We start from the raw sequence: 114,634 nt of genomic DNA on the forward strand, positions 1-114,634 counted from the left end.
CGTCCAGGTCCGCTTCGTGGACGGTGGGGCCTTCGTCGGTGAGCGGGACCGGCAGGCCGACGTCCCTGACTTCGCAGAGGCCGCGGACCCCGCGGGCTGTGGCCGCCAGCATGGCCGCCGCCTCGGACGGGTGCCACTCCAGTACCGAGCCGACTGGTTCGACATGCTCGGCCGTGAACGTCAGGACCGTGGGGCCCATGCGGTCGCGCAGGTCCTCGGCCGGGAGCTCGCCGTCCAGCCCGGGGCCGGCGACCAAGAGCCGCACCGGTGCGTTGACCTGATAGCACGCGGCCAGAGTGAGGGCGTCGGCGAGAGGGCTGCGAAGGGTGGGTTCGTCGCCCTTGGCGAGGATGTCGCCGCCGACGTCCAGGAGGTCGAGGGACTCGGGGTCCAGGAGCTGGATGAGCTCTTCGAGTTGACGCGTGATGCCCTCGGCGCCGTGCAGCGGATCGAGCAGGGCGAAGATGTGCGGCAGTTCGCCTGCCAAGCGGGGGAGCGTCGAGTTCGCCGGAGCGATCGGCTTCGCCTCGGCGGGGACGGTCCGGACGCTTCGAGAGAGGGGCCGGAGGCCGGTGAAGTGAGCCGGCCCTCGTGGCCCCGGCACCGGATCGATCAGCTGGCGGTCCCACGCGTAGGTGAGGATCAGCGCCGGACGGCCGCCGTCCGCGTAGAGGGCCGCGTAGAGCATTGAGGCGGCGACGGCGTCGCCCCCGCCTCCGGCTGCCACGATCAAGCGCGTCACCCTCGTCAGCGTACGGGTTCGCGTACTGGCCACTCACCTTATAGTGGCTAGTGGTAATAGCCACTTGGACAAGGGGCTCCGATGCCGCAGATCGAAGAGACCCGGCCCAAGTATCTGCAGATCGCGCACTACATCCGCGAGCAGATTCTGCGGGGCGACCTTCGGCCCGGCGACGAGGTCCCCTCGGAACGCAGATTGGCGGCCGACTGGAGCGTGTCACGGCCGACGGCCGCTCGGTCGCTGGAGGCGCTGCGTCATCAGGGGCTGGTCGAGAAGCGGCAGGGATCGGGCACCTACGTGCGCACAGGCGCCGCGAACCGGCGTGCCCGGGAGTTCTACGGCCGGGCCAGGCAGACCGGCAGGATCCATCCGCCGGGCGAGTACGCGGTGATCACCTCGGCCGGCTGGCTGGCGGCTCCCGACCACGTTGCCGAGGCGCTGAGCCTGACACCCGGAGCCAGGGCTGTTCACCGGCGCCGGGTGACCAGGAACGAGACCGGGCCGATCGCGATCTCCACGTCCTGGTTCGGGGCCGATGTCGCAGAGCGTGCCCCCAAGCTCCGTGAGCTCGACCTGATTCAGGAGGGGACGCTCCTGTACGTCGAGAGCGTGACGGGGCGTCAAGGAAGCTATGCCGAAGACCGTTTGTGCGCGCGTCGGGCAACCGAGGGCGAGGCGGTCGACCTCGAACTCGAGCCCGGAGCAGCTGTCCTGATCGTCCATCACGTCGTCCACGACCTGCAGGACCGACCGTTGGAGTTCGCCGAGGCGACCTACCCGCCGGGCCGTTGGGCGTTCGAGCAGGGCTACCCGATCGGCTAGACAGTCGCGCCTTTCGGCGCGCATCGCTGCGAGCCTGGTACGGCGCGTATCGCTGCGAGCGCGCGGCCGTTGCCGAGACGTCAGTAGTCGATGCTCGGGTACCAGTCGCCGCGGCCCTGCGGGGTCAGGTCGAGGAGGTGCCAGACGGGGGCCAGGAGGTCGATGCCTCGTTCCTTGATGTCCTCGGCCATGCGGGGGTGAGCGGAGTAGGAGTGGCGGACCGCTCCGTCGCCGTCGCGGGTGAAGACGGAGATGGTGGAGTCCTGTTCGCCGTCCTTGTCCTCGCTGCCCAGGTCGTACTTGAACGTGCTGTCGCCGCAGCTCAGGAGGCGTAGCCGGTGCCAGCCGCGGTTGCGGGCGTGCTGCCGCACGGTGGGCGGGTCGGCGGCCGCGGCGATGACGAAGTCGGCGTTGCGCTCGACGTGGTGGGCGATGCCGTTGAAGCCGTCGATCCACAGGGTGCACATCGGGCAGGGCTCGGTCTGCAGCTTGCCGTACATGAAGTGGTAGACGATCAGCGGGCGGTCCGGGGCGGTGAACAGGCTGCTCAGGGTGGTCTCGCGGACGGGTGTGTCGCCGGCGGCGAGGTCGGCGGGGCCCTCGACGAAGGTGTAGTCGTCGACGGGCGGCCCCTCGGGGAGTGCCCGTCGCAGGGCCGCGACCTGCTCGCGCCCGCGCATGAGCTCGATCTCGGCCAGGCGAAGCTCTTCGCGGGCGGCGAGGTAGTCCGCCGTTTCCCCGGCCAGTCTGGTGTGCCGCACCATCGCGTCCTCCTGGGTGGCCATCCGCCGCCCCCGGTCCGGGGCCCCGGCTCCCGCGTCCCCGAACCGGTCCTTCAAGCCTAGGGCGGCCGCGCGCGGTCCGCAGAGTTCCCCCGCGTCGCATGTCCTGTTCGGGAGTCGAGCACGGCCGGGTCAGGAGGCGTGGCCCGGCCCGGTCAGCCGATGCAGACCACGAGCAGGCAGATCTCCGACGGCGAAGTCGTTGCCGGCGCGGGGCCGGCCTGCGGCGATCCCGAGTCCGTGCCGGCGGTGGCGGCGGGCGCGGACGTCTGCTGCGCCGCCGTACCGGTGTGGTCGGGGACCGATCCGCCGGAGGACGGGGAGGCGGTCGGCTGCGGGGCCGACGTCGCCGTCGTACGGGGCGTATGAGGGGTGGCAGTGGTGGCAGGCCCTGCGCTCGGCGCAGTGGTGCGGGGCAGGGTGGCGGTGGACTGCTCGCGCGGGAGGTTGGTCGCGTGCGACTGCGAGGGGGGAGTGGACGAGGACCGGTGAGTGTCGGGCGGGGTCACCGCCGGGCGGGTGTGCTGCGACGTCGGTTCCTCCGCGGTGCCCGTGGTCGGGACCTCCGGCGCCGTGGCCGCCTGTGCTCGGTCGGCGGACTGCCGGCCCATCGCGGCGACGGTCAGACCGCCTCCGACGAGTGCGACGGCGGTCGCGACCACGGCTCGGCGCTGGTTCTTCTTCCAGCGGGCCCGCTGGCGACGCCGTGCCGCCCGTCCTTGCGGCGCGGGCGGTACGTCCATGAGATCGCCGGACGGGCCGGTCTGCGCGGCCTCGTCCATGCCGGCCCCGACCGCCGTTGTCCCGGCACGAGGACCCGTTGTCCCGTCACGAAGGCGGCCGTCGTGCCACGCCTCAGAGGTGAATTCCCACGCCGCCGCGCCCGTCGTCGCCTGCGCGGCCCGGGCCGGGACAGTGCGACCGTCGGCCGTGGCCGGAGCGATGTCCGGAGCGTACGCACCGCACCCGGGACACACCAGGGCGCCGTTGAGATGCCGACGACACGAGGAGCAGTAGTCCATCTGCGGTCTTCCTGAGTTGACGTGTCGTCGCCCCCGTCGGGCCGCGACCTGGTCACGTTCGCACGTGGGATCGAATGGCCAGCAACCTAACGAGTCTTTCGAAAGACTGTGTGCAGCCCGTGTGATGCTCCTGCGCGAATCCCCTGAGGGCCTCGCATGTGCGACGTATGTGTCCACTGCTTCGGCTTGCCGGCGCAGAGTTCCTTGTCGATCAGGGCGTTCTGGGCCGGCGGCCCAGTTCGTCGTACAGCCTGCTGTACTCACGCCAGACGGCGGACGTCCTCCAGATACCGCAGGACCGCGGCGACCCGCCGGTCCACCTGGTCCGTCGGAGACAGGTCGAGCTTGGCGAAGATGCTGCGGATGTGCTTGTGGACGGCGCCCTCGGTGACGACGAGCCGTTCGGCGATCGCGGTGTTGCCCAACCCCTCGGCCATCAGGGCGAGTACGTCCCGCTCGCGGGGGCTGAGCCGTTCGAGCCGGCTGTCCTGACGGGAGCGGGTGAAGAGCTGCGCGACGACCTCGGGGTCGATGGCGGTGCCCCCGGCGGCCACCCGCCGCAGCGCGTCCAGGAACTCCTCCACCCGCCCGACGCGTTCCTTGAGCAGATAGCCGAGGCCGCCCACACCCCCGCTGAGCAGCTCGGTGGCGAAGCTCTGCTCGACGTACGCGGACAGCACGAGGACCGCCAGGTCGGGCCGCCGGCGCCGGGCCTCGACCGCCGCGACGATCCCCTCGTCGGTGTGGGTCGGCGGCATCCGTACGTCGAGGATGGCGACGTCCGGCTTGTGTTCGTCGATGGCGGCCAGCGCCTCGTCGGGGGTGCCCGCGGTGGCCACCACGTCGAGGGACTCGGCGCGTAGCAGCAGGGCGAGCCCCTCGCGCAGCAACGGGTCGTCCTCGGCAATCACGATCCGCATGTCACGATCCACAGGGAAGGTCCACCTTCAGGGTTGTCGGGCCGCCGGGCGGGCTCGCCAGGGAGAGGGTGCCGTCGTGCGCCGCGATCCGGCGGCGGATGCCGGTGAGTCCGGAGCCGCCGTCCTCGTCCGCGCCGCCCCGGCCGTCGTCCTCGACGCACAGGAGGAGACGGCCGCCGCGGCTGCGCGCCGTGACGGTGGCGTGTGCGGCGCCGCTGTGCTTGGCGACGTTGGTCAGCGCTTCGGCGACGACGAAGTAGGCGGTGGCCTCCACGGAGGCGGCACACCGCGCGGGCACGTCGACGTCGACCCTGCAGGGCACCGCGCTGTTCGCGGCAAGACCGGAGAGCGCGCCGGCCAGCCCCCGATCGGCCAGCACCGGAGGCAGGATGCTCCGGGAAACCGTGCGCAGCTCGGCGAGCGCCTGCTCGGCGGCGGACTGGGCGCGTTCGAGGAGTTCGTCGGCGCCGGCCGGATCGCGGGCCACCATGCGGCGGGCGGCGCCGAGCAGGACGGTGACGCCGACGATCCGGTTCTGGGTGCCGTCGTGCAGGGACCGCTCGATGCGGCGCAGCTCGGTGGCGTGGGCGTCGAGGGCGGCGGCACGGGTGGCGGTGAGTTCGACGATACGAAGAGACAGGTCCGTTTCCGGGCCGGCCGCGAGGAGCCCGCGTCCCGGCCGGGCCTGCAGCCCGGCCATGCCGGGGGTGAGCCCCAGGATGATGGTGATCCAGCCCAGGCCCAGCAGGGCCACGGCGAGGGCGTCCGGCCAAGAGTGCGCGGTGCCGAACCCCAGCGACGTACTGGTCGCGTCCTTGGGCGCGAACCGCCACCACAGCGGGAAGGTGCTGTCGCGGACGGCGGAGACCGGCAGGAAGACGCCGACCAGCCCCAGCAGGAACCCCAGGGTGGCGTGCCGGACCAGCCAGCGCAGTTCCCGTCGGGTGGTGGGGTCGACGAGGGCGAGCCGCAGCCGCGTCGGGGGAGGTTCCGGGGCGACGACCTCGGGGCCCCAGCGGCCGAGCCGCTCGCGTTCCCGGCCGGCCAGGGCATGCAGCGCGCGCAGCGCTGAGGGCGCCATGAGCAGCCCCGCTCCGACCGGACTCGTCACGGCGGTGACGGCCAGCCAGACCAGCACGAGCAGGGCCATCAGGGCCGTACCGAGCCCGGAGGCGAGCTGCCCGATCCCGGCGCCGGCGCCACTCAGGGTCCGTACGACGGTGTCGTTGAGGCCCTGACCCTGACCCTGACCCTGACCCGGACTCGGGTGCGGTCCCGCGCCTGGGCCCGGGGCCGAGCCCGGTCGATGTCCCGCGCCCGGGTGCTGTCCCGCCTCCGCACCGGGAGCCGAGCCCGGTCCCTGTCCCGCGCCCGGATCAGGAGCCGGGCCAGGCCCCTGTTCCGCGCTCAGGCGCTGTCCCGCGCTCGGGCCGGGAGCGGAGGCAGGACCCTGGCCCGGAGTCGTCCCCCGCACCCGGAGCCGCGCCCCGCCCCTCACCACCCCCCGCACCCCGGCCACCCGCCCCGGCGTCCCGCGGGATCGCCATCCGCCCTCCCCCCTTCCTTCCTTCGCGCCAGTTCGCGAACGACCTTATGCCGCGCCCCAGTTCGCCGTCAGTCGAGAGGGCGGGGGAGTACAGCCTGCTGTACCCCGAACCTGCCCGGCTGCGGGATCGGCCGGGAGGGGTGCTGATCCATAGCGTCGGTGACGACAGCCGGACCGCTCTGGACCAACCGCTCATCACCGCGTCAGGACCACGGAGGAAGCCCCCATGCCGCACACCGACCCCTACCGCCTCACCACCGCCGAGGGCACGCACGACGCGTCGTCGCCCGGCCTCACCCGCGGGGACGTCCTCCGCACGCTGCTCTGGGTCGTGGTCGTGATCAGCGCGGTCTCCAACATGGCCGCCTCCTACGGCGACGCCGACACCTGGGTGCACCTGGCCTGCGGCGCGGTCACCGTGCTCTGCGGGGGGACCCTCGCCGTGCGCAGTCTGCGAGGCCGTCGATGAACGCCGCCTTCGCCCGCACTCGCCGCTCTGCGATCACCGCCCCCGACGCGCCGACGTCCGCCATCGCCCTGGCCCAGGTCAGCAAGGATTACACGGGAGGCGTACGCGCCCTCGACGACGTGTCGCTGACGGTGGAGCGCGGCACGTTCCTCGCCGTGATGGGCCCGTCGGGCTCCGGCAAGAGCACGCTGATGCACTGTGCCGCCGGGCTGGACTCCCCGACGTCGGGCAGCGTCCGCATCGACGGCCACGAGATCGCCGGCCTGAACGAGACCCGCCGTACCGAACTGCGCCGGGAGCGCGTCGGGTTCGTGTTCCAGGCGTACAACCTGATCCCGTCGCTCAGCATCGAGGACAACATCACGCTGCCGCTGCGGCTGGCGGGACGCACCCCGGACAACGACTGGCTGCGGACGCTGGTGGAACGGGTCGGGCTGACCGACCGGCTGACCCACCGCCCGGCCGAGCTCTCCGGCGGTCAGCAGCAACGTGCCGCCGTCGTACGGGCGTTGGTGGCCAAGCCGGCCGTCGTGTTCGCCGACGAGCCGACCGGCGCGCTCGACCTGCGCAGCGCCCACGAGGTCCTCGACCTCCTGCGGGACCTCGTGAACGACCTGCGTCAGACGGTCGTGATGGTCACCCACGACCCGGCCGCCGCGGCCCGCGCGCACCACGTGCTGGTGATGGCCGACGGCCGGGTGGTCGAGGCCCTCGAAGCGCCGACCGCCCCTGAACTGGCCCGCCGTCTCGTCGCGTTGGGAGAGGCCTGAGCCATGCTTGGTCTCGCGATACAGTTGGTCCGGCACCGGATCACCGCGCTGATCGCCGTCGCGTGTGCGGTCCTCGGCGGCGCGGCCCTGATCACCGGGACCGGCGTGCTGGCCGAGTCCGGCCTGCGCTCCCACCTGCCCGCCGGCCGTCTCGCCGGCGCGGACGTCGTCGTCGCGGCCGACCAGGAGTTCCATCCGGCCGGCGACCTGCCGATCGCGCTCCCTGAACGTCGTACGGTCCCGGCCGAACTGGTCGGCGAACTGGCCGACCTGCCGGGCGTCACCGCCACGGTCGGCGACATCGGCTTCCCCGCCGCGCTCGTCGACGCCCACGGACAGGTCGTACCGGCCGGGGACCCCCAGGCGTCGGGGCACGGCTGGTCCTCGACGAAACTGCTGGACGGTGCGCAGGTCGACGGCAGCGGGCCGACCGGGTCCGACGAGGTCGCCGTGGACAGTGCCACCGCCGCCGCGGCGGGGGTCAAGGTGGGCGACCGGGTCCAGGTCGTCGCCAATGCCCGGCCCGTCGCCGGTTACCGCGTCTCGGCGGTGGTCGACGCGCCGGGCGCCGGTGTCTTCTTCGCGGATACGACGGCCGTACGACTGTCCGGACGGGACGGCGGCGAGGGCGGCTCGCGCGCCGGAGCCGTCGACCTGATCGGCCTCCGCACCGCACCCGGTTCCGAGGAACGGGTCGCCGCGGAGGTCCGTACGAAGCTGAAGGGCACCGGTCTTGAGACGGTCACCGGCGCGGGCCGCGGGGACCTGGTGTCGCCCGGAGCGGGCGCGTCGCGCTCCCTCCTGATCCTCCTCGCCGGTTCGCTCGCCGGGATCATCCTGCTGATCACCGGGTTCGTGATGGCGAGCGCGCTGGCCGTGTCGATCGCCGGGCAGCGCCGGGACCTGGCGCTGATGCGGGCCGTCGGCGCGACTCCGAAGCAGATCCGGCGGCTTGCCGCCGCCCAGTCGACCGTTGTCGCGGCCGTGGCCCTCGTACCCGGTGTGGCGCTCGGCTATCTGCTGGCCGGGCAGTTCCGCGGACTGCTGGCGGACCGCGGGGTCGTCCCGTCCGAACTCCCGCTGACCATCAGCCCGTTGCCCGCTCTCGCGACGATCCTGCTGATGGCCCTGGCCGTGCAGGTGTCGGCCCGGGGCTCGGCGTGGCGCACGTCGCGGATGCCGGCCACCGAGGCGGTCGCCGAATCGCGCAGCGAGCCGCGCGATCCGTCGCGGACCCGGACGCGTATCGGCCTGCTGGTCATCGTCGCCGCGACCACCATGTCGGCCCTGCCGCTCTTCTCCCGTACGGTCCTCGGTGCGACGGCCACGTCCCTCGCGGGCATTCTCGGCGCGATCGGCCTGGCCCTGGCCGGCCCGGCCCTCGTCCGGGGCATCGGGAACGCCGCGGCCCGGCGCACACGGTCCGGCGCCTCCGCCGCGACCTGGCTGGCGATGGCCAACGTCCGCGCCTACGCCCTGCGCAACGCGGGGATCGTCAGCACCCTGGCCATGGCGGTCGTGTTCGCCCTGACCTACACCTTCACCCAGACCACCGTGCTGGCCGCCACCGCGGACGACACCCGCACCGGCACCCTCGCCCAGCAGCGGCTGAGCGCACCGGGCCTGGGCGGGCTGCCCGACGGCACGCTCGCCGACGTACGGAAGACGAGCGGTGTACGGGCGGCGGCTCCGGTCGGTAACACCACTGTGGTGTGGGCGTACAAGCAGTTCGGGGACACGGAGACCGAGTCCGGCTCCGCGATGATCCTCACCCCGGATGCGGCGGACGTCCTCGACCTCGACGTACGGGACGGGAGCCTGGACCGTCTCACCGGTGCCACCATCGCCGTCAGCAGCGACGTCGCCCGCTCGCGCTCCGCATCAGTGGGTCATCGGGTGAGTCTCGTCCTCGGAGACGGTGCGAGGGTCGACGCCAAGGTGGTCGCCGTCTACGCCCGGGGCCTCGGCTTCGGCACGGTCGTTCTGTCCCACGACCTGGCGGCCGGCCACACCACGACGGGGCTCGACCAGAGCATCCTGATCCGCACGGACGGCACGGCGACCGCCCGGCAGGCCCTGACCGCCCTCGCCGCGTCCCAACCGGGCCTGGCGCTCGAGGACACGACCCCCACGGCCGGGGACGGTCTGAAGGACGCACCGCCCGAGGTGTGGATCAACCTGGCCACGATCGTGGTCCTGCTGGTCTACCTGCTGCTCAGCATCGCCAACAAGCTCGTCGCGGCGACCGCCCAGCGCCGGGTCGAGCTGGGAGCCCTGCGCCTGAACGGGACGACCCCCCGCCAGATCCGCGCGATGATGCGACGCGAGGCAGCGGTGATCGCCGCCACCGCGCTCACCACGGCCCTGCTGCTGTCCGCCGTGCCCCTCGCCCTCTTGGGACAGGGCTTCCTCGACCGCCCCTGGCCCGCAGGCCCGGTGTGGCTGCTGCCCGCCCTCGCCCTGACGGTCACCGTCACGGCGTTCCTCACCATCGAACTCCCCACCCGGCAGGCCCTGCGCATGCCACCCGCGGACGCCATCCGCGCACAGTGACTCAGCTCGCGTCCACGGCGAGATGTGGCTGCCCGGCGGCGATGCGTCCGGCTCTGTCGGGGGTGACCCCGCGGCCGGACGTCACCGCACTCAGGGCGAGTACGGCAAGGCCGCACCCGGCAATGATCCACCAGGCCGCGGCCCTCGACCCGGCGGCGACCACGGCGCCGATCACCGCGATGCCGATCGCGGAGCCGACCTGCCGGCTGGTCGCGGCCACCGCGGCGGCCACCCCCGCCCGGTCGCGCGGCAGGCCGGCCACCGCCGTGTCGGTGATCGGCGCGTTGACGAAGCCGAAGCCGAGACCGAACAGCGTGTACGTCAGGGCCAGCAGGACGTACGAGGGGTGGGCGGAGCGGGTGACGAGCACGGCCAGCACACCGCTTGCGGTGATACCGGCCCCGGCGACCAGCAGCGGCACCCGCGGGCCCCGGCTGCCCACGATCCGCCCGGACAGCGGCGGGCACACCAGCGACAGCACCGCCATCGGCAGCAGCCGCAGCCCTGCCTCCAGCGGACTGAGCCCCAACTCGCCTTGCAGGTAGAGGGCATTGGAGAACAGGAAGCCGCCGAGTGCGGCGAACGCGAAGACGGCTGTGAGTATGGCCCCGCTGAACGGCGCGCTGCGGAAGAGCCGCGGATCGATCAGCGGTTCGGCGCGCCGGCTCTCGTACGGTACGAGCCCGGTGAGCGCGCCCGCCGAGGCGACCAGGCAGGCCACGATCAGCGGTGAGGTCCAGCCCTCGCCGGGGCCCTCGATGACGGCGTACGTCAGCGCGCCGAGCAGGATGATCACCAGCAACTGCCCCACCGGGTCCGCGCGACGGGCCCGGGCGGCGCGGGACTCGGGCACGAACAGCGCGGTGAGGACCAGGGCGCCCAGCCCGATCGGCACATTCAGCCAGAACACCGACCGCCACCCGACCGACTGCACCAGTACGCCGCCCAGGACCGGCCCGGCCGCCATGCTGACGCCGACCACCCCACCCCACACACCGATCGCCCGCGCCCGCTCCCGTGGCTCCGGGAAGGTGTTGGCGAGGATGGCCATGGCGACCGGGGTGAGCATGGAGCCGCCCACCGCCTGCACCATGCGGAAGACCACCAGCCACCCCGTGGTGGGCGCCAGGCTGCACAGCGCCGAGGCACCGGTGAACAGCACCAGGCCCAGCTGGAAGACCCGCCGCCGCCCGACCCGGTCGGCCGTGGAGCCGGCCGCCGTCAGCAGCGAGGCCAGCACGATGGTGTACGCGTCCAGCGTCCACTGCAGCCCGGAGACCGAGGAGCCGAGGTCCCGCTGGACGGCGGGCAGGGCGACGTTGAGGACGGTGGTGTCGAGGCTGACGAGCAGGACGCTCAGACAGCAGACGGCCAGGACCGACGTCCGTCGGCCGCCGCGGGGTCGGGACACGGGACGCTTCCCTTCAGGGCCGGTTCGTGGCGTGGGAGTCGGCGAAGTCCCAGACCACGGTCAGCAGTTGCTCGGGCGTCTCGATCTGGGGCATGTGGCCGGTGTCGGGCAGAAGCTCGAACCGGGCCTCCGGGATGGCCGCCGCGTACGCCCGCCCGTACTCGGCGTCGCAGACCTCGTCGCTCTCGCCCCACGCCACGAGGGCCGGGTGCGTGACCTTGGCCAGGCGCTCGCGGAGGGTGGGGTCCTCCATGACGTACGGCCCCGAGTAGACCTCTAGGGCTGCGCGGTTTGCGGCCATCACCGCGCGGGCGGCCTCCGGGAGGGTGGTCGGGTCGACGGCGAACTTCGCGGGGTCGTGGAAGGCGAGCCGCGACAGCTCGGCGGGAGTGAGGGAGAAGGTGTCGGCGATGGGATGGCCGGGGACCTTGATGCCGGCGGCGTTGACGAGGACGACGCCGCTGATCCGGTCGCTGCCGAGCAGGGCGATTTCGGCGGCGATCCAGCCGCCGATGGAGTTGCCGAGGACGGTGACGTCCGTGAGGCCGAGTTCGTCCAGCAGCTGTACGTAGGCCTGGGCGAGGGTCGCGACGTCGGTCAGCCAGCCGGGCCTGGCCGTGCCGCCGAAGCCGGGGTGCACCGGGGTGAGGACCCTGGCCGGCCGCTGTGCGGCGAGCAGCCCGGCGAACGGCGCGACCGTCTGCGGGCCGCCGCCGCCGTGCAGCACGAGGAAGGGGTGCCCCTGCCCCCGGTCGTCGACGGTGACGTCGAGCTCGCCGGAGGGGAGGCTGAGGGCGTGGACGGTGCTGGGCATGGTGATTCCTTGGGGAAGTCGGGAGTGGGGAGTCGGCCGGTCAGGCGAAGTCGGTGGCGGGAACGGTGGCGTAACGGCTCATCACCTCGGCGGTCGACTCGGCGTCCATCTCCCGGCCGCCGGCGATCATGTCCCGCAGGTCGCGGAAGTACTGCACGTACAGGTCGGGCGTGAAGGTGTTGAGCATCACCGCCGGCTCGTCGCCGAGGTTGGCGAAGGTGTGCGGGGCGCCGGGCGGGATCATCGCGAGCGTGCCGGCCGGGGCGCTGTGCGTGGTCTCCCCGATGGTGAAGTGCACGGTGCCGGAGACGACGTAGAAGCCCTCGTCGTGCTGGGCGTGACGGTGCTGCGGCGGGCCTTGGGTGTGCGGGGCGAGGGTGATCTCACCGATCCCGATCCGGTGCCCGGTGGTGCTCCCGTCCTCGAGGATGCGCATCTGGGTCGGGCCCAGCTGGATCGTCTCACCGCCGTCCGGGCCGACCACGGAAACCTCGTTCATTGCCGCCTCCTTCGTGAGAGTTCGCTCTCAGGAGCGAGCTTAGGGAGACTGTTCTCGTTATGCAAGTGAACTCTCATAACGAGAGTCGGCAGTGGTAAAGTGCTCGTGGATGGGGGATGGGCGGACCGGCAGAGGCGAGGACAGGCATACCGATGGCGACGACACAGACGGACACCGGCCGCAGCAACCAGAAGAAGCGCACGCGCACGGCGATCGTCGAGGCGGCCCGCGAACTCATCGGCACGGGCGTCGAGGTGACCATGCCCGCGATCGCCCGAGCGGCCCTGGTCTCCGAGGCCACCGCCTACCGGTACTTCCCCGACCTTCCGTCACTGATCAGCGAAGCCCTGGCCGGCATCTGGCCCGCGCCCGCCGACGCGCTCCGACCGGTGGCGGACTCCCGCGACCCCGTCGAACGCGTCGCCTTCGCCTGCGAGTTCCTGCTCCGCGGCATACTCGCCCGCCAGGGCGCGGTGCGCGCGATGATCGCCGCCACCATCACCCGCCCCGAGACGGTGACCGCGCGACCCGGTATCCGCTTCGGCCTCATCGACCACGCGCTCGTCCCCCTCCAGGACACCTTGGGGGCGACGGATCCGGACGCCTTCGCCCAGCTCGAGCGGGACCTCGCGGTGGTCGTCAGCGCGGAGGCCCTGTTCTCTCTCACCGACCTGTGCGGGCTCGACCCCGACGAGGCGGTCACCAGCGCCGTACGGACCGCGACCACCCTGACCGAAGCGGCGGTCCGCGCGGCGCGGCGCTGAACCGTGGTGAATCCGAGGCGCGTTGGCTCATGCGAAACAGGCTTTGGACCAGGGCCGCTGGTCGGTCGTACCGCTGCTGTATAACCGGGCCATGATCTATCACGTCGTACCGCTCGACGAGTGGAACGCCAGCCCCGATCAGCCGTACGCACCCGCTTCCCTCGCGGAGGACGGTTTCGTCCACTGTTCCCCCGACGAGGAGACGACGCTCACCATCGTCAACACGTTCTACCGCACCACTCCCAGGCCGCTGCTGGCGCTGCTCCTCGACGAGGACGGGCTCACCGCGACGTGCGAATGGGAGGCGGCCGTCCCCGCTCCGCCGCCCGGGGTCGCCGAGAGCACCCTGTTCCCGCACGTGTTCGGGCCGGTCAACCGCGACGCCGTCGTGCGCGTCCTGGAGGTCCGCTGGGACGAGGAAGGCCGGGCGACGGGGCTGGAGGACGCCGGCTGACGGACGGTCGGTCGGGTGTCCGCGCGCAGCGCCTTGTGGATCTCGCTCGGCGCGCCGGTCAGCCGCGCGTGGTCGTCGGCGGCCACGGGCTGGACGAAGGACTCCTCCATCACGCGGCGCTTCTGTGACATGCCTGTGACCGGAGGAGTGGCTTCCGCCACAGGCGGGTTCTCCGGGTCCTGGTGGGGTTGCCGGATGCGCACCACCACCCCCGCCCGCCCCGCTGTCCTCGTCGAAGTGGCAGCGGTGATCCGCCGGTTCTGGGCTCCGCTGCTGGTGAACCTGTTGATCGGTGTTCCGGCGATCGCCGTCATGCTGTGTGCCCGGTGGTACGCCGCATACGGGCACTGCGGTCTGGAAGACCTCGACCGCACCGACCTGGACGGCTGCACGTACGACCAGATCGACCACAGCGGGGGTGTCCTGGGCGTTCTCGTCGTGACGGGCGCCTTCGTACTGCTGCTGGTCCTGATCTTCGACGTGTTCAGGCCACTGTCCCGCGGGCACGCGCTCAAGCCGCGCCTGCTGACCCTGCCCGCCGTCCTGCTGCCGTACGTTCTCCTCGGCGTGGCGAAGGTGGTGTGACCGGCGGTGGACTGGCTCGCGTTCTTCGGTTCGCCGATCGTGACCCTCGTGCTCACGCCGGTCGCCGTCGCCTTGTACCTGTGGGGGACGCGGGCCCGTCGCCCGTCTCCGGCGAAACGGTGGGCGGCCATCGGCATGATGCCGGCGGTGGCCGGATACGGTGCGGCGACGGTGTACGGGCTCGCGTTCCTTCACCCTCTGGACCTGTGCGCCTCGAAGACCGGCGACGGGGCGTACATGGACACGATGCGCGACTACGCCCTCGACCACGTGACGGTGGAGGCGTTCCCGCCCCGCGTGACCTGCTTCTGGGGCCGAACCATGCCGGACGGGGATCCACAGGAGCTCATCGCCTCGTTCTGGGCCCGCGGGCTGATGTACGTGGGGGTGGCCGTCGCCGTGCCATCGGCGGCGAAGGCTCTCCTCGATCGCCGTCGGAAGCCGCACTGAAGATCGCCGGTCGGAAGCCGCACTGCGGGACGACGGCCCCTCAGGTGCTGTCTTCGCTGGTCGCAGCGGCGCCAGCGCCGTGTGCCGGCAGGATGAGCTGCCTGTGGCAGGGGTACGGTGAAACCGTGACATACGGGGCAACTCCGAAAACCCGGAGTGTGATGCCATGCCTCGCCGCCGCACCGATTCGTCCAGTGGCGCAGCAGAGCTGCTGAACACGCTCGGTGATCTCACCGGCCGGATACTGGACCGGATCAAGGTCCAGCAGGCCCGTGTGGAACTCGCTGCCGCGCTGCAGCGCCAGGTCCTCGCCGCCGAGCTGCCGGTTCTGCCCTACCTGCACGTGGCGGGACGGTACGCACCTGCACGGGCCGGGCTGGACATAGGCGGCGACTGGTACGACGGCTTCCTCATGCCGGACGGCTCGGTGGGATTCGTGATCGGCGATGTACAGGGCCACGACGTCGAGGCCGCGGCTCTCATGGGACAGGTGCGCACCTGTCTGCGCGCCGTCGCCATCGCCACCACGGACCCGGCGGAAGTGCTCCGGCGCACCAACGACCTGCTCGTGGCCATGGACTGCGGGCTGTTCGTCACCTGTTCGTTCCTGCGCTTCGACCCGGTCACGTGCGAGCTCGCCGACGCCCGCGCAGGGCATGTCCCCGCCGTCTGGGCCACGGCGGCCGGCCGCTGCGACATCGTCCTGACTGACGGCGGCCTGCCGCTGGGCATCCACGCCGGCGAGAGCTACCGGTCGACCCGCCGACTGCTCACCGACGTGGGCGCGTTCGTGCTGCTCACCGACGGTGTGGTGGAAGGCCCCGACTACCCGATCGACGAAGGGCTCGAGCAGGTGGCCGAACTGGTCGCCGGCTCCTGTCGCACCGACCCGGACGAGCTGGCCGCACAGGTGATCAAGGTGGCGGACCTCACCGGCCACAGCGACGACGCCGCGGTTCTTGTCCTTCGCTACGGAGGGCTCCGGGACGAGCCTTACGGAGGGCTCCGGGACGCACAGCGCTACGGAGGGCGACAGGAGCAGCGGCAGGGCGAAGAATGAGCGGCATGCACGACATGCGCGACATGTGCGACCCCGGTGCGGCGCGCCTCGCCCGGTGTGTCACCTGGGGCGGGCGGGGGTGATGGACGTGGCGCGCAGGGAGAGGCTCCGGCGGTACACGGCCGAGGGCCTGCGGCTGGCTGCCGTTGCGGCCGCCTACTACGTCAGCGCCAAGATCGGGCTGCAGCAACAACTGGTGCGCGGGCAGGTCACGCCCTTCTGGCCGCCCACCGGCATCGCTCTCGTCGTCCTGATGCTGTGGGGCCTTCGCATGTGGCCAGGGATCGCTCTCGGGGCGTTCCTGGTGAATGTGATGCTCGGGCCGTCGATCCTCCCCGTGCTCGCCATCGCGGCCGGCAACACGCTCGCCCCGATCTGCGCCTACCTCCTCCTGCGGCGTGTGGGGTTCCGTACCGAACTCGACCGGCTGCAGGACGCGCTGGCGCTGGTCTTCCTCGGGGCGCTGAGCGGGATGCTGATCAGCGCGACGCTCGGCACTGGGGTCCTGGTGGCCTCCGGCGCGCTGAAAGCCCAGGATTTCTGGCCGACCTGGTCGGTGTGGTGGACGGGCGACGCGATGGGGGTCCTGGTCATCGCGCCGTTCCTGCTGGCCTTGCGCGGCGCCCGATGGCCACGCGGCGCGCCTGTCCTCCGCTGGGCCGAGGCGGTGGCCCTGCTGGGCGGCACGGCAGCGGTCACCGCGGCGGTCACGCACAGCTCGATCGAACTTCTCTTTCTCGTCGTCCCCTTCCTGATCTGGGCGGCCTTCCGCTTCCAGCTGGCGGGCGCCGCGCCCTGTGTGCTGATCGCCTCCGTGATCGCGATCGACGCGGGCGCCGTCGGGTCGGGCCCGTTCTCCGGTCACGACCTCCTCGCCAAGATGGTCATCCTGCAGGCCTTCAACGGCACCGTGTCACTGACGGCCCTTCTGCTCTCGGCGATCGTCACCGAGCGGAACCGCACCCTCCGGGAGATCGAAGAGGCCTGCGAGCGCCTGACGGAAGCACTGTCCCGGCTCGCGTCGGACGAGACGCTCCATCAGTGGCCGTCCTCCCGCCCGAAAGGACGCGATCACCGGACGTAGCGCTCGGTACGAAACGCCCCGGCGGGCGCGTCCGGCAAACTGCCGGACGCGCCCGCCGGGGACGTGAGGACTACCTCGTGGCCGTCACCCGCAGGGGCGCGAGGTCCGGGCTCGGAGCGGACACGGTGCTGCTGGGCAGCGGCTGAGCAGCCGTGCTCTGCGGCGCCACACCCTTGTAGTACGGCCTGTAGACGTAGTGGGTACCCACGCCGATGGCCGCACCGATCTTGGGGAGGACCGACGCGTCGACCGAGCTCGTGCCGCCGAAGACGGCCACGTGGTGCAGGCTCGAGGACATCCACATCAGGTACCGCTTGGTGTCGTACGGCAGTGAGGTGGTCTCGGTCCACAGCAGCGGGCCGAAGGTGGTCATCGCCGACGACGCGGAGACCCCGCCGCGCCAGCTGCTCACGGAGGCCACCGCGGCGTCCGACGGCAGCGACCACCAGAACTGGGCGAGCTGCCGGGCGTTCGACTGCGGTGTGCCGTCGGCGACACGGTAATAGGTGTACTTGCTGGGCCAGTTCGGCATCTTGCCCGCGTTGTACGCCTTGGCCAGGGCCGACTCGGCGTCGGTCCCGACCGTGATGATCCTCGTCGTGCTCGGGCTGTACTTGTTGAGGTAGCCGTAGACCGACGCGGTCATGGTCGAACCCTCGGTCAGCAGGACGACCGCGGTCCCCGAACTGCCCAGGGAACCGGCGGCGGAACTCGCCGCGAGGGCGTTGTGGTAGTCGGTGCCGGTCGCCAGGAAGACGTACTTCGGCGCGCTGGTGATGGTCTTGGCCACGGCCACCGAGGTGGAGTAGCGCGAGACGTCCGACAGCCGCTTGGCCGTGTATCCGAGTGAGGTCACCTTGGACGCCACCGCGCTGCTGAGGATCTTGGTGCCGCCGACCAGGTAGACGGTCTTGCCCTTCGGCAGCATGCGCTTGAGCTCCGTCTGCACCGAGGCGTCCAGGCCCGTGCCGGAGGTCATCAGCACCGGCCCGCGCTTCTTGCCGGCCAGCGACGTCGCGGTGGTGGCGTATGCCGCGTCGGACTTGCTGATGAGCACGGCCGCGCCGGCGTTCATCAGGCCAGGGGTGCTCGTACCGACGGTGTTCCAGGTCCACTTGGACGCGGCGATGTTGGTGTCGTACGTGTCCGAGCCCCAGACACGGGAGATCGCGTTGTCCCGGATCGGCTGCCAGGCCACGTCCGTGCCGTCGCCCTGGGGGACCTGCGTCTCCGTGCCCGTGCCGAGGTCGTGGATCCAGACCTGCGGGCCGCTGGGGCCGGTGTCCGGGCTGCCGGTGAAGTAGATGTCGTACGCGATCCGGTTGCCCTGCGGCGACCAGGCGGGCCGGTTGTGGTCGGTCGCGTCCGTGGTGAGCTGGGTGAGCCCGGTGCCGTCGGTCTTGACGCTGAAGAGCTGCTTGTGCCCGTCGACCGTGCGGGTGAAGGCCACCGCCGTGCCGTCGGGGGAGATGCTCGGCTCGTTGGCGTTGGCGGCGAGCTTGGTGAACGCCCCGGTACGGCCGTTGTAGACCCACACGGCGGGCGTGCCGGTGGTGGTGCAGCTCGTGCCGGTACGCACGAAGGCCAGCGTGCCGTTGACCGCGCCGCTGGGCTTGGAGTCGCAGCCGTCGACATCGGTGCCGAACAGCGCCTTGGGCGCGCGGGTTCCGTCGGCCGCGGTCAGCCGCAGTCGGCCGCCCGCCGCGAAGACGATGCCGCCGCCCCCGTACCAGAACGTCGGATCCTTCGGATGCCAGCCGCTGCCCGCAGGCATGGCGATGTCGATCCCGGTGTCCTCCGAGTCGGCCCATGCCGTGCGGACGTGGTCGTCGTACGGGTTCACGAACGCGACCTGGCTGCCGTCGGCGGACCAGGCGCCCTGGTTACCGGTCGGGTGGAACGAGTTCGACGAGGTCCCGTCGGGGTTGACGAAGGCCAGCTGTCCGCCGACGTCCGTGTACAGCAGCTTCCCGTCGATGGCGGGCCAGCTGCCGGAGGCGGCCGAGGCCTGCCCCGGAAGCGTGGCGAGGAGCCCCGCCGCGAGCGCGGCGACGGTGGTGAGCGCCGCGGATCTGCGACGCGTACGCGCGTTCAATGTGCCCCCACAAGTGAATGAATGGCCGCCGGGCCCCTCCCCCGAGGTGAACGGACAGCGTCCGTACGGCAGCGGCGAAACATTAGTGGCAGGCACTGACATCTGTGAAGGCGGGGGTCACCATGACCGGTTGAGCCTCGGAGCCCCCCGGATGGCGCCCCCGATGAGCGCTGTGGGGAGATATCGGATTAGCCTCCGAAATGAGCGCAAAGTGGATCTTTTAATGGTGCGCTCTACTCGACCAAGGAGGACAAATGCGCAAGCTCCACAAGGCCGCTGTTGCGGCCGCCATCATTGCCAGCATCAGCTTCATAGGCACCGGCACCGCCACCGCCCATGGCGGGGAAAGCATGCATGGCGGCGGGTGCAAGTCCCACGACCTGGACCTCAACCTCCTCGGCAACGTCGGGCTCTTCAACGGCCTGATCGGGGTCAACGACGACGGCAGCCCAGGCGCGCAGCACACCCACGTCGGTTCCGAAATGGGCTGCGATCACGGCGGTTGGTAGCAGCGTCGCGTAGCTCACCGAATGGGGGCTCGGCGCCCGGGCCATGAGCCCGGCGCCCGCCTGGCCATCAGTGGCCGCTTGTGTTCATGTCAAAGGTGGATGTCAAAGGCCCCGGACCGTGACCGGTCCGGGGCCTTTGCGCTGGTGCCCCCGGCAGGATCGAACCTGCGACATCCGCTTGAGAAGTTCGACAAGGCCTCTGCGGACTCGGCTTCTTGCTGCCGCGCGTCGCATGCCGGTTCTCCAGGACGTACGACGCTGCTGAACTGCAAGTTTCAGCGCTCTGAAGCTCTCTCCGGAGGGCTGAAACCGGGTTGAAGCCATTCTGAACCGCCCCGCCCGCAAGCTCTGCGGCATGACGACGAACCACGAACCCGCGATCGCGGCCACCGGGCTGCGGAAGTCCTACGGGGACAAGACCGTCCTCGACGGGATAGACATCCAGGTGCCCGCCGGCACGATCTTCTCCCTCCTCGGGCCGAACGGCGCCGGCAAGACCACGGTGGTCAACATCCTGTCCACGCTGATCTCCGCCGACGGCGGACAGGCGCGGATCGCCGGACACGACGTCACCGCCGAAGCCCAGGCCGTCCGGGCCGCGATCGGTGTCACCGGTCAGTTCTCCGCCGTGGACGGCCTGATCACCGGCGAGGAGAACATGCTCCTGATGGCCGACCTGCACCACCTGTCCAAGCGCGAGGGACGGCAGGTCACCGCAGGACTGCTGGAGCGCTTCGACCTCACCGAGGCCGCCAAGAAGCCCGCCTCCACCTACTCCGGCGGCATGAAGCGCCGCCTCGACATCGCCATGACCCTGGTCGGCAGCCCGCGGATCATCTTCCTCGACGAGCCGACCACCGGTCTCGACCCGCGCTCCCGCCACACCATGTGGCAGATCATCCGCGAGCTGGTCTCCGGCGGTACCACCGTCTTCCTCACCACTCAGTACCTGGACGAGGCCGACCAGCTCGCCGACCGCATCGCGGTGCTCAACGGCGGCAGGCTCGTCGCCGAGGGCAGTGCCGAGGAGCTCAAGCGGCTCGTCCCCGGCGGTCACGTACGGCTGCGCTTCTCCGACCCGGTGGCGTACGAGCAGGCGGCGACCGCACTGCGCGAGACGACCCGCGACGACGAGGCGCTCACCCTGCAGATCCCCAGCGACGGAAGCCAGCGCGAGCTGCGCGCCATCCTCGACTGGCTGGACGCCGCCGGCATCGAGGCCGACGAGCTGTCCGTGCACACCCCGGACCTGGACGACGTGTTCTTCGCCCTGACCGGCAGCCCCGTCCCCGCCGAGACCGACGCCGAGAAGAACGCCGACAAGGAGACCGTCCGATGAGTACCGCTTCGTACGCCTTCCGTGACAACCTCACCATGCTGCGGCGCAACCTCCTGCACGCGCGCCGCTACCCCTCCCTCACCCTGAACCTCCTGCTCACCCCGGTCATCCTGCTGCTGCTGTTCGTCTACGTCTTCGGCAACGTGATGAGCGCCGGCATCACCGGCGGTCACGCGGACCGTGCCGACTACGTCGCCTACCTCGTCCCCGGCATCCTTCTGCTGACCGTGGCCATGACCTCGCTCGGCACCGCGGTGGCCGTGTGCACCGACATGACCGAGGGCATCATGGCCCGGTTCCGCACCATGGCGATCTCCCGCGCCTCCGTGCTGATCGGCCATGTGATCGGCAGCGTGATCCAGACGCTGATGGCTCTGGTGCTGGTCCTGGCCATCGGACTGGCCATCGGCTTCAGGCCCGACGCGACGCCGGTGGAGTGGATCGCGGCGGCCGTGCTGATGGCTCTGGTCAGCCTCGCGCTGACCTGGCTCTCGGTCGGCATCGGCCTGATCAGCCCCAACCCCGAGGGGGCCAGCAACATCGGGACGCCCCTGGTGATGCTGCCGTTCCTGTCCAGCGCCTTCGTGCCGGTGGACGCCATGCCGGGCTGGTTCCGCTGGTTCGCCGAGTACCAGCCGTTCTCGCCGTGCATCGAGACCCTGCGCGGGCTGCTGCTGGGCAGCGGGATCGGCACCAAGAACGCGGTGCTGGCCGTCGCCTGGTGCCTGGGGATGACGGTGCTGGGCTACCTGTGGTCCAAGGCGAAGTTCAACCGCGAGCCGCGGAACTGAGCTCGCGCAGTGCGGCCGCCCGCAGCTCCTCCCGTTTCAGGGTGGCGTACGTCGACCTCGCGTCGTCGTAGGCCGCCCTGTCGGCGTTCTCGGCAGCCTGCCGGGACCGGGCCAGGGACAAGGTGGGGAACTCCCGTACCGCCGGCATCCGCTCCGCCAGCGCCACCAGCCGTACGGCCGCCGTGTCGCCCCCGGCCAGCTCGGCGAAGCCGAGAGCCAGCAACGCCGTGCCGTACACCGACAGTTCCACCTGAGACCTGTCCCCCGCGGAGCCGTCTCCCGAAGAGCCGGACAGCATCCCGAGGAGCCGCTCCCGCAGCTGCCCGGCCAGCGAGGCCACCGGTTCGAGCCGGCCGTGCTGCGCATGCGCCGCCAGCGCGGCCGACTGCACCTGCAGCGCCCATGGATCCACGAACGGATCGCCGGCGAGCAGCACGCTGTCCTCCCGGATCCGCTCGACCGCCCGGCGCCACAGCCCGAGCCCGACCTCGGTCAGCCCCCGGGCCAGCGCGATCTCCGCCCGGGCCGCCAGATCGGGAGCGTAGATCCGGGCGGACTCCGGCTGCTGGTCCAGGGCCGCGAGTCCCAGCCAGTACTCCGCCTCGTCGACCTCCCCGCGCTGCAGACAGGCGAGCACCAGCCCCCAGCGGACGCCGATCGAGTCGGGCCAGCCGTCGAACTCGTCGAGGGTGCTCAGCGCGGCCCGCAGATGGTCGTACGCCTCCGCGCCACCCCCGGACTGCATGCACAGTTCGCTGATCCGCCCATGACTGAGCAGCTGCATGGCCGGATTGCCCAGTGCCCCCAACGTGTCGGGCATCCGGCGGGCGCACTCCAGCGCGCGCTCCGACTCGTGCTCGGCTTCCCATACGTAACTGGCGACGCCCCACGCCGTGCCCGCCAGCAGGGGCGCGTCGGACGCGCAGAGCTCCTGCAGTCGCGTGTACTCCGGCGGGCGTATCTCCGGGGTGGCGGACAGCACGACGGCCATCGCCCGCACGATCGTGTCCGGCGGGGCGGGCGGCAGCCGGCGCAGGGTGACGAGCTGCCGTACGGCGTGCGGGCCGAGGCCCACGAAGAGGGCCCCCGTGCACACCGCCGCCGCGCTGCGGGCCGCCTCCACGTCCTCGGGGTTCTCGGGGCCGGGGTGGAAACGGGACAGCGGGCCGCCGGTCTCGGCGCACAACGCGACGAGTCGGGCGTAGTTGGAGTCGGTGACCCACAGGGAGGCCAGCACGGCGGTGAGCGCCGCGGTGGTGGGCCCGTCGGCGCGGGCCAGCGCGTACCGCAGGGCCAGGACCAGGTTGTCCTGCTCGGCCCGCATACGGAACCACGAGGGCACCGGGTCGCCGCGGAACAGCGCGTCGTGGTGCGCACGCCCGAAGTCCCGGGCCCAGAGGAGGAACCGGCCGGTCACCGCCTCCTCCTCGCCCGCCTCGGCGCGCCGGGCGGCACTGAACTCCCGCAGCGTCTCCAGCATGTGGAAACGCACCCCGGAAGGACCCGCGGAAGGACCCGCGGAAGGACCCTCGCCCACCTTGAGCAGGGACTGACCGGCCAGCTGTTCCAGCAGAGTCAGCGCGTCCGCGCTCTCGCCGAGCACGCACTGAGCCGCGTCCTCGGTGAAGCCCCCGGGAAACACCGACAGCGCGCGCAGCGCGGCCCGCCCGTCGGCCTCCAGCAGATTCCAGCTCCACTCGACCACGGCCTGCAGCGTGCGATGCCGCTCGGGCGCGTCGCGGGCGCCGCCCCGCAGCAGCGCGAAGCGGTCCCGGAGCCGGCGCGAGATGTCGGCCACGGAGAGCACCCGGACCCGGGCCGCGGCGAGTTCGACGGCCAGCGGCAGCCCGTCCAGGTGGCGGCAGATCTCGGCCACCTGGACGGCGGGCAGTTCCACGCCGGGCCGGGCGGCCCGCGCCCGCTGCCCGAAGAGCTCGACCGACGTCGCCAGCGAAAGCTCCGGCAGGGCGTACACGGACTCCGAGGTCAGCCCCAGCGGAGCCCGGCTGGTGGCCAGGACCCGCAGCTCCTTCGACCGCGACACCAGCGCCTGTACGAGATCCGCCGCGCCGGGGATCACCTGCTCGCAGTTGTCAAGGACCAGCAGCGCGGGCCCGGCGCCCAGCGCGGCGACGATGCCGCTCACCACATCCCCGCCCCCGCTGAACCGCCCGCCCTCCCCGGCACCGACGGCCGAGGCCACCTCGCCGGCGACGTCGTCATCGGCGAGGACACCGGCCAGGGTGACGAAATGCACCACGGGCTGCGGGGCCGCCCGGCTCACGGCGTGGGAGAGACGGGTCTTGCCCAGCCCACCGGCACCGACGACCGTGACCACCCGGACCGTGCGCAGCAACTCGCCCACGGCGGCGACGTCGGCATCCCGCCCCAGCAGAGGATTCGGCTCGTGCGGCACGCCCTGCCGGACCGTCGGCACGTCCGCTCGCACCAACTCCTGGTACACGGACCTGAGTCCGGGCCCCGGATCGGTCCCCAGCTCGTCCCGCAACCTGCGGCGGTAGGCGTCGTACCGGGTCAGCGCCGCGGCCCGCCCGGCGGTCGCGGCCTCACACCGCAACAGCTCCGCCAGCACCTCCTCGTCCCGCGGCAGCTCCCGGGCCAGCCCGGCCAGCGGCGCCGCCGCCTCCTCCCGCCGCCCCACCCGGGCGAGCGCGAGCGACCGGAAGCGGACCAGCGCACGACGAACGCGGACCCGGTCGGCGCGCAGCGCCACCACCGGATCGTGCAGGTCCTCGCCCGCCCCGGCGTCCACGCTCCCGTCCCAGAGCGCCAGGCCGGCCTCGGCCTGCGCCAGGACGCCTTCGTGATCCCCGGCCCGCGCCCGCTCGGCACTCGCCGCCTCGCACAGCAGCAGCGCGGAACTGTCGACCCGCGCCTCGTCGAGCGCCAGCCGGTACCCCGTCGGTGTGCTCACGATCAGCTCGGCACCCAGCTGCGACCTGAGCCTCGACACCAGGACCTGCACCGCCTTGCCCGGCCGCTCCGGCAGCTCGTCCGGCCACAGCCCCTCCACCAGCCGACCGGTGCTGCAGCCGGCGCGCGGATCCTCGGCGAGCAACGCCAACAGCCCGCGCAGCCGGGGCGCGGTGATCTCCCGCCCGCGATAGGCGACTCGGGACAGCAGAGCCAACTCGGTGGTCATGCCTGAAGATTAGCCAGCAGAATGCCGGGCACACCGAGGGACCGCGAGGCCACCGGCGCCCAGGCCGCCTCGCCTGGCGTGGGTCCACGCTGCGACGCCCATGGGATGCCGGCAGTGAGATCACGGAGCACCACTTGGGCGCCGCCGAGTCCGTCCGCGTCCGCTGATTCTCTGCGGCCAAGCGCCCGCTCTCGCAAGGGACTTGGTCCCCTCGTGTCGAGATGCGCGATGCGCGGTAGGCGTCCGGCGCCGTTCGGGACGGGCGGGCTGAGTGCTCTCACCGCGCGGACCTGCCAATGGTCGACGTGAAGTCGCAGGTCAGCGCCGTGCTACAACCTGAGCGGGCCGCACCCCGAGGTGCTCGTGCGCTCCGCGTGCCCGATCCTCGGGTGCAGGTCCGTCGGCCAAACGCCGAAACGGCCCACCAATACACAAGCCCCAGGCCGCTGACCTGGGGCTTTGAGAAGAGCGGGTGACGAGAATCGAACTCGCGCTCTCAGCTTGGGAAGCTGATGTTCTACCATTAAACTACACCCGCGTAAGACGCCGGTTGAGCCGGTGCCGAATGCTCGCTCACTCTACCTCATGCCTGGCCCCCGGCGCGGAAGCCGTGGGGCCCGGTCGCGTTTCGGAGAGTGGATGCGGCTGCGGGGCACCGGAGTTGGGGCGTACGGTGGAGGCGTGGAAGAGGGTCTGGGCGGGACCGGAGTGCCGCCTGGAGAGCCGTCCTTTTCATCCCGTAATGTGGCTTTCGTCGTCAGTCACGCCAGTGCGTGACGAAGGCTCTTGGGGAAGGGACTCTGAGGACTTGATGGAGCGCACCGTCGTCCGTTGTGCCGAGGGGCACGTGTTCAGCACCGCTTCGTTCCCGATGCAGCAGGCCGAGCGGCTCGGTCCCGGTCGGTTGATCCGGTGTCCGCGGTGTGCGCGGCTCCGGAACGTCGTTCCGGTGGAGTTGGAAAAGCAGTAGGGGCAGGAAACAGAAGCGTTCACGCCGACGTGGGCAGGCGCGCGGACCGTCACGATTGTGGCCGGTCCGCGCGCCTTGCGTATCCTCGGGGCGTGCTTCTCTCAGACAAGGACATCCGGGCCGAGATCGACGCCGGGCGGGTCCGGATCGATCCCTACGACGAATCCATGGTGCAGCCGTCGAGCATCGACGTGCGGCTCGACCGCTACTTCCGGGTGTTCGAGAATCACCGCTACCCCCATATCGATCCCGCCATCGAGCAGGCGGATCTGACGCGGCTCGTCGAGCCCGACGGCGATGAGCCGTTCATCCTCCACCCCGGGGAGTTCGTGCTCGCCTCGACGTACGAGGTCATCACGCTGCCCGACGATCTTGCCTCGAGGCTCGAGGGGAAGAGCTCGCTCGGGCGGCTCGGGCTCGTCACCCACTCCACCGCCGGGTTCATCGACCCCGGCTTCTCCGGGCACGTGACCCTTGAGCTGTCCAACCTCGCGACGCTTCCCATCAAGCTGTGGCCGGGCATGAAGATCGGGCAGCTGTGCATGTTCCGGCTCAGCTCGCCGGCCGAGTTCCCGTACGGCAGCGACCGGTACGGATCCCGCTACCAGGGGCAGCGTGGGCCGACCGCCTCCCGGTCCTTCCTCAACTTCCATCGGACCCAGGTGTGAGGGCGTGAGCATGTCCCAGGTGCGTGAGAATCTCACCTACGAGGGGTTCGGGACCGCGGTTCGCGAGCTCGCCCAGGCCATCGCCGACGACGGGTACGAGCCCGACATAGTGCTCTCCATCGCCCGCGGCGGTGTCTTCGTCGCGGGCGGGCTCGCCTACGCCCTCGACTGCAAGAACATCCACCTGGTGAACGTGGAGTTCTACACGGGCGTCGGGACCACCCTTCCGATGCCCGTCATGCTGGCGCCCGTTCCCAACGCCATCGACTTCTCCCAGAAGAAAGTCCTGATCACCGACGACGTCGCCGACACCGGCAAGACGCTCAAGCTCGTGCACGACTTCTGCGTCGACACCGTCGCCGAGGTCCGCAGCGCCGTGATCTACGAGAAGTCCCACTCGCTCGTGAAGTGCGAGTACGTGTGGAAGCGCACCGATGAGTGGATCAACTTCCCGTGGAGTGTTTTGCCTGTGGTACGCAAGTCCGGGGAGCCGGTCACACCATCGAAGGAAGCCCTCTGACCTGGGGCTGATCCCCTCTGACCTGGGGCTGAGGACCAGCGTCGGCTTCGGAACAAGCGACGGACCCGACATCGGGATGATCCCTGCTGCTACTCGTGGGGTCTAGGTACCGCACAGTCGTCGTCAGGTGTCTTCGGGATCCAGCTCGAAGACGAAATAGATGCTCAGGCAGTAGGGCTCGTCCTCGTCGTGGAAGAAATCCCACGACACGTCTGCCAGGCGGATTCTGTGTTCCCGCACCCACTCATGGGCTTTCTTGAAAGCCTCCGCTGCAGTTGTGGCCGGGAACAGCTTCCTGGCTATGGGATGCACCCCAGTCTCAGCGTCCGAGTCGTCGAAACCCTCCGGAACGTCCAGGCAGAAGGTGGGATCGAGCTCCATGGAGTGCGCCCTTTCCAGTCGGTTTACCCGTACGAATCGACAGATGTCGCCCTCTGAGCACGACGCCTGGTAAGACTGCCGCGCACCCGGAAGGGTTGCTTCTGCCTACCGTGCGTCGAGGTGCCTCGCTGCTGGGCGTCGCGGAACTCGCCACTGAAGCTCGACCGACAACAGTCTGTGCGGCCGGCGTTCCGGGAGTGGCTGCCCGAGATCCGAGGCCGGGGGCCGGGCCGGCAGTACCGGCTGGGAAACTCCCACCATGGACACCACACCCGAGCAGATGAGCTCCCGGACGGCGGCCGGATGGACCGTCACGCTCGCGGGCCTCGGAGCACTCACCGGCTTCGTCTGGGACGGGCCGTTCCTCGCCGTCACCTGCGCCCTTTCCATGGGAGGCGGCGCCGCCCTGGGCACGGTCCTGTCCCGCCGTCAAATGATCGCAACCATTCGGGAAGGACAGGGGAAGGCCGCCGCGCTCGGGTACGCCGACGGAATCGCGGACATGGTGGTGCTGGAGATATCCGCGTACAGGACCTCCGTCTTCCCGCTGTCCGGCCCCGACGCAGTAGACCCCGCCGAGCGCGCGGCGCGCCGTAAGGCCGCCTACCACCTCACCGCCGCCGACGGGCTTCCCCACCACATTCGTCAGGCCGCGGCCGCCGCTCTCGAAGCGATCGATGACGCGCGTGACCGTGACACCCAGTCCGCCATCGAGGACCTCATGAAGGCTGTCCAGGACCAGCGCCGCGGCACGTGACCGCAGCCACCGCCAGGGTTGTACGGACAAAGAGAGGGGCTTCCGGCGCTGTGCCGGAAGCCCCTCTCTCTCGTACGTACGAGAAGTACTGGCTGGTACTCGCGAGGAGTACTAGAACGTGCCCAGCTTGATGATCGACACGATCGCGATCAGCTGGATGGCTGACGCGCCGAGCGCCTTCGGCCACGGGAGGTCGTGGGACTTGCTGACCATGAGGGTCAGCAGGGCGCCCGCCGCGACCCAGGTGGCCCAGCCGAGGAGCTGGACGAAGGACGCGTCGCCGCCGAAGAACATGGCGACGAGCAGGCGCGGGGCGTCCGTGAGGGACATGATCAGCATGGAGAGGCCGACCGTGGGCTGCCAGGCGCCGTCGCCGCCGAGCTGGCGGGCCAGGGTGTGGGTGACCACGCCCAGGATGAAGGTGCTGATGACGATGGCGATCCCCGTCGTCAGGACGATGGGGACCGCGTTGGAGAGGGTGGCGTTTATCGCGTCCTGGCGGGCTCCGTCGAAGCCGAAGACCGCGAGCAGGCCGTAGATGAACGTCACGATCAGGGCCGGGGCCCACATCGTGTAGTCGCGCATCTGCAGGAAGGTCTGGTTGGGGGACAGGACGATGCCCCTGAGCAGGTCCTTCCAGTGCAGGCGGGGGCCCACCGGCGGGGCTGCCGCCTGGCCGGCACGGTAGGTCTCGCCCTGGCTGTAGGGGTCCTCGCCGATCGAGAACGCCTGCGTGTGTCCGGGGCTGTTGGCCGCGTACGGGTCCGGGCCCTGCTGCGGGTGCCCGTCGCCGAAGTACTCCGGCTCGCCCTGGCCGCCGTTGCCGCCCTGGGGCCAGCCGCCCTGCTGCCCGCCGTAGGCCTGACCGCCGTACTGCTGCCCCCCGTACTGCGGCTGCGACGGCGCAGCCGGATAGCCGTACGGCGGCTGCTGGCCTCCCTGCGGTGCCTGCTGCCCGTACGACGGTCGGTGTTGTTGCGGTCGCGCTTGCGGTGCACGGTTGTCCCGGCCGCCGCGTCCGATCCTGAATCCAGCCACGTAATCGAACGTACCTGGTCCCGCAGAGTCACGTGCCGGGCCCGGGGGAACGGACCCGGCATTGGGGCCTATCTGTGACATCACCTAGGGGGATTTCCAAGGGTCCCCTACGGGGAGCGAACACCGTGCGTACTCGCTCGCGGTGCCATGGTGGAACCGACGTCTACTGCAGCATCCCGTCGATGAGCGACGTGTCCACTGACGCGACGCCCGTCGTCGTCACCCCCGACGCGGAGCCGGGCAGCCGCAACGATCCCTCGGTTCCGCTCACGTACAGGTCGGCGTCGCGGAGCCGTACGACGTAGCCGAACATGTCGTCGGCCTCCAGCGCACCGGGCACGCCGGACGTGTCGCGGGCGAACCACTTCGAACCCGTACCCGTGACACCGGACACGCCGCCGCGCAGCACATGTACCGCGCCCGCGTACTCCTTGCCGTCGATCGTTTCCCCGTACACGCCGACCGCCAGGTCCTTGTAGCCGTCGCCGTTGACGTCGGCGGCCGACACACTTGCTCCGAAAGAGTCGTCGTTCTCCGGTGTGCCCGCGACGCCGCTCGTGGACTGGCTGATGCGGGCGCTGGTGGAGGGGCCCGTTGAGGAGCCGTACCAGAGCGATACGCGGCCCTTGTAGCCAGAGTATGCGGGGGTTCCGATGGCCACGTCGCCGTAGCCGTCCTTGTCGAAGTCGGCGATGACTCCGTCGCCGCCCCAGCCGCCGTCGGGGTTGAGGCTGAGGGTCTTGCCGGACGTGAGCGTGGATCCGCCCTTGATGAACCAGGCGTCCGCGTGCTCGCCGGAGGAGGCGGACCAGGCGTCGCCGACGATGACGAGGTCGGTCTTGGAGTCGCCGTTCACCTTGCCCGCGATCAGGGAGCTGGAGTCGAAGACGGACGACTCCTTGTCCAGGACCGTGACCGAGCCGGAGACGCCGGAGCGGGTGATGGAGCCGCTGTAGACATATGTCTTGGACGCGTTGACGACGGCCAGGTCCTGCTTGCCGTCCCCGTTGAAGTCGCCCGTGGCGAGGTCGTGGCCCATGGAGCCGTAGGACTGCTTGGCGGCCTTGTTCGGAATCGTCGTGCCACCGGAGAGGCCGTTCGCGCTGCCCCACAGCACGGTCACCGCGCCCTGGTCCGCGCGGCCGTCGACGTCCTCGCCGAGCGCGGCCACCGCGAGGTCGCCGTATCCGTCGGCGTTGAAATCGGCGGCCGCACGGACCTCACCGAACATGTCGTCGGTCTCGTCGGAGCCGGGGACGCCGGCGCTCGACTGGTCGATGAATTGGGTCTTGGTGCCCGGGCCGGCGGCTGTGCCGAAGGTGACGCTGATGCCGCCGCCCAAGTTGTCGCCGAGGGAGGCGACCGCGTAGTCCCGGTATCCGTCCCCATTGAAGTCGTCCGCGTACTTGGCGGCGGCCGCACCCGCCGGAGCGGCGGTGGCCAGGGTGAGCAGGCCGCCGGTGAGGGCCACCGCTGTCGCGGTGGCCAGGGTGGTGCGGAGGGGGATCTTCATACGTGTGTGGTTCCTGACTGGGAAAAGGGGGGTTAGTGGAGCAGCGCGAAGCCGAACTGCGGGCGGCCCGACGTCGAGACGCCCGCCGACGACGGGCCGAAGGTGACCGCGTTCGCCGGGGTGATGCCGGAGGACACGCCGCGCAGAGTCCACAGGGCGCCGTCTGCGTCGTTCTCGCCGTCGGCGCCGACGGCGAGGTCCGCGTGGCCGTCGCCGTTGGGGTCGGCGAGGGCTGTCAGCGCACGTTTGCGCACGTGGGGGTCCTTCGTCGGCTTCAGCCGTTCAGGGCGGTGCCGAGACCGGCGCCCCGCGCGATGCCGTATTCCTCCGGGCCGAACACGTCGGCACCGCTGGTGGAGAGGGCCGAGCTGGTTCCGTGAAGCTGCCAAATGGCTCCACTGCCCTCGTTGTTGTACGGGTTCTCGTACGGCGCGGAGACCGCGAGATCGGCCTTGCCGTTTCCGTTGAAGTCGGCGAGCCGGAGTTGGGAGCCGAAGGCGTCGTTGTTCTCGGCGGTGCCCGGGATGCCGGAGGTGTTCTGGGAGAAGCGCTTGGCACCCGTGGTGGTCAGTCCGCCCGACGCGCCGCGGAGCAGCAGGACGTCACCGCCGCGGAAAGCGCCGTCCAGCGACTCGTACGGGACGCCGATGGCGAGCTCGGCCCGGCCGTCGCCGGTGACGTCGCCGATGGACAGCACGGCGCCGAACTCGTCCTCCGACTCGTTGCTGCCGGGGATGCCCGATGTGCCCTGGTGGTAGGTGTGGCGCTCCGTGCTCAGCCCGCCCTCGTAGCCGGCCGCCCCGTAGTGGACCATCACGTAACCGGCTTTGCCGCTGGGGTCGTTGAGCCCGTTGTCGTCGAGGCGTGGGTTGGACAGACCGATGGCGAGGTCGTCGCGGCCGTCTCTGTTGAGGTCCCCGGCCGCGACCGTGTTTCCGCCGGCGAGGGTCTGGCGGTTGGAGAAATCGTCGGGCGTGGGCGTGCTCGCGTCCCCGGCGGTGTAGATCACGGTCGCGGCCGGGCGGGTCACGGCCAGCTCGTCCTTGCCGCCGCCCGTGAAGTCCCCGGCAGCGAGCTGCCCGAAACCGATCGCATTGTCACCTTGAGTGCTGACGTAGGACGGGGACGGGACGGAAGTACGGCTGAATCCGCCCTCGTACAGCCACAGGCTCCCGGAGTCCGCGACCACGATGTCCGGTGACGCGTCGCCCACGAAGTCGCCGACCACGGTGTCGGAGCCGAAGAACTGGTAAGCGTACGAGAGGCCGGTGGGCAGGACCGTGCCGCTGCGGAAAGGCGTGGGGCCTCCCCACAGCACCGTGACCGATCCGCGTGCGGACAGGTCGCCGATGCTCTCCGCCTCGCTCGTGACGAGGAGGTCCGCGTATCCGTCACCGTCCAGGTCCCCGCTGGACAGGTCCGTGCCGAAGAGGTCTTCCGCCTCCGCCGAGCCGGGGACCCCGGCCGAGTTCTGAGTGACGTAGACATGCTTGGCGGTGAGGCCCGACGAGGACCCGAAGGTCACCAGGACCGCACCGGCGCGCTTCTTCCCGTCGATGGTCTTCTCGGGCATGCCTATGGCGAGGTCGCGGTAGCCGTCCCCGTTGAAGTCGTCCGCGTACTTGGCGGGCGCGGCGGAGGCGGGGGTCGAAAGGGTGAGGGGGGTGAGGCCCGCGGCGAGAAGGGCTGCGAACGCCACCGAAGTGTGTTTACGCATAAGGGAGTTCTCCATCGTCGTACGTGGGGGGTGTCAGCCCGCGAAGACGTTCCCGAAGTACGCGTCTCCCGACGGCCCGCCCAGCGTCGTGCTGCCGAAGGACTTGGAACCGGTGGCCGTGGTGCCGGAGCTGGTGGACTTGAAGAGCCAGACCGCGCCGTCGCCGCCGTTCTCGCCGCGGGCACCGACCGCCAGTTCCGCGCGGCCGTCGGCGTTCGCGTCCGTGAGGAAGACCGCGTCGCCGAAGTAGTCGTAGGCCTCGGCGGTGCCGGGGACGTTCGTGGTGTCCTGCGAGTAGGACTTCGAGCCGGTGCCGGTCAGGCCGGAGGCGGAACCGCGCAGGACCGTGACCTGGCCGGCGTCGTTCACCGAGCCGAGGCTCTCGCTGTCGGAGCCGATCACGACGTCGGCGTAACCGTCGCCGTTGGTGTCGCCCGACGACAGGCTCCAGCCGAAGCCGTCGTTCTTCTCGCCGGTGCCGGGGACGCCGGTGGTGTCCTGGGTGATACGGACCGGCGTACGGGTGCTGAGGCCGCCGGACGCGCCGTACGTGATCGTGATCGCGCCGCCCAGCCCGCCGTTCGGCTCGGTCGTCGACTTCTCCATGAAGTTGCCGGTGACGATGTCGCCGTAGCCGTCCTTGTCGACGTCGGCGATGGTGCCCGCGTAGCCGCCCGCGAGCTTCTTGCTGTACTTCGGGCCGGTGGCCGAACCGAGGTAGAGGGCGCTGCGGGTGCGGGAGTCGCCGGTGCTGGTCTCCTCCTGGCCCATGACCAGGAGGTCGGTCTTGCCGTCGCCGTTGACCTCGCCCGCGACGAGTCCGTCCGGGTAGATGGTGGTCTGGTCGACCGTGTCGATGCCGACGAGTGAAGCCGCCGTGCCCGTACGGGAGATGGGGCCGCGGAAGATGTTCAGGGCGGGCGTGGAGTTGTTGGCGGCGGCCAGGTCGGTGTGGCCGTCGCCGTCGAAGTCGCCGGCCGCGATCTGCCAGCCGAGCTCGTTGCGGTACTGCGGCAGCGGCGAGGAGATGTCGGTGCCGGACTTCACGCCGTCCGCGCCGCCCCACAGCACCGTCAGAGCGCCGTACGAGTCGGTCGAGCCGATCTTCTCGCTGTGCACGCCGACGACGATGTCCGTGTAGCCGTCGCCGTCCATGTCGCCCGTGGTCAGACGGTCGCCGAAGTAGTCGTACGACTCCGGGGTGCCCGGAATGCCGTCCGTGGCCTGGCTGATGATCTGCCGCTTGGAGGTGTCGAGGCCGCTCGCCGTGCCGTAGACGACCGCCACGTAACCGGCGCCGGACTTGGTGGAGACCTTGGCGATGGGCGCGGCGATCGCGAGGTCGCGGTAACCGTCGCCGTTGAAGTCGCCGGACAGGCCTGAGGGCGCGGCGGAGGCGGTGGCCGCGGGCAGGGCGGTGAGCAGGCCGCTGGTCAGGGTCGCGGCCAGGAGGAGGGTGCGCTTGCGCATGGGGGTTCCCCGTTCACGAATTCAGGAGGTTCACGATGCTGGAGGTTCACGAAGGATGGGCCGGGCCTTTCGACCCGGCCCGGCACGACAGAAGTCAGTCGAGGAAGCTGCCGCCGAAGTCGGGCAGTGTCACGGCACCGGACGCCGTCGGGGTGGTGGAGGTGCCGCGCAGCACCAGTGCGACGCCCGCCGTGCCCACGCCCAGCTCCGCCTTGCCGTCGGCGTTCAGGTCCCGCAGGTGGAGCGTGTAGCCGAAGGACGCGTTGGAGCCGTCCGCGCCCGTCACCGTCTGCGGGATCCAGGAGGAGCGGGCGCCGCTCAGGCCGCCGGAACCGCCGCGGAACAGGTGCACGCCGCCCTGGTCCTCGGTGCCGTCGACGTCCTCGTGCGGGACGCCGACCGCGAGGTCCGCGTAGCCGTCGCCGTTGGTGTCGGCGGCCGAGACGGCGTACCCGAAGTCGTCGTAGGGCTCGGGCGTGCCGGAGACGCCGGAGGTGGCCTGGGTGAAGGCGGTCGAGCCGCTGGGGCCGGACGAGGTGCCGCGCCAGACGGTGACCGCGCCCCTGCCGGTGCTGCGGTCGGGCTGGCCGAGGGCGATGTCGCCGTAGCCGTCCTTGTCGAAGTCGCCGACGGCGGCGGTCGTGGCGTCGCTGTCGAGCGTCTTGGACGCGCCCGACGTCAGGCCCCCGGAGGTGCCCTTGAGGAACCAGACGCGGCTGATCGGCTCGTTGCCGGAGAACTGGGTGCCGAGGACCACCAGGTCGGTCTTGCCGTCGCCGTTGACCTTGCCGGCCGCGAGCCCGTACGAGTACCAGCCCGCGTCCACCTTGTCGATCTTGCTGACGGTGCCGGTGGAGCCGGACTTGCTGAAGGAGCCGCGGTACAGCCTCGCCTCCTCGCCGCCGATCACCGCGAGGTCGGGCGAGCCGTCGCCGTTGAAGTCGCCGGTGGCGAGATCGCGGCCGAAGTGGCCGCCGGCACCGGATTTCGGGGCGACGTTGGTGCCGCCCGACAGGCCGGAGCCGGAGCCCCACACGATGGTGACCGTGCCGCGGTATTTCACGCTGCCCACGTGCTCCATGGGGTTGCCGACGACGAGGTCCGCGTAGCCGTCCTTATTGAGGTCGGCGCTCGCGAGCGATTCGCCGAACATGTCGTCTTCCTCGCCGGAGCCGGGGACACCGGCGCTGTCCTGGTCGATGACCTGGGGGTGCGAGGTGTTCAGGCCGCTCGCGGTCCCGTAGACGACGGTGACGGCGCCGCCCACATGGCCGTCCCGGTTGTAACCGACGTACGCGACATCGCGGTAGCCGTCGCCGTTGAAGTCGTCGTAGTGCTTCGCGACGGCGGCGGAGGCCGGGGCGCTCAGTGCGAGCGGGGTGAGGCCCGCTGCCAGCAGGGAGGCGGCCAGGGTCGCGGAGGTACGTCTGCGCATGGGGTGCTCCTTTGAGGTCAGCCGTTCAGAGCCGTGCCGTGGCCGGGGGTGCCCGTCGTCGAGACGCCGGTCGTGGACGGGCGAAGGCCGGTCGAGCCGGTGGCCGTCGGGCAGGGCGCCGTGGCGGGGCAGGGACCGGACCGCGCCGCCCGAGGCTCTCGCCGGGCGCGGAGACCGCGCCCGGCGAGAACGGAAGGCAGGCGGCTCAGTCGGCGAAGAGGGCGCCGAACTCCGGGGTGCCCGACGTGGAGACGCCTGAGGTGCTCGGCGAGATGGTGCGCGAGCCGCTCGTGGTGATCGTCGTGCCGTTGGACGGCAGGTAGGTCACCGCGCCGTTGGCGCTGTTCTCGTACGAGCCGACGATCAGATCGGCCTTGCCGTCACCGGTGACGTCGTCGAGCTTGACGTCCGCGCCGAAGAGGTCGCTCTTCTCGTCGTTGCCGGGGACGCCCGCGGTGCTCTGGGCGAAGGACTGCACGCCGGAGGAGACCTTGACGCCGCTCGCGGAGCCGTACAGGACGGTGACCATGCCGGTGTTGCTGACGCCGTCGATGTCCTCGTCCGGGGCGCTGACGACGAGGTCCTGGAAGCCGTCGCCGTTGATGTCGCCCATGTCGAGGTCCCAGCCGAAGGCGTCGCCCTTCTCCGAGGTGCCGGGCACGTTGCCGGTGTTCTGGGTGATGCCGGAGGTGCCGGCCGGGCCGGACGCGGAGCCGTAGGTGATGTTCACCTTGCCGCCGTTGGCGGCGTCCGGGACGGGCGTGCCGTCGGAGGTGGTGCTGTCCCAGCCCGCGCCGCTGACGATGTCGCCGAAGCCGTCGCCGTTGATGTCGCCTATGGCCGTGATGATGCCGGGCTTGAGGGCCTGGGCGGACGCGACGCTGAGACCGCTCGCGGTGCCGGGCACGTAGTAGTTGGTGTTCCAGCCGTAGTCGGTCTGGGTCTCGTAGCCGTCGACGATCAGGTCGGTGCGGCCGTCGCCGTTCACGTCACCGGCGGTGAGGCTCATCGGGCCGAAGGGGTAGTCGTTGGTGCCCGACTGGATCGGGGGCTTGATCGTGGAGCGGCCGCCCGGCGTACCGCTGGTGCTGAAGCCGCCCTTGTACACGTAGATGGTGTTCGACGAGCTGCCGACGGCCAGGTCGGCCTTGCCGTCGCCGTCGAAGTCGCCGGCGGCCAGGTCCTTGCCCCAGTAGTCGTGCGAGGAGGCGGCCGGGTCGGGCACGTCGACGCTCTTGCCGGTGAGGCCGCTCGCGGAGCCCCAGAGGATGGCGAGGGCGCCGCCGTTGGTGTCGGTGCCGACCTTCTCGTACGGGGAGGCCACCGCGAGGTCGTCGTAACCGTCGCCGTTGAAGTCCGCGTACGCGGTCTCGGCGCTGAAGCCGTCGCCGGCCTCGGCGGTGCCCGGGACGCCGGTGGTGTTCTGGCTGATCGTCGAGCGCTTGGCGGACGATACGCCGGTGGAGGTGCCGTAGAGCACGACGATCTGGCCCGCGTCGGCGTGGCCGCTGACGTAGGCGCCCGGCGCAGACGCGGCGACATCACCGATGCCGTCGCCGTTGAAGTCGGCCTTCGCCGTCTTGAACGAGTCCGCGGCGGTCGCCGTCGCGGCCGAGAAGGTGAGCAGACCGCCCGTCAGCGCGGCCGCGGTGGCCGTCGCGAGGGCGAGTCGCAGGTGGGACCGGTGGTGCGGGTGCTGCTTGTGCATGCGGGGTTCTCCTGCGGCATGCGGGGATGCTGGCGGGCATCCACAGTCGATGGGGTGCGGACCGTCCGTGTTTGCCGGGAGTTGTCCTCGGGTTCACGGTTGGTCGGCGATCAGGAGACCAACGCTGGGGCTCAAGGGTTGTACGTGAGTTCGGTAAATTCTCGTGGCTGGTGGGGCGCCGGGCCGGAGCTCGACGCCCCACAAAGGAGCCGCCTTCGGCAGGTCAGCCGATGAGGCCGGTGCCGAACGAGCCGTAGGCGCGGGACAGGCCGAAGGTGCCCGGGCCGAAGGAGCGGGCACCGGCGGTGGTGACGCCGCCCGCGGAGCCTTGCAGTGCGGTGATCGCGCCGACGCCCTCGTCCTCGAAGCCGGCGGCGACGGTGAAGTCGGCGTGGCCGTCCTTGTTGACGTCCGACAGGAGGACGTCGGAGCCGAAGTAGTCCATGGACTCGGGGGAGCCGGGGACGTTGTAGGTGTCCTGCGAGATCGCGCGGCCGCCCTTGAGCGCGTAGCCGGTCAGCACCACGGTGGAGCCGGTGTCCTTCCTCGTGCCGATGTCCTCGAAGACGACGCCGATGGCCAGTTCGCCGTAGCCGTCGCCGTTGACGTCAGCGATGGAGACCGAGGCGCCGAAGCCGTCCCCGGCCTCGTCGGCACCGGGAACGCCTTCGGAGTCCTGGGTGAGTTGAGCCATCGGGATGTCACCGTTGATCGGGCCGCCTTCGGAACCCCGGATGACGACGACCTTGCCGCCGGGGCTGCCCTCGTGACCCTGCTCCTTGGTGAAGACGTTGCCGAGGGCGATCTCGTCGTAGCCGTCGCCGTTGATGTCGCCGAGCGCGATGGAGGTGCCACCGTTCAGCGGACGCGGCACCGAGGTCTCCAGGCCGGAGGAGGTGCCGAGGTACGCGACGCCCTTGGTCCAGTCGCCCGAGCCGTCGGAGTTGAGGGCCGTGCGGTAGGTGAGGACGAGGTCGGCCTTCTTGTCGCCATTGGTGTCGCCCGCCGCCATCGCGTCGATGCCGTATTTGGCCTTATCGGGAAGGTCGATCTTCTGCGTGCCGCCGGTCGTGCCGGTGGTGGTGAAGCGGCCCTTGACGACGTACGCGTGCGAGGCGCTGGTGGCGACGGCCAGGTCGGCCTTGCCGTCGCCGTTGAAGTCGCCCGCGGTCAGCCGGCGGCCCCACTCGTCGTGCGAGGCGGCGGCCGGGTCCTTGACCGTGGTGCCGTTCTTGATGCCGCTGGACGAGCCCCACAGCACGGTGACGGAGCCGCCGTCGGTGTCCGAACCGACGTCCTCGCCGGGGGCGCCGACCGCGAGGTCGGTGTAGCCATCGCCGTTGAGGTCGCCCACCGCGAGCGCCTCGCCGAAGAAGTCCTCCTCCTCGGCGGTGCCGGGCACGCCCGCGGTGTTCTGGCTGACGACCGTGCGCTTGGCGGGGTTGAGGCCGCTGGAGCCGCCGTAGACCACGGCCACATAACCGGCCAGGACCTTGCCGCCGACCGTCGCGTACGGCGCGGCGAACGCGACGTCGCCGTAGCCGTCGCCGTTGAAGTCCGCCCGGTAGGAGCGGGAAGCGCTCGCGGCCGTCGCCGGCGCGGCCGCGAACGTGAGCAGACCGCCCGTCAGCGCGGCGGCGGTGGCCGCCGCGAGGGCGAGTCGCGGGTGGTGCTTGTGCATGCGGGATCTCCTGCGGCATGCGGGGATGCCCGGCAGGGGCATCCGCAGTCGATGGGCGATCAGGAGACCTTCGGTGTTGCGCAACGGTTGTACGTGTGTTCGGTCAATCTTTGAGGTTCCTGTGAAGAGGGAGGCGTCGGCGAACTGTCCCCAGGGCGCTATGAGGTCGCGGACTGCCCTCAGGACGCCACGAGTTCGGGGACTGCTCTCAGGGCGCTACGGCGTCGGGGACTGCCCTCAGGACGCTACGACGTCGGGGACCGCCCTCGGTGCGCTACGACGTCAGGAACTCCGAGGTGGAGAAGGTGACCGTCGGCTCCGCCGCGACCAGGCCCTTCGCCGCCCCCGGGTACACCGCGACCGTGTCCTTCGTCTCGCCCCGATACGTCCGCACCACCAGGTCCGCGCGCCCGTCCCCCGTGAAGTCGCCCACCGTCAGCACCCGGGTGGTGCCCTGGGCCGGCGGTTTCACGGTGACCATGCCCGCCGCGGACAGTCCGGTCGTACGGCCGCGCAGGACCCTCAACTCCGCACCGCTGGAGATGAGTTCACTCAGACCGTCCCCGTCGAAGTCGCCGGAGTCGAGCACCGAGCCCGGGGTGGAGACACTGCCGCGCGCGGCGCCGGGGAGGTCGTAGCGCAGTGATGTTCCGCCCATGGAGCCGACCGCGGCGTCCAGCGCCTTGCCCTTGCCGAAGCGGCCGAACGCCACGTCGATGCCGGCCGGCAGGACGACTCCCGTGCGGGCGGGGCCGTCCGGTCCGCCGAGAACCACGGCCGACTTGCCCGCACCCTCCGCCGTACGGACGAGGAGGTCGTCATATCCGTCGCGGTTCACGTCGGCGGCCGGACCCGTGGGGACCTCGCCCGGCGAGGGGATCGGCGCACCGGCCTTGCGCGGGGCACCCTTGCGGCTGAACGGGCCGCGCAGGTAGCTGAGTCGGCCCGCCGAGGCGTGCACCACCAGGTCCTCGGCGCCGTCGCCGTCGAAGTCGCCGCACACGGGCTGGTCGGCCCAGTCGTTGCCGAAACGTGCCTGCGCGGGGACGGCGAGCTTGACCGCCCTGCCGGTGAGGCCCTTCGGGGAGCCGAAGAGGATCTGGAGGGGGACCGGCGGCTGCCCCTGGCCGTCGTACGGAGGGTCGGTCGACACGACCAGATCCGTGAAGCCGTCCTTGTCGAGGTCACAGCTCGCCTCCGCGTCGAAGACGGCGGGGAGTTGGCCCTTGGTGGGGGCGGCCTGCTTCTTCGGGCTGAGCAACTGCCGGGCGCCGGGCGTGAGTCCGTGCGCGCCGCCGTAGACGATGCCGATGCCGGCGTCGTCCGCGTGGCTCTGCTCCTTGACGAGGTCACCCAGGACCAGATCACGGTGCCCGTCACCGTTGAAGTCGTCGGCGACCTTGCTGCCCTTGCCCTGGGGGACGGGGAGTTGGGCCGGGGCCTTCGCGATCTGTACCGGCGTGTGCTGGGGCGCCCCGGCCTCCGTGCTGGGGCCGCAGGCGGCGAGAAGGCCGCCCCCGAGGGCGCATACCGCCAGGGCTGCCGCCACCCGCGTACCCGCTCTTCGCCCGCTCACCGCGCACCTCACCCGCCCCGGAGACAACAACGCGGGTCATCATGCACGTGTTCGAGCGGGGGGTTAAGGGGTGCGGCGTGCGGGATGGGTCACGCGCGGCGGGACTGGGGCTATGCCTCGCTCTGCTGCAGGGGCTTGGGCGGTTGCTCCGCGACGAATGAGCCGAGGCCGACCTCGGCTCGAATGAGCCCTTCCGCCTTGAGGTGGGCCGGCACCTTCTGTGCGGTGGAAACCGCGATGCCGAACTCGGCCGACAGTTCAACGACGGACGGTACTCGGACGCCCACGGGATGGACGACGTCGGCGATGCGGGTGGCGATGGCGGCGGCGACCTGCCGCCAGACGGGTCGGGTTCGGCCGAACTCGTGAGTCATGCGGCGATCGCTACGACTCCGCGGGCTTGTCGGCATTCTCGGCGACGAAGGAACCGAGGCCCGGCTCGGTGTAGATGAGCCCTTCCGCCCGCAGGCCCTTGTGCACCTTCTGCGCGGTCACTGCGGCGATGCCGAACTCCGCGGTGATCTCTACGACGGACGGGATGCGCGTGCGCGGCGGGTACGTGCCGTCCTCGATTCGGCGGCGGATCACCTCGGCCACCTGGCGCCAGCGGGGGATGTCGGCAACAAATTCCATCACCGCACCACCATGCGCAGACAGCAGCATTCTGTGCGATTCACAGTTCACCGCTCATACGGCAGTAGACCGCAGATCCTCGAAAGACCCCGGCGACGGATGGAGCCGTCCCGGGGCGTGGCCACCAGCTGAAGATGAACGGAGCTGACGACGTGACCGACCTTATCCGCCGCCTCATGGCCTGGGTGGGCCTCTTGCTCGTCCCACGCGAGGGGCATCGCCCATGCCCCGCCCGGCCGACTCCCGCCGTCCCGCTACGGCCGCGAGCCACGGCGCTCCCCGCCCGCCGCAGCCCGTACGGGCTGGCCCCCCCCTCGACGGCACCGCCACCGTCGCCGTGCGCCCGTACGTCACCGCCCACGAACAGCGCGAGCGACGCCGCGAACTGGCCCTGGCCACGCTGGGGCCGGGCATGCCTGGCCCGTACTGGATCCACGGGCTGGAGGTCGCCTGATGGGGGCGGAATCGCCGCGGGCGCCGCGCCTGCTGCCCTGGTCCGGTTCCGAGGGCAAGCCCTGCTACCTGGTCGGCGACGACCACGGCGGACCCGTGTCCCGCCTGGCCGACGCCACCGAGTCGATTCGCACACGCCCACAGCATGCTCCCGGACACCCCACCGGGCGAACTCCGCTTCCTCGCCGAGCGCCTGACCGAGGCCCTCCACGTCGCACTTCGCGTCGCCGAGAGCCGCGGCCGAAGGCTGGACCACTTGAACTGACCGGGAACGACGACGCCCCCTGCCCGGTGGGGGCAGGGGGCGTCGGTCGTACCGATCTGGCCGGTCAGGGCCGGTTACTTCACCGGCTCCGGCTCCGGCGCGTTCTCCGACTCGGCCTCGCCCGCCGGGGGCTCGTCGTCGACCGGCGTCCTGACGGAGTCGAGCAGCAGCTGGGCCACGTCCACGACCTGGATGGACTCCTTGGCCTTGCCGTCGTTCTTCTTGCCGTTGACCGAGTCGGTCAGCATGACGAGGCAGAACGGGCAGGCGGTGGAGACGATGTCCGGGTTGAGGGACAGGGCCTCGTCGACACGCTCGTTGTTGATGCGCTTGCCGATGCGCTCCTCCATCCACATCCGCGCACCGCCGGCGCCGCAGCAGAAGCCGCGCTCCTTGTGGCGGTGCATCTCCTGCTGACGCAGGCCCGGGACGGCGGACATGATCTCGCGCGGCGGCGTGTAGATCTTGTTGTGGCGGCCCAGGTAGCAGGGGTCGTGGTAGGTGATCAGACCCTCGACCGGGGTGACCGGCAGCAGCTTGCCCTCGTCGATGAGGTGCTGGAGCAGCTGGGTGTGGTGGATGGTCTCGTAGTCGCCGCCGAGCTGCGGGTACTCGTTGCCGATCGTGTTCAGGCAGTGGGGGCAGGTCGCGACGATCTTCTTCGCCGACCTCGGCTTCTTCGTCGACTCGTCTTCGTCGTCCTCGCCGAACGCCATGTTCAGCGCGGCGACGTTCTCCATGCCGAGCTCCTGGAACAGGGGCTCGTTGCCGAGGCGGCGGGCGGAGTCACCGGTGCACTTCTCGTCGCCGCCCATGATCGCGAACTTGACGCCCGCGATGTGGAGCAGCTCCGCGAAGGCCTTCGTCGTCTTCTTCGCGCGGTCTTCCAGCGCGCCGGCGCAGCCGACCCAGTACAGGTACTCGACCTCGGACAGGTCCTCGATGTCCTTGCCGACGACCGGCACTTCGAAGTCGAGTTCCTTGAGCCATTCCAGGCGCTGCTTCTTGGCCAGACCCCAGGGGTTGCCCTTCTTCTCCAGGTTCTTGAGCATCGTGCCCGCCTCGGACGGGAAGGCGCTCTCGATCATCACCTGGTAGCGGCGCATGTCGACGATGTGGTCGATGTGCTCGATGTCGACCGGGCACTGCTCGACACAGGCGCCGCAGGTGGTGCAGGACCACAGGACGTCGGGGTCGATGACGCCGTTCTCCTCGACGGTGCCGATGAGGGGGCGCTCGGCCTCCGCGAGGGCGGCGGCGGGCACGTCCTTGAGCTGCTCCTGCGACGCCTTCTCGTTGCCCTCCATGTCCTTGCCGCCGCCCGCGAGCAGGTACGGGGCCTTGGCGTGCGCGTGGTCGCGCAGCGACATGATGAGGAGCTTGGGGGACAGCGGCTTGCCGGTGTTCCAGGCGGGGCACTGCGACTGGCAGCGGCCGCACTCGGTGCAGGTGGAGAAGTCCAGCAGGCCCTTCCAGGAGAACTGCTCGACCTGGGAGACACCGAAGACGTCGTCCTCACCGGGGTCGGTGAAGTCGATCGGCTTGCCGCCGGAGGTCATCGGCTGGAGCGCGCCGAGCGCGGTCTCACCGGTCGCGTTCCGCTTGAACCAGATGTTCGGGAAGGCCAGGAAGCGGTGCCAGGCGACACCCATGTTGGTGTTCAGCGAGACCACGATCATCCAGATGAACGAGGTGCTGATCTTGATCATCGCGACCAGGTAGACCAGGTTCTGCAGCGCGGAGACGCTCAGGCCCTTGAAGGCGAGGACCAGCGGGTACGAGGCGAAGTACCCGGCCTCGTAGCCCTCCACGTGGTGGATCGCGCCCTCGAGGCCGCGCAGCACATAGATGGCCAGGCCGATGGTGAGGATGACGTACTCGACGAAGTACGCCTGTCCGGCCTTGGAGCCCGTGAAGCGGGACTTGCGGCCGGCCCGGGAGGGCAGGCTCAGCAGCCGGATCGCCATCAGGACGACGATGCCGAGGACGGTCATCACGCCGATGAACTCGGTGTACATCTCGACCGGCAGGAAGTCGCCGATGACCGGCAGCACCCAGTCGGCCTTGAACAGCTGGCCGAACGCCTGCGCCAGGGTCGGCGGGAGCGTGAGGAAGCCGACCGCCACGAACCAGTGGGCGAAGCCGACGATGCCCCACCGGTTCATCCGCGTGTGGCCGAGGAACTCCCTGACCAGCGTCACGCTGCGCTGATAGGGGTTGTCGGTCCGGGCGCCGGCGGGTACGGGCTGGCCGAGCTTGAAGTACCGGACGAACTGACCGATGGCGCGTGCGAGCAGCGCGACGCCGACCACGGTCAGGACCAGCGACACGATGATCGCGGCGAGTTGCATTTGGGGCTCCTCGGGCCTGCGAGGTGTTGCTCCGAGAGTGACCTCGAAGGTGATTACTAAGCGGTAACTTATGCAGTCCGTCTGAGACTACCCACTTCTAGCGCCGCACTGTAGCCAGGCGTGCGGTGATCTGCGTCGCTGAGGGTCGCCTGAGCGGGTGTCTCCAGCGGGGCCCGGCGCGGGCTGGCGGCCCGACACGTAAACCCGATCGTGTTATTCGCACAATACTGTGACATTCACGCCTAAATTGGCGACGTGTTGTACGGAATCGCCGCCGCCATGGCCGCCCTGCTGCTCACCGCCGCGCTCAGTGCGCTGCTGCGGATGTTCGCCCTGCGCTTCGGGGTGGTCGAGCGGCGGCGGGTTCGGCCGGTTCCGCTGCTCGGCGGGGTGGCCGTCGTGGGGGGTACGGCGTTCGTCGCCGGGGTCGGGGACTGGACGGATGTCGCCCCGCTGGGACCGGAGGCCGGACGGGTGCTGGTGGCCGGGATCGGGGTCGCCGTGCTGGGGCTGGTCAGTGATCTCTGGACCGTGCCGCTCGCCGTGCGGGTCGCCGGCGTGGTGGGCGCCGCCGCGCTGACCGTGCCGTACGACGAACTCGGGCTGTCGGCCGGGGTGTTGGCCGTCGCCTGGATCGTCTTCGCCGTGCACGCCTTCGACTCGCTCGATCGCGCCGACGGGGTGATGGGGACCGTCGGCGTCATCACCGCTTTCGCGCTCAGCGGGTGCGCCGCCGCCGAGATCATGGACGGGCTGGCGGCGCTGCTGAGCGTGCTGGCCGCCGCGCTCACCGGGTTTCTGATGCGCGGGTGGCCGCCGGCCCGGATCATGCCGGGGCGGTGCGGTGCGCTGTTCGCCGGCTTCGTGCTCGCCTCGGCGGTCGTGCTGGTGCAGGCCGGGCGGGAGGCCGGGCCCGGGCTCGGGGCCGGGCTCGCCCTGACGGCGGTGGCCAGTGCCGATGCCGTACTCGTGTTTGTGTCGCGGCGGCGGGCCGGGCGGGCGCTGCTGCGGTCCGCGCCGGATCACCTCGTGCACCGGCTGCGGCGGGTCGGACTGACCGGGCAGGGGGTCACGGTCGTCATCGGGGTCGCCGCGTTCGCCGGGGCGGTGGTGGGACTGCTCATCGACCTGAGGTGGGTGGGGGCGGGGGCCGCGTGGTGGGTGGCGGGAGCCGTCGCGCTCGTCGCGGTCGTGGGGTGCGTGCGTCCGGTGCCGGTGTCTCGGCCCCGCCGCCCCTACCCCTTCCCGTCCCCTGGGACCCGCGGCGGAGCCGCTCGCGGAAGCGGCAGCCCCAGACCTCCGTATCGGCCTGTACGGCCTCGCCCTCAAGCGCCGGACGGGCTCATGGGTGCCGGCCGCGGCTGAGAGTCTCCCCAGGTCAGAGCCACCCTGCGCGTAAGGAATAGATAAGAGTTGAGTCCCCATGACTCAGCTCTGTTGACCCAGCGGCAGGCGTCATGCACACTTGAGTCCGTTCCACTCAAGTCATTGCTGGAGGAATCAACCATGGCACGTGCGGTCGGCATCGACCTGGGCACGACTAACTCCGTCGTCAGCGTTCTGGAGGGCGGCGAGCCCACCGTCATCACCAACGCCGAAGGCGCCAGGACCACGCCGTCCGTCGTCGCCTTCGCCAAGAACGGTGAGGTGCTCGTCGGCGAGGTCGCCAAGCGCCAGGCGGTCACGAACGTGGACCGGACCATCCGCTCCGTGAAGCGCCACATGGGCACGGACTGGAAGATCAACCTGGACGGGAAGGACTTCAACCCGCAGCAGATCTCCGCCTTCATTCTGCAGAAGCTGAAGCGCGACGCCGAGGCCTACCTGGGTGAGAAGGTCACCGACGCGGTCATCACCGTTCCCGCGTACTTCAACGACTCCGAGCGTCAGGCCACGAAGGAGGCCGGCGAGATCGCCGGTCTGAACGTGCTGCGCATCGTGAATGAGCCGACGGCCGCCGCCCTGGCCTACGGCCTCGACAAGGACGACCAGACCATCCTCGTCTTCGACCTCGGCGGCGGCACCTTCGACGTGTCCCTGCTGGAGATCGGCGACGGCGTCGTCGAGGTGAAGGCCACCAACGGTGACAACCACCTCGGTGGTGACGACTGGGACCAGCGAGTCGTCGACTACCTGGTGAAGCAGTTCCAGAGCGGCCACGGCGTGGACCTCTCCAAGGACAAGATGGCCCTCCAGCGCCTCCGCGAGGCCGCCGAGAAGGCCAAGATCGAGCTGTCCAGCTCCACCGAGACCTCGATCAACCTGCCCTACATCACGGCGTCCGCCGAGGGCCCGCTGCACCTGGACGAGAAGCTCACCCGCGCCCAGTTCCAGCAGCTCACCGCCGACCTGCTGGAGCGCTGCAAGACGCCGTTCCACAACGTCATCAAGGACGCGGGCATCAACCTCTCCGAGATCGACCACGTCGTTCTCGTCGGTGGCTCCACCCGTATGCCGGCCGTCGCCGAGCTCGTGCGCGAGCTGACCGGCGGCAAGGACGCCAACAAGGGCGTCAACCCGGACGAGGTCGTCGCCATCGGCGCCGCCCTCCAGGCCGGTGTCCTCAAGGGTGAGGTCAAGGACGTCCTGCTCCTCGACGTGACCCCGCTGTCCCTCGGTATCGAGACCAAGGGCGGCATCATGACGAAGCTCATCGAGCGGAACACGACGATCCCGACCAAGCGGTCCGAGATCTTCACCACCGCCGAGGACAACCAGCCCTCCGTGCAGATCCAGGTCTACCAGGGCGAGCGCGAGATCGCGGCGTACAACAAGAAGCTCGGAATGTTCGAGCTGACCGGTCTGCCGCCGGCCCCGCGCGGTGTCCCGCAGATCGAGGTCGCCTTCGACATCGACGCCAACGGCATCATGCACGTCACGGCCAAGGACCTCGGCACCGGCAAGGAGCAGAAGATGACCGTCACCGGCGGCTCCTCGCTGCCGAAGGACGAGGTCGACCGGATGCGCCAGGAGGCCGAGAAGTACGCGGAGGAGGACCACGCCCGCCGCGAGGCCGCCGAGACCCGCAACCAGGGCGAGCAGCTCGTCTACCAGACGGAGAAGTTCCTCAAGGACAACGAGGACAAGGTCCCCGGCGAGGTCAAGACCGAGGTCGAGGCGTCCGTCGAGGAGCTGAAGGCCGCGCTCAAGGGCGAGGACACCGCCGAGATCCGTACGGCCACCGAGAAGGTCGCCGCCGTCTCGCAGAAGCTGGGCCAGGCGATGTACGCCGACGCCCAGGCCGCGCAGGCCGCGGGCGGCGACGCTCCCGGTGCCGAGGCCCCGAAGGCCGACGACGACGTCGTCGACGCCGAGATCGTCGACGAGGACCGTAAGGACGGTGCCGCGTGACGGAGGAGACCCCGGGTTTCGACGAGAAGCCTGACGTCCCCTCCGGCGCCACCTCTGACGACGCCGAGCCGCAGACCGCCACCCCCTCTTCGGAGGGGGCGGCGGCCCCGGACGGGGACGCAGCAGCACAATTGGTCGGCCTGACGGCCCAGCTGGACCAGGCGCGCACGGCGCTCAACGAGCGCACGGCGGACCTCCAGCGGCTCCAGGCCGAGTTCCAGAACTACCGCCGACGGGTCGAGCGCGACCGGATCGCGGTGCGGGAGGTCGCCATCGCGAACCTCCTGACCGAGCTCCTGCCCGTACTCGACGACATCGGCCGCGCGCGGGAACACGGCGAACTGGTCGGCGGCTTCAAGTCGGTGGCCGAGTCGCTCGAGACCGTCGCGGCGAAGATGGGTCTGCAGCAGTTCGGCAAGGAGGGCGAGCCCTTCGACCCGACGATCCACGAGGCCTTGATGCACTCGTACGCGCCCGACGTCACCGAGACGACGTGCGTGGCGATTCTGCAGCCGGGGTATCGCATCGGCGAGCGCACCATCCGCCCCGCGCGGGTGGCCGTCGCCGAACCCCAGCCGGGGGCGCAGACCGTCAAGGCGGACTCCCAGGATTCCGCCGAGGCGGCCGACGACAAGGAGAACGGTGGCCCGGACGAGGGCTGACGTTGAAACGATGAGGAAGGAGGGACGTCGAGGATGAGCACCAAGGACTTCATCGAGAAGGACTTCTACAAGGTCCTCGGCGTCCCCAAGGACGCCACCGAGGCAGAGATCAAGAAGGCGTACCGGAAGCTCGCCCGCGAGTTCCACCCGGACGCCAACAAGGGCAACGCCAAGGCCGAGGAGCGCTTCAAGGAGATCTCCGAGGCCAACGACGTGCTCGGCGACCCCAAGAAGCGCAAGGAGTACGACGAGGCACGCGCCCTCTTCGGCAACGGCGGCTTCCGTCCGGGTCCCGGCGCCGGTGGCGGCTCCTTCAACTTCGACCTGGGCGACCTCTTCGGAGGCGGCGCCCAGGGCCAAGGCGCGGGAGGCGGCTTCGGCGGCGGCATCGGTGATGTCTTCGGGGGCCTGTTCAACCGCGGCGGCGCGACCACCGGCACCCGTACGCAGCCCCGGCGCGGCCAGGACATCGACACCGAGGTGACGCTGAGCTTCACCGAGGCGGTGGACGGCGCGACGGTCCCGCTGCGCATGACGTCGCAGGCGCCCTGCAAGGCGTGCTCCGGCACCGGCGACGCGAACGGCACACCGAGGGTGTGCCCGACGTGTGTGGGCACCGGCCAGGTGGCCCGCGGCTCGGGCGGTGGGTTCTCGCTCACCGACCCCTGCCCGGACTGCAAGGGCCGCGGTCTGATCGCCGAGAACCCCTGCGAGGTGTGCAACGGCAGCGGTCGTGCCAAGTCGTCCCGGACCATGCAGGTACGGATCCCCGCGGGCGTCAGCGACAGCCAGCGGATCCGTCTGCGCGGCAAGGGCGCACCCGGCGAACGGGGCGGCCCGGCGGGCGACTTGTACGTCACCGTCCATGTGGACGCCCACCCGGTCTTCGGCCGCAAGGGCGACAACCTCACCGTCACCGTGCCCGTCACCTTCGCGGAGGCGGCGCTCGGCGGCGAGGTGCGCGTGCCGACGCTGGGCGGACCGCCGGTCACCCTGAAGCTGCCCCCGGGCACGCCCAACGGCCGGACGATGCGGGCCCGCGGCAAGGGTGCGGTCCGCAAGGACGGCACGCGGGGCGATCTCCTCGTCACCGTCGAGGTGGCGGTTCCCAAGGACGTGTCGGGCAAGGCTCGTGACGCCCTGGAGGCGTATCGCGAGGCGACCGTGGGTGAGGACCCGCGGGCGGAGCTGTTCCAGGCCGCGAAGGGAGCATGAGAGCGATGGACGGCCGTCGACGCAACCCGTACGAACTGACCGAGGAAACCCCGGTCTACGTCATCTCGGTGGCGGCCCAACTCTCCGGCCTGCACCCGCAGACCCTCCGCCAGTACGACCGCCTCGGCCTGGTCTCCCCCGACCGCACCGCCGGGCGGGGCCGGCGCTACTCGGCCCGCGACATCGAACTGCTGCGCACCGTCCAGCAGTTGTCGCAGGACGAGGGCATCAACCTGGCCGGCATCAAGCGCATCATCGAGCTGGAGAACCAGGTCGCCGCGCTCCAGTCCCGCGTTGCGGAACTGGAATCGGCCCTCGACGGCGCGGCAGCCGCCATGCGGCAACGCGAGGCGGCCGTCCACGCCTCGTACCGCCGCGACCTGGTCCCGTACCAGGAGGTCCAGCAGACGAGCGCGCTGGTGGTGTGGCGGCCGAAGCGGCAGCAGTCCTCGGACTGACGCGACACCCGGAAGGGGCCCGGAGATTCTTCTGAATCTCCGGGCCCCTTCGGCTTGTCCCGGACCAGGTCCGGCCGGATCCGCCAGGGGGCACGGCGGGATGGGTTCAGGTCACTGAGCCGGTGCCGTGACCGTCCAGTCGCCCGCGGGCAGGGTCTCGGTGCCGTCCGCGGCCACGCCGGTCACCCAGTAGTAGGACGTGGTGCCGCGCTTCGCGCCGGTGTCGAAGTAGTCGGTGACGCCGTTGCCGAGGGCGGCGATCTTCTCGTACGCCTCGGTGGTGGGGTTCCAGCGGTAGACGCGGAAGCCGTCCGCGGCCTCCGGGGAGGACTCGCCGAGGCCGGACCACGTCACCTGGTTCCCCTCGTCGCCCTCCGCGGCGGTCGCGTTGACGGACAGCGGCGAGCCCTCGGGCGTCGCCACGCTCGGCGTCGTGTCGAGCTCGGTCGCGACCACGATCTCGGCCTCGCCGGTCCACTCGAAGGAGGAGTTCCAGTTGTCGTCGACGGCGTCGACGATGAAGCAGGACTCCTCACCGTCCGGGAGAGTGGTGTACGAGTACGAGGTGGTGTCGGCGAACAGGTAGTACCCCGGGCTGAGAGAGCAGACCTTCTCCTCGTCGTCGCCCCACAGCTCGCCCCGGCGGACGACATACCTGGCCAGATCGGGCGTCGGATTCGCGTCCCAGGTCAGTTCGAAGCCGTACTCGGTCGGCGTGACGGTCAGCCCGGTGACGGCGGACGGCGGGGTGTCGTCCCGGCGCCGGCCGCTGACGGCGGCGGACCGCGCGGACTCGTTGCCCGCCGCGTCGAGGGCGGTCACGCGGTAGTAGTAGGTGACGCCTTCCTCGGCCGAGGCGTCCCGGTACGAGACCTGGTCCGTGCTGCCGACCTTGGTGAACGAACCGTCCGCGCTCGCCGCCCGGTACACCCGGTACGACGCCGCTCCCGAGACCGCGCTCCAGCCGGTCCGCAGCCCGCCCGTCTCGGACGAGTCGGTGACCGCCAGACCCTGGGGCACGCCGGGCGCCGTCCGGTCGACGGTCGTGACGCCCTGGTCGGCCGTGCCCGCCGAGGAGTTGCCCGCCTTGTCGTAGGCGCGGACCTCGTAGTAGTACGTCGCGCCCGTCACCGGCAGGGACGTGTCGGTGTACGACGTGGAGGTGGTCGTCACCAGCGGCGTACTGCCGAACGACGAGCCCTTCAGACGCCGGTAGACGCGGTACCCGGCGAGGTCCATCTCCTTGTTCTTCGCCCAGGCCAGCTTGGCGTTGCCGCCTGCCGTGTCGTACGAGACGGAAGTCCCTGTCGGGACAAGTGGTTTGACCGTGTCGACGGTGGCGGAGGTGCGGGGCAGGTAGGCGAACTTGACGTTCGCGGTGCCCGTCCAGTTGACGTAGTCGATGCGCAGGGTGTGCTTGCCCGACGGGATGGTGATGTTGACGGTCTTGGTCTGGGTGGTGGAGACGTTCTTCCAGAGGTCGACCTTGCGGGTGCCGTCGAGGTAGACGCGGATGCCGTCCTGGGTGGAGACGGGGAGGGAGAAGGGGCCGCCGGAGCCGAAGTCGCGGGTGACGGTCCAGCCGACGGAGAAGTTGTTCGACGGCAGTCCGGTGGCCGGTGCGCCGGAGCCCCAGTTCTGGTCGATCGCGCTGTCGCAGTCCGTTTTCTTCGCTGTGCCCGAGAAAGTGGTGTTCGCGAAGAACTCCCTTTTATATACGGGAGATGTGCAATTCGTCGCGGCGGACGCGGGGGTGACGGTCGCGGTGAGCAGACCGCCGGCGGTGGCGAGCACGAGGGCGGAGGAGAGCGCCGCGGTCGTGCCTCTGGCTGGGTTCATGCGTTCCTTCAGCAGTTCCGATCGTCAACGGCGGGCAAAGCCGTTGACGATCAGGACTCCTGAGCGCGGGAGTTGGTTGTACGTCGGTGGATGACAGAAGGTGAAGCTGAGGGGATTGGTGGAAGACGGGGCGTACCCTCTTCCCATCGTGTTCACTTGGGGAACACAGAACGCTGTTGCCATCTCGTTAAGTGGTTAGTCCTTGACGCTGAGGTGATCGCCGCGTTGGCTTTCAGCCACCTGGGTCGCAATGCTGCAACCTCGCCCGGAAGGCACCTGATGTGAACACTCGTAACACCCGCTTGCGTCGCACCGTCATATCCCTGGCCTCGTCCGCCATGGCCGTCACTCTCGCCGGCTGCGGCGTCGTGGACGGAATCGGCGGCAGCGACACCAAGGCCAGCCCCACGAAGGGCGACGACATCAAGGTGGGCCTGCTCCTCCCGGAGAAGGGAAACACCCGTTACGAGAAGTTCGACTACCCCATCATCAAGGAGCAGGTCGAGAAGCTCACCAGCAACAAGGGCAAGGTCGTCTACGCCAACGCCGAGCAGGACGCGGCCAAGCAGAACACCCAGCTCCAGCAGATGGTGGACGACAAGGTCGACGTCATCCTCGTGGACGCGGTGGACTCCAAGGCCATCGCGAGCGGCGTGCAGAAGGCCAAGGACGCGGGCATCCCCGTCATCGCCTACGACCGCCTGGCGCAGGGGCCGATCGACGCCTACATCTCCTTCGACAACGAACTCGTCGGCGAGGTCCAGGGCAAGGAGCTCGTCGGGGCGCTGGGCAGCAACGCGTCCTCGAAGAAGATCATCATGATGAACGGCGCCACCACCGACCCGAACGCGGCGCAGTTCAAGTCGGGTGCCCTGTCCGAGCTCAAGGACAAGGTCGTCATCGCCAAGACGTACGACACCAAGGACTGGAACCCGGTCAACGCCAAGGCCAACATGGAGAAGGCGATCGCGGCCGTCGGCCTCAACAACATCGCCGGTGTCTACTCCGCCAACGACGGCATCGCGGGCGCCGTCATCGACGCCCTGAAGACCGCGGGTGTCAGCACGGTGCCACCGGTCACCGGCCAGGACGCCGAGCTCGACGCGGTGCAGCGCATCCTCAAGGGCGATCAGTTCATGAGCGTCTACAAGTCGTACCCGCAGGAGGCCACCGCGGCCGCCGAGATGGCCGTGGCGAAGGTCCAGGGCCGTTCGATCGAGTTCGACGCCCTCACCCGCGACAAGGTCGACAGCCCCACGAACAAGGACATTCCGGCCCAGCTCGTGCCCGTAGTCGCTCTCAAGAAGGGCAACATCAAGGACACGGTGCTCGAGGACGGCATCTACACCGTCAAGCAGATCTGCACGGCCAGCTACAAGTCGGCGTGCAGCGCGAACGACGTCAAGTAGGGCGAGGGGCCGAGGGCCGGTGAACCGTTCGCGGTCCACCGGTGTCTCACAGGGTGACCGCACGTCGTATCGAACGTCGTACCGCCGTCGTCCCGCTGGAGGCACCCCGTGGCCATGATCGGCCTGTTCTGGATCACTGAGGAGAGCGTGTACCTGGGTGCCGAGCCCGAGGGGTACGGGCGCGGCGTGCGGCTCACTCCCGAGGGGATCGAGGCCGAGGGCACGGACCAGAAGGGGTTCTGGGCCTGGGCGGACGTGCGCGATGTCAGCGTGCACTACGCCCAGGTGCGTTCGAGCACCCGGTGGCTGGTGAGCAGCGTGGTGGACACGGTCCTCGACGTGGCGGTGGGCGGCGGCGAGGCCCCGCCCGCGTTCGAGATCCACGTCCGCACGGACGAGGAGAAGGCCGAACTGACCGTGCACTGCGCCGCCGTCGGGGGATATGTGCAGTCCGAGTACGAGCTGTCGCTCGAGCTGTTGGAACGGTTCGTGGACGGTACGGCGGACGTGGCACGGCTGTTGGAGTGGGGCCGCGCCGACGGCGGGGGCGCGACACCGTGGCGGCCGGCCCGGGAGGCGCTGCTCAGGAGCTGGGTCGCGGGCTGACGCGCCCCTTGTGCGTGCCCGGGGTGTACCCGAAGGCGCGGCGGAAGACGTCGGGCACGGCAGCCTTGTGCGTGCTCTATCTCGGCGGCGCGGTGGGCACGGTGGCGGGCGGGAGACTCGCCGCCCGCCACCGCCGCGTCACGGTCGTGCGCTGGTCGTACGCCCTGACGGTCCTCGCGGTCGCGGGCGTGGTGTTCGTCCCCGGCCCGCCGCTCCATCTGTTCGTCGCGCTCGCCTCGGCGGGCCTGTACGTCCCCTTCTCCCTCCACGTCACCCTCGGCCAGGACTACCTGCCCACGCGCGTGGGCACGGCGAGCGGAGTCACCCTGGGCCTGACCGTGAGCGTCGGCGGTCTCGCCAGTCCCTTGGTCGGAACCCTCGCCGACGCCACCTCCCTGCGGACGGCCCTGGCCCCGCTGATCGCCCTCCCGGCCCTCGGCCGGCTCCTGCTGCGCCCGTTGCGGGAGCCCGGCAGCGGCTTCACGCCACCCGCGTGCCCGTCGCGGGAACCCGGCACGGGCGTCACGCCACCCGCGTGAACTCCACCGTCACCTCCGGCGGCCCCCCGGCCACCCCCCGGTACACCCCCTTGTGCGGGGTCACGTCGTCGTAGTCGCGGCCCCGCCCGACCACGACGTGGGACTCGTCGGCGCGGGTGCTGTTGGTGGGGTCGTAGCCGGTCCAGTCGCCCGCCCAGTACTCGATCCAGGCGTGGCTCTGGCCGGCGACGGGTCGGTGGAGTTCGGCCTCGCGCTCCGGGTGGAGGTAACCGGAGACGTAGCGGATGGGCAGGCCGAGGCCGCGCAGCAGGGCGGCGGTGAGGTGGGTGATGTCCTGGCAGACGCCGGCGCCCTGCTCCCAGGCCTCCATGGCGCTGGTGTTCACGCCGGTGGCGCCGGGGATGTATCGGACCTGGCCGGTGACCATGGACGAGACGGCGACCGCGGTCTCGTGCGGGTCGAGGCCGGCCGACAGCGACCGGGCCCGTTCCACCAGCTCCGGCGACACCGTCGTACGGCTGGTCGGCGCCGCGTACTCCAACAGGCGGGATCTCGCCGTCACTTCGGCCACCTCCGCCCATGTGGGCGCGGGCGTGAGCGGGCCCGGCGTTGCCGTCTCCACCAGGCTCGATGCCGTGATGGTCAGATCCGCGTGCGGTTCCATCAGGTCGAAGCCGGTGACCTGCGTGCCCCAGTAGTCCCAGTACGACCAGGTGGCCGTGGACGGGTTGACCGTCACCCGGGCGTCCAGGGTCGTCTGCCCGGGGAGCGTCAGCGGGGTCATGCGGACCTCGTTGTGCGAGGAGACGGCGGCCTGCGCGTATGAGACGTGGGTGGTGTGCCGGATCCGGAGACGGCGCGTCACGGGTGTCACGGGAGTACTCATGCCGCTCACGCTCCTTCCTGGGCCCACTCGACGGGCCCCTGGTACGGGAAGAACTTCTCCGCCACCGCCTCGGCGGACGCCATGCAGGCCTGCTGCAAGTCCCGTAGGAGGAGAGGCAGCTGATCCTCCAGTGCGGCCAGGTCCAGGTATTCGAGCCGTGTCCGCATCCGGCCTATCGGGCGGCGCGCCGGGTCCTGGCGCGGGCGGCCGAGCGCCGACAGGCACTCCTCCGCCGTCGTCAGGGCGTGCAGCGCCGAGCGCGGGAAGTCGCGGTCCAGGAGGAGGAATTCGGCCACGCGCGGGGTGTCCCCGAAACCGCCGTAGACCCGGGCATACGCCTCATCCGCGCCGCTCGCGCTGAGCAGCGTCGGCCAGTCGGGAGCGTGCGCCGCGTCCAGCACCCGTACGGACAGCAGCCGTACGGTCATGTCGACCCGCTCCAGACTTCTCCCCAGCACCACGAACCGCCAGCTGTCGTCCCGGCTCATCGTCGAGTCGGCGAGCCCGAAGAAGAGGGCGGCCCGGCGGCGTACGAGCTCCAGATAGGCGTACGGGCCCGTACGGCGCGCCGCCAGGCGCTGGTCGGCCAGGGCGTGCCAGGTGGAGTTCAGGCACTCCCACATCTCGGAGGAGACCGCCTCGCGGGCGCTGCGGGCATTGAGGCGGGCCGCGCCCAGCGCGCCCTCGATGGAGCACGTCGAGCGGGCGTCGAAGGCCAGCTGGTCAAGGACCTGCTGCATGTCGACGCGTTCGTCGCCCGCGTCGACGCCGAGGATGGCGTACAGCGACCGGCAGGCGACGTCCTCGTCGCGCCAGGGGTCTTCGAGGAGGCGGTGCAGATACGCGTCGAGGATGCGGCCGGTGGCGTCCGCCCGCTCCACGTACCGGCCCGTCCAGATCAGGGCTTCGGCTATCCGGGAGAGGATCACGTCGTTCACTGCTGCTGCGCCCCTTCCTGTACGGCGGTGGGGGTGCCGTCGGGTCCGAGCTGGCGGGGAACCACGTCGGGCACGGGCCCGCCGATCTCCTCAGGGGGGAGTTCGGCGGGCCCTTCCGCGAGCACCCAGGTGTCCTTGGAGCCGCCGCCCTGGCTGGAATTGACGATGAGGTTGCCCTCCTGGAGCGCGACCCGGGTGAGGCCGCCGGGCAGCACCCACACATCGCTGCCGTCGTTGACGGCGAACGGGCGCAGGTCGATGTGGCGCGGTGCCATGCGCTCGCCCGCGAGGGTGGGGGAGGTGGACAGCGCGACCGGCCGCTGGGCGATCCAGCCGCGCGGATCGGCGGCGACGGCGGCGCGGGTGCGTTCGAGGGTCTCCCGGTCGGCCTTCGGCCCGATGACGATGCCCTGGCCGCCCGCCCCGTCCACCGGCTTGATGACCAACTGGTCGATCTGGTCGAGCACGGCCTCCAACTGCCCGGGCTCGTCCGGCCGGTAGGACTCCACGTTCGGCAGGACCGGCTCCTCGCCGAGGTAGTACCGGATGAGATCGGGGACGTACGTGTAGAGGAGTTTGTCGTCGGCGATACCGTTGCCGACGGCGTTGGCGAGGGTGACCGTGCCCGCCTGCGCGGCGCTCAGGATGCCCGGGCAACCGATCACCGAGTCGGGCCGGAAGTGCAGCGGATCGAGGAAGTCGTCGTCGAGCCGCCGGTATACGACATGGACCGGCATCTCGCCACGCGTGGTCCGCATCCAGACCCGGTTGCCGCGGCAGACCAGATCGTGCCCCTCCACCAGCTGCACGCCCATCAGCCGTGCCAGCAGGGCGTGTTCGAAGTACGCGGCGTTGCTGGGCCCGGGCGTGAGGACCACGACGCGCGGGTCGCCGACCCCGTCGGGCGCGGCGGCACGCAGCGCCGCAAGCAGCTTCTGCGCATACCCGTCCACCGGCACCACGTGCTGCTCGGCGAAGAGGGAGGGGAAGATCCTGGTCATCGCGCGCCGGTTCTCGATGACGTACGACACGCCCGAGGGCACGCGAACGTTGTCTTCGAGGACCCGGAAGTCCCCGGCCTCGTCCCGTACGAGGTCGATCCCGGCGACGTGGATGCGCACGCCCCCGGGTGGCTCGACCCCGTGCGCGGCTCTGTGGAAGTGCGGCGAGTTGAGCAGCAGCCGCCAGGGCACCACCCCGTCCTCGAAGGCCCGGCAGGGGCCGTAGGCATCGCTGAGGTAGGCCTCCAGTGCCCTGACCCGCTGGGCCACCCCGCGTTGTATGAGATCCCATTCGAGCGCGTCGAGGATGCGCGGCACGAGGTCGAGCGGCCAGGGCCGCTCCTCACCGGCGAAGGCGTAGGTCACACCCCGGTCGGTGAAGGCCCGCGCCATCTGGTCGGCCCGGAACCGCAGTTCACCCGGCTCGATCGGCTGCAGCGCCGCCAGTACCGGCTCATAGGCGGTCCTGACCTCACCCGGCCGCTCAAACATCTCGTCCCACGCATCGGCCAACGCGTACGCGTCAAATATGTCCGCCATGAGCTGACGTTAAGTGCGGTACGTAACACGCCGATCACTCGGTGATTTCCGGCAGCTCACGCGGTCTTCCGCCGTGCGCCGGCGCACGCGGGGCCCTGGCCGAAAAAGGGGGGTGATCGGCCAGGGCCGCTCGGAGCGCCGTCGCGCCCGTGGGAAGCGGTTCCACGATGTACCGGGCGCCGGGGCGGCACCACCGTCATCTTGTTGCAAGGGGCGGGGCGGAGGTGGGAACTTTTACCCGCAAATACGGGCGAGAGGGGGCGTGCGGGCGGCGCAGCCGTGTTGCGATGCCGGACGGGGCCGCGCATAGTTGCGCTGCGGAAGACGGCGGAACGCGGGTGGTTGCGCTGCGAAAGACGCTGGAACGCGGGGCTTACGCCGGGGTTGGAGCCAGGAGTGGGAGATGGCCGGGCACGGGACGGACACGCATCCGCACGGCGCTGACCGACTGTGCGAGGCCGGCGACCGGGTGTACTCCCGGGCCGTGCGGCGCGGCCGCGTGCCCCGCGAGGACGCGGAAACGGTGCCCTGCCTGCTGGAGTTGGCGCTGCTGCACCCCGACCCCGACGACATGGGGTGGCTGGTGCCGACCTCGCCGCAGGAGGTCATGACCCGACTGCTGCGCGGGGTGTACGAGGAGGTCAGCGCGAGCCAGGCGCGGGTGGGCGAGGCGGTGTCCGCGTTCGAGTGGTACGCGGGGCTCGGCGGACGCGTCCAGGCGCCGGCCGAGGGCGTGGCGATCCGCGTCCTCGACGGACTGCCACGGATCCGGGCCGCCATGGACAAGGCGACCGAGGAGTGCACGAGCGAGGTACTCACCGTGCAGCCGGGCGGCATCCGGCGCGAGGACGAACTCTCCGAGGGCCTGCACCGGGCGCTGGAGATGCGCCGCCGGGGCGTCCGCATGCGCGACCTGTACACGCACGTGGCCCGGCACGGCCAGGGCCTGCTCAACTACATGGAACTGATGGGCGACGTGGCGGAGGCCCGCACCCTCGACGAGGTCGTCGAGCGGCTCATCCTCTTCGACCGCAAGGTCGCCTTCATCCCCGCGAACTCGGACCGCACGATCGCCCTGGAACTGCGCCACCCGGCCCTCGTGGACTACCTGGTCACGGTCTTCGAGCGGCTGTGGCGCCTGGCGATCCCGCTGACGTCCCCGCTCCCGTCGACGGGCATCGAGGGCATCACGCACCGGGAGCGCTCGATCGCGGCCCTGCTCGCGGAGGGCCACCAGGACGCGGTGGTCGCCGAGCGCCTCGGCATCAGCGTCCGCACGTGCCGGGCGCACATCGCCCGCCTCTCGGAGACCCTGGGCGCGGCCAGCCGCACCCAGTTGGGCGTCCGCATCGCCCAGGCGGGGCTGGACGGACCGCCCCGCTCGCCGGAGCTCCAGCAGGTCGTCATCCCTGGTCAAGAATCCCCGACCGGCCTATGAGATAGCCGAGTTGGGCCCGGCTCTCACTACCCAGGGTCGCGGCGAGCTTGGCGATGTGGACGCGGGCGGTGCGGACGTTCATGCCTAGGCGGTCGGCGATGGCGGCGTCGGTGTGGCCTTCGACGAGCAGGGCGGCGATGGCGCGCTGGCGCGGGGTGACGCCGTTGAGGGTCGGACGCTGGACGGCTTCCGGGTACATGGGAGTGGCCAGGTGCCAGAGGCGGTCGAAGATGATGACGAAGTGCTCGATCAGGGCTGGTTGGCGGACTTCCAGGGCGAGCGTGTAGTCCTTGCTCGCCGGGATGAAGGCCACGGTCCGGTCGACGACCATCAGCAACTGGGGGACTTCATCGAGGGTGCGGGCCTCCACATCGCCCTTCAGTTGTTCGTAGCGGGCGAGGACCGTGGGCGCGTGGCGGAGTGTGTGCTGGTAGAGGGTGCGAATGCGGCCACCGCGATCGAGTAGGGCCTGGTCGCGGCGCAGGGGTTCGACGTGGATCTCCGGAGGCCGAGCGACGTGACTGATGTGGGGCTGGATGGCGAGGAGCTGGGACGCGCCGGTCATGGCCTGGGCGATGGCCAGGTTGATCGCCTCTCCGCCGCTGAGGAACCTCAGCATCGCTGTGTCGGCCGTTGTCGTGCGTGCGCCGTCGATCCGCATCAACGGCTCGAACACCGTGGCTAGTCGCTCCTCGCGCCGCCGCTCGTCCGCGATGCGGTCCTCGACCCCGCGCAGGAGTCGGTGCAAGGCGACGGCGGGTGCCACGGGCTCCAGCCGTCGCATGTCCTCGACATGTGGGTGGAGCAGGCCGAGGTCGACGAGACACGGCGCGATGTCGGCGTCCTCACCGTGCACCTGCCCTTCGCGCAGGGCGCGCGCGTACAGTGCCAGGCCCGCTTCGCACAGGTCCTCCACGCCGTGCGGCGGGTGCGCTGTCGTCACTCCGCGGTTCCCTCCCGCTTCAGGATCCCCGACTCGGCGATGAGATAGCCGAGTTGGGCCCGGCTGCCGCTGCCGAGAGCGGAGGCCAGTTTGGCTATGTGGGCGCGGCAGGTGCGGACGTTCATCCCCAGGCGGCGGGCTATGGCCTCGTCCACGTGGCCCTCGATGAGGAGTTTGGCTATGGAGCGCTGGACGGGGGTGATGCCATTGGGATCGACATCGTTCGGGACATCTTCCGTCAGCGGGACGGCACGCTGCCAGAGCTGCTCGAAGACCTTGCTCAGGTACAGGACGAGCCCGGGGTGGCGAAGCTCAAGAGCGACTCGTCGGTCGTCACTGGCGGGGATGAAGGCGACGGTCCGGTCGAAGATGATCAGCCGCTCGATGAGCTCTTCGAGGGTCCGGACCTGGATCTTGCCGCCAGTTATCCGCTCTACATAGGCGAGTGTTCCCTGGCTGTGCCTGGCCGTGTGCTGGTACAGCGTGCGGATGCTGACCCCGCGGTCGGTGAGGGGCCGGTCGCGCTCAAGGGCCTGCATGAGAGCGTCTGCGGGGCGACCGCCGCCGGGCTGGATCGTCAACATCTCCGTGTGGCACTCGGCAGTGGCCGAATTGAGCGCCGCGTTGATCCGGTCGAATCCTTCCAAAACGGTGATCGCGTGAATGCTCGCCTGGCTCTGCGTGCTGATCGCGATGAACGGATCGAAGGAATCGGTCAGTTCGATCGCCTGCCGCCGCCGCTCCTGGATCTCGCGCTCCAGTGGGTGAAGGCGTTGCGCGAGCGCGACGGACGGGGGGACAGGACGCAGCCATTTTTCGTCGTCGGGATCGGGATGAAGTAGTGCAAACTCCAACAGACAGGGAGCTGCCTCCACCTCGACCCGAGTAATGCGTCCGGAGTGCAATGCGCTGGCGTAAAGGCGCGCTCCTTCGTCACACAACGTGGTGACAGCGTGGGGATGTGTCGGTTGTGAGTTATTTGTGGGCAAATCTCCACCCCCCAGGGTCCTGAACGTGCAGGAACATGATGCATCGCTCCTGTGGCATTGACGTGCCTGAATAAGCCATCGTCTTGTGACGACGGGGGAGAAGATTCCATCAAGTGAGGACGAAGCCGACTATGCGAGCGAGATTGCTTGGTTCAGTGCTTGCCGCAGTCTTCTCTGTAGCTGTGGCCTTCGGCGCCCTGGGGGGCTCGGGCCTTGCGGCCGTGGATGCCCAGACGTCAGCTCCGCCGGACAGCGGTTGGACCAGCGTGGAGGCGACCCCCGCGGACAGTGGCTGGACCAACGTGGTGGCGGCAGCGGCCCCGGCGGACAGCGGTTGGACGAGTATCTCCGCGGACGCAGACGCATGACTATTCCCCCCGACGACCGCTCATTCCGTCGCGAAATGGCCACCGCCTACCGCTCCGGCTGGCACTTCATCGACCTGGTCACCGCCATCCCCCACAGCGGTGACTCGTTGATGGTGACCGTGTTCGGGGAACCGGTGGTGGTCACCCGGGACGAAGAGGACGACGTGCGGGCGTACCGGTGTCTGCGGCGGCCTCGGGGGGCGCCGCAGCCAGTGCGGTGTGCCATTCGGTACGGAATGATCTTTGTGAACCTCGACCAGCGCGACCACCAGCTGGCCGAACCGGAAGCCCCGGACGTACAGACCATTGCAGCCACCCCCCGCAGTGCCTGACGCGATTCCCCCGTCGTAGTAGATCGCGCAGGTACTTCCCCCCGCAGCGGCGTCACCGTGACCTGAACACGGTGACGCCGCTGCAGTTTTACGTGAAACCTCCTGGTATCGGCCCATACCGACAGAGGCCGAAATCAGCCGTGCCCCATCGCCGAGGTCAAGTCGATCTCGATCACCACCCGGGACGGGTTCGGCGACGGCACCCGCCCGTACCGCTCCGCGTACCGCCGCTCCGCCTCCGCGACGCGCGCCGGGTCGACGGACACCGTCGCCCGCCCCTCCAGCGTCGCCCAGCGGCGGCCGTCCACCTGGCAGACCGCGACCCGCGCCCCGCCCTCGGCAGCGGCGGCCGCCAGCACATGCCCCACCTTCGCGCTGGACTTGTTGGTGATCACCCGCGCCAGGCCCGCCTCGGGGTCGTAGGTCACCCCGACGGGCACCACGTGCGGGCTCCCGTCGGGACGGAGCGTCGACAGCGTGCACAGGTGCCGCTCGCGCCAGAAGCTGAGGTAGGCGGCGTCGGGCTGCCGCGGGTCCACCGGATAGGAAGCCATGAGGCCCGAATCTACGCCCCCGTCGCGCCCTTGAGTGGAATAGACTCAACTTTGTGCCCGTTGGCACACTCAGCATGAGGGATGCATGCACGAGGGACGTATGCAGGACCACTGACGCCAGGAGGAGAACGCGACCGTGGACGCCGAGCTGACCAACAGGAGCCGGGATGCGATCAACGCGGCCACCAACCGGGCCGTGTCCGAGGGGCACCCGGATCTGACCCCCGCGCACCTGCTGCTGGCGCTGCTCGGGGGGCAGGAGAACGAGAACATCATCGATCTGCTGGCCGCCGTCGACGCCGACCAGGCCTCCGTCCGCGCCGGGACCGAACGCGTCCTCGCGGGCCTGCCCAGCGTGACCGGGTCCACCGTCGCGCCCCCGCAGCCCAACCGCGAGCTGCTCGCCGTGATCGCCGAGGCGGCCGACAAGGCCAAGGAGCTCGGCGACGAGTACCTCTCCACCGAGCACCTGCTCATCGGTATCGCCGCGAAGGGCGGCCAGACCGGCGACGTACTCTCCCAGCAGGGCGCCAGTGCGAAAAAGCTGCTTGAGGCGTTCCAGAAGAGCAGGGGAGGGCGCCGGGTGACGACCCCGGATCCCGAGGGCCAGTACAAGGCGCTCGAAAAGTTCGGTACCGACTTCACGGCCGCGGCGCGCGAGGGCAAGCTCGACCCCGTCATCGGCCGCGATCAGGAGATCCGGCGAGTGGTGCAGGTGCTGTCCCGCCGCACCAAGAACAACCCCGTCCTCATCGGTGAGCCCGGCGTCGGCAAGACCGCCGTCGTCGAGGGGCTCGCGCAGCGCATCGTGAAGGGGGACGTGCCCGAGTCCCTCAAGGACAAGCGGCTCGTCGCGCTCGACCTCGGCGCGATGGTCGCCGGCGCGAAGTACCGCGGTGAGTTCGAGGAGCGGCTGAAGACCGTGCTCGCCGAGATCAAGGACTCCGACGGGCAGATCATCACCTTCATCGACGAGTTGCACACCGTCGTGGGCGCCGGAGCCGGCGGTGACTCCGCCATGGACGCCGGCAACATGCTCAAGCCCATGCTCGCCCGTGGTGAGCTGCGCATGGTCGGTGCCACGACCCTCGACGAGTACCGCGAGCGGATCGAGAAGGACCCGGCGCTGGAGCGGCGGTTCCAGCAGGTGCTGGTCGCCGAGCCCACCGTCGAGGACACCATCGCGATCCTGCGCGGGCTCAAGGGGCGGTACGAGGCCCACCACAAGGTCCAGATCGCGGACAGCGCGCTCGTCGCGGCCGCGACGCTCTCCGACCGGTACATCACCTCCCGCTTCCTGCCCGACAAGGCCATCGACCTCGTCGACGAGGCCGCGTCCCGGCTGCGCATGGAGATCGACTCGTCCCCCGTCGAGATCGACGAACTCCAGCGCGTCGTCGACCGGCTGAAGATGGAGGAGCTGGCGCTGAGCAAGGAGACCGACGCCGCCAGCAAGGAGCGCCTCGAGAAGCTGCGCCGCGACCTCGCCGACAAGGAGGAGGAGCTGCGCGGTCTCACCGCCCGCTGGGAGAAGGAGAAGCAGTCCCTCAACCGCGTCGGCGAGCTGAAGGAGAAGCTCGACGAGCTGCGCGGCCAGGCCGAACGCGCCCAGCGCGACGGCGACTTCGACACCGCCTCCAAGCTCCTCTACGGCGAGATCCCGACCCTGGAAAGGGCCTTGGAGGAGGCCTCCGAGGCGGAGGAGGAAGCCGCCAAGGACACGATGGTGAAGGAAGAGGTCGGGCCCGACGACATCGCCGACGTCGTGGGGGCCTGGACCGGTATCCCGGCAGGACGGCTCCTGGAGGGCGAGACCCAGAAACTCCTGCGCATGGAGGAGGAGTTGGGCCGTCGGCTCATCGGCCAGACCGAGGCCGTACAGGCCGTGTCGGACGCCGTACGCCGCACCCGCGCCGGAATCGCCGACCCGGACCGCCCGACCGGCTCCTTCCTCTTCCTCGGCCCCACCGGCGTCGGCAAGACCGAACTCGCCAAGGCGCTCGCCGACTTCCTCTTCGACGACGAGCGGGCCATGGTCCGCATCGATATGAGCGAGTACGGCGAGAAGCACACCGTCGCGCGGCTGGTCGGCGCCCCGCCCGGGTACATCGGCTACGAGGAGGGCGGCCAGCTGACGGAGGCCGTGCGCCGGCGCCCGTACAGCGTCGTCCTGCTCGACGAGGTCGAGAAGGCGCACCCGGAGGTCTTCGACATTCTGCTCCAGGTGCTGGACGACGGGAGGCTGACGGACGGTCAGGGGCGGACGGTCGACTTCCGCAACACCATCCTGATCCTCACCTCGAATCTGGGCAGTCAGTTCCTGGTCGAGCCGCTGACCTCCGAGGAGGAGAAGAAGCAGCAGGTGCTGGAGGTCGTACGGGCCTCTTTCAAGCCGGAGTTCCTCAACCGGCTCGACGACCTGGTGGTCTTCTCCGCGCTCGACAAGGCGGAACTGGAGCGCATCGCGGGGCTCCAGATCGGCCGGCTCGCCAAGCGGCTCGCCGAGCGCCGGCTGACCCTGGAGGTCACCGACGCGGCCCTGGCCTGGCTCGCCGACGAGGGCAACGACCCGGCGTACGGTGCGCGCCCGCTGCGCCGCCTCGTCCAGACCGCCATCGGCGACCGCCTCGCCAAGGAGATCCTCGCGGGCGAGGTCAAGGACGGCGACACGGTACGGGTGGACGCGTTCGGGGACGGGCTGATCGTGGGTCCGGCCACGGGCAAGACGCTGTAGAAGCCGATCTCACCGGGCCGGGGCGAAGGTCCGGCCCGGTGGCCGCGGCGCTGCGGATGATCACTGCCGAGGCCCTGCGGAGGGCCCCGGAGCGGTGCCCGTGACCGGATCTTGCCAGCCCCCGGGCGACAGGCCCCGTCAGGGGTTGCCACTCCCCTCCCCGGATGGGGGAGGATGGCAGAATCCGTACGAAGGGAAATACACGGTGAGCATCGACCCGTCCTCGATTCCGAACTTCGGGGGCCAGCCCGAGCCGCAGCCCGGCGGCCCCGCGGGCCCCGTCGTCCCGGATCAGGACCTCGTGAAGCAGCTCCTTGACCAGATGGAGCTCAAGTACGTCGTCGACGACGAGGGTGACCTCGCGGCGCCGTGGGAGCAGTTCCGTACGTACTTCATGTTCCGCGGAGAGGGTGACCAGCAGGTCTTCTCGGTGCGGACGTTCTACGACCGGCCGCACCAGATCGACGAGAAGCCCACGCTGCTGGAGTCCATCGACGACTGGAACCGCCGCACGCTGTGGCCGAAGGTCTACAGCCACACGCACGACGACGGCACCGTCCGCCTGATCGGCGAGGCGCAGATGCTGATCGGCACCGGCGTCAGCCTGGAGCACTTCGTCTCGTCGACGGTCAGCTGGGTGCGGGCCGCCATCGAGTTCGACAAGTGGCTCGTCGAGCAGCTGGGCCTGGAGCAGGAGATCAACGAGGCGGAGAAGCCCGAAGACGACGAGGAGTAGTCCTCCGGCGACTCACAGCGGCGTGTGTGCGATCACCACCAGATACGCGCCGTATGCGAACGAGAGCCCGGCCAGGGCGCCGACCACCACGGTCGCGTGCCAGGGGCGGGCTCTCGCCGTTCGCGCCAGCGCCCGCGCCAGCGGCAGCAGCAGTGGGAAGGCCGGCAGCAGAAAGCGCGGCTTCGACTCGAAGAAACCGGAACCGCCGAGCGCGATCAGCAGCAGTACGCCGCTGTAGACCAGGAGCGGCAACGGTGCGCGGTCGGCGATCAGCAGCGCGAACAGCAGGACGGCCGCCGTGACGATCATCAGCGTCACGGGGAACACGAGGCGGTCCCCGTACAGCAGCAGGTGCTTGACGAAGCGGAGCGAGCCCGCCCCGAAGTCGAAGCGCGAGCCCCACAGCCGCTGCACCTCGAAGTACCCGCGGAGCGGATCGCCCTTCCGGCGCCCCACCCACAGCACGAAGCCGACCCAGCCGAGCGGCGCGAGCGCGACGCCTGTCCACAGCCTGTGGGGAACTTTCCGCCCGCGCCGCCGCCAGACCTCGTGTGCCGCCGCCGCGAGGACCGCCGCCGCCACCGCGAAGCCGTTCGGCCGGGAAAGACCCGCCAGCGCCGCGAGGGAGCCCGCCCAGAGCCAGCGCTCGCTGAGCACCGCGTACAGCGACCAGGCGGCGAAGGCGGTCAGGACGGGCTCGGTGTACGCCATCGACAGCACGACCGAGTGCGGGAGCAGGCCCCAGAGCAGGACGAGGAGGGTGGCGACCGCGCGGCCGTACAGCCGGGACCCGATCGCGTACACCCCGCAGGCCGCGGCCGCGGCCGCCAGCCAGGACACCAGCAGGCCCGCCGTGCCCGCGTTCAGCGGGGTCAGGGAAGTGACGGTGCGCACCAGCGCCGGGTACAGCGGGAAGAACGCCAGATCGCTGTGGACGACGGTGGGCTGGAAATACAGCGTCCGGCCGTAGCCGTGCGCCGCGATGCCCAGGTACCAGATCGAGTCCCAGGACCGCGCGAGCAGGACGAGCGGGTGCTTGCCGGTGGCCCAGGCGGTCGCGGCGAGCACGAGGACGCCGGTGAGGCGCGCGGCGGCGAACAGCCCCAGCGCGGTCACCGCGGCGGTCGGCAGGCCGCGCGCGGCGCGGGGCCGCGGGTGGGCGCGGTCCCCGGGCTCCGTGAGGGCGGGACGAGCGAGGGTACTCGGGTGGGTCACACCCGAACTGTGCGTTCCCTACGGGGTATTTGCGAGCTTTGTGCGTCCGTGCGGGTACGGTTCACCCCGCCCCGGCGCGCCGTCCGCACCGACTGCGCGCGCGGTGCTAACGGCGGCGCGTCCCGGGAAGTCACCGGCGGCGCGCCCGTCGGAACGACCGGCGCGCCGCTGTGCTGCCAGGCGGCCCGCAGCGTCCGCGTCCCGCTCTGCTGTCGGTGGAGCTACCACGCCGCCTTGAGCCGCTTCGCCGCCTCCTGAAGCACCTCCGTCTGCTTGCAGAACGCGAACCGCACGAAGGGCGCGCCCGCCTCCCGGTGGTCGTAGAAGACGGCGTTCGGGATGGCGACGACACCGGCGCGCTCCGGCAGGGCGCGGCAGAAGGCGAAGCCGTCGGACTCGCCGAGCGGCCGGATGTCGGTGGTGATGAAGTACGTGCCCTGCGGGCGGAAGACCTCGAACCCGGCCTCCGTCAGCCCCGCCGCCAGCACGTCGCGCTTGGCCAGCATGTCGGCGCGGAACGCCTCGAAGTAGGTGTCCGGCAGCGCGAGCGCCTCGGCCACGGCGTACTGGAACGGCCCCGACGACACATACGTCAGGAACTGCTTCGCCGACCGTACGGCGCTGACCAGGGCGGGCGGCGCGGTCACCCAGCCCACCTTCCAGCCGGTGAACGAGAAGGTCTTCCCCGCGCTCCCGATGGTGACCGTCCGCTCGCGCATCCCCGGGAACGTGGCCAGCGGCAGGTGCTCGGCATCGTCGAAGACGAGGTGCTCGTAGACCTCGTCCGTGACCACAAGGAGGTCACGCTCCACAGCGAGCCTCGCGATCTCGGTGAGCTCCTCGCGGGTGAGCACGGTGCCGGTCGGGTTGTGTGGGGTGTTGATCAGCAGCAGCCGGGTGTTGTCGGTGACGGCGTCGCGCAGCTCGTCGAGGTCGAGCCGGAAGCTGCCCTCGTGCGGTCGCAGGGTGACCGGGACCCGGGTGCCGCCCGCCATCGCGATGCAGGCCGCGTACGAGTCGTAGTACGGCTCGAAGGCGATCACCTCGTCGCCGGGCTCCAGCAGCGCGAGCAGGGTGGCGGCGATGGCCTCGGTGGCGCCCGCCGTGACCAGGACCTCGGTGTCGGGGTCGTACGACTGCCCGTACCGGCGCTCCTGGTGCGCGGCGATCGCGGTGCGCAGCTCGGGGATGCCCGGGCCCGGCGGGTACTGGTTGCCGCGCCCGTCGCGCAACGCCCGCACGGCCGCTTCCCGGATCTCCTCGGGACCGTCGGTGTCGGGGAAGCCCTGACCGAGGTTGATCGAGCCGGTGCTCAACGCGAGGGCCGACATCTCGGCGAAGATCGTCGTCCCGAACTCGGCGAGCCGGCGGTTGAGGAAGGGGCGTGCGCTGGAGGTCATGCCGGTCATCCTGCGCCCAAGCTCTGGACTTCCTCAACTCTGCTTTGGGTCATGAGACGCGGGGGCATCCCCCTCTCACGCAAGAAGCGATACGGGAAGCACGGCCCACGGGGGGCCGCTTCGGGGGAACGAAAGGAGGGTGGCGCCATGGTCATCGGCATCATCCTGGCGGTCGTCTGCATCGTGCTCGTCGTGGTCTTCATGGCCACCGGCCGCAGCCGGTCGAAGGTCACGCTCTCGAAGGGGGGTCGCCGTTCGTACCGCGGCTCCTCGTCGGACAGCGGCAGCAGCAGCTGGTGGGTGGGCGGCGCGGGCGACAGTGGCTCGTCCGGGCATCACGGAGGCCACTCGTGCGGCGGTCACTCATCGTGCGGAGGCTCGTCCTGCGGAGGCGGGTCCTCGTGTGGCGGCGGGGGCGGCGGATGCGGCGGAGGCAGCTGACACGGGGCAGCTGAGCTCCCGGTGAGAGATGCGCATCCGGAGCAAACGGAAGTGCCCGTCGGGCAACGGCTGCCGACGGGCACTTCCGTGCGCCGGGCGCACGCCGTAGTTGAACAGTTGAGCTGTGGAGCCCTCGGGGGGATGGAAACCCCACGAAGTTGGGTAAAAACGCTGTGGCGGCGCCACAGTTCATGATTCCCTCTAAATCACCAACGCAGCCCCGAGGCCCTGTCGTCATCTTGGCGTCGGGTCGTCCTTCCTGACCGGGCTGACCGGGCCGTTCCCCCGGTGCCGACCGGGTGCGCCGGACCCCCACCTTCCTTTGCGTGCTAGCGGAGCCGACCCATGCTCACGACCCTGAAAACCTCGTACACCGACACGCGCGCGGCCGATCTCGCCTGGACCCTGGGCCGCGAACCGCTGCCGGCCCTCGCGACGCTCGACATCGAACTCGCCGGGTCGAAACTCCAGTTGAGACTCCTCGGCGCGTCCCACCAGGTGCTCCTCGAGGAGGAGCGGGGCAGCTGCTCGGAGACCGTCGCGTGCATCCCCGGCAGCAGCACGCCCCTCCCGCTCGGCGTGGCGAAGCGGGTCGGCGACTGGGAGTACGAGTTCGCGGCCCGCGTCGAAGTGCTGTCCCCCGGCTCCTTCGCGGGCCGCGCCCAGGAGTTGCTGGCCCTGGTCTCCGACCACCCCAACGGCCTGGCAGGCGTCTTCCCCGGCAGCCCCCACGCCTTCACCGCACTCCTGGCCCAGCGCCACGAGGGCCAGGTCCACTGGCGCACGTGGCACGCGTACCCGCAGGACGGGCAGTTGGTGGCGACGAGGACGAGGGTGGGGGTTCGGGTGACGGCGGCGCTGTGACGGTTGGGCGCTGGGGGCGACTTTTCAGCTCGGGCCGGCGATCTTCAGCTCGTCCGGCGTTCGAGGACGAGGCCGTCAGGGCCGATGGGGGTCCAGGGGGCGCAGCGCCCTGGCGGGGTCTGGGGCGGAGCCCCAGGTACGCCCGCTCCAGCCCCGGACAGAGGGGCAAGGGGCGGAGCCCCAGGGACGCTTGCCTCAACCGGGGTGCAGCCCCGGATACGCCCACCCCAACCCGGGATGCCATAAAACGCCGCGGTTCCACACGTGTGGGTGACGAGGCGTAGCGCCACCGTGACGTAGCGTTCGCTGGGTGATCGAACCGCACGCGCCAGCTCCCCCCGGCGCGCCGCCGCCCTGGGGCGTCCAGGGCCAGGCGCGGCTGCCCGTCCGCCCGGGCATCGGGCGGTTCCTCGTCCTCGCCGGAGTATTCGTCTGCGCGGCGTGTGGACTCGTGTACGAACTCGAACTCGTCGCCCTCGCCTCGTACTTGATCGGCGACTCGGTCACCCAGGCCTCCGTCGTGCTCTCGGTCATGGTCTTCGCCATGGGCATCGGCTCCCTCGCGGCGAAGCGGCTGCGCCCCCGCGCCGCGGCCGGTTTCGGCGCGATCGAGGCGGCCCTCGCGCTGGTCGGCGGCTGCAGCGCGATGGCGCTGTACGCGGTGTTCGCGTGGACGGGCGACTGGGGCGGCCCCTGGGCGAACGGATCCCGCTATCTGCTGGTGGCGTTCTCCCTCACCATCGGCCTGCTGATCGGCGCCGAAGTCCCCCTCCTGATGGAGCTGATACAGCGCATCCGCCGCCAGGACCCGGGTGGAGCGGTGGCGGACCTGTTCGCGGCGGACTACGTGGGCGCGCTGGTCGGCGGCCTCGCCTTCCCCTTCCTCCTGCTCCCGCTGCTCGGCCAGCTGACGGGCGCGCTGCTCACCGGAACAGTGAACGCGGTGGCCGGAGGAGCCCTCGTACTCGGCCTGTTCCGCGGGGACTTGACCCGCCGGGCGCGCTGGGTCCTCCTGATCGCCAACCTCGTCGTCCTCGGACTCCTCGCCTCGGCCGCGGTGTTGGTCGACGACTTCGAACGGGCCGCGCGGCACGCGGTGTACGGGATGGACGTGCGGGTCGCGCTCCAGACGGACGTCCAGGAGGTCGTCCTCACCGGCGGCACGCACGGCCGTCCGCTGCACCTCTTCCTCGACGGCCGCCTCCGGGTCAGCGGCCGCGACGAGGACCGCTACCACGAGGCGCTCGTGCACCCCGCGATGAACGGCCCGCACGCGCGCGTGCTCATCCTCGGCGGAGGCGACGGGCTCGCGGCGCGCGAAGTGCTGCGCTACCCCGGGGTGCGCAGTGTCGACGTCGTCGAACTCGACGCGGGGGTGGTGCGGTTGGCGCGCCGCGACCCGGCGCTGTCCGCCCTGAACGGCCACGCGTACGACGACCCGCGCGTGCACGTCATGACCTCGGACGCCTTCCACTGGCTGCGCAGCGCCCCGTCGACGTACGACGTCGTCATCTCGGACCTCCCCGACCCGGGCATCACCGACAGTACGAAGCTGTACTCGCAGGAGTTCTACGGCCTGGCGCACCGTGTCCTCGCCCCCGACGGCCGTCTGGCGGTCCACGCGGGCCCGGTCGCCTCCCGCCCCCGCGTCTTCTGGACGGTGGACAGGACGATCCGGGCGGCCGGCCTCCTCACCGCCCCCTACCGTGTGGGCGGCCGGGACTCCGGCTTCGCGGCGGGTCCCGACCGTACGGCGGGCGGTACGTCGAAGGCCCCCCGGGACTGGGGTTTCATCCTGGCCTCCGCCTCCCGTACGGGCGTGCGACTGAGCCTCGCCCCGCACGGGCCGCGGCTGCGCACACTGACCCGGGCGGGCCTGGCCGCGGACGCGCGGGCGGCCTCCCGAACCCGCGTCACGGCCGGCCTCCCGCCCTCCACCCTGGTGCATCCTCGGTACGCCGACTGAGGTGGAGGCGGGGGAATCCCGTGATACGCGGGTGCGGTGCCGGTCGTGCTGGGTAGGCTCGGCTGACATGGAGCATGAGGTGTTCGTTCCGGTTCCCGCCGAGCGGTTGAGGAAGGCGCTGGCCGATCCCGTGCGGGTGGCCCGCGCGATTCCCGGCCTCCAGCAGGACGCGGGGACGCCGCCCGTCTCCGGACGCCTGAAAATCCGCGTCGGCGGCCACACGATCACCTATCGCGGGGCGCTCCAGGTCACCGCCCAGGACGACGGCACCTACGCCGTCGAGGGCGACGCGACAGAGGCCCGCGGCACCGGCTCCGTAAAACTCGCCCTCGCCGTGCACCTGCGCCCCACCGACGGCGGCACGACCCTCACCTTCACCGGCACAGCCTCCGGCGACGGCCGCGTGGCGGAACTCCCGCCGGACGCGGTGTCCTCGGCGGGAGTACGACTCCTGAGCCGCTTCGCGGAGAACTTGGGGGCGGCGGGCGAAGGGGAGCCGCAGCCGGGTGCGGTGGCGGAGCCCGCGGCCGAGACCGAGCCTGAGCCCGGCGCGGTGGCTCCGCCCGAGTCGGGTGCGGTGGCTCCGTCCGAGGCCGGTGCGGTGGCTCGGTCCGAGTCCGAGTCCGAGTCCGGCGCTGAGCCTGGGCCGGGTGCGGTGGTGGAGCCCGAGTCTCGGGATGAGCCTGGGCCGGATGCGGTGGCGGAGCCCGAGGCTTCGGCTGAATCCGAGGCTTCGGCCGAGTCCGAGTCCGAGTCCGATTCTGTCTTCGACGCCGAGGTTCCGCCTCCCTCGCTCGATCCGCTGGTGGACGACGAGCTCGTGGAGGAGGAGTTCGTGGTGGAGGCGGGTGAGCCGGGCGGGGAGGATGACATGGCCGAGGCGGCGCACGCGCGGCGGACGATGATCGGTCGCAGCGCGGAGGAGGTGGACCACGCTCCGCCTCGCGGCCGCTACGCCCCCGTCCCGCCGCCGCAGGCGACCGCCGCCCGCGACACCCTCCGCTGGGCGGCTCCCGCCGCGGCCCTGGCCCTGGCCTCGGCAATCGCGCTGACCCGGGCCCTGCGCAAACGCCGCTGATTCCGCCCCCGAAGCGCCCCGTAAGGGGCGCGGGGAACTGCGCGACAAGCCCCCACCGGGGCCGCAGCAAAAAGGCCACCGAGGAGGGTCTGGGGCGCAGCCCCAGGTACGGGACGGGTAGGGGCGGAGGGGGCGAAATACCGGAGGTCGGCCCCGTCCCAGTAGGGTCAACTCCGTGAGTAACGAAGACATCACGCTGACCGCGGGTGACGCGGAGGTGACCGTGGCGCCGGCCAACGGCGGACGGGTCGGAAGTCTGCGAGTCGGCGGCGTCGAACTGCTACGGCAGGGCGAGAAGTTCGGGTGCTTCCCGATGGTCCCGTGGTGCGGCCGGATCCGCGAAGGACGGTTCCTGGACGGCGCCACCGTCCAGCAGATGCCGCTCAACTCCCCGCCGCACGCCATCCACGGCACCGCCCGCGACGGCGCCTGGCGCACCGCCCGCACCACCAAGGACGAGGCCGTCATCACGTACGACCTCGTCGCCCCCTGGCCCCACCCCGGCCGCGTCACCCAGGCCTTCACCCTGACCGAGGACGCCTTCACGCTCACGATGTCCGTGGAGACGTACGAATCGTCCTTCCCGGCCCAGATCGGCTGGCACCCGTGGTTCAACAGGAATCTGGGGGGAGGCGGTGAGGACGCCCACGTCGACTTCCGGCCCGCCTGGCAGGAGGAGCGCGGCGACGACCACCTGCCCACCGGGCGGCGGATCGAGCCGCAGCCCAGCCCCTGGGACGACTGCTTCGGCATGCCGGACGGCGTCGACGTGACGCTCACCTGGCCCGGGCAGCTCGAGCTGAAGGTCGCCAGCCGCGAGGAGTGGGTCGTCGTGTACGACGAGCAGGAGGCGGCCGTGTGCGTGGAGCCCCAGACCGGGCCGCCCAATGGACTGAACACCCATCCCCGCCTGGTCACCCCCATCGAGCCCCTGGAGGCGACCACGACCTGGAGCTGGCGGCGCCTCTAAGCTGGCGGACATGAGTGACGTACGCGGCGCGCTGCTGCAGCAGATCAAGGACAAGGCCGTGGTGCACGGCAAGGTGACCCTTTCGTCGGGCAAGGAAGCCGACTACTACATCGACCTTCGCCGGATCACGCTCGACGGTGAGGCCGCCCCGCTGGTCGGTCGGGTCATGCTCGACCTGACCGCCGAGCTCGACTACGAGGCCGTCGGCGGTCTGACCCTGGGAGCCGACCCCGTCGCGACCTCGATGCTGCACGCCTCCGCCGCGCGCGGGAAGACGTTGGACGCCTTTGTCGTGCGCAAGGTCGGCAAGGCCCACGGCCTGCAGCGTCGCATCGAGGGTGCCGAGGTCAAGGGTCGCCGCGTGCTGGCGGTCGAGGACACCTCCACCACCGGTGGCTCGGTGCTGACCGCCGTCGAGGCGCTGCGTGAGGCCGGCGCCGAGGTCGTCGCCGTCGCCACGATCGTGGACCGGGACACGGGCGCTGCCGAGGCGATCGCAGAGCAGGCCGGTGTGCCGTACTTCTTCGCGTTCTCGAAGACCGATCTCGGCCTCGACTGACGTACGAGAGAGACCCCTGGGACTCGTGTTCCCAGGGGTTACCGACGGGTGTCGGACGCCGTGGCCGGAGCACCGGGTCAAGTCTGGAAAGATGGGGCCGACGATGACGTCGCCCCCTAGGTCAGGGCCGTAAGCAGCAGTCCAGGCGTACAGCAGTACGCAGACCCGCACATACAAGGAGCGGACAGATGCCCATCGCAACCCCCGAGGTCTACAACGAGATGCTCGACCGGGCGAAGGCAGGCAAGTTCGCCTACCCGGCCATCAACGTGACCTCGTCCCAGACCCTGCACGCTGCTCTGCGCGGCTTCGCGGAGGCCGAGAGCGACGGCATCATCCAGATCTCCACCGGTGGTGCGGAGTTCCTGGGCGGCCAGTACAACAAGGACATGGTCACCGGCGCCGTCGCGCTCGCGGAGTTCGCGCACATCGTCGCCGCGAAGTACGACATCACCGTCGCGCTGCACACCGACCACTGCCCGAAGGACAAGCTGGACGGCTACGTACGCCCGCTGCTCGACATCTCCGCCGAGCGCGTCGCCAAGGGCGAGAACCCGCTGTTCCAGTCGCACATGTGGGACGGCTCCGCCGAGACCCTCGCGGACAACCTGGCCATCGGCCAGGAACTGCTCGCGAAGGCCGTCGCCGCGAAGATCATCCTCGAGGTCGAGATCACCCCGACCGGTGGCGAGGAGGACGGCGTCAGCCACGAGATCAACGACGAGCTGTACACGACCGTCGATGACGCGTTGCGCACCGCCGAGGCCCTCGGCCTGGGCGACAAGGGCCGCTACCTGCTCGCCGCCTCCTTCGGCAACGTGCACGGCGTCTACAAGCCGGGCAACGTCGTGCTCCGCCCCGAGCTCCTCAAGGACCTCCAGGCGGGCGTCGCCGCCAAGTACGGCAAGGCGAACCCGTTCGACTTCGTCTTCCACGGCGGCTCCGGCTCCACGGCCGAGGAGATCGCCACGGCGCTGGAGAACGGCGTCGTGAAGATGAACCTCGACACCGACACCCAGTACGCCTTCACGCGCCCGGTCGCGGACCACATGTTCCGCAACTACGACGGTGTCCTGAAGGTCGACGGCGAGGTCGGCTCCAAGAAGACCTACGACCCGCGCACCTGGGGCAAGCTCGCCGAGGCCGGCATGGCCAAGCGTGTGACCGAGGCCTGCGCCGCGCTGCGTTCCACGGGCACCAAGCTCAAGTAGCGATCACCTTCGGTTCGGGCTCGGCACCCCCCGCGGTGCCGGGCCCTTCCGTATGCTCCGAGGTATGGCTGCCCCTCCGCAGGAGAGACCGGGAGAGAAACAACCGGCCGTACGGATCTCCACCCCCAAGGGCAAATGGATCCTGCTGACCACCGTGCTCGGCTCCAGCATGGCCATGCTGGACTCGACGGTCGTCAACGTCGCGCTGCCGACCATCGGCCGTGACCTGGACGCGGGCCTCGCCGCCCTCCAGTGGACCGTCAACGCGTACATGCTGACGCTGGCCGGGCTGATCCTGCTGGGCGGGTCGCTCGGGGACCGCTTCGGACGGCGCAAGGTCTTCGTCCTGGGCGTGGTGTGGTTCGCCGCCGCCTCCCTGCTGTGCGGTCTCGCGCCGAACGTGGGCGTGCTGATCGCCGCCCGCGCCCTGCAGGGGATCGGGGGCGCTCTGCTCACCCCCGGTTCGCTCGCGCTCATCCAGGCCTCCTTCCATCCGGACGACCGGGCCCGGGCCGTCGGCCTGTGGTCGGGCTTCGGGGGCGTCGGCGCGGCGGTCGGCCCGTTCCTCGGCGGTTGGCTGGTGGACGGGCCCGGCTGGCGCTGGGTCTTCCTGCTGAACATCCCGGTGGCGCTGGTGTGCGCCCCGATCGCGCTGCGCCACGTCCCCGAGTCGTCCGACGAGCGCGCGCACCGCGGCTTCGACGTCCTCGGCGCCGTGCTCGGCGCACTCGCGCTGGCCCTGGTGACGTACGCCCTGATCGAGGCCCGCAGCGGCTCGGTGTTCGTCGCCGTGGCGGCGGTCGCGGGCGTGGCCGCGGGGATCGCCTTCGTGTACGTCGAGCGGCGCCGGCCCGACCCGATGATGCCGCCCGACATCTTCGCCTCGCGCCAGTTCACGGCCGTCAATCTCGTCACCCTGTGCGTCTACGCGGCCTTCGGCGGCTTCTTCTTCCTGACCGCGCTCCAGCTCCAGGTCGTGGCGGGCTACTCGGCTCTCCAGGCCGGTACGGCGCTGCTGCCGACCACCGTCCTGATGCTGCTGTTCTCGGCGCGCTCGGGGGAGCTCGCCCAGCGCATCGGGCCGCGCATCCCGCTCACCGTGGGTCCGCTGCTGTGCGCGGCGGCCATGCTGCTGATGCTCCGCGTCGGCAAGGACGCGTCGTACCTCGCCGATGTGCTGCCCGCGCTGCTCGTGATGGGCCTGGGCATGGTCACCCTGGTCGCGCCGCTGACCGCCACCGTCCTCGCCTCCGTGGACACCGCGCGGGCGGGCCTGGCCAGCGGCATCAACAACGCGGCGGCCCGCGCGGCCGGGCTCCTCGCCGTGGCCGCGCTGCCGCTGCTCGCCGGGATGGGCCCGGAGGCCTACCGCTCGGCGGACGCCTTCAACGCGGCCTTCCGGCGGGCGATGCCGCTGTGCGCGGGCGTGCTCGTCATCGGGGCGGCACTGGCTTTCGCGACCGTACGCCGCCCGGCGCCCGGCTGCCGGCGCCCCCAGTGCCTTACGCACGGGTGCGTGACATCACCTCCGCTGGAGCCGCAGCGCGCGGCCGCGCCTCCGGGCTCGGCATCGGCTACGGCTTCCAGCGCCGGTCCAGCTTCGTGACGGTGCCGGCGGTGTCGGTCGGCTCTTCGGTTTCGGGCAGCGCCGCGCGTACGCATGACAATCCCCCGTTGTTGTGGGCATGACCGGCGAGCGCGAGGGGAAAAGTCTGCACCGGAAGCGTGCGTTCCGTAGTGGCCGTACGCAACCGTTACTGATCAAGGACCATGCAGCAGACTGGAACCCATGACGATTCACGAGAACCTCCTCGGGGGACCGCCCCCGACCCACCTCCCCGACGACCCGGAGCCGCGTGAGCTCCTCGCGAACGGCACGGCGCCCGCCGATGTCGCCGCCAAGTACCCCACCTCCTCGCTCGCCTGGGCGCAGCTCGCCGACGAGGCGTACGAGCGTGGCAGCGTCGTCGAGTCGTACGCGTACGCCCGTACGGGCTACCACCGTGGCCTGGACGCCCTGCGCCGCAACGGCTGGAAGGGCCACGGCCCGGTGCCCTGGGAGCACGAGCCGAATCGCGGCTTCCTGCGCGCCCTGCACGGCCTCGCCCGCGCCGCGCAGGCGATCGGCGAGCAGGAGGAGTACGAGCGCTGCAGCCAGTTCCTGAAGGACTCCTCGCCTACGGCGGCGCAGACGCTGGGCTAGTTCGCGGTTCGCGAGTTTGCCGGCTTGGCTGGTTCGCCGGTTGGCCGGTTCCGCGTGTGTCTGTGCAGGTCCGCCTGGTGTGACCGGGCGGACCTTGCGGTTTCGGGGGACGATTGTGGAGGATGCGCGGTGGGGACCGGGGCCCCCGTGTCGGTAACGGCAGGGGCGGACCGCTACCCGGAGTACGCATCAGGAGACAGCGATGTCGTCCCATCCGGCTCAGCCCGCACAGGCTCAGGAGCCCGAGACCCCGCATCTCGACTTCCAAGGCACGACCCCGTACGAGGACTACGTACAGGCGGATGTGCTCACCCATCTCCAGCACACCCTCTCCGACGACCCCGGAGAGATGGTCTTCCTGGTGACCACCCAGGTCATGGAGCTGTGGTTCACGGTCATCGTCCACGAGTGGGAGACGGCGGCGAACGCGCTCCGCTGCGATGACATCCCGACCGCCGTGGCCGCGCTGAAGCGGTCCGTACGCGAGCTGGAGGCGCTGAACGCGTCCTGGCGGCCGCTCTCGCAGCTCACCCCCGCCCAGTTCAACTCCTACCGCTCCGCCCTCGGCGAGGGTTCCGGCTTCCAGTCGGCCATGTACCGCCGGATGGAGTTCCTGCTCGGCGAGAAGTCCGCGTCCATGCTGGTCCCGCACCGGGGCGCGCCGCGCGTGCACGCCGAGCTGGAGAAGGCGCTGCACGAGCCGAGCCTGTACGACGAGGTGCTGCGGCTGCTTTCGCGGCGCGGGCACGCGGTCCCGTCGGCGGTGCTGGAGCGGGACGTGTCGCGGCGGTACGAGCCCTCGGAGCAGGTCGAGGCTGTGTGGACCTCCCTGTACGCGGGCCCCGAGGACGACGAACTCGCCCGCCTCGGCGAGGCGCTGACGGACGTCGCCGAGCTGGTGTGGCGCTGGCGCAATGACCATCTCGTGGCCACGCGGCGCGCGATGGGCGCGAAGGCGGGTACGGGCGGCTCCGCCGGAGTGGCCTGGCTGGAGAAGCGGGCGCAGAAGAACGTGTTCCCGGAGCTGTGGACGGCGAGGTCCCATGTCTGAGTCTGAGTCCGAGCCGGCCCTCAGGGCGGCGAAGCTGGACGCGGCCGATGAACTGGCGGGGCTGCGTGCGCAGTTCGTGCTGGACGACGTGGTGTACCTGGACGGGAACTCGCTCGGCGCGCTGCCGGTGGGGGTGCCCGGTCGGGTCGACGACGTCGTACGCCGGCAGTGGGGTGAGCTGCGTATCCGCTCCTGGGAGGAGAGCGGTTGGTGGACCGCGCCCGAGCGGATCGGTGACCGGATCGCTCCACTGGTCGGGGCGGCGGCCGGGCAGATCGTGGTCGGTGACTCCACGAGTGTGAATGTCTTCAAGGCGCTGGTGGGGGCGGTGCGGCTGGCGGGGGACGGCCGGGATGAGATCGTCGTCGACGCGACGACGTTTCCGACGGACGGGTACATCGCGGCGTCGGCGGCGCGGCTGACGGGGTGCGAGCTGCTGCCGCTGGACCCGGCGGAGGTCCCCGGTGCGGTGGGCCCCCGTACGGCGGCGGTGTTGCTGAACCACGTCGACTACCGCACGGGCAGGTTGCACGACCTCCCCACCCTGACGGCCGCGATCCATGACGCGGGCGCGCTGGCGGTCTGGGACCTGTGCCACAGCGCGGGCGCCCTGCCGGTCGGTCTGGACGCGCACGGGGTCGACCTGGCGGTCGGCTGCACGTACAAGTACCTGAACGGCGGACCTGGTTCACCGGCGTACCTGTACGTCCGCAGCGACCTGCAATCCCGCTTCGACTCCCCGCTGCCCGGCTGGAACTCCCACGCCGACCCCTTCGGCATGAGCCCGTCGTACGCCCCGGCCGCGGGTGCGCTGCGGGGCCGGGTCGGCACGCCGGACATCCTGTCGATGCTGGCCCTGGAAGCGGCGCTGGAGGTGTGGGACGACGTCTCGATCGACTCCGTCCGCGCCAAGTCCCTCGCCCTCACGGACTTCTTCCTCGAGTGCGTCTCCGCGTACGTCCCCGAGGGCCGGGTGGAGTCCCTGACCCCGTCCGCCCACGCGGAACGCGGCAGCCAGATCGCCTTGCGCTGCGCGGACGCGGGCACCGTGATGAAGAGCCTGATCGAACAGGGAGTCGTGGGCGACTTCCGGCATCCCGACGTCCTGCGCTTCGGCTTCACGCCGTTGTACGTGGGCTTCGGGGATGTGGAGAGGGCGGCGCGGGTGCTGGGGGAGGAGCTGGGGTAGCGGGCAGCTGAACGCGCACGTGCGCGTGCGCGTTTCCCCGGTGGGTGGCTTCGCCTTTCCGCCTTTCCGTCGGTGGGTGGGTCGGGGCCGTGCCGGTACATCCGCCCCGTCGCCGGTGGCAGATCGCTTGCCTTACATGGCTCTGCCTGTTGGCAACCACGTAAGCGACGGGGCATGTGATGTACCGGCACGGCCCCTCCCGTGCGTCGGCGGGTGCGGGTGAGTGGGGGTGTGCGTCCGCAACTGCCGCTGAGTGGGGGCGGGCGTCTGCGACTGCGGGTGCGTGGGGCGTGCGACTGCGGCTGCGTGGGGCATGCGTCCGCGATTGCGTTTCCGTGGTGGCGTGCGTCCGCAACGGTGGCTGCGTGGTGTCCGCGACTGAGGTGCGTGGGACGTGCGTCCGCGACTGTGGCTGCGTGGTGGCGTGCGTGTCTGCAACTGCGGGTCCGTGGTGGCGCGCGTCTGCGGCTGCGGGTGCATCCCACCCACCCCGCCTGCCCTCTCCAGCCCGGCCGGCAGGTCTTCAGCCCGTCCGGCGTTTGAGGACGAGGCCGTTCAGGCCGATGCGGGGGTCTGGGGGCGGCAGCCCCCAGGTACGGGACGGGTAGGGGCGGAGGGGGCGAAAACCTGCTTGCCCGCACCAGCGCGTCGGGTCACCCGCTGACGACGTACACGCCGGCCGCGGCAGCGGCAACCGCGGCCTCGGCGGCACGGTCGGCGGCGGCGGCATCCGGAGCCACTCCGGTCGTGAGCAAGGCGTAGTAGAGGGGCGCCGACACCGCCCGCACGACCAGTGCGGGATCGGTACCCGGCGGCAGCTCCCCCCGGGCAACCCCCTGCTCCACACACGGCGCCCATTCGGCGACCCGCACTTCGTAGAACCTCCGCAACGCCTCCGCCGTACGCAAGTCGCACGCCCCCGCGGCGATGACCGCCCGAAACAACGCCCCCTGCCGAGGATCCGCCAACGTCCGCCGCACCAGCGCGGCATTGGCACGCAGATCCCCGAGCACGCTCCCCGTCTCCGTACGGGGAACCGACTGCTCGGCCATATCGCTGAGCAAGTCGGCGACCAGCCCCGTCACCGACCCCCACCGCCGATACACCGTCGTCTTCCCCACCTCGGCGCGCCGGGCCACATCGGCCAGATCGAGATGCGCGAACCCCTGCTCGGCGAGTACATCCCCGGCGGCCCGCAACACGGCCGTACGGACACGGGCGGTACGCCCCCCGGGACGTACGGTGCCGGGCTCGGCGGACATGACGACCTCCTTCTGCGGGCATGCGGACGCTACCCGCCAGCGTAACGAAACAGTTGAACCGTTTAACCCTCACCGAGCGTGACAACCCCGTGTAGACGCACGTCACGGGCCTGATACCGTCCCCGCCAACGGCCGAATTCTCCCCTGGTCCGCCAAATCCGTTTCACCGCTGAGAGGTTGGAGCATGCAGGACGACGACGCGGCAGCCCAGGACGACGCCGAGCGCGAGGCGGCCGTACAGCGTGACGCCGCGGAAGAGGCGTCGGCGTTCTCGCACCCGCCCGTGGACCCCGACATCACCGTGTCGTACGGCGACCACCCCGACCAGGTGATCGACTTCTACGTCCCGCGCGAGCCGGACCCCGCGGTCCTCGCCCCCCTTGTGGTCGTCCTGCACGGCGGCGCCTGGCGTGCCCCGTACGACCGCCGGCACGTCACCCCGTTCGCGGACTTCCTGGCCCGGCGCGGCTTCGCCGTGGCGAACGTCGAGTACCGCCGGGGCGCCGCGGCCCCCGAGTCGAACAGCGTCCCGATCCCGGCTCAGGGTCAGGGTGCCACGGGACCGATCGCGGGACGTTGGCCGGACACCTTCGACGATGTCGCGGCCGCGCTCGACGCGCTGCCCGCCCTCGTACGCCAGAAGCTCCCGCAGGCCGACGCCCGGCGCACGGTGGTCACGGGCCACTCGGCGGGTGGCCACCTGGCCCTGTGGGCCGCCGCCCGCCACCTCCTGCCCGCCGACGCCCCCTGGCGCACCGACCGGCCCGCCCCTCTGCGCGGCGTCGTCGCCCTCGCCCCGATCGCGGACTTCCAGGTCGCGGAGAAGCTCGACGTGTGCAGCGGTGCGGCACGCCAACTGCTGGGTGGGGAGGGGAAGTTCGCCGAGCGCCTGCCCTACGCCGACCCGGTGCGGCTCCTGCCCACCGGCATCGCCACCACCCTCGTACAGGGCCGCACCGACATCGTCGTCCCGCAGGCGGTCGCCGAGTCGTACGCCGACGCCGCCGCCAAGGCGGGAGAAGTGGTCGGCCTGACGCTCCTGGAGGAGGTCGGCCACTTCCCCCTGATCGACCCGGCGGCCGACGCGTGCGCCGTGGTGGCCGAGGAGATCGCCCAACTGGCCTGGTGACGTCCAACTGCCCCGCCCGCAAGGGAACTTGCCTCCCCTTCGAGCCGCCCCGGTCATACCCGTAATACCTGAGAGCTACCTCTCAGGTGAGCTCCCCAGCGGGACGCCGACGACACGTCACGGTCCGTAACTTCCCCTCCAGAGACGCCCGATGAGCGGGCGAACTGGAAGGGAAGGGCAGGACACCATGGGATTCCGGGCGAGGCCGAGCGCGAGGGGAAGAGCGGACCGATCCGCCGACTCGACGTCGCCCGCGACGGAGCGGCGGGGACGGGAGCAGGCAGCGCCGGAGGGGCTGGGGCAGCAGGGGGCGGAGGCGTCGGGCGCGGGGGAGCCGACGGCTGCGGGAGTCGGAGCGGCGGGGCGAGGGTCCGGCCGAGGCGGGGGCCGAGTCGTCCGGCGTCTGCGTCGTGCGCTGCTCGCCGCGCTCGTCATGGGCGCCGTCGTCGTCCCCGTGTCCGCCGCCGCCCGGCCCCGGATCCCCGCCCCGGCGCCCGCGGTTCTCGCTCCGGTGACGGCATCGACCCTGGACGAGGCGTACGCGGCCAACCGTGCCAATGCCGCGGAGGCGGCTCGCATGGCCGCGGACCACGGCGACCGCACCCGCGCCGCCGCCGACCGCGCCATGGCCGTCCCCTCCCGCCGCTTCCTCTCCTTCGACGGCCGCGGCTCAGGCCAAGCCGTCGAGGTCTTCGGCGACTTTGCCCACGCCGACCGGGTGGCCGTTCTGGTCCCCGGTTCCGACACCACCTTGGAGACCTACGGCCGCTTCCGTGCCGGCGCCCTCGCCCTGCACGACCGACTCGGCCCGCGCACAGCCGTCGTCGCCTGGCTCGGCTATGAGACTCCGGGCACGGTGAGCACCACGGTCATGACGACGGGCCGGGCAGAGGACGCGGCCCCCCGCTTGAAGGGGTTCATACGCGAACTGCGCGGCGTCGTCGGCCGGTCGGCGCACCTGTCCCTGCTGTGCCACTCGTACGGCACGGTGGTCTGCGGCCGCGCCGCGCAGGGCCTGGACGCCGACGACATCGCCCTCCTCGGCAGCCCGGGCACCGGCGCGGACTCCGCGGCGGCGGTGCACACGTCCGCCCGCGTCTGGGCGGCGCGGGGCGCCGACGACTGGGTCGCGAACGTCCCGCACGCGAGCGCCGACCTCTTCGGCACCACCATCGGCTTCGGCACCGACCCCGTGTCCCCCGCCTTCGGCGCCCACGTCTTCGCGGCGGGCGGCGGCGGCCACAGCGACTACTTCAAGCCGGGCTCGGTGTCCCTGGACAACCTCGCCCGCATCGTCCTCGGCGAGACCTCGGAGGTGACCCGTGCGTGAGTTGAGTCTGCGTGAGCCCCGCCGTCGGGAAGGTGCACGGGCCGCCGCTCCCGGCACACGGGCGGGTGTGCCTCGCATATGGGCGGGAGCACGCGGCGGTATGCGTGCGGCGGTGCACGGCTTGCGTGACGGAGCCCGCCGGATCGACGAGGTCACCCCGGCGGAGCGCGACCGCGCCGTGGACGCTCTGCGCGCCCTTGCCATCCTCGGCGTCGTCCTCGGCCACTGGCTGGTGACGGCCCTGGTCGCGGACGGCGGCGCGCTGCACACGGCGAGCCCGCTGCAGCACATGCCCTGGCTGGCCCCGATTTCCTGGGTGTTCCAGACGCTCGCCGTGTTCTTCCTGGTGGGCGGCCATGTGGCGACGAAGAGCTATGCGTCGACGGGGGCGCGCGGTACGACATACGGGCAGTGGCTGCGTGCCCGCCTGAGCCGTCTCTTCAAGCCGGTGGCGGCGGTGCTGACGCTGTGGACGGTCGCCACAGCCTGCCTGCTCGTGTCGGGCGCGGACTTCGAGACCGTTCACACGCTGGTGAAGCTGGCCCTGTCCCCGCTCTGGTTCCTCGTGGTCTTCGCGGTATTGACTGCGGTGACCCCCCTGGTGATGCGTATCAACCCGCTGTGGCCGCTGGCCGTCGTTCTCCATGTGGACCTCATTCGCTTCGGCCTCGGCGGCCCGTCCTGGCTCGGCTGGGTGAACGTCGCGGCGGGCTGGCTGGTGCCGTACACCCTGGGCGCGGCCTGGACGCGCGGCGAGCTGGACCGGCGGCGCGCGGGCTGGGTGCTGTTGACCGGCGGCGCGGCCGCGACGGCGGCGCTGGTGGCGTGGGCCGGTTATCCCGCCTCGATGGTCGGCGTCCCGGGCGCGGCGGTCTCCAACCTGAACCCGCCGACGCTGGCCGCCGTCACCTTCGGCCTGGCCCAGTGCGGCCTCGCCCTGCTGCTGCGCGAGCCGTTGCGCCGGGTGATGCGGCGCCCCCTGGCCTGGGCGGGGACAGCTTTCGCCAATCTCTCCGCGATGACGATATTCCTGTGGCACCAGACCTCGATGATGGCGGTCACCGCCCTGGGTCTCCTCGCAGGCCGTCTCCCCGGCCTGCACACCATCCCGGACGGGCTGGGCTGGGTGGCCGCCCGGCTGGCCTGGCTCCCCGTCTTCGTCCTGGCCCTCGCCGTCTGCTGGTCCGCCTTTCGCACCTACGAACAGGGTCCCCGCCGCCGCACCGGCCGCCCGTCCCGAGTCGTCCGCGTCCACCGCCGCCCGGGCCCGGCGGGAGTGAAGGCGACCCCTCGTGCCTAGGGTTGACCACGTGACCAGCGAGGAGCACCGGGACCCGAACAGCGAGCCCTTCATGCCTCCCACACCTCCCATGTCCCAGGGCCCCGAGCTCGATCCGCAGGACGCCGCGGACAATCCCGAGCCGCGGGACGCACTGCGCAGGTCCCCCCGTCAGGAAGCCAAGCGCAAGTCCACTCCTCAGGAAGTGACGGGCAACCGCAACCGACGGAAAGCCTCCGCCAACGTCGCATCCCCCGAGGCCCGTCCCACCCCTACAACCCCTTCCACCCCTACCACCCGCCCCGCCCGCGCACACGGCGTCAGTGCTCTGGTGCGCGCGGCCCTGAGCGATCTCGCGTCCCCGTCGGCCGCGCCTCTGCCGCCGTTGTCCCGGCCCCGGTGGCTGCGCTGGCTGCCGCATGTCGTGGTGTGCTGGATCGCCCTCGGGGTCGCGCTCGCCGGCGCGGACGATCTGAGCAGCAACTATCACCTGGGCTCTGGGCTGGGCACGGTGACCGGGCTCGCGCAGGGCGTGGCGATCGCCCTGGCCCTGTGGCGGCCCGTTCCGGCCTGGTGGCTCTCGCTGGCCGCGACTGCCGTGGCCGCCGTGGCCGCGCGCTCGCACATGGCGGTGGGGGTCGCGCCCCCGGGCGGCCTCGACTGGCCGTGGAGCCCGCCCGCGATCATCGCGCACGCCTTCGTGCTCTTCTTCCTCGCCCTGCGGGTACCCACGCGGGTGGCCGTCGGCGCGCTGTCCTTGAGCGCCCTGACCACGTACTTCGTGCAAGGCCTGATCGGCGGGCAGGTCTACCGCGCGACGGGACTGCTGGCGGTCGTCGTCTTCGCCGCCGTAGTCCTTCTCGGCACCGCCCTCCGAGGCCGCCGGGAGGCTCGTACGCAGCTGGTCGAGCAGGCCTCGCTGACCGAGGAGGAGCGCGCCCGCCGCACGCTTCTGGAGGAGCGCAGCCGTATCGCGCGCGAGCTGCACGACGTGGTCGCCCACCACATGTCGGTGATCTCCATCCAGGCCCAGGTCGCCCCGCACCTGGTCGAGAACCCCACCGAGGAGCTGAGGGAGAACCTGGAGGGCATCCGGCAGAACGCGCTGGAGGCGCTGACCGAGCTGCGCCGCGTCCTGGGTGTACTGCGCTCGGAGAACCCCGAGGACCCGTACGGCCTCGGTGCGGGCACGGGCGCCGCCCCGGACTCCCCGCAGCCCACGCTCGACCGCCTCGACGCCCTCGTCGAGAACACCCGGGCCGCCGGGCTGGACGTGACCACGGAGATCACCGGCGAGCAGCTCCCCCTCGCACCCGGCGTGGAGCTGTCGGCGTACCGGATCATCCAGGAGGCGCTGAGCAACGCCCTGCGGCACGCGCCCGGTTCCGCGGTCCGCGTCGAGCTCTGGCACTTCCCGCGCGGCCTTCAGGTGCGGGTCGTCAACTCGAGACCCGAGCGTCCTGCCCCGCCGTCCCCGGGCGCTGGGCACGGTCTGCTCGGCATGCGCGAGCGGGTGGCGATGCTCGGTGGCACCCTCGTGACCTCGGAGACGTCGTGCGGCGGCTTCGCGGTAGCGGCTTTTCTGCCCCGCAACGGCACCGCTCCCACCGACGACGACTCCACCGACGACAACTCCACAGGCCCGACAGGAGAAGAGACCCCATGACGAGCGCGAGCGGCACCATTCGCGTACTGATCGCCGACGACCAGCAGATGGTCCGGCAGGGCTTCACCGTGCTGCTCAACACCCAGCCCGACATCGAGGTGGTCGGCCAGGCGGTCGACGGCCTGGACGCGATCGCCAAGGTCGCCGAACTCGCCCCGGACGTCGTCCTGATGGACATCCGCATGCCCGAACTCGGCGGCATCGAGGCCACCCGCCGCATCACCGACGAGACACCCCGGATCAGGGTGCTCGTGCTCACCACCTTCGACCTCGACGAGTACGTGTACGACGCCCTGCGCGCCGGCGCCTCCGGGTTCCTGCTGAAGGACGCCTCGGCCGACCAGCTCGCCGAGGCGGTACGGGTGGTCGCGGCCGGCGACGCCCTGCTCGCGCCCGGCATCACCCGCCGCCTCATCGCCGAGTTCTCCCGCCTCGACTCGACGCCCCGCGCCCCCCTCAAGCAGCGCGTGGGCGAGCTGACCGAGCGAGAGACGGAGGTCCTCGCACACATCGCCCAGGGCCTGTCGAACGCGGAGATCGCCGAACGCCTGGTCGTCGCCGAACAGACCGTGAAGACCCACGTAGGCCGCATCCTCGTAAAACTCGGCCTACGCGACCGCACCCAGGCAGCGGTCTTCGCCTACGAGTCCGGCCTGGTCCGCCCATCGGGCTACTGACCCGCAAGACGGGCTACGAGCCACCCCAGCTCCCAGCTCCCGGCACCCGGTCGCGGGCCCTCAACCGCCCCAGCCCCCACCCATCCCCAGTCGCCGACGCACGCCCTCCCGCACCCACCCGCGCTCGCGCCGCACGCTGTCACGCACCCACCCGCGGTCGCGCCGCACGCCCCCACGCACCCGCACCCGCAGCCGCCAAGGCGAGGCCCCACGCACCGGCAGTCGCCGACGCAAGCCGTCACGCATCGCAGGCGCCAAGGCGAGGCCCGACTCACCCGCACTCGCCCACGCACGGAAGGGGCCGTGCCGGTACATCGAATGCCCGTATCCGGACGGATCCACAGCCAACGCCCACCAGGCAACCTACGGTTGATCCGTCCGGATACGGGCGGATGTACCGGCGCGGCCCCGACCCACCACCCGGCGAAGGGCGAAGTGCGAAAGGCCACCGTCGGCCGACCACCCCCGCCGACGGCGGACCCCCGGCCCTACCCGTAGTACCTGAGACGGACCCACAAGGACCCTCCTCGCAGGTGACGACCGCGACCCCCACCGCCGCCTACCGTTTTGAACGTGACCGAGACGACCCAGACGCAGATGACGCCGCCGGGCGGGGCCAAGCCACGCAGCCCGGAGTTCCGGCTGGCCGCAAACGCCCTGCGCGGGCTGCGGCAGGACTTGTTCCACGACGCCTTCGCCTACCGCCCGCTACCGCGGATGCGGGTGAACGGCCCGCTCACCCGACGCCTGCCCGAGGGCATACGGGAGTACGCGGCCTGGACCCCGCACGCCGCGGTCGCGGCGGCCGGACTGCTGGCGATGGCCGTCGCCACAGCCGACGGCGACGGTCAGGGCCACGCCACTGTCAGGACACTGCTGTGCGCTTTCCTCGCGCTGATCCCGGTCCTGCTGACGCTGATCCGCCCGATCGGTGCCTTCTGGTTCTCCCTCGCGGCGACACCGATCGTCGCCGTGTTCGGCTCCAGCTGGAGCGACTGGCCATGGCTGCCCGGCGCCTTCGCCGCCCACCTGACGGTGCTGACGGTCGTGGCGCTCAGGACGAGGCCGCGCACGGCCGCCTGGATGTGGCTGCTGACCGCCGTGTACGGGATGGGCGCCGAGACCGTCTTCGGCTCGGGCCACTACTACGGGACCAACACGGTGCCGCTGCTGTTCGTCTCCGCCCTGGCTCTCCTGGTCGTCACCGTCCTGCACATACGCCGTGAGGCCGAGCAGGAGGTCACCGCCCAGCAGTCGGAGACGGCCCAGGAGCGTTCCAAGCGCACGCTCCTCGAAGAGCGCACGACGATCGCCCGCGAGCTGCATGACGTGGTCGCCCACCACATGTCGGTGGTCGCCATCCAGGCGGAGGCCGCCCCCTACCGGGTGGAGAACCCGCCGCCGGAGCTGGAGCAGGCCTTCGTCACGATCAGGGAGAACGCGGTCGCGGCGCTGACCGAGCTGCGCCGCGTGCTCGGTGTCGTGAGGGCCGAGGACTACGAGGCTCCGGACGCCCCGCAGCCCACTCTCGCGGACCTCGACGGGCTCCTCGCCAATGTGCGGGACGCGGGCCTGACCGTGGAGAAGGCGGTCACCGGCGCGGTGCGCGAACTCCCGCAGGGCGTCGAGCTGTCGGCATACCGCATAGTCCAGGAGGCCCTCAGCAACACCCTGCGGCACGCGCCGGGCGCGGCGGCCCGCGTCGAGATCGGGTACGTTCTCGGCGGGCTCGGCCTGCGGATAGTCAACGGCCCTGCGCCGGCGACGAGTCTGACGAAGTCCACCCACGGCGCGGGGCACGGCATCACCGGCATGCGCGAGCGGGTCACGATGCTGGACGGCGAGATGACGTCGGGCGAGACGGACGACGGGGGCTATGAGGTGACGGTGTTCCTGCCCGTATCCCCCGCGGAGGAGCCCGCATGACGGAAGGCACCAACGTCACCAGTGGCTCCAGTGGCTCCAGGGGTTCCAGCGGCACCAGCGGTGCAGGCAGGGAGGCCATCCGCGTCCTGATAGCCGACGACCAGGTGATGGTCCGAGAGGGCTTCTCCGTGCTGCTCGGCGCGATGCCGGACATCGAGGTGGTCGGCGAGGCGGTCAACGGCCGGGACGCGGTCGAGCGGGTCCGCGAACTCGCCCCGGACGTCGTACTGATGGACATCCGCATGCCGGAGATGAACGGGATCGAGGCGACCCGGGAGATCGTCGCCGCGGACGGCGCCGCGAAGGTGCTGGTCCTGACGACGTTCGACCTCGACGAGTATGTGTACCAGGCGCTGCGCGCGGGAGCTTCCGGCTTCCTGCTCAAGGACGCCTCGGCGCGCCAACTCGCCGACGGGGTGAGGGTGGTGGCGGCCGGGGAGGCGTTGCTGGCCCCTTCCGTCACCAAGCGGCTGATCACCGAGTTCTCCAAGCTGGCGGACGCGCCCCGGCTCTCGGCCACGGCGCAGGCGGCGTACGGGGATCTGACCGAGCGGGAGACGGAGGTGCTGGTCCTCATCGCCCAGGGCCTGTCGAACGCGGAGATCGCCGAGCGTCTCGTCGTGGCCGAGTCCACGATCAAGACCCATGTGAGCCGCATCCTGGTGAAGCTGGGCCTGCGGGACCGTACGCAGGCGGCGGTGTTCGCGTACGAGGCGCGGCTGGTCACGCCCAGGTGATCAGGGGACGTGGTCCGTGCGCCGGACGGAGCCGCTCGTCGAGACGGCCCTGTTCAGAGGGGGGTACGTCGGGCTAGCGTCCGTCCATGGCAGCTTTGGAGACTCCGCAGGCCTTCGACCCCTGGGACCCGGCGTTCGTGGCGGACCCGTACCCGGCGTACGAGGAGCTGCGTGCGCGGGGCCGGGTGCACTACTACGAGCCCACCAACCAGTGGCTGGTGCCGCATCACGCGGATGTGTCGGCGCTGCTGCGGGACCGCCGGCTGGGCCGGACGTACCAGCACCGGTTCACGCACCAGGACTTCGGCCGTACGGCACCCCCGCCCGAGCACGAGCCGTTCCACGTCCTCAACGACCACGGGATGCTCGACCTCGAACCCCCGGACCACACGCGCATCCGGCGGCTGGTGTCGAAGGCGTTCACGCCGCGCACGGTGGAGCAGTTGAAGCCGTACGTCGATCGGCTGGCGGGTGAGCTGGTCGCCGGACTGGTGGAGGCGGGCGGCGGTGATCTGCTGACCGACGTCGCGGAGCCGCTGCCGGTGGCGGTGATCGCCGAGATGCTGGGTATTCCGGAGTCGGACCGGGCGCCGTTGCGGCCGTGGTCGGCGGACATCTGCGGGATGTACGAGCTGAACCCTTCGCAGGAGACGGCGGCGAAGGCGGTGCGGGCGTCGGTCGAGTTCACCGAGTATCTGCGGGAGCTGATCGAGGTCCGGCGCAAGGAGCCCGGGGACGACCTGATCTCGGGGTTCATCGCGGCGCACGACGAGGGCGACCGTCTCACGGAGCAGGAGATGATCTCCACGTGCGTGCTGCTGCTGAACGCGGGGCACGAGGCGACGGTCAACTCCACGGTGAACGGCTGGTGGGCGTTGTTCCGCCACCCCGAGCAGCTGGCCGCCCTCCGCGCGGACCACTCCCTGATCCCCACGGCGGTGGAGGAGCTGATGCGTTACGACACGCCGCTTCAGCTCTTCGAGCGCTGGGTCCTCGACGACATCGAGATCGACGGTACGACCATCCCCCGCGGCGCGGAGATCGCCATGCTCTTCGGCTCCGCCAACCACGACCCCGCGGTCTTCGCCGCCCCGGAGAAGCTGGACCTCGCCCGCACGGACAACCCCCACATCTCCTTCAGCGCGGGCATCCACTACTGCATCGGCGCGCCGCTGGCCCGCATCGAACTGGCCGCGTCCATGACCGCGTTGCTGACCCACGCCCCAACCCTCACCCTCTCCGAGGAGCCCACCCGAAAGCCCAACTTCGTGATCCGGGGCTTGGAGGCCTTGCGGGTGACCCTCTGACGAACCCCGTCAGGGGCGCGGGGAACTGCGCGACAAGCCCCCACCGGTCCGCAGCAAAAGAACAACCCAGGGGGTTGAGGGGGCGAAAACCCACCCCACCCGCACCCACCCGCACCCCGCCCCACCCACCCCCCCCCCACCCGCACCCCGCCCCCACCCGCACCCCAGTCCCCCTCACGTACTCAGATCCCGCCGTCGCACCCCCGCCAGCCCCGCCGCGGTCAGCACCACCGCGATCCCTGTAAGGAAGAGCACCGGCGTCCACGTCATGTCGCCGCCCGGCAGCTTCGGGAGGTGACCGAAGGGGGAGAGGTTCATGACGGTTTGGGGGACGTTCAGGGCGGGGCCGATCCAGCCGAGGAGGAGGGCGATGCCTGCCGCGGCCCAGGCCCCCACCGCCCACTGGGCGGAGAGGCCGTGGAGGAGGACGGCAAGGGCGCCCAGGGTCCAGATGGCCGGGACCTGGACGAGGCAGGCGGCGAGGATGGGCCCGAGTTCGGCGCCGTAGCCGAGGCCCAGACCGAGCCCGCCGAGCAGCATGATGAGGACCGCGCCGCCGAAGGCGATGACGAGGTGGCCGGAGGCCCAGCGCAAACGGCCGACCGCGTTCGCCAGCACCGGCTCGGCCCGCTGCGAGGTCTCCTCGCCGTGCAGCCGCAGCACGGAGGACACCACGAACAGCGCGGCGACCATGCCCAGCATCCCCACCATCGTCGCGAGGAACGCGTCCGTGATCCCCGCCTGCCCGCCCATCCGCTCGATGATCTCCCGGGTCTTGTCGTTGTTCCCGACCAGGTCGGAGGCGCCCTTCGTCATCCCGCCGAACGCGGCCCCGGCGGCCAGGAACCCGAGGCTCCAGCCGAGCACGGCACCCCGCTGCAACCGCCAGGCCAGCGCCCCGGCCGTACCGAGGCGCCCCGCCGCGGGCCCCGGCCGCGTCGGCAGGAAGCTCATGCCGACGTCGCGCCGCCCGGCGAGCTCGTAGGCGACCGCGCCCTGCACGGCGACCGCCGCGACGAACAGCAGCAGTACCCACCAGCGTTCGTCCGCGAAGGACCTCAACTCCTCCAGCCAGCCGACCGGGGAGATCCAGGTCAGGGGTGAAGAGCCGTCGTTCGTCGCCGAGTCGCCCGCCGCCTTCAGGACGAAGGCGGCGCCGAGCAGCCCACCCGTCAGCCCCTTCGCGAGCCGCGCGCTCTCCGTCAGCTGGGCGACGATCGCCGCCATCGTGGCGAAGACCATGCCGATCCCGGCGACGGCGAGCCCCAGCGCCAGTGCGCCGGCGCCGCCCTGCCTCGCGAGCCCGCCCGCGATGAGCAGCGCGAGGACGCCGTTCGCGACGAACGCCGCCAGCAGTGCGGCCGTGAGCGGGGCCCGGCGCCCGACCATCGCCGAGGAGATGAGTTCCTGGCGTCCGCTCTCCTCCTCGTCACGGGTGTGGCGGACGACGACGAGCAGGCTCATGATCCCGGCGAACACCCCGGCATAGCCACCGATGCGCCAGGCGGTGAGTCCGCCGAGCGAGTCGCTGAACACCGGTCCGTAGGTGGCGCGCAGGGAGCCGTTGGTGAGCATCTGCCGTGCCACGTCGGCGCGTTCGGCCGGGGTGCTGTAGATGGTCTTCAGCGAGTTCGGCATGGAGAGCACCAACAGGCCGATCACGCCGACCCAGAGCGGCATCATCAGCCGGTCGCGGCGCAGTGCGAACCTCAGGAGTGTGCCGGTTCCGGCCAGTTGGCGGGACCCGCCGGCTCGTACCGCATACGTCGCGGCAGTCGTGGCAGTCATCGCGCCATCTCCTCCGTACGGACATCCTCCTGGTAGTGCCGCAGGAACAGCTCCTCCAGCGTCGGTGGCGTCGACGTCAGCGACCGTACGCCCGAGTCGGTCAGCGACCGCAGTACGGCGTCCAGTTTGTCCGTGTCGACCTGGAGCTTCACCCGCTTTCCCTGTATGTCGAGGTCATGGACGCCGGGCAGATGCGCCAATCCGTTGGGCGCGCCCGCGAGTTCGGCGGTGACGCTGGTGCGGGTGAGGTGGCGCAGGTCGGCGAGCGAGCCGCTCTCGACGGTCCGGCCCTTGCGGATGATGCTGACCCGGTCGCAGAGCTCTTCCACCTCGCTGAGGATGTGACTCGACAACAGGATCGTGCGGCCGCGGTCCCGTTCCTCCTCGACGCACCGCTGGAAGACCTCCTCCATCAGCGGGTCGAGGCCCGAGGTGGGCTCGTCCAGGATCAGCAGGTCGACGTCCGAGGCGAAGGCGGCGACGAGGGCGACCTTCTGGCGGTTGCCCTTCGAGTACGTCCGCCCCTTCTTGGTGGGGTCCAGCTCGAACCGCTCGATCAGGTCCGCCCGGCGTGCCTTGTCCAGGCCCCCGCGCAGTCTCCCGTACAGGTCGATGACCTCGCCGCCGGAGAGGTTGCGCCACAGCGTCACGTCGCCGGGGACGTATGCGACCCGGCGGTGCAGTTCCACCGCGTCCGCCCAGGGGTCCCTGCCCAGCATCCGGGCGGCGCCGGAGTCGGCGCGCAGCAGGCCCAGCAGGACCCGGATGGTGGTGGACTTCCCGGCGCCGTTCGGGCCGAGGAAGCCGTGCACCTCACCGGTCTCGACGTCCAGGTCGAGGCCGTCCAGCGCGTGCGTCTTGCCGAACGACTTGTGCAGTCCGGATACCTCAATGGCGGGGTTTGCCTTCGTCATGGTTCAGAACGTACGCTACGTTCACAAATTTGTGAAGTTAAGGAAGCGTATAAACGCCGGATACACTCGAGGATGGCGCGCGAGCAGGGGAGATGATCCAGGCATGACGGAGACGACAGCGGGGTCCGGTGGGGCGGGGCGGGACCCGGAGGCGGTCTCGAAGTTCGTCGAGAGCTTCGCGGCGCAGCTCGTCGAGGCCGGGATGCAGCGGATGCCGGCGCGCGTCTTCGGGGCACTGCTCGCCTCCGACACCGGCACGCTGACCTCCGCCGAGCTCGGCGAGCAGCTGCAGATCAGCCCGGCCGCGGTGTCCGGCGCCGTGCGCTATCTCGCGCAGCAGCACATGGTCTCGCGGGAGCGCGAACCCGGGTCGCGGCGCGAGCGGTACCGGGTGCACAGCAATCAGTGGTACGAGGCGTTGACCAACCGCGAAGCGGTGCTCAAGCGCTGGGAGTACGCCCTGCGCGAGGGGGTCGAGAGCCTGGGCCGGGAGACGCCCGCGGGGCGCCGGCTCGCCGAGACCCTTGCGTTCTTCGAGTTCGTCGACGGGGAGATCGCCCAGATGATGGATCGCTGGCGGGTCCATCGGGAACAGGTCTTCGGCGAGGGCTGAGAGCCCTCGCCGAAGGGGTGGAGTGACAGCTGCGGGTCCGTCGTGGCTGGTCGCGCCCACGCGGCGGAGCCGCATCTGCCACAGCCCCGCGCCCCCGGAGGGGCGCTCCCGTCAGCGGCAATGGTCCGTTACCGCTCCTTCGTCTCCTCCAGGACCGTCCGTCCCAGCAACGCGTACCGCTCCGGCGCCCGCCGCTTCAGGTACGTCGCGTAGCCGACCCCGCCCACCGCGATCAGGGCGACGATCCACGGTGTCGACTTCAGGATGAGGGAGCCGGACTCGGTGCCGGCCGCGGCGCCCATGTTGGAGACCAGCAGGACCACCACGCCGAGCATCGCGAGGCCGCCGAGGAGCGGGGCGGTGAAGGTCTTGAACCAGTGCTTGCTCTCTGGGTGGTTGCTGCGGAAGTAGGCGAGGACCGCGAAGGAGCAGACGGCCTGCACCACGAGGATGGCCATCGTGCCGAGGATGGCGAGCAGGACGTAGGTGCCGGTGTACGGGTCCTTGCCCGCGGCCCAGAACGCGCCGATCAGCACACCACTGACGACAGTCTGGACGAGACCCGCGATGTGCGGGGAGCCGTGCTTGGGGTGGGTGCGGCCGATGGTTCTTTGCAGGGACGGGAGTACTCCCTCGCGGCCCAGTGCGTACATGTAGCGGGCGGCGCAGTTGTGGAAGGCCATGCCGCAGGCCAGCGAACCGGTGATCATCAGCCACTGCATGACGTCGACGGCCCAGTGGCCGACGTAGTGCTCAGTGGGGTTGAAGAACAACGCCAGCGGGTTCGCGGACGAGGCCGCCTTCACGGCCTCCGCCTCCCCGTTGCCCGTGATGGCCATCCAGGAGACGAAGACGTAGAAGACGCCGACGCCGAGCACGCTGATCATCGTCGCCTTGGGGATGATCTTCTTCGGGTCGCGGGACTCCTCGCCGTACATGGCCGTCGACTCGAAGCCGACCCATGACCAGAAGGCGAAGAAGAGGCCGAGCCCGGCGCTGGTGCCCTTGAAGGCGTTGACCGGGTTGACCGGGCCGAAGGTGAAGCCGTGCGGGCCGCCGCCATGCAGGGCCACGGAGATCGCCATCGCGGCGAGGACGGTGACCTCGGTGGCGAGGAGTACGACGAGCAGTTTCTCGGCGACCGAGACGCCGAACCACGTGCCTGTGGCGTTGATGGCCAGCATCAGGATCGCGAACGCCCACCACGGGACGTCCACCCCCGTCTGGTCCTTCAACGTCCCCGTGGCGAAGGTCGAGAAGATGCCGATCAGGGCCGGCTCGAAGACGACGTACGCGAAGGTGGCCAGCAGGCCCGAGGCGAGTCCGACGGTGCGGCCGAGGCCGTAGGAGATGAAGCCGTAGAAGGCGCCGGTGGAGGTGATGTGCTTCGCCATCGAGGTGAAGCCGACCGCAAAGATGGCCAGGACGACCATTGCGACGAGGTAGCTGGCGGGGGCGCCGATGCCGTTTCCGGCCGACACCATGAACGGCACATTGCCCGTCATGGCGGTGATCGGGGCCGCGGTGGCGACGGCCATGAAGACCACGCCCAGCAGGCCGATCGCGTTCGGCTTCAGCCGGTGGACGGTGCCTCCCGGCTCGTCCGCCGTGGCCGGTGCCCCAGGGGCCACGCCCTCTTGTACTGCCATCGGGTGGCCCCTTTCCTCATGCACTCGGCCGTTGATCGTTGGTGTGCGACGAGCCGGAATCCTGCTGGGCGAATGAGTCGGCCGGCGAGTCCCGGCGTTAAATGTTTGTCAACCAGACCTTTAGAACGGCACAGGAACGAACGTCTGCGTTAACTCTCCGGCCGGGCGTGGACCCGGCGCCGCACCCCTTCGTACGGTCGCCGTCATGACCACCTACACCGCCACCCTCGGCGGCCGGAGTCACCAGTTCGACGGACTGGCCCGGCTGCTCGCCGCCGCGAGCCCCGAGCGTTCCGGCGACCGGCTCGCCGGGCTCGCCGCCGAGTCCGCGCAGGCGCGGGTCGCGGCACGGTGGGCGCTGGCCGAGGTGCCGCTCGCGCGGTTCCTTGCCGAGCCGGTGATTCCGTATGAGGACGACGACGTGACCCGGCTGATCACGGACGGGCATGACGCGGTGGCCTTCGGGCCCGTCTCCGGGCTCACGGTGGGGGAGTTCCGGGAGTGGCTGCTGTCGGAGGCGGCGGACGCCGCGAGTCTGGCCGCGCTGGCGCCCGGGCTCACGCCCGAGATGGTGGCGGCCGTCTCCAAGCTCATGGGCAACGCGGACCTGGTGGCGGTCGCCCGCAAGGTGAGGGTGGTGACCGCCTTCCGCTCCACGATCGGCCTGCCCGGCCGCCTCGCCACCCGCCTCCAGCCCAACCACCCCACCGACGACCCGGCGGGCGTGGCGGCGGCGCTGCTGGACGGGCTCCTCCTCGGCTCCGGCGACGCGGTGATCGGCATCAACCCGGCGACCGACAGCCCGAAGGCCGTACGAGACCTGCTGGAGCTGTTGGACGGCGTGATCGAGCGCTACTCCATCCCCACCCAGTCCTGCGTCCTGTGTCATGTCACGACGAGCATCGACCTGATGGAACGCGGCGCCCCCGTCGACCTCGTCTTCCAGTCCATCGCCGGTACGCAGGCCGCGAACGCGTCCTTCGGTGTCACCCTCGGGCTGCTCGACGAGGCGTACGAGGCCGCCAAGGGACTCGGCCGGGGGACCGTCGGGCAGAACGCCCTCTACTTCGAGACCGGCCAGGGCAGCGCGCTGTCCGCCGACGCGCACCACGGGGTGGACCAGCAGACGGTGGAGGCGCGGGCGTACGCGGTGGCCCGCCGCTACGACCCGCTCCTGGTGAACACGGTCGTGGGGTTCATCGGCCCGGAGTACCTGTACGACGGCCGGCAGATCCTGCGCGCGGCGCTGGAAGACCACTTCTGCGGGAAACTGCTCGGGCTGCCGATGGGCCTGGACATCTGTTACACCAACCACGCCGACGCGGACGACGACGACATCGCGACGATGCTGACGATGCTCGGCGTAGCGGGGGCTTCGTTCGTGATCTGCACGCCGGGCGGCGACGACATCATGCTCAATTACCAATCCGCCTCGTACCACGACGCGTTGTACCTGCGCGAGGTCCTCGGGCTGCGCCCGGCACCGGAGTTCGAGGCGTGGCTGGGGCGGATCGGGCTGCTGGACGTCGGGGGCGGGATCAGGGATGTGTCGGGCACGGCCCATCCCTTGCTGGCGATCGGCAAGGAGGCAGCCGCATGAGCGACGTGACGGAGAGCGGTGTGACGGACAGTCAGCTAGGTCAACTGGCAACACTGGTAAGGGCCTTGGTGGCGCCACCCGAGTCCGACGCGGCCCTGTGGGCGTCCCTCCGCCGCCACACCCAGGCGCGGATCGGGCTCGGCCGTGCGGGCTCGGCGCTGCCCACCCGGCACCGCCTCGAACTGCAGGCCGCGCACGCCGCCGCGCGGGACGCGGTGCACTCGCCGTTCGAGCCCGACGCGGTGGCCGCCGCGCTGACCGGTGTGCCGACGATACGGGTGCGCAGTGCCGCGCCCGACCGGCTCACGTACCTTCAGCGTCCCGACCTGGGCCGACGGCTCGACGACATCGATCGCGCGCACCTGCCGCGCGACGACTGGGACGTGGTGTTCGTGGTGGCCGACGGGCTGTCGAGCCGTGCGGTCCATGATCACGCGGCGCCGGTGATCCGTGAGACGACGGCGCTGCTCCCCGCGACCTGGCGGGTCGCCCCGGTCGTCCTCGCCGAGCAGGCCCGGGTGGCGCTCGGCGACGACATCGCCGACGCGCTGGGGGCGACGCTGGCGGTGGTCCTCATCGGTGAGCGTCCGGGCATGTCGGCGGCCGACTCCCTCGGCGCGTACCTGACGTACACCCCGCGTCCCGGGCGCACCACCGACGCCGACCGCAACTGCCTCTCCAACATCCGGCCGCCGCTGGGTCTCTCCCACGCGACGGCCGCCACCAAGCTGGTCGCCCTGATGCGCAGGGCCCGGGCGCTCGGTGCCACGGGCGTGGCCCTGAAGGACGAGTCGGACGCGGCGCTGTCGCCCGGGTAGGTGTTTTCGCCCCCTCCGCCCCTACCCTCCCCCACTCTCGGCTTCGCTCGAGCGGGGGACCCCCATCGTCCCTGGGGGCTGCCGCCCCCAGACCCCCGCCAAAAGATCGCGCAGTTCCTCGCGCCCCTTAAAAGGGGCGCGAGGAACTGCGCGATCAACCCCCACGCACCCGCAGCCGCGGAGGGGGCGAAAAAACTCCCCGCCGTCACCCCACCGGCAACGTCAACCCCCACGCCCCCTCCCGCACCGTCCACGTCCGAGTCCGTACAGGCCCGGCCACCACCGAATCCGCCCGGTACCGGAAATCGGCCCCGGAGACGGTGACCCGGTGCCCCACGGCCCGCAGGGGCGACGCCTCCGCGCCCACGGACACCGGCCGGACCTCGACCTCCGCACCGCCCGACGAGAAGCCCGGCGTCACGCACACCGTCTCCACGGGCTGGTCGAGGTCGACGACCGTGACGCCGTCGACCTCGACACGGAGCCGGGAGGGACCGGGCCCGGGCACGGAGGTCAGCCGTGGGGGCCGGGCCACGAGGGTCCGGACGAGGGACTGGCAGGTGCGCAGCCAAGGGTGGGCCCCTGCGTCGGCACCGGCGTCCTCGTCGAGGCGGGCGGCGGCCGGGGACGGCAGCGAGGGGATCCGGAGCGCCCCCAGCACCACGCCGTCGCTGTCGTCGACGAGCAGATCCATCCGCCGCTCGGCCCCGTCGAGCACGGCCCGGGCCGCCGCCACGGCACCGGTCGGCACCCCCAAGGACCGCGCCAGCGAGAGCACGCCCCCCACCGGCACCAGCGACAGCGCACACGCGGCGAGCTCCCGCTGCCGGTGCAAAAGGGACACAGCTCGCAGCAGAGCCCGGTCGTCGCCGACGACGACGGGCCGCCGAGACCCCCGACGGGCCAGCGCCCGAGCGAATTCCTCGGGCCCGTCGGGAAGGCACACTTTCGTCGCCGCACCCGCGCTGAGCACGTCTTTCGCGATCCGTACAGACTCGCCGTCCGTCCGTCGGGCGACCGGGTCGATGACCACCAGAAGCTGGTCGGAAGCCGCCACCTCGGTCATGCCTCGCTTCCTCGGGTAGCATCTTGGTGCAAGAGCCCCTTGCGCTATTGCGCCAGGGGCTTCGTCTATTCCGGGGCATCCGGTCCGACGGTCGCGGCCAAAGGAGGTCGCCGGCGTACGCAGCCGTATCCAAAACCAGCCGCGTACGTCCCCGACCTTGGACATGCCCCGCCCGGAAGGGGTGTACGCCTGTGCCCGCACTTGTGCTGCTCGGTGCTCAGTGGGGTGACGAAGGCAAGGGAAAGGCCACCGACCTGCTCGGTGGATCCGTGGACTATGTGGTGCGCTACCAGGGCGGCAACAACGCCGGCCACACGGTAGTCGTGGGCGATCAGAAGTATGCCCTCCACCTCCTCCCTTCCGGAATCCTCACGCCGGAGTGCACTCCGGTGATCGGAAACGGAGTCGTCGTCGACCCGTCGGTCCTGTTCTCCGAGCTGAACGGACTGAACGAGCGCGGCGTCGACACCTCCAAGCTCCTGATCAGCGGAAACGCGCACATCATCACGCCGTACAACGTGACGGTGGACAAGGTCACCGAGCGCTTCCTCGGGAAGCGGAAGATCGGGACGACCGGGCGCGGCATCGGGCCGACGTACGCGGACAAGATCAACCGTGTCGGCATCCGCATTCAGGACCTGTACGACGAGTCGATCCTGACGCAGAAGGTCGAAGCGGCCCTCGACTTCAAGAACCAGATCCTGGCCAAGCTCTACAACCGGCGCGCCATCGAGGCCGGCCAGGTCGTCGAGGAGCTGCTGGGCTACGCGGACCGGCTCAAGCCGTATGTCGCGGACACCGTCCTGGTCCTCAACCAGGCGCTGGAGCAGGACAAGGTCGTGCTCTTCGAGGGCGGCCAGGGCACGCTGCTCGACATCGACCACGGCACGTATCCGTTCGTGACGTCGTCGAACCCGACCGCCGGTGGTGCCTGCACCGGTGCGGGCGTCGGCCCCACGAAGATCAGCCGGGTCATCGGCATCCTCAAGGCGTACACGACCCGCGTCGGCTCGGGCCCGTTCCCGACCGAGCTCTTCGACGAGGACGGCGAGGCGCTGCGGCGGATCGGCGGCGAGCGCGGTGTGACCACCGGTCGTGACCGGCGCTGCGGCTGGTTCGACGCGGTCATCGCCCGTTACGCGACCCGTGTGAACGGTCTGACCGACTTCTTCCTCACCAAGCTGGACGTCCTGACCGGCTGGGAGGAGATCCCGGTGTGCGTGGCGTACGAGATCGACGGCAAGCGCGTCGAGGAGCTCCCGTACTCCCAGACCGACTTCCACCACGCGAAGCCGGTCTACGAGACCCTCCCGGGCTGGTCGGAGGACATCACGAAGGCCAAGACCTTCGCGGACCTCCCGAAGAACGCCCAGGCGTACGTCAAGGCCCTCGAGGACATGTCCGGCGCCCCGATCTCCGCGATCGGTGTCGGCCCGGGCCGCGACGAGACGATCGAGATCAACTCGTTCATCTAGTACGGCCTTCGGTGCAGGCTGCAGTACGGCCTTGACCAACTCGTAGGGTTCGCAGGGCCCTTGGACACGCCCCCGGTGACGCTTCGGCCGACCCGGGGGCGTTGTCATGTCATGCCCATCCTTGACCGGGACATGGGCTGTTCCTGGTTTCGGCAGGGGCGAGGTGCGACCACGATCTACGCGTGTAGTCCCCGCACGGCTCGCACGGCTCGTTCACCTGCCCTCGCCACCCCACTCCCAGGAGCCCCGTATGCCCGTGAACCCCTTGAACCGCCGGGAGTTCGTGAAGAAGTCGGCCGTCACCGGCGCGGCCGTGGCCGTCGCGGGGACGGCCACGGCCGCGCCCGCCCAGGCCGCCGACCGGCATCCCGAAAAGGCGCCCCGCACCTGGTCGTTCTCCATCCTCGGCACCACCGACCTGCACAGCCATGTCTTCGACTGGGACTACTACACGGACGCCACCTACAAGGACAGCAAGGGGAATTCCGTAGGGGTCGCCCGCGTCGCCACGCTCATCAAGCAGCAGCGCGCCGCCAAGGGCGAGGACCACGTCCTGCTCGTCGACGCGGGCGACATCATCCAGGGCACGTCGCTGGCGTACTACTACGCGCGCGTCGACCCGATCACCGGCGCCGACGGTCGCAAGGGGCCCAGGCACCCGATGGCGATCGCGATGAACGCCATGCGGTACGACGCCGCCGCGCTCGGCAACCACGAGTTCAACTACGGCATCGAGACGCTCCGCAAGTTCGAGAAGCAGTGCCACTTCCCGCTGCTCGGCGCCAACGCGCTGGACGCGAAGACCCTCCGGCCCGCGTTCCCGCCGTACACCGTGAAGCGCATCTGCGTTCCCGGCGCGCCCGACATCAAGGTCGGCGTCCTCGGGCTGACGAACCCCGGAATCGCCCTGTGGGACAAGGACAACGTCGCCGGGAAGATGGCGTTCACCGGGCTCGTCGAGCAGGCCAAGAAGTACGTCCCCCGGCTCCGCGCCCTCGGCTGCGACGTCGTCTTCCTCACCGACCACTCCGGGCTGGACGGCAGTTCTTCGTACGGCACCGAACTCCCGTACGTCGAGAACGCCTCGAACCTCGTGGCCGAGCAGGTCCCCGGCATCGACGCGATCCTCGTGGGCCACACCCACACCGAGGTCTCGTCCTACACGGTGACGAACACCGAGACCGGCAAGGACGTCGTCCTCTCCGAGCCGTACTGCTACGGCATGCGCCTGACCGTCTTCGACTTCGAGCTCGAACTCGTCCACGGCCAGTGGAAGGTCACCAGCACCAAGGCGCAGACCCTCAACAGCAACACGGTCGAGGAGGACGCGGAGATCACCGAGCTCCTCAAGGCCGACCACGACCTCGTGGTGAAGTACGTCAACACGCCGGTGGGCACGTGTACCGCGGACCTCTCCGCGGCCGAGGCCTGCTGGAAGGACGTCCCGGTGATGGACTTCATCCACCAGGTCCAGATGGCGACGGTCGCCACCGGCCTGTCCACGGCCGACGCGGCGCTCCCCCTCATCTCGGTCGCCGCGCCCTTCAGTCGCACCGCCGACATCCCCAAGGGCGACGTCACCATCCGCGACGTCGCGGGGCTCTACATCTACGACAACACCCTGTACGGCAAGAAGCTCACGGGGGCGCAGCTCAAGGAGTACCTGGAGTACGCGGCGAAGTACTACCACCAGGTGCCGAGCGGCACGAAGGTCGACACCGCGACACTGACGAACGCCAACAACTTCTGGGACTACATGTACGACACCGCCGCCGGCGTCTCGTACGACATCGACATCGCCCAGGCCGAGGGGTCGAGGATCAAGAACCTCACCTACAACGGCACCGCGGTCGCGGACGACCAGGTCTTCGTCGTCGCCGTCAACAACTACCGCGCCAACGGCGGCAGCGGCTACCCGCACATCGCCTCGGCGGACATCGCGTACAGCTCCACGAACGAGATCCGCCAGCTGATGATCGACTACGTCACGTCCAAGGGCACGCTGGACCCCGCCGACTTCGCCGCGGCCAACTGGAAGCTGACGCAGGACGGGACGCCCGTGTTCTGACACGTCAGGGAAAGGTGCTCTGACACGTCAGGGAAGCCACTCCTCGCTCACTGCGGCCGACGTCCTCCTCCGGGGTCTCGGCCGCAGTGGCGTCTTTACGCCGCTGAGCCCCAACTCACCTGATTTTACTTGCCGTTGGCAATCATGCTGTGCCTATGGTGATCACCGCGCACGGCGGCACCGACCCGGTCGCCGGGCGCCCGGCGACCATCGACCGGGGGGAACACCGTCGTCATGGGGGGACACATCGGCATGCCGCGATGACGGCTGCCCGCGTACGACCACCCAGCCTCGTGTGCCCTTCTCGGCCGCATCGGACGCCGTCCCTGCGACGGAACAGGAGCCCCCGTGGCCGACGAGATGGTGCGCAAAGCACAGCAGTTCATCAACGGCGCCTATGAAGGCAAGCTGGGCATCGACCGCATCCCCGAGACCGGGGTGACCGGCTGGACGACGATGTTCGGCCTCACCCGCGCCCTCCAGTACGAGCTGGGCATCACGACCCTGTCGGACACCTTCGGTCCCACCACGCTGTCCACGCTGACGTCGAAGTACCCGACGCTCAACAGCGCCACGGTCCCGTCGGCGAACTTCGCCCGGATCATCCAGTCCGGCCTGTACTGCAAGGGCTACGACGGCGGTGACATCGACGGGACGTACAACTCCCGCGTCCAGTCCTCGATCGCCAAGCTGAAGCAGGACATGGGCGTGGACTTCACCTACCCCGGCACCAGCCTGGTGCCGAAGGTGTTCAAGGGCCTGCTCAACATGGACGCGTACGTCACCGTGAACAGCGGCTCGGACAGCATCCGGGCCGTGCAGAGATGGCTGAACGGGCAGTACGTGGGCCGAAGGGACTTCTTCATCATCCCGGCCGACGGCCATCACTCGCGCGACGTCGCCAAGTCCATGCTGTTCGCGGTGCAGTACGAGCTCGGCATGGCGGACGGCACTGCCAACGGCGTCTTCGGCCCGGGCACCCAGAGCGGCCTGAAGAGCCACACCGTCGCCACCGGCGACTCCGGCCCGTGGGTGCAGCTGTTCTCCGCCGGCATGGTCCTCAACCAGCGGCCCGTGTCCTTCGTCTCCACCTTCAACAGCGGCCTCGCCTCGGCCGTCTCCGACTTCCAGTCGTTCGTGAATCTCCCCGTCACCGGCAAGGGGGACTTCTCGACCTGGGCCTCCTTGCTGGTCTCCTACGGCGACCAGGCGCGCAAGGGCGAGGCCTGCGACGGCGTCACGCGGATCACCCCGGCCCGCGCCGCCGCGCTGAAGGCGGAGGGCATCAAGTACATCGGGCGCTACCTCACCAACCCCACGGGCGGCAAACCCTACGAGAAGGCGATCCAGGCGGGCGAGCTGCAGACCATCGCCGACGCGGGCCTGCGCTGCTACCCGATCTATCAGACGTACGGCCGTGACGCCTCCGACTTCAACTACATCGCGGGCCGCACCGCCGGGCAGGCCGCGGTGAACGCCGCCTTGGACCACGGCTTCAAGTCGGGCTCGCGGATCTTCTTCGCCGTCGACTTCGACGCCCTCGACCAGGACGTCACCGACAATGTGCTGCCCCACTTCAAGGGCATCGAGGACGCGATAGCCGACGACGGGAACCGGTACGCGATCGGCGTGTACGGACCGCGCAACGTGTGCACCCGCGTCTCGGAAGCCGGCCACGCGGGCGCCTCGTTCGTCTCCGACATGTCCTCGGGCTTCTCCGGCAACTTCGGCTACCCGCTGCCCGAGAACTGGGCCTACGACCAGGTCGTCACCCGCTCGGTCGGCTCGGGCGACGGCGCGATCGAGATCGACAACAACATCGCCTCCGGCCGCGACACCGGCCAGGGCAGCTTCAACGCACCCCGCGCCGTCCTCGCCGACACCCGCCTCGACGACTCCGTCCTGACGGCCATGCAGACGGACGTCGGCAAGTACATGGAATCCCTCGGCTACCCGCTCGACGGCGGTACGAGGAGCTACCAGCACTGGAAGTGCTTCCAGTCGACCGTGGTCGACCACGACGAGCTCATCACGAACCTGTCGAACAAGTACAACCTGCGCAAGGCGCTCATCCAGACGTCGGCGTACTGGGAGATGCGGCACATCGAGCCGCTGGACGAGGCGGCCTGGGAAGCCACGATCCTCGCGTACAACACGACGGGCCAGTTCATCAAGGACTCGTCCACGGGCATCGCCAAGCAGCGGGCCCTGACCCTCATCGGCGCCTGGAACCACTGTCTGTCCAAGGGCTATGTGACGGGCCGCCCGATCCTCGACGCCTCGAAGGACGACGACAAGTACTCGATCTGGAAGAAGGCGCACGACGACGAGGAGTTCGCCCTCACCAGCGTCTTCATGATCGACATGTGGGACATCGACGGAAAGCCCGGCGGCGACGACAATTCGGCCGCTTTGCGGTCACCGACCATCGAGTACAACGACACCGAGATCTACGAGGTGCTGCGCCGCTACCAAGGCCCTGGGGAGCCCGCGTTCACCGAGGCGAAGAAGCGCATGGGGCTGTACTACGTGATGGAGAAGTACAACTCGATCTCCCGGAACCTGCACTTGTGACAGAGGGAAGCGCGTGATGTCTGGAGACCAGCCGTACGCCGGCCACGACGGCACCGCCGTACTCCTGCTGACTCTGATCGGCCTCGTCGCCACGCCGTGGCTCGTCGTGCACGGGGTCAGGCTGCTGTTCCGTGCCAGGGCCGCCGGGACGACGGTGGCGGCCGTCAAGTCCGCCGCGGCGCTGGCCTGGGCCGGGGCGGCCGGCATGTACACCTGGGGCGTACTGCACCTGGTGTTCTTCGACGACGCCGACCAGTCCCAGGCGTGCGACACGGCGGTCGGAACGCGCCAACTCACCGGCTACGAGCCCTCGTTCATCCCACTGCACTTCGGCTGCCGCACCAGTGACGGGCACACGTACGAAGCGGTCATCCCCTCGTACGTCAACCCGGCGACAGCCGTGTTCCTGGTATGCGCTGTAGCACTCACCGGATTCGTGATCGCCCAACGCAAGGAGAGAATCAAGTGACGGCGAACCTGTCGCGGCGCACCGTTCTGCGCCGTGCTGCCCTCATAGCCGCCGGTGCCACCGTCGGATCGCAAGTGCTCGCCACCCCCGGCTACGCGGCCAGCGGCAAGCCCGATCCGGCCGCGCTCCGCAAGGCGCTGAAGACGGCACAGCAGAAGGTGAAGGACCGCGAGGCACACGTCCTGAGCGGTGCCCGGTCGAAGAACGGCTGGGACATGGAGAAGGTGGTCGACGACCGCGGCAACGTCTACACCCGGTCGGTGTCCGGCACCCCCTTGGACGTCCAGGTGCGCATGGGCGACGTGGAGACGATCCTCGCGCACGTGATCAGCCGCTTCCACTACGAGATCGACACCCTCCGCAAGGGAGACGTCGTCGGCTGGCGCAGACCGGGCTCGGTCCGCAAGGGTCTGCCGGAGTCCAACCAGGCATCCGGTACGGCGGTGCAGATCCGCCCCGGCTCCTACCCCTCCGGGCTGCGTGGCGGCTTCTACCCCCTTGAGGAGCTGACGATCCGCGACATCCTCGCCGACGCGGAGGGCGTGGTCCGCTGGGGCGGCGACGACCGGGCGCCGGACGAGTCGCTGTTCTACATCGACGTACGCCCGGACGACGCCCGCCTCACCAAGGTCGCGGAGAAGATCCGCACCTGGACGTTCACACCCGGCCAGGGTTCAGGGGTTCTGGTCGACCCCCTCCAGTCCCAGCGCCGCAAGGCGGCCGAGCGGCTCGCGAGTCAGCAGGCCTGACCCACCGGAAAGGCGGTCCAGGCTTCGCCGGTGACGGTGAGGGCTGGACCGTCGGGGTTCTTTGTTCCGTCGACCCGCTGCTCGAACGTTCGGGTGCGTTTGTGTGCGTCGGCCGGCCGGCGACGGCGGATGCGCGAGGTGGGCCACCTGCGGCTCCGCCCCGCGCCTCCCGGCTCAGCTGAAGATGATCATCGACCCCTGGGCGAGGCTCCGGGTCGCGGCGGCGTGCAGGCCCAGCCAGACGTGGCGTTCGCGGGCGAAGGGGCTGGAATCGTAGGGGGCGGGCGCAGCCGGTTCCTCCAGCTCCGTGGGGGCCATGGGGGGCTGCGGGGCGGCGGGCGGGTTCGCCGGGTCGATGCCGATCGAGGGGGCCACGAATTCGAGTTCGCGCAGCAGGGTCTGGGAGGAGCCCAAGGGGCCCCCGCCCGCGAGGAGTTCGTCGTTGGCGAGGGGGTGCGGGAAGTCGACGGGGACGTACGCACCCGCGTGGTCGTAGTGCCAGACCAGGTGCGACTGCTGGGCGTTCGACTCGAACATCTCAAGGAGCTGCTCGTAGTCACCCCCGAGTTCGTCCACCGGCGTCACCGCGAGCCCGCACATCTGGAGGAGGTACGCGCGGCGCAGGAAGTGCAGCGCGTCGTAGTCGAAGCCCGCGACCGGGGCCACGTCGCCGGAGAGGCCCGGCATGTACGCGTACACCGGGACCGGCGGGAGTCCGGCCTCGCCCAGCACCTTGTCGTAGAGCGCGAGTTCCTCGGCGAAGGGGTTGTCGGGGGTGTGGCACAGTACGTCGACGAGCGGGACCAACCACAGGTCACAGGCCAACAGACGGCTCCTCTTGCTCCTTGGGTGCAGGGTGGTCAGGGCAGCGTAATGCGCGCGGCGGTCTTGGGAAGGTCTCGGTGCACAACTCGGGGTTCTGGTGAGCCCCGGTCGGGGCGGGCGGCCTTGGGGCCCGGGGCGGAGCCGCTGATGGATGCGGCGCCCCCGAACCTCCGATCGCCCGAAGGGCTCGTCCTCAAACGCCGGACGGGCTGGTTGGTGCCGGCCGGGTGGAAGAGATCATCCGGCGTCCAGGCGCTCGATCAGGGCGAGCGAGTGCTCGTTGTACGCCGTGACGATCGCGTGGGCCGCTTCCGGGTCGCGGCGGGCCAGCGCGTCGACCAGTTCCGTGTGGCCGGACCACAGGTAGCCCTTCAGGTCGTCGACCCGGCGCAGGTGCTGGACCGTGCAGACCCAGGACTGGACGCGCAGACGGTGCAGGAAGTCGGCGAGGTAGGGGTTGCCGAAGAGGCCGCTGAGCTCGCGCCAGAAGCGGAGGTCGTAGCCGATGAGGATGTTCAGGTCGCCGGCGGTGGCGGCGCGCTGGGCCTCCTCGCCGCGGCGGCGGACTCCTGCGAGGGCGACGGCGGCGCGGGGGGCGCTGAGCTGCCGCATGCCGCCGGCGACGAGGTTGTGGAACATGCCGTCCGTGACCAGGCTGCGGGCCTCGATCATGCCGCGGTAGTCGGCCGCCGAGTACTCGTGCACGCGGAAGCCGCGGTGCTGGTCCGCTTCCAGCAGGCCCTGGGCCGACAGGTCGACCAGGGCCTCGCGGACGGGGGTCGCGGAGACGCCGTACTGCTCGGCGATCTCCTTCACCGTGAACTCCTGGCCCGGCTGGAGACGGCCTGCGAGCACCTCGTCGCGGAGCGCGTCCGCGATCTGCTGCCGCAGGGTGCTGCGGGTTACGGCCCCATTGCCGCCGCTGCCGGGCATGGTGTCTCGCTCCCCCATCGCGTGGGTACGTGGTCGGTCTACTCGCGTATCTCTCCGAGCACGCCACCATACGCGGTGGGGGTTGGGGGGTGGGTTTTTCGCCCCCGTAAGGGGCGCGGGGAACTGCGCGACAAGCCCCCACCCACCCGCACCCGAAAGACGACCCAGGGGGTCTGGGGGCGCAGCCCCCCAGGTACCGGACGGGCAGGGGCGGAGGGGACGAAGCCCCCCGCGGTCACACCGTGTGTTCGTCCGCCACCGCCAGCGCCGCGTCCAGCGCCGCCAGCCCCTCCTTGGCCTCGGCCTCCGTGATGTTGCACGGCGGCACGACATGGGTGCGGTTCATGTTGATGAAAGGCCACAGACCCTGCGCCTTCGCGGCGGCACCGAACGCGGCCATCGGAGCGTTCGCCTCACCCGCCGCGTTGTACGGCACCAGCGGCTCCCGGGTCTCCCGGTCCTTCACCAGCTCCAGGGCCCAGAAGACGCCCGTACCCCGCACCTCGCCGACACTGGGGTGCCGCTCGGCGAGATCACGCAGCCCGGGACCGATGACGGTCTCACCGATCCGCGCGGCCTGCCCGACGATGTCCTCCTCCTCCATCACGTTGATGGTGGCGACGGCGGCCGCACAGGCCAGCGGGTGCCCGGAGTACGTGAGCCCACCGGGATAGGGCCGACGGGCGAAGGTCTCCGCGATCGCACCGGAGATCGCGACACCGCCCAGCGGCACGTACCCGGAGTTCACGCCCTTCGCGAAGGTCATCAGGTCCGGCGTCACGCCGAAGTGGTCGGCGGCGAACCACTCGCCCGTACGCCCGAACCCGGCCATGACCTCGTCGAGGACGAAGACGATCCCGTACCGGTCACAGATCTCCCGGACGCCCGCGAGATAGCCGGCCGGCGGCGTCATGATCCCCGCCGTGCCCGGAATCGTCTCCAGGATCACCGCCGCGACGGTCCCCGGCCCCTCGAAGGCGATCGTGTCCTCGAGGTGCTGCAGCGCCCGCTCGCACTCCTGCTGCTCGCTGTCCGAGTGGAAGGGCGAGCGGTAGAGGAAGGGCGCCCAGAAGTGGACGACACCCGCCGCGCCGATGTCGTTCGGCCAGCGCCGCGGATCACCGGTGAGGTTGATCGCGGTGGAGGTGGCCCCGTGGTACGAGCGGTACGCGGAGAGCACCTTCGGCCGCCCGGTGTGCAGCCGGGCCATGCGCGTGGCGTTCTCGACGGCCTCCGCGCCACCGTTGGTGAAGAAGATCTTGTCGAGGTCGCCGGGGGTGCGCTCGGCTATCAGCCGGGCCGCCTCCGAGCGCGCCTCGACGGCGAAGGCGGGCGCGAACGTGGACAGGGTTGCGGCCTGCTCCTGGATCGCGGCGACGACCTTCGGGTGCTGGTACCCGATGTTGGTGAAGACGAGCCCGCTGGTGAAGTCCAGATACCGCTTGCCTTCGTAGTCCCAGAAGTACGACCCCTCCGCGCCGGCGACGGCGAGCGGGTCGATGAGCTCCTGCGCGGACCAGGAGTGGAACACGTGCGCACGGTCCGCGGCCTTCACGGCGGCGCCGACCTGAGGGTTGGGCTGAGGGGTCATGCGCCGAAGCGTAAATGTCCACGGAGTGGACGCGATATCGGCGTCCTGTCTGTGGTCGGGGGCTTTCCGCGACAGTCTGTCGGGCTTGACTGTGGCGTCGTCCCTGTTGACAGCATGCTGTCGAATTGACAGCATGCTCACATAACCTTCGGCTCGCCCGAGGAGGGTGAAGAGTCATGAACGCCGCCACCGACGACGCGAGCGCCCCGCACCGCAAGCCCGTCCACCTCGCCGTCTACGACACCTTCGCCGACTGGGAGACGGGGCACACGACCGCGTATCTCGCCCGCGCCGGGTACGAGGTCCGGACGGTCGGCCCCACTCGGGAGCCGGTCACCACCATCGGCGGGCTCCGCGTCCAGCCCGACCTCGCGCTCGACGACGTCCGCCCCGAAGACAGCTCCTTGCTGATCCTCACGGGCGCGGACCTCTGGGACACGAGCGACGACCTCGCCCCCTTCGCCCGCAAGGCCCGCGTCTTCCTCGACGCCGGCGTGCCCGTCGCCGCGATCTGCGGCGCGACGGCCGGGCTCGCCTGTGAAGGCCTGCTCGACGACCGCGACCACACCAGCGCCGTGTCCTTCTACCTCGCCGCCACCGGGTACGCGGGCGGCGAGCGGTACGTGGACGCCGACGCCGTCACCGACGGCAAGCTCGTCACGGCCGGTCCCACCGAACCCGTCGCCTTCGCCCGCGAGGTCTTCCGCCTCCTCGGCGTGTACGAGGGCGAGGTGCTGGACGCCTGGTACCGGCTGTTCCACGACTCCGACGCGGAGGCCTACGCCGTACTCGAAAAGGCCGCGCGGTGAGCCGGGAGCGCCAGGACCTGTTCAGTCGCAGCGCCCTCGCGGCCTTCCGGCTCAACGGTCAATTCCTGTCCGTCGCCGAGGAGTTGGCCAAGCCCGCCGGGCTGACCGCCGCCTGGTGGCAGGTGCTCGGCGCGGTGCTCGGCGAGCCCCTGCCCGTGTCCGGGATCGCCCGCGCCATGGGCATCACCCGGCAGAGCGTGCAGCGCATCGCCGACCTGCTGGTGGACAAGGGTCTCGCGGAGTACCTCCCCAACCCCGCCCACCGCCGCGCCAAGCTGCTCTCCCCGGCGGATGAGGGCCGCGCCGCGATCGCCAGGATCGGGCCCGGCCACGCGGCCTTCGCCGACCGCCTCGCCGAGGCCCTCGGTGACAGCGAACTCGCTCAGACCGTACGCGTGCTGGAGCGCCTGTCCGCGATGCTCGACGACCTCACGGCACCGGTCGCGGAGATCGCGGCGCCGGTCACGGAAACGGCATCCCCTGTTACGGAACCGTAGACACCGCCCCATCCACCTCCCCGTACGGCGGCACTATCCTCGGTCTGTTGCACACATACGGGGGAAGGTGGGCGCAGCCATGGAGAAGCTGGGGGCGGGGGATCCGCAGCGGATCGGGGCGTATCGGCTGCTGGCGCGTCTCGGCGCCGGCGGGATGGGGCACGTGTATCTCGCCCGGTCCGACCGGGGACGCACCGTCGCGGTCAAGCTCGTACGCGACGAGCTCGCCGAACAGGAGGAGTTCCGGGCGCGCTTCCGGCAGGAGGTGCAGGCCGCGCGGCGGGTCGGCGGGTACTGGACGGCGCCCGTTCTGGACGCCGACACGGATGCCGAGATCCCGTGGGTGGCCACCGGTTACGTCGCCGGGCCCAGCCTGCAGGCCGTCGTCGGTCACGACCACGGCGCGCTCCCCGAGCGCTCCGTCCGCATCCTCGCCGCCGGGCTGGCGCACGCGCTGAAGGACATCCACGCCGCGGGGCTGATCCACCGGGACCTCAAGCCGTCCAATGTGCTGGTCACCATCGACGGGCCGCGCGTCATCGACTTCGGCATCGCGCGCGCCCTGGAGACGGTGACCGACGGCGGCCTCACGCGCACCGGCGCGCTCGTCGGCTCGCCCGGCTTCATGGCCCCGGAGCAGGTCCGCGGTGACCGCATCACGCCTGCGTGCGACGTCTTCTGCCTCGGCTCGGTCCTCGCGTACGCCGCCACCGGCGCCCTTCCCTTCGGGTCGACCAACAGCGGTGTGCACGCGATGATGTTCCGCATCGCGCAGGAGGAACCCGACCTGGAGGGCCTGCCCGAGGGCCTCGCCGACCTCGTGCGCGACTGTCTGCGCAAGGACCCCGCCGCCCGGCCCACCCTCGACCGGATCCTGGAGCGCACCGGCGCCGAGGACACCGTCTCCGACGGGCGCACCCGCGACCCGTGGCTGCCGAGCGCGCTGGTCGCCCAACTCGGGCGGCATGCGGTGCAGTTGCTGGACACGGAGAACCCCGACGAGGCGTCGGGCGAGATGCCGGTGCCGAGTGCCCCGGCCCTGCCACCGGCGCCCCCGGCCCAGGCCCCGGACTTGTCCAAGCCCCCGTCCGCCCCGCCCGAGGCCTCCCCGGAACACGCCCCCGCCCCGGCCGAGGAGGGCGCCACCCCGCCCGCGCCCGGGCAGCCCGCTCCCCTCAACCACCTCCCCACGATGATCGCGGGCGCCGGCCAGACACCTCCGCCGACCGCACCGCCCGCCACCCCGCACCCCGCGTACGGCTACCCCCAGCAGCACCCGCAGCCCACCGGCCCGGGCACGCCCCACCCCGCGTACGGCTATCCCCAGCAGGGCTGGGGCCAGCAGCCGGGCCCGTACGGCTCGACACCCCCGTACGGCCCGGGCGTCGCCCCCAATCCGTACGGCCCAGGAGGCGCGACACCCCCGTACGGTCCCGGAGTCGCCCCCCACCAGCCCGAACCCTCGCGCAGAAGCAGCCGCTCCACCGCCGCCCTGATCGTCGTGGCCCTGGTCGTCGCGCTCGGCGCGGGCGGCAGTGTGTACGCGTTGATGAAGGGCAGCGGGAGCGACGACGACAACAAGAACTCCGGGGTGTCGCCCGCGTCCAGCGCGCCCACGACACCCGGCCCGAGCACGTCGCAGCCGTCCCCGTCGTCCGGGTCGCCCAGCGCGTCGGCCTCCGAGGGCGGCACGATCCCGGAGGCCTTCCTCGGCACCTGGAACACCAGCATCGACAACGCGACAGGCCACAACACCCGCCGACTGACCATCCAGCAGGGCGAGGTGGGCGACACGGTGCTCTCGCTCACCGCGGACGGCCCGGCCGGCAGCGGCACCTACCACTGTGTCTTCCAGGCCAAGCTGGCCGAGGCCCCGGGCGCCGACGGGCCCCTGGAGATCGGCCCCTCCGAAGTCACCGTGGGCCCGGCCTCCTCCTGTTCGCCGGGCGCCGCCTCCGAGGTCACCCTCCTCTCGGACGGCAGCCTGCGCCGCGTGAACAAGGATTCGGGCGAGGCGCTGACGTACACGAAGGGCGGCTGATGAGGGATCAGTTGCATGGGCCAACTGGCCTGCAATGAAAGGCCGTTGAAACGCTGGTGAAGTTCACCTCCCGTATGTCGGATGTTTCCGGCCCGAGTCGTACCGTGACCGCACGGTGAGGCTCGGGGGAGTGGCTCAAGTGGAGTGGCTGAGCGCAGAGAACGTCGTGGCCGTGGCGACCGCCGTCGTGGGCGTCGTGGCCTCCGCGGGGATGGTCTGGTACGAGCGCCGGGTGCCGCGGCGCAAGAGGATCGGGTACCGCGTCCAGATGGACAACCCGATCGGCGAGAACGTGAGCTCGGGGCGGGCGAACGTGCGGCTCGGCTGGTTCGACGAGGCGCCGGGCATGGCGGACGCCACCTTCGTCCTGCTACGGGTCGAGAACGACGGTTCGCAGAGCATCGCCGACAACGACTACACGGGCCGCGAACTCCACGGCCTGACAGCGGTGTTCGCCGACCGTACGATCCGCGGTGTGTCGGTGACCCAGCCGCCCGGTACCGACCACCTCATGGACCACTTCACCCCGTCCGCGGGCCTCGGCTACGACGGCGGCACCCTGCGCATCCCGCGCGTCCCGCTCAACCGCGGCGAGCACTTCAAGCTGCTCGTGCTGCTGTCGGGCGGCCATGTGGGCAGCGAGGTGCGGCTCATCGGCGGCATCCGGGACGGCGAGGTCAGCCCCAACCGCAGTACGACACCGGACGATCAGCCGCCGCTGTTCAGCCGCGCGGCCCGGCTGATCACGGTGATGCTGACCGTGTGCGTCGTCACGCTCGCGCTGATCGTCGTGCTGCGCGACGACACCCCGCCCCCGGTCGGCTGCGAGAAGGGCACGCTGGCGGTCACCGGCTCGACGGCCTTCGAGCCCGTGATGCGCGAGCTGGCCAATAAGTACGAGAAGGACTGCGAGGGCGCCACCATCGCCGTGGATCCGCACGGCAGCACCGCCGGGGTGCGCGAACTCGACGCCGCCGGGGCGAAGTCGAAGAACGGCTCGCCGGCCGTCGTCGCCCTCTCCGACGGCCCCAAGCCGAGCGGTCTGGACCGGCTGCGCGAGAACCGGATCGCCGTCTCGGTCTTCGCGCTCGTCGTCAACGACGACATCCCGGTGAAGAACCTCTCGCTCGTCGACGTACGCCGTCTCTACCGCGGTGAGATCAAGAACTGGAAGCAACTCGGCGGCCCCGACCGGCCCGTCGTCCTCGTCAGCCGGGACGCCAACTCCGGCACGCGACAAGTCTTCCAGCGGCGGGTGCTGGGGCGCGGCGAGATCGCCAACTCCTCACTGGACTGCGTCCACAAGGACGACCCCACGGCCCCCGTCGTGCGCTGCGAACTCGACTCCACCGACCAGGTGTTGAACACGGTCGCCAAGCTTCCCGGCGCGATCGGCTACAGCGAACTCAACAGCGC

The 114,634-nt window shown here is 70.7% G+C and carries 99 protein-coding genes, 1 tRNA gene and 2 pseudogenes (2 of these 102 only partly in view); 61 read left to right on the plus strand and 41 right to left on the minus strand.

Annotated elements, in window-relative coordinates:
• Positions 1–742, minus strand: partial view of a DUF1152 domain-containing protein gene (locus AB5J53_RS25355; protein ID WP_369247948.1) — the 5' portion only. The gene continues 350 nt to the left of window position 1, outside the view; only the first 742 of its 1,092 coding nucleotides appear in the window; its start codon is at positions 740–742; the stop codon falls past the left edge of the window.
• Between the two features lie 81 nt (positions 743–823).
• Here AB5J53_RS25355 and AB5J53_RS25360 point away from each other — a divergent pair, with 81 nt between their 5' ends.
• A complete protein-coding gene (locus AB5J53_RS25360) occupies positions 824–1,564 on the plus strand; it encodes a GntR family transcriptional regulator (RefSeq protein WP_369247949.1) in 741 nt (246 codons plus the stop codon).
• 80 nt (positions 1,565–1,644) lie between these two features.
• Here AB5J53_RS25360 and AB5J53_RS25365 read toward each other — a convergent pair whose 3' ends face one another.
• The 4 genes from AB5J53_RS25365 to AB5J53_RS25380 all read right to left on the minus strand — a co-directional run bounded on the left by AB5J53_RS25365 (position 1,645) and on the right by AB5J53_RS25380 (position 5,495).
• Entirely contained in the window at positions 1,645–2,349 is a 705-nt protein-coding gene (locus AB5J53_RS25365) for a DUF899 family protein (RefSeq protein WP_369247950.1), read from the minus strand.
• A gap of 152 nt (positions 2,350–2,501) precedes the next feature.
• Positions 2,502–3,128: a hypothetical protein gene (locus AB5J53_RS25370; RefSeq protein WP_369247951.1), complete on the minus strand. Its 627-nt coding sequence runs from the start codon at positions 3,126–3,128 to the stop codon at positions 2,502–2,504.
• A 500-nt stretch (positions 3,129–3,628) separates the two neighbouring features.
• Positions 3,629–4,288: a response regulator transcription factor gene (locus AB5J53_RS25375; RefSeq protein WP_369247952.1), complete on the minus strand. Its 660-nt coding sequence runs from the start codon at positions 4,286–4,288 to the stop codon at positions 3,629–3,631.
• Position 4,289: 1 nt separating this feature from the next.
• Complete coding sequence (locus AB5J53_RS25380; protein WP_369252457.1) at positions 4,290–5,495, minus strand: sensor histidine kinase; 1,206 nt, start codon at positions 5,493–5,495, stop codon at positions 4,290–4,292.
• Between the two features lie 565 nt (positions 5,496–6,060).
• On the opposite strand from AB5J53_RS25380, the gene AB5J53_RS25385 reads away from it, so the two are divergent.
• From AB5J53_RS25385 to AB5J53_RS25395, 3 genes are read left to right on the plus strand one after another with little or no spacing between them, the layout of a single operon-like run.
• Positions 6,061–6,303, plus strand: a complete 243-nt coding sequence (locus AB5J53_RS25385) for a hypothetical protein (RefSeq protein WP_369247953.1) — start codon at positions 6,061–6,063, stop codon at positions 6,301–6,303.
• Positions 6,300–7,073, plus strand: coding sequence for an ABC transporter ATP-binding protein (locus tag AB5J53_RS25390; protein ID WP_369247954.1), 774 nt, complete (start codon positions 6,300–6,302; stop codon positions 7,071–7,073). Before AB5J53_RS25385 ends, AB5J53_RS25390 begins: the two co-directional genes overlap by 4 nt.
• Before the next feature lie 3 nt (positions 7,074–7,076).
• Positions 7,077–9,626, plus strand: a complete 2,550-nt coding sequence (locus tag AB5J53_RS25395; protein WP_369247955.1) for an FtsX-like permease family protein — start codon at positions 7,077–7,079, stop codon at positions 9,624–9,626.
• A 1-nt stretch (position 9,627) separates the two neighbouring features.
• Here AB5J53_RS25395 and AB5J53_RS25400 read toward each other — a convergent pair whose 3' ends face one another.
• Genes AB5J53_RS25400 through AB5J53_RS25410 form a run of 3 tightly spaced genes read right to left on the minus strand, consistent with a single transcriptional unit; the run spans position 9,628 to position 12,350 of the window.
• Positions 9,628–11,037, minus strand: a complete 1,410-nt coding sequence (locus tag AB5J53_RS25400; protein ID WP_369247956.1) for a DHA2 family efflux MFS transporter permease subunit — start codon at positions 11,035–11,037, stop codon at positions 9,628–9,630.
• A gap of 13 nt (positions 11,038–11,050) precedes the next feature.
• The gene (locus AB5J53_RS25405) at positions 11,051–11,851 is read right to left on the minus strand and encodes an alpha/beta fold hydrolase (RefSeq protein WP_369247957.1); all 801 of its coding nucleotides are present in this window, start codon (positions 11,849–11,851) and stop codon (positions 11,051–11,053) included.
• Positions 11,852–11,891: 40 nt separating this feature from the next.
• Entirely contained in the window at positions 11,892–12,350 is a 459-nt protein-coding gene (locus AB5J53_RS25410; protein WP_369247958.1) for a cupin domain-containing protein, read from the minus strand.
• A 152-nt stretch (positions 12,351–12,502) separates the two neighbouring features.
• Here AB5J53_RS25410 and AB5J53_RS25415 point away from each other — a divergent pair, with 152 nt between their 5' ends.
• The 6 genes from AB5J53_RS25415 to AB5J53_RS25440 all read left to right on the plus strand — a co-directional run bounded on the left by AB5J53_RS25415 (position 12,503) and on the right by AB5J53_RS25440 (position 16,747).
• Positions 12,503–13,114 carry a TetR/AcrR family transcriptional regulator gene (locus tag AB5J53_RS25415; protein ID WP_369247959.1) on the plus strand — a complete coding sequence of 204 codons (612 nt, stop codon included), beginning with the start codon at positions 12,503–12,505 and terminating at the stop codon, positions 13,112–13,114.
• Positions 13,115–13,205: 91 nt separating this feature from the next.
• Positions 13,206–13,568, plus strand: a complete 363-nt coding sequence (locus tag AB5J53_RS25420) for a DUF952 domain-containing protein (RefSeq protein ID WP_369247960.1) — start codon at positions 13,206–13,208, stop codon at positions 13,566–13,568.
• Positions 13,569–13,583: 15 nt separating this feature from the next.
• Positions 13,584–14,153, plus strand: a complete 570-nt coding sequence (locus tag AB5J53_RS25425) for a hypothetical protein (protein WP_369247961.1) — start codon at positions 13,584–13,586, stop codon at positions 14,151–14,153.
• Between the two features lie 6 nt (positions 14,154–14,159).
• Positions 14,160–14,603, plus strand: coding sequence for a hypothetical protein (locus tag AB5J53_RS25430; RefSeq protein ID WP_369247962.1), 444 nt, complete (start codon positions 14,160–14,162; stop codon positions 14,601–14,603).
• Positions 14,604–14,769: 166 nt separating this feature from the next.
• Positions 14,770–15,663 carry a PP2C family protein-serine/threonine phosphatase gene (locus AB5J53_RS25435; protein WP_369247963.1) on the plus strand — a complete coding sequence of 298 codons (894 nt, stop codon included), beginning with the start codon at positions 14,770–14,772 and terminating at the stop codon, positions 15,661–15,663.
• Positions 15,664–15,745: 82 nt separating this feature from the next.
• On the plus strand, positions 15,746–16,747 hold the full coding sequence (locus tag AB5J53_RS25440) for an MASE1 domain-containing protein (RefSeq protein WP_369247964.1): 1,002 nt from the start codon (positions 15,746–15,748) through the stop codon (positions 16,745–16,747).
• Positions 16,748–16,817: 70 nt separating this feature from the next.
• Here AB5J53_RS25440 and AB5J53_RS25445 read toward each other — a convergent pair whose 3' ends face one another.
• Positions 16,818–18,842: a cell wall-binding repeat-containing protein gene (locus AB5J53_RS25445; RefSeq protein ID WP_369247965.1), complete on the minus strand. Its 2,025-nt coding sequence runs from the start codon at positions 18,840–18,842 to the stop codon at positions 16,818–16,820.
• 254 nt (positions 18,843–19,096) lie between these two features.
• Here AB5J53_RS25445 and AB5J53_RS25450 point away from each other — a divergent pair, with 254 nt between their 5' ends.
• From AB5J53_RS25450 to AB5J53_RS25460, 3 genes are all read left to right on the plus strand, one after another.
• A complete protein-coding gene (locus AB5J53_RS25450; protein WP_369247966.1) occupies positions 19,097–19,351 on the plus strand; it encodes a hypothetical protein in 255 nt (84 codons plus the stop codon).
• A gap of 355 nt (positions 19,352–19,706) precedes the next feature.
• Positions 19,707–20,690 carry an ATP-binding cassette domain-containing protein gene (locus tag AB5J53_RS25455; protein ID WP_369247967.1) on the plus strand — a complete coding sequence of 328 codons (984 nt, stop codon included), beginning with the start codon at positions 19,707–19,709 and terminating at the stop codon, positions 20,688–20,690.
• Positions 20,687–21,481, plus strand: coding sequence for an ABC transporter permease (locus tag AB5J53_RS25460; protein WP_369247968.1), 795 nt, complete (start codon positions 20,687–20,689; stop codon positions 21,479–21,481). Before AB5J53_RS25455 ends, AB5J53_RS25460 begins: the two co-directional genes overlap by 4 nt.
• Here AB5J53_RS25460 and AB5J53_RS25465 read toward each other — a convergent pair.
• Together AB5J53_RS25465 and AB5J53_RS25470 are read right to left on the minus strand one after the other, a co-directional pair.
• Positions 21,459–24,644: a BTAD domain-containing putative transcriptional regulator gene (locus AB5J53_RS25465; protein ID WP_369247969.1), complete on the minus strand. Its 3,186-nt coding sequence runs from the start codon at positions 24,642–24,644 to the stop codon at positions 21,459–21,461. The genes AB5J53_RS25460 and AB5J53_RS25465 overlap by 23 nt on opposite strands.
• 467 nt (positions 24,645–25,111) lie before the next feature.
• Positions 25,112–25,182: transfer RNA gene (locus AB5J53_RS25470), tRNA-Gly, on the minus strand.
• A 524-nt stretch (positions 25,183–25,706) separates the two neighbouring features.
• Between AB5J53_RS25470 and dcd the strand changes: the two genes are divergently transcribed.
• Together dcd and AB5J53_RS25480 are read left to right on the plus strand one after the other, a co-directional pair.
• Entirely contained in the window at positions 25,707–26,282 is a 576-nt protein-coding gene (dcd, locus tag AB5J53_RS25475; RefSeq protein ID WP_369247970.1) for a dCTP deaminase, read from the plus strand.
• Between the two features lie 10 nt (positions 26,283–26,292).
• Positions 26,293–26,802 carry a phosphoribosyltransferase gene (locus tag AB5J53_RS25480; protein ID WP_369252459.1) on the plus strand — a complete coding sequence of 170 codons (510 nt, stop codon included), beginning with the start codon at positions 26,293–26,295 and terminating at the stop codon, positions 26,800–26,802.
• Positions 26,803–26,925: 123 nt separating this feature from the next.
• On the opposite strand, the gene AB5J53_RS25485 is transcribed toward AB5J53_RS25480, so the two are convergent.
• On the minus strand, positions 26,926–27,183 hold the full coding sequence (locus tag AB5J53_RS25485; protein ID WP_369247971.1) for a hypothetical protein: 258 nt from the start codon (positions 27,181–27,183) through the stop codon (positions 26,926–26,928).
• A gap of 259 nt (positions 27,184–27,442) precedes the next feature.
• On the opposite strand from AB5J53_RS25485, the gene AB5J53_RS25490 reads away from it, so the two are divergent.
• Positions 27,443–27,940, plus strand: coding sequence for a hypothetical protein (locus AB5J53_RS25490; protein ID WP_369247972.1), 498 nt, complete (start codon positions 27,443–27,445; stop codon positions 27,938–27,940).
• A 111-nt stretch (positions 27,941–28,051) separates the two neighbouring features.
• Here the strand turns inward: AB5J53_RS25490 and AB5J53_RS25495 are convergent, their stop codons facing one another.
• The 11 genes from AB5J53_RS25495 to AB5J53_RS25545 all read right to left on the minus strand — a co-directional run bounded on the left by AB5J53_RS25495 (position 28,052) and on the right by AB5J53_RS25545 (position 40,711).
• Complete coding sequence (locus AB5J53_RS25495) at positions 28,052–29,059, minus strand: Yip1 family protein (RefSeq protein ID WP_369247973.1); 1,008 nt, start codon at positions 29,057–29,059, stop codon at positions 28,052–28,054.
• 82 nt (positions 29,060–29,141) lie between these two features.
• A complete protein-coding gene (locus AB5J53_RS25500) occupies positions 29,142–30,491 on the minus strand; it encodes an FG-GAP and VCBS repeat-containing protein (protein WP_369247974.1) in 1,350 nt (449 codons plus the stop codon).
• A gap of 32 nt (positions 30,492–30,523) precedes the next feature.
• Entirely contained in the window at positions 30,524–30,745 is a 222-nt protein-coding gene (locus AB5J53_RS25505) for an FG-GAP repeat protein (RefSeq protein WP_369247975.1), read from the minus strand.
• Positions 30,746–30,765: 20 nt separating this feature from the next.
• Positions 30,766–32,208, minus strand: coding sequence for an integrin-like protein (locus tag AB5J53_RS25510; RefSeq protein ID WP_369247976.1), 1,443 nt, complete (start codon positions 32,206–32,208; stop codon positions 30,766–30,768).
• 33 nt (positions 32,209–32,241) lie between these two features.
• Complete coding sequence (locus AB5J53_RS25515; protein WP_369247977.1) at positions 32,242–33,678, minus strand: FG-GAP-like repeat-containing protein; 1,437 nt, start codon at positions 33,676–33,678, stop codon at positions 32,242–32,244.
• Positions 33,679–33,772: 94 nt separating this feature from the next.
• Positions 33,773–35,113 (minus strand): FG-GAP-like repeat-containing protein, encoded by a 1,341-nt coding sequence (locus tag AB5J53_RS25520; RefSeq protein WP_369247978.1) that lies wholly within the window; start codon positions 35,111–35,113, stop codon positions 33,773–33,775.
• A gap of 205 nt (positions 35,114–35,318) precedes the next feature.
• Complete coding sequence (locus AB5J53_RS25525; RefSeq protein ID WP_369247979.1) at positions 35,319–36,821, minus strand: FG-GAP and VCBS repeat-containing protein; 1,503 nt, start codon at positions 36,819–36,821, stop codon at positions 35,319–35,321.
• Between the two features lie 223 nt (positions 36,822–37,044).
• A complete protein-coding gene (locus AB5J53_RS25530) occupies positions 37,045–38,502 on the minus strand; it encodes an FG-GAP-like repeat-containing protein (protein WP_369247980.1) in 1,458 nt (485 codons plus the stop codon).
• 274 nt (positions 38,503–38,776) lie between these two features.
• Complete coding sequence (locus AB5J53_RS25535) at positions 38,777–40,051, minus strand: FG-GAP repeat domain-containing protein (RefSeq protein WP_369252461.1); 1,275 nt, start codon at positions 40,049–40,051, stop codon at positions 38,777–38,779.
• 137 nt (positions 40,052–40,188) lie between these two features.
• Complete coding sequence (locus tag AB5J53_RS25540; protein WP_369247981.1) at positions 40,189–40,452, minus strand: GntR family transcriptional regulator; 264 nt, start codon at positions 40,450–40,452, stop codon at positions 40,189–40,191.
• A 10-nt stretch (positions 40,453–40,462) separates the two neighbouring features.
• Positions 40,463–40,711 carry a GntR family transcriptional regulator gene (locus AB5J53_RS25545; RefSeq protein ID WP_369247982.1) on the minus strand — a complete coding sequence of 83 codons (249 nt, stop codon included), beginning with the start codon at positions 40,709–40,711 and terminating at the stop codon, positions 40,463–40,465.
• Between the two features lie 223 nt (positions 40,712–40,934).
• Here AB5J53_RS25545 and AB5J53_RS25550 point away from each other — a divergent pair, with 223 nt between their 5' ends.
• The gene (locus AB5J53_RS25550) at positions 40,935–41,165 is read left to right on the plus strand and encodes a hypothetical protein (RefSeq protein ID WP_369247983.1); all 231 of its coding nucleotides are present in this window, start codon (positions 40,935–40,937) and stop codon (positions 41,163–41,165) included.
• Positions 41,165–41,429, plus strand: a pseudogene (locus AB5J53_RS25555) (hypothetical protein). The gene AB5J53_RS25550 and the pseudogene AB5J53_RS25555 overlap by 1 nt, the downstream one beginning before the upstream one ends.
• Before the next feature lie 74 nt (positions 41,430–41,503).
• Here AB5J53_RS25555 and AB5J53_RS25560 read toward each other — a convergent pair.
• Positions 41,504–43,780, minus strand: coding sequence for a (Fe-S)-binding protein (locus AB5J53_RS25560; protein WP_369247984.1), 2,277 nt, complete (start codon positions 43,778–43,780; stop codon positions 41,504–41,506).
• A 255-nt stretch (positions 43,781–44,035) separates the two neighbouring features.
• Here AB5J53_RS25560 and AB5J53_RS25565 point away from each other — a divergent pair, with 255 nt between their 5' ends.
• The 5 genes from AB5J53_RS25565 (at position 44,036) to AB5J53_RS25585 (ending at position 49,466) form a co-directional block, all read left to right on the plus strand.
• A complete protein-coding gene (locus tag AB5J53_RS25565) occupies positions 44,036–45,145 on the plus strand; it encodes an MraY family glycosyltransferase (protein WP_369247985.1) in 1,110 nt (369 codons plus the stop codon).
• Positions 45,146–45,286: 141 nt separating this feature from the next.
• A complete protein-coding gene (dnaK, locus tag AB5J53_RS25570) occupies positions 45,287–47,131 on the plus strand; it encodes a molecular chaperone DnaK (protein WP_369247986.1) in 1,845 nt (614 codons plus the stop codon).
• Positions 47,128–47,793: a nucleotide exchange factor GrpE gene (grpE, locus tag AB5J53_RS25575; protein WP_369247987.1), complete on the plus strand. Its 666-nt coding sequence runs from the start codon at positions 47,128–47,130 to the stop codon at positions 47,791–47,793. Before dnaK ends, grpE begins: the two co-directional genes overlap by 4 nt.
• Before the next feature lie 33 nt (positions 47,794–47,826).
• On the plus strand, positions 47,827–49,008 hold the full coding sequence (gene dnaJ / locus AB5J53_RS25580) for a molecular chaperone DnaJ (protein ID WP_369247988.1): 1,182 nt from the start codon (positions 47,827–47,829) through the stop codon (positions 49,006–49,008).
• 5 nt (positions 49,009–49,013) lie between these two features.
• Positions 49,014–49,466 (plus strand): helix-turn-helix domain-containing protein, encoded by a 453-nt coding sequence (locus AB5J53_RS25585; protein WP_369247989.1) that lies wholly within the window; start codon positions 49,014–49,016, stop codon positions 49,464–49,466.
• Positions 49,467–49,577: 111 nt separating this feature from the next.
• On the opposite strand, the gene AB5J53_RS25590 is transcribed toward AB5J53_RS25585, so the two are convergent.
• Positions 49,578–51,305 (minus strand): PA14 domain-containing protein, encoded by a 1,728-nt coding sequence (locus AB5J53_RS25590; RefSeq protein WP_369247990.1) that lies wholly within the window; start codon positions 51,303–51,305, stop codon positions 49,578–49,580.
• A 281-nt stretch (positions 51,306–51,586) separates the two neighbouring features.
• Between AB5J53_RS25590 and AB5J53_RS25595 the strand changes: the two genes are divergently transcribed.
• From AB5J53_RS25595 to AB5J53_RS25605, 3 genes and pseudogenes are all read left to right on the plus strand, one after another.
• Positions 51,587–52,714 (plus strand): sugar ABC transporter substrate-binding protein, encoded by a 1,128-nt coding sequence (locus AB5J53_RS25595; protein WP_369247991.1) that lies wholly within the window; start codon positions 51,587–51,589, stop codon positions 52,712–52,714.
• Between the two features lie 114 nt (positions 52,715–52,828).
• Positions 52,829–53,320 carry a hypothetical protein gene (locus AB5J53_RS25600; protein ID WP_369252463.1) on the plus strand — a complete coding sequence of 164 codons (492 nt, stop codon included), beginning with the start codon at positions 52,829–52,831 and terminating at the stop codon, positions 53,318–53,320.
• A gap of 50 nt (positions 53,321–53,370) precedes the next feature.
• Positions 53,371–53,859, plus strand: a pseudogene (locus AB5J53_RS25605) (MFS transporter); the annotation flags it as partial.
• On the opposite strand, the gene AB5J53_RS25610 reads toward AB5J53_RS25605, so the two are convergent.
• Genes AB5J53_RS25610 through AB5J53_RS25620 form a run of 3 tightly spaced genes read right to left on the minus strand, consistent with a single transcriptional unit; the run spans position 53,843 to position 57,185 of the window.
• Entirely contained in the window at positions 53,843–54,706 is an 864-nt protein-coding gene (locus AB5J53_RS25610; protein WP_369247992.1) for a transglutaminase N-terminal domain-containing protein, read from the minus strand. The pseudogene AB5J53_RS25605 and the gene AB5J53_RS25610 overlap by 17 nt on opposite strands.
• Before the next feature lie 5 nt (positions 54,707–54,711).
• Positions 54,712–55,644: an alpha-E domain-containing protein gene (locus tag AB5J53_RS25615; protein ID WP_369247993.1), complete on the minus strand. Its 933-nt coding sequence runs from the start codon at positions 55,642–55,644 to the stop codon at positions 54,712–54,714.
• Positions 55,641–57,185, minus strand: a complete 1,545-nt coding sequence (locus AB5J53_RS25620) for a circularly permuted type 2 ATP-grasp protein (protein ID WP_369247994.1) — start codon at positions 57,183–57,185, stop codon at positions 55,641–55,643. Before AB5J53_RS25620 ends, AB5J53_RS25615 begins: the two co-directional genes overlap by 4 nt.
• 403 nt (positions 57,186–57,588) lie before the next feature.
• Here AB5J53_RS25620 and AB5J53_RS25625 point away from each other — a divergent pair, with 403 nt between their 5' ends.
• Positions 57,589–58,623, plus strand: a complete 1,035-nt coding sequence (locus AB5J53_RS25625; RefSeq protein ID WP_369247995.1) for a LuxR C-terminal-related transcriptional regulator — start codon at positions 57,589–57,591, stop codon at positions 58,621–58,623.
• Here the strand turns inward: AB5J53_RS25625 and AB5J53_RS25630 are convergent.
• Both AB5J53_RS25630 and AB5J53_RS25635 read right to left on the minus strand, forming a co-directional pair.
• Positions 58,589–59,566, minus strand: a complete 978-nt coding sequence (locus AB5J53_RS25630) for a LuxR C-terminal-related transcriptional regulator (RefSeq protein ID WP_369247996.1) — start codon at positions 59,564–59,566, stop codon at positions 58,589–58,591. The two genes, AB5J53_RS25625 and AB5J53_RS25630, sit on opposite strands and share 35 nt — an antisense overlap.
• Positions 59,563–60,555: a helix-turn-helix transcriptional regulator gene (locus tag AB5J53_RS25635; protein WP_369247997.1), complete on the minus strand. Its 993-nt coding sequence runs from the start codon at positions 60,553–60,555 to the stop codon at positions 59,563–59,565. The genes AB5J53_RS25630 and AB5J53_RS25635 overlap by 4 nt, the downstream gene beginning before the upstream one ends.
• Before the next feature lie 364 nt (positions 60,556–60,919).
• Between AB5J53_RS25635 and AB5J53_RS25640 the strand changes: the two genes are divergently transcribed.
• The gene (locus AB5J53_RS25640; protein WP_369247998.1) at positions 60,920–61,255 is read left to right on the plus strand and encodes a hypothetical protein; all 336 of its coding nucleotides are present in this window, start codon (positions 60,920–60,922) and stop codon (positions 61,253–61,255) included.
• Between the two features lie 134 nt (positions 61,256–61,389).
• Here the strand turns inward: AB5J53_RS25640 and AB5J53_RS25645 are convergent, their stop codons facing one another.
• The gene (locus AB5J53_RS25645; RefSeq protein ID WP_369247999.1) at positions 61,390–61,809 is read right to left on the minus strand and encodes a pyridoxamine 5'-phosphate oxidase family protein; all 420 of its coding nucleotides are present in this window, start codon (positions 61,807–61,809) and stop codon (positions 61,390–61,392) included.
• A 136-nt stretch (positions 61,810–61,945) separates the two neighbouring features.
• On the opposite strand from AB5J53_RS25645, the gene clpB reads away from it, so the two are divergent.
• Both clpB and AB5J53_RS25655 read left to right on the plus strand, forming a co-directional pair.
• Positions 61,946–64,543, plus strand: a complete 2,598-nt coding sequence (clpB, locus tag AB5J53_RS25650) for an ATP-dependent chaperone ClpB (protein ID WP_369248000.1) — start codon at positions 61,946–61,948, stop codon at positions 64,541–64,543.
• A gap of 205 nt (positions 64,544–64,748) precedes the next feature.
• The gene (locus tag AB5J53_RS25655; protein ID WP_369248001.1) at positions 64,749–65,279 is read left to right on the plus strand and encodes a YbjN domain-containing protein; all 531 of its coding nucleotides are present in this window, start codon (positions 64,749–64,751) and stop codon (positions 65,277–65,279) included.
• 12 nt (positions 65,280–65,291) lie between these two features.
• Here the strand turns inward: AB5J53_RS25655 and AB5J53_RS25660 are convergent, their stop codons facing one another.
• Both AB5J53_RS25660 and AB5J53_RS25665 read right to left on the minus strand, forming a co-directional pair.
• Entirely contained in the window at positions 65,292–66,494 is a 1,203-nt protein-coding gene (locus AB5J53_RS25660) for a glycosyltransferase family 39 protein (RefSeq protein WP_369248002.1), read from the minus strand.
• A gap of 221 nt (positions 66,495–66,715) precedes the next feature.
• Positions 66,716–67,903 carry a pyridoxal phosphate-dependent aminotransferase gene (locus AB5J53_RS25665; RefSeq protein WP_369248003.1) on the minus strand — a complete coding sequence of 396 codons (1,188 nt, stop codon included), beginning with the start codon at positions 67,901–67,903 and terminating at the stop codon, positions 66,716–66,718.
• 138 nt (positions 67,904–68,041) lie between these two features.
• Here AB5J53_RS25665 and AB5J53_RS25670 point away from each other — a divergent pair, with 138 nt between their 5' ends.
• The 11 genes from AB5J53_RS25670 (at position 68,042) to kynU (ending at position 79,426) form a co-directional block, all read left to right on the plus strand.
• The gene (locus AB5J53_RS25670; RefSeq protein ID WP_369248004.1) at positions 68,042–68,335 is read left to right on the plus strand and encodes a hypothetical protein; all 294 of its coding nucleotides are present in this window, start codon (positions 68,042–68,044) and stop codon (positions 68,333–68,335) included.
• 345 nt (positions 68,336–68,680) lie between these two features.
• The gene (locus AB5J53_RS25675) at positions 68,681–69,199 is read left to right on the plus strand and encodes a DUF2617 family protein (RefSeq protein ID WP_369248005.1); all 519 of its coding nucleotides are present in this window, start codon (positions 68,681–68,683) and stop codon (positions 69,197–69,199) included.
• Positions 69,200–69,509: 310 nt separating this feature from the next.
• On the plus strand, positions 69,510–71,165 hold the full coding sequence (locus AB5J53_RS25680) for a polyamine aminopropyltransferase (protein WP_369248006.1): 1,656 nt from the start codon (positions 69,510–69,512) through the stop codon (positions 71,163–71,165).
• A gap of 67 nt (positions 71,166–71,232) precedes the next feature.
• Positions 71,233–72,243: an SRPBCC domain-containing protein gene (locus tag AB5J53_RS25685; protein ID WP_369248007.1), complete on the plus strand. Its 1,011-nt coding sequence runs from the start codon at positions 71,233–71,235 to the stop codon at positions 72,241–72,243.
• 175 nt (positions 72,244–72,418) lie between these two features.
• Positions 72,419–73,213 carry an aldose 1-epimerase gene (locus tag AB5J53_RS25690; RefSeq protein ID WP_369248008.1) on the plus strand — a complete coding sequence of 265 codons (795 nt, stop codon included), beginning with the start codon at positions 72,419–72,421 and terminating at the stop codon, positions 73,211–73,213.
• A 10-nt stretch (positions 73,214–73,223) separates the two neighbouring features.
• The gene (gene pyrE / locus AB5J53_RS25695; protein ID WP_369248009.1) at positions 73,224–73,772 is read left to right on the plus strand and encodes an orotate phosphoribosyltransferase; all 549 of its coding nucleotides are present in this window, start codon (positions 73,224–73,226) and stop codon (positions 73,770–73,772) included.
• 188 nt (positions 73,773–73,960) lie between these two features.
• Positions 73,961–74,983 (plus strand): class II fructose-bisphosphate aldolase, encoded by a 1,023-nt coding sequence (fbaA, locus tag AB5J53_RS25700; RefSeq protein WP_369248010.1) that lies wholly within the window; start codon positions 73,961–73,963, stop codon positions 74,981–74,983.
• A 64-nt stretch (positions 74,984–75,047) separates the two neighbouring features.
• A complete protein-coding gene (locus AB5J53_RS25705) occupies positions 75,048–76,589 on the plus strand; it encodes an MFS transporter (RefSeq protein WP_369248011.1) in 1,542 nt (513 codons plus the stop codon).
• Between the two features lie 183 nt (positions 76,590–76,772).
• Entirely contained in the window at positions 76,773–77,186 is a 414-nt protein-coding gene (locus tag AB5J53_RS25710; protein ID WP_369248012.1) for a DUF3151 domain-containing protein, read from the plus strand.
• Between the two features lie 202 nt (positions 77,187–77,388).
• Positions 77,389–78,237, plus strand: a complete 849-nt coding sequence (locus tag AB5J53_RS25715) for a tryptophan 2,3-dioxygenase family protein (RefSeq protein WP_369248013.1) — start codon at positions 77,389–77,391, stop codon at positions 78,235–78,237.
• Entirely contained in the window at positions 78,230–79,426 is a 1,197-nt protein-coding gene (kynU, locus tag AB5J53_RS25720) for a kynureninase (RefSeq protein WP_369248014.1), read from the plus strand. Before AB5J53_RS25715 ends, kynU begins: the two co-directional genes overlap by 8 nt.
• A 653-nt stretch (positions 79,427–80,079) precedes the next feature.
• Here kynU and AB5J53_RS25725 read toward each other — a convergent pair.
• Complete coding sequence (locus AB5J53_RS25725; protein ID WP_369248015.1) at positions 80,080–80,688, minus strand: TetR/AcrR family transcriptional regulator; 609 nt, start codon at positions 80,686–80,688, stop codon at positions 80,080–80,082.
• Positions 80,689–80,872: 184 nt separating this feature from the next.
• Here AB5J53_RS25725 and AB5J53_RS25730 point away from each other — a divergent pair, with 184 nt between their 5' ends.
• From AB5J53_RS25730 to AB5J53_RS25765, 8 genes are all read left to right on the plus strand, one after another.
• A complete protein-coding gene (locus AB5J53_RS25730; RefSeq protein ID WP_369248016.1) occupies positions 80,873–81,817 on the plus strand; it encodes an alpha/beta hydrolase family protein in 945 nt (314 codons plus the stop codon).
• Positions 81,818–82,004: 187 nt separating this feature from the next.
• A complete protein-coding gene (locus AB5J53_RS25735) occupies positions 82,005–83,147 on the plus strand; it encodes an alpha/beta hydrolase (protein WP_369248017.1) in 1,143 nt (380 codons plus the stop codon).
• 100 nt (positions 83,148–83,247) lie between these two features.
• The gene (locus AB5J53_RS25740; RefSeq protein ID WP_369248018.1) at positions 83,248–84,447 is read left to right on the plus strand and encodes an acyltransferase; all 1,200 of its coding nucleotides are present in this window, start codon (positions 83,248–83,250) and stop codon (positions 84,445–84,447) included.
• 10 nt (positions 84,448–84,457) lie between these two features.
• Positions 84,458–86,092: a sensor histidine kinase gene (locus AB5J53_RS25745; RefSeq protein ID WP_369248019.1), complete on the plus strand. Its 1,635-nt coding sequence runs from the start codon at positions 84,458–84,460 to the stop codon at positions 86,090–86,092.
• The gene (locus AB5J53_RS25750; protein WP_369248020.1) at positions 86,089–86,769 is read left to right on the plus strand and encodes a response regulator; all 681 of its coding nucleotides are present in this window, start codon (positions 86,089–86,091) and stop codon (positions 86,767–86,769) included. The genes AB5J53_RS25745 and AB5J53_RS25750 overlap by 4 nt, the downstream gene beginning before the upstream one ends.
• 573 nt (positions 86,770–87,342) lie before the next feature.
• Positions 87,343–88,695 carry a sensor histidine kinase gene (locus AB5J53_RS25755; RefSeq protein WP_369248021.1) on the plus strand — a complete coding sequence of 451 codons (1,353 nt, stop codon included), beginning with the start codon at positions 87,343–87,345 and terminating at the stop codon, positions 88,693–88,695.
• Positions 88,692–89,432: a response regulator gene (locus AB5J53_RS25760; RefSeq protein ID WP_369248022.1), complete on the plus strand. Its 741-nt coding sequence runs from the start codon at positions 88,692–88,694 to the stop codon at positions 89,430–89,432. Before AB5J53_RS25755 ends, AB5J53_RS25760 begins: the two co-directional genes overlap by 4 nt.
• Before the next feature lie 86 nt (positions 89,433–89,518).
• Positions 89,519–90,739 (plus strand): cytochrome P450, encoded by a 1,221-nt coding sequence (locus tag AB5J53_RS25765; RefSeq protein ID WP_369248023.1) that lies wholly within the window; start codon positions 89,519–89,521, stop codon positions 90,737–90,739.
• Positions 90,740–90,913: 174 nt separating this feature from the next.
• On the opposite strand, the gene AB5J53_RS25770 is transcribed toward AB5J53_RS25765, so the two are convergent.
• Entirely contained in the window at positions 90,914–92,527 is a 1,614-nt protein-coding gene (locus AB5J53_RS25770; RefSeq protein ID WP_369248024.1) for an ABC transporter permease, read from the minus strand.
• Positions 92,524–93,441: an ATP-binding cassette domain-containing protein gene (locus AB5J53_RS25775; RefSeq protein WP_369248025.1), complete on the minus strand. Its 918-nt coding sequence runs from the start codon at positions 93,439–93,441 to the stop codon at positions 92,524–92,526. Before AB5J53_RS25775 ends, AB5J53_RS25770 begins: the two co-directional genes overlap by 4 nt.
• 103 nt (positions 93,442–93,544) lie before the next feature.
• On the opposite strand from AB5J53_RS25775, the gene AB5J53_RS25780 reads away from it, so the two are divergent.
• Complete coding sequence (locus AB5J53_RS25780) at positions 93,545–94,054, plus strand: GbsR/MarR family transcriptional regulator (protein WP_369248026.1); 510 nt, start codon at positions 93,545–93,547, stop codon at positions 94,052–94,054.
• Between the two features lie 128 nt (positions 94,055–94,182).
• On the opposite strand, the gene AB5J53_RS25785 is transcribed toward AB5J53_RS25780, so the two are convergent.
• Positions 94,183–95,703 carry an APC family permease gene (locus AB5J53_RS25785; protein WP_369248027.1) on the minus strand — a complete coding sequence of 507 codons (1,521 nt, stop codon included), beginning with the start codon at positions 95,701–95,703 and terminating at the stop codon, positions 94,183–94,185.
• A gap of 205 nt (positions 95,704–95,908) precedes the next feature.
• Here AB5J53_RS25785 and AB5J53_RS25790 point away from each other — a divergent pair, with 205 nt between their 5' ends.
• Positions 95,909–97,303, plus strand: coding sequence for an ethanolamine ammonia-lyase subunit EutB (locus tag AB5J53_RS25790; protein ID WP_369248028.1), 1,395 nt, complete (start codon positions 95,909–95,911; stop codon positions 97,301–97,303).
• Positions 97,300–98,121 (plus strand): ethanolamine ammonia-lyase subunit EutC, encoded by an 822-nt coding sequence (eutC, locus tag AB5J53_RS25795; RefSeq protein ID WP_369248029.1) that lies wholly within the window; start codon positions 97,300–97,302, stop codon positions 98,119–98,121. Before AB5J53_RS25790 ends, eutC begins: the two co-directional genes overlap by 4 nt.
• A 205-nt stretch (positions 98,122–98,326) precedes the next feature.
• Here the strand turns inward: eutC and AB5J53_RS25800 are convergent, their stop codons facing one another.
• Positions 98,327–99,187, minus strand: a complete 861-nt coding sequence (locus AB5J53_RS25800; protein WP_369248030.1) for a diacylglycerol kinase family protein — start codon at positions 99,185–99,187, stop codon at positions 98,327–98,329.
• A 191-nt stretch (positions 99,188–99,378) separates the two neighbouring features.
• Here AB5J53_RS25800 and AB5J53_RS25805 point away from each other — a divergent pair, with 191 nt between their 5' ends.
• The 5 genes from AB5J53_RS25805 (at position 99,379) to AB5J53_RS25825 (ending at position 106,522) form a co-directional block, all read left to right on the plus strand.
• Positions 99,379–100,662 carry an adenylosuccinate synthase gene (locus AB5J53_RS25805; protein ID WP_369248031.1) on the plus strand — a complete coding sequence of 428 codons (1,284 nt, stop codon included), beginning with the start codon at positions 99,379–99,381 and terminating at the stop codon, positions 100,660–100,662.
• 250 nt (positions 100,663–100,912) lie between these two features.
• Complete coding sequence (locus tag AB5J53_RS25810; protein ID WP_369248032.1) at positions 100,913–102,730, plus strand: bifunctional UDP-sugar hydrolase/5'-nucleotidase; 1,818 nt, start codon at positions 100,913–100,915, stop codon at positions 102,728–102,730.
• 348 nt (positions 102,731–103,078) lie between these two features.
• Complete coding sequence (locus AB5J53_RS25815; protein WP_369248033.1) at positions 103,079–105,304, plus strand: glycoside hydrolase domain-containing protein; 2,226 nt, start codon at positions 103,079–103,081, stop codon at positions 105,302–105,304.
• A 16-nt stretch (positions 105,305–105,320) separates the two neighbouring features.
• Positions 105,321–105,773, plus strand: a complete 453-nt coding sequence (locus AB5J53_RS25820; protein ID WP_369248034.1) for a hypothetical protein — start codon at positions 105,321–105,323, stop codon at positions 105,771–105,773.
• Positions 105,770–106,522: a hypothetical protein gene (locus tag AB5J53_RS25825; RefSeq protein ID WP_369248035.1), complete on the plus strand. Its 753-nt coding sequence runs from the start codon at positions 105,770–105,772 to the stop codon at positions 106,520–106,522. Before AB5J53_RS25820 ends, AB5J53_RS25825 begins: the two co-directional genes overlap by 4 nt.
• 174 nt (positions 106,523–106,696) lie before the next feature.
• Here AB5J53_RS25825 and AB5J53_RS25830 read toward each other — a convergent pair whose 3' ends face one another.
• The 3 genes from AB5J53_RS25830 to AB5J53_RS25840 all read right to left on the minus strand — a co-directional run bounded on the left by AB5J53_RS25830 (position 106,697) and on the right by AB5J53_RS25840 (position 109,871).
• A complete protein-coding gene (locus AB5J53_RS25830) occupies positions 106,697–107,347 on the minus strand; it encodes a hypothetical protein (protein ID WP_369248036.1) in 651 nt (216 codons plus the stop codon).
• Between the two features lie 237 nt (positions 107,348–107,584).
• Positions 107,585–108,280, minus strand: a complete 696-nt coding sequence (locus AB5J53_RS25835; RefSeq protein ID WP_369248037.1) for a GntR family transcriptional regulator — start codon at positions 108,278–108,280, stop codon at positions 107,585–107,587.
• Positions 108,281–108,515: 235 nt separating this feature from the next.
• The gene (locus tag AB5J53_RS25840; RefSeq protein WP_369248038.1) at positions 108,516–109,871 is read right to left on the minus strand and encodes an aspartate aminotransferase family protein; all 1,356 of its coding nucleotides are present in this window, start codon (positions 109,869–109,871) and stop codon (positions 108,516–108,518) included.
• 176 nt (positions 109,872–110,047) lie between these two features.
• Here AB5J53_RS25840 and AB5J53_RS25845 point away from each other — a divergent pair, with 176 nt between their 5' ends.
• The 4 genes from AB5J53_RS25845 to AB5J53_RS25860 all read left to right on the plus strand — a co-directional run.
• Complete coding sequence (locus AB5J53_RS25845; protein ID WP_369248039.1) at positions 110,048–110,680, plus strand: type 1 glutamine amidotransferase family protein; 633 nt, start codon at positions 110,048–110,050, stop codon at positions 110,678–110,680.
• The gene (locus AB5J53_RS25850) at positions 110,677–111,177 is read left to right on the plus strand and encodes a MarR family winged helix-turn-helix transcriptional regulator (protein ID WP_369248040.1); all 501 of its coding nucleotides are present in this window, start codon (positions 110,677–110,679) and stop codon (positions 111,175–111,177) included. The genes AB5J53_RS25845 and AB5J53_RS25850 overlap by 4 nt, the downstream gene beginning before the upstream one ends.
• A 79-nt stretch (positions 111,178–111,256) precedes the next feature.
• Complete coding sequence (locus AB5J53_RS25855; RefSeq protein ID WP_369248041.1) at positions 111,257–113,218, plus strand: serine/threonine-protein kinase; 1,962 nt, start codon at positions 111,257–111,259, stop codon at positions 113,216–113,218.
• Positions 113,219–113,357: 139 nt separating this feature from the next.
• Positions 113,358–114,634, plus strand: the 5' portion of a protein-coding gene (locus AB5J53_RS25860) for a substrate-binding domain-containing protein (RefSeq protein WP_369252465.1). It continues 256 nt past the right edge of the window; only the first 1,277 of its 1,533 coding nucleotides appear in the window; its start codon is at positions 113,358–113,360; its stop codon lies beyond the right edge, outside the window.

It is taken from the genome of Streptomyces sp. R41, assembly GCF_041053055.1.
Classification (GTDB): Bacteria; Actinomycetota; Actinomycetes; order Streptomycetales; family Streptomycetaceae; genus Streptomyces.

Coding starts and splice junctions, on each gene's coding strand:
- AB5J53_RS25360 (WP_369247949.1), top strand. CDS start 824: ATGCCGCAGATCGAAGAGACCCGGCCCAAGTATCTGCAGATCGCGCAC.
- AB5J53_RS25365 (WP_369247950.1), bottom strand. CDS start 2,349: ATGGCCACCCAGGAGGACGCGATGGTGCGGCACACCAGACTGGCCGGG.
- AB5J53_RS25370 (WP_369247951.1), bottom strand. CDS start 3,128: ATGGACGAGGCCGCGCAGACCGGCCCGTCCGGCGATCTCATGGACGTA.
- AB5J53_RS25375 (WP_369247952.1), bottom strand. CDS start 4,288: ATGCGGATCGTGATTGCCGAGGACGACCCGTTGCTGCGCGAGGGGCTC.
- AB5J53_RS25385 (WP_369247953.1), top strand. CDS start 6,061: ATGCCGCACACCGACCCCTACCGCCTCACCACCGCCGAGGGCACGCAC.
- AB5J53_RS25390 (WP_369247954.1), top strand. CDS start 6,300: ATGAACGCCGCCTTCGCCCGCACTCGCCGCTCTGCGATCACCGCCCCC.
- AB5J53_RS25395 (WP_369247955.1), top strand. CDS start 7,077: ATGCTTGGTCTCGCGATACAGTTGGTCCGGCACCGGATCACCGCGCTG.
- AB5J53_RS25405 (WP_369247957.1), bottom strand. CDS start 11,851: ATGCCCAGCACCGTCCACGCCCTCAGCCTCCCCTCCGGCGAGCTCGAC.
- AB5J53_RS25410 (WP_369247958.1), bottom strand. CDS start 12,350: ATGAACGAGGTTTCCGTGGTCGGCCCGGACGGCGGTGAGACGATCCAG.
- AB5J53_RS25415 (WP_369247959.1), top strand. CDS start 12,503: ATGGCGACGACACAGACGGACACCGGCCGCAGCAACCAGAAGAAGCGC.
- AB5J53_RS25420 (WP_369247960.1), top strand. CDS start 13,206: ATGATCTATCACGTCGTACCGCTCGACGAGTGGAACGCCAGCCCCGAT.
- AB5J53_RS25435 (WP_369247963.1), top strand. CDS start 14,770: ATGCCTCGCCGCCGCACCGATTCGTCCAGTGGCGCAGCAGAGCTGCTG.
- AB5J53_RS25440 (WP_369247964.1), top strand. CDS start 15,746: ATGGACGTGGCGCGCAGGGAGAGGCTCCGGCGGTACACGGCCGAGGGC.
- AB5J53_RS25450 (WP_369247966.1), top strand. CDS start 19,097: ATGCGCAAGCTCCACAAGGCCGCTGTTGCGGCCGCCATCATTGCCAGC.
- AB5J53_RS25455 (WP_369247967.1), top strand. CDS start 19,707: ATGACGACGAACCACGAACCCGCGATCGCGGCCACCGGGCTGCGGAAG.
- AB5J53_RS25460 (WP_369247968.1), top strand. CDS start 20,687: ATGAGTACCGCTTCGTACGCCTTCCGTGACAACCTCACCATGCTGCGG.
- AB5J53_RS25465 (WP_369247969.1), bottom strand. CDS start 24,644: ATGACCACCGAGTTGGCTCTGCTGTCCCGAGTCGCCTATCGCGGGCGG.
- AB5J53_RS25480 (WP_369252459.1), top strand. CDS start 26,293: ATGTCCCAGGTGCGTGAGAATCTCACCTACGAGGGGTTCGGGACCGCG.
- AB5J53_RS25485 (WP_369247971.1), bottom strand. CDS start 27,183: ATGGAGCTCGATCCCACCTTCTGCCTGGACGTTCCGGAGGGTTTCGAC.
- AB5J53_RS25490 (WP_369247972.1), top strand. CDS start 27,443: ATGGACACCACACCCGAGCAGATGAGCTCCCGGACGGCGGCCGGATGG.
- AB5J53_RS25495 (WP_369247973.1), bottom strand. CDS start 29,059: ATGTCACAGATAGGCCCCAATGCCGGGTCCGTTCCCCCGGGCCCGGCA.
- AB5J53_RS25500 (WP_369247974.1), bottom strand. CDS start 30,491: ATGAAGATCCCCCTCCGCACCACCCTGGCCACCGCGACAGCGGTGGCC.
- AB5J53_RS25510 (WP_369247976.1), bottom strand. CDS start 32,208: ATGCGTAAACACACTTCGGTGGCGTTCGCAGCCCTTCTCGCCGCGGGC.
- AB5J53_RS25515 (WP_369247977.1), bottom strand. CDS start 33,678: ATGCGCAAGCGCACCCTCCTCCTGGCCGCGACCCTGACCAGCGGCCTG.
- AB5J53_RS25520 (WP_369247978.1), bottom strand. CDS start 35,113: ATGCGCAGACGTACCTCCGCGACCCTGGCCGCCTCCCTGCTGGCAGCG.
- AB5J53_RS25525 (WP_369247979.1), bottom strand. CDS start 36,821: ATGCACAAGCAGCACCCGCACCACCGGTCCCACCTGCGACTCGCCCTC.
- AB5J53_RS25530 (WP_369247980.1), bottom strand. CDS start 38,502: ATGCACAAGCACCACCCGCGACTCGCCCTCGCGGCGGCCACCGCCGCC.
- AB5J53_RS25540 (WP_369247981.1), bottom strand. CDS start 40,452: ATGACTCACGAGTTCGGCCGAACCCGACCCGTCTGGCGGCAGGTCGCC.
- AB5J53_RS25545 (WP_369247982.1), bottom strand. CDS start 40,711: ATGGAATTTGTTGCCGACATCCCCCGCTGGCGCCAGGTGGCCGAGGTG.
- AB5J53_RS25550 (WP_369247983.1), top strand. CDS start 40,935: ATGCCCCGCCCGGCCGACTCCCGCCGTCCCGCTACGGCCGCGAGCCAC.
- AB5J53_RS25560 (WP_369247984.1), bottom strand. CDS start 43,780: ATGCAACTCGCCGCGATCATCGTGTCGCTGGTCCTGACCGTGGTCGGC.
- dnaK (WP_369247986.1), top strand. CDS start 45,287: ATGGCACGTGCGGTCGGCATCGACCTGGGCACGACTAACTCCGTCGTC.
- dnaJ (WP_369247988.1), top strand. CDS start 47,827: ATGAGCACCAAGGACTTCATCGAGAAGGACTTCTACAAGGTCCTCGGC.
- AB5J53_RS25585 (WP_369247989.1), top strand. CDS start 49,014: ATGGACGGCCGTCGACGCAACCCGTACGAACTGACCGAGGAAACCCCG.
- AB5J53_RS25590 (WP_369247990.1), bottom strand. CDS start 51,305: ATGAACCCAGCCAGAGGCACGACCGCGGCGCTCTCCTCCGCCCTCGTG.
- AB5J53_RS25600 (WP_369252463.1), top strand. CDS start 52,829: ATGATCGGCCTGTTCTGGATCACTGAGGAGAGCGTGTACCTGGGTGCC.
- AB5J53_RS25610 (WP_369247992.1), bottom strand. CDS start 54,706: ATGAGTACTCCCGTGACACCCGTGACGCGCCGTCTCCGGATCCGGCAC.
- AB5J53_RS25620 (WP_369247994.1), bottom strand. CDS start 57,185: ATGGCGGACATATTTGACGCGTACGCGTTGGCCGATGCGTGGGACGAG.
- AB5J53_RS25625 (WP_369247995.1), top strand. CDS start 57,589: ATGGCCGGGCACGGGACGGACACGCATCCGCACGGCGCTGACCGACTG.
- AB5J53_RS25640 (WP_369247998.1), top strand. CDS start 60,920: ATGACTATTCCCCCCGACGACCGCTCATTCCGTCGCGAAATGGCCACC.
- AB5J53_RS25645 (WP_369247999.1), bottom strand. CDS start 61,809: ATGGCTTCCTATCCGGTGGACCCGCGGCAGCCCGACGCCGCCTACCTC.
- AB5J53_RS25665 (WP_369248003.1), bottom strand. CDS start 67,903: ATGACCGGCATGACCTCCAGCGCACGCCCCTTCCTCAACCGCCGGCTC.
- AB5J53_RS25670 (WP_369248004.1), top strand. CDS start 68,042: ATGGTCATCGGCATCATCCTGGCGGTCGTCTGCATCGTGCTCGTCGTG.
- AB5J53_RS25675 (WP_369248005.1), top strand. CDS start 68,681: ATGCTCACGACCCTGAAAACCTCGTACACCGACACGCGCGCGGCCGAT.
- AB5J53_RS25685 (WP_369248007.1), top strand. CDS start 71,233: ATGGAGCATGAGGTGTTCGTTCCGGTTCCCGCCGAGCGGTTGAGGAAG.
- pyrE (WP_369248009.1), top strand. CDS start 73,224: ATGAGTGACGTACGCGGCGCGCTGCTGCAGCAGATCAAGGACAAGGCC.
- fbaA (WP_369248010.1), top strand. CDS start 73,961: ATGCCCATCGCAACCCCCGAGGTCTACAACGAGATGCTCGACCGGGCG.
- AB5J53_RS25705 (WP_369248011.1), top strand. CDS start 75,048: ATGGCTGCCCCTCCGCAGGAGAGACCGGGAGAGAAACAACCGGCCGTA.
- AB5J53_RS25710 (WP_369248012.1), top strand. CDS start 76,773: ATGACGATTCACGAGAACCTCCTCGGGGGACCGCCCCCGACCCACCTC.
- AB5J53_RS25715 (WP_369248013.1), top strand. CDS start 77,389: ATGTCGTCCCATCCGGCTCAGCCCGCACAGGCTCAGGAGCCCGAGACC.
- kynU (WP_369248014.1), top strand. CDS start 78,230: ATGTCTGAGTCTGAGTCCGAGCCGGCCCTCAGGGCGGCGAAGCTGGAC.
- AB5J53_RS25725 (WP_369248015.1), bottom strand. CDS start 80,688: ATGTCCGCCGAGCCCGGCACCGTACGTCCCGGGGGGCGTACCGCCCGT.
- AB5J53_RS25730 (WP_369248016.1), top strand. CDS start 80,873: ATGCAGGACGACGACGCGGCAGCCCAGGACGACGCCGAGCGCGAGGCG.
- AB5J53_RS25735 (WP_369248017.1), top strand. CDS start 82,005: ATGGGATTCCGGGCGAGGCCGAGCGCGAGGGGAAGAGCGGACCGATCC.
- AB5J53_RS25740 (WP_369248018.1), top strand. CDS start 83,248: ATGCGTGCGGCGGTGCACGGCTTGCGTGACGGAGCCCGCCGGATCGAC.
- AB5J53_RS25750 (WP_369248020.1), top strand. CDS start 86,089: ATGACGAGCGCGAGCGGCACCATTCGCGTACTGATCGCCGACGACCAG.
- AB5J53_RS25760 (WP_369248022.1), top strand. CDS start 88,692: ATGACGGAAGGCACCAACGTCACCAGTGGCTCCAGTGGCTCCAGGGGT.
- AB5J53_RS25765 (WP_369248023.1), top strand. CDS start 89,519: ATGGCAGCTTTGGAGACTCCGCAGGCCTTCGACCCCTGGGACCCGGCG.
- AB5J53_RS25770 (WP_369248024.1), bottom strand. CDS start 92,527: ATGACTGCCACGACTGCCGCGACGTATGCGGTACGAGCCGGCGGGTCC.
- AB5J53_RS25775 (WP_369248025.1), bottom strand. CDS start 93,441: ATGACGAAGGCAAACCCCGCCATTGAGGTATCCGGACTGCACAAGTCG.
- AB5J53_RS25780 (WP_369248026.1), top strand. CDS start 93,545: ATGACGGAGACGACAGCGGGGTCCGGTGGGGCGGGGCGGGACCCGGAG.
- AB5J53_RS25785 (WP_369248027.1), bottom strand. CDS start 95,703: ATGGCAGTACAAGAGGGCGTGGCCCCTGGGGCACCGGCCACGGCGGAC.
- AB5J53_RS25790 (WP_369248028.1), top strand. CDS start 95,909: ATGACCACCTACACCGCCACCCTCGGCGGCCGGAGTCACCAGTTCGAC.
- eutC (WP_369248029.1), top strand. CDS start 97,300: ATGAGCGACGTGACGGAGAGCGGTGTGACGGACAGTCAGCTAGGTCAA.
- AB5J53_RS25800 (WP_369248030.1), bottom strand. CDS start 99,187: ATGACCGAGGTGGCGGCTTCCGACCAGCTTCTGGTGGTCATCGACCCG.
- AB5J53_RS25810 (WP_369248032.1), top strand. CDS start 100,913: ATGCCCGTGAACCCCTTGAACCGCCGGGAGTTCGTGAAGAAGTCGGCC.
- AB5J53_RS25820 (WP_369248034.1), top strand. CDS start 105,321: ATGTCTGGAGACCAGCCGTACGCCGGCCACGACGGCACCGCCGTACTC.
- AB5J53_RS25835 (WP_369248037.1), bottom strand. CDS start 108,280: ATGCCCGGCAGCGGCGGCAATGGGGCCGTAACCCGCAGCACCCTGCGG.
- AB5J53_RS25840 (WP_369248038.1), bottom strand. CDS start 109,871: ATGACCCCTCAGCCCAACCCTCAGGTCGGCGCCGCCGTGAAGGCCGCG.
- AB5J53_RS25845 (WP_369248039.1), top strand. CDS start 110,048: ATGAACGCCGCCACCGACGACGCGAGCGCCCCGCACCGCAAGCCCGTC.
- AB5J53_RS25855 (WP_369248041.1), top strand. CDS start 111,257: ATGGAGAAGCTGGGGGCGGGGGATCCGCAGCGGATCGGGGCGTATCGG.